Origin of the sequence: Marinobacter iranensis (assembly GCF_029207565.1) — a bacterium.
Lineage (GTDB): Bacteria > Pseudomonadota > Gammaproteobacteria > Pseudomonadales > Oleiphilaceae > Marinobacter > Marinobacter iranensis.
Genome location: NZ_JANCMW010000012.1, coordinates 1 through 115,343 on the forward strand (window position 1 = coordinate 1; position 115,343 = coordinate 115,343).

105 protein-coding genes, 1 tRNA gene and 1 pseudogene (1 of these 107 running past the window's edge) are annotated in these 115,343 nt (G+C 58.5%); 67 read left to right on the top strand and 40 right to left on the bottom strand.

The genetic code is table 11. The features are described 5' to 3' along the window. The 8 genes and pseudogenes from NLU14_RS16600 to fhuF all read left to right on the top strand — a co-directional run. Positions 1-2,688: condensation domain-containing protein (locus tag NLU14_RS16600; RefSeq protein ID WP_275708575.1), on the top strand; the 2,688-nt coding region annotated here is incomplete at its 5' end. A gap of 144 nt (positions 2,689-2,832) precedes the next feature. Beyond that, complete coding sequence (locus tag NLU14_RS16605) at positions 2,833-5,034, top strand: TonB-dependent siderophore receptor (RefSeq protein WP_275708577.1); 2,202 nt, start codon at positions 2,833-2,835, stop codon at positions 5,032-5,034. A gap of 95 nt (positions 5,035-5,129) precedes the next feature. Beyond that, positions 5,130-7,157, top strand: coding sequence for an iron ABC transporter permease (locus NLU14_RS16610; protein ID WP_275708579.1), 2,028 nt, complete (start codon positions 5,130-5,132; stop codon positions 7,155-7,157). Between the two features lie 8 nt (positions 7,158-7,165). Then, positions 7,166-8,095: an iron-siderophore ABC transporter substrate-binding protein gene (locus tag NLU14_RS16615; RefSeq protein WP_275708581.1), complete on the top strand. Its 930-nt coding sequence runs from the start codon at positions 7,166-7,168 to the stop codon at positions 8,093-8,095. Between the two features lie 81 nt (positions 8,096-8,176). After that, entirely contained in the window at positions 8,177-8,383 is a 207-nt protein-coding gene (locus tag NLU14_RS16620; protein WP_275708583.1) for an MbtH family protein, read from the top strand. 5 nt (positions 8,384-8,388) lie between these two features. Further along, a complete protein-coding gene (locus tag NLU14_RS16625) occupies positions 8,389-9,417 on the top strand; it encodes a TauD/TfdA family dioxygenase (protein ID WP_275708585.1) in 1,029 nt (342 codons plus the stop codon). Between the two features lie 32 nt (positions 9,418-9,449). Beyond that, positions 9,450-10,040 (top strand): annotated as a pseudogene (locus tag NLU14_RS16630) (GNAT family N-acetyltransferase); the annotation flags it as partial. A 37-nt stretch (positions 10,041-10,077) separates the two neighbouring features. Next, positions 10,078-10,848 (top strand): siderophore-iron reductase FhuF, encoded by a 771-nt coding sequence (gene fhuF, locus NLU14_RS16635; protein WP_275708588.1) that lies wholly within the window; start codon positions 10,078-10,080, stop codon positions 10,846-10,848. A 31-nt stretch (positions 10,849-10,879) separates the two neighbouring features. Here fhuF and NLU14_RS16640 read toward each other — a convergent pair whose 3' ends face one another. From NLU14_RS16640 to NLU14_RS16685, 10 genes are all read right to left on the bottom strand, one after another. After that, positions 10,880-11,647 (bottom strand): ABC transporter ATP-binding protein, encoded by a 768-nt coding sequence (locus tag NLU14_RS16640; protein WP_275708590.1) that lies wholly within the window; start codon positions 11,645-11,647, stop codon positions 10,880-10,882. A 58-nt stretch (positions 11,648-11,705) separates the two neighbouring features. Beyond that, positions 11,706-12,464 carry a 4'-phosphopantetheinyl transferase family protein gene (locus NLU14_RS16645; RefSeq protein ID WP_275708592.1) on the bottom strand — a complete coding sequence of 253 codons (759 nt, stop codon included), beginning with the start codon at positions 12,462-12,464 and terminating at the stop codon, positions 11,706-11,708. Further along, the gene (ychF, locus tag NLU14_RS16650; protein WP_275708594.1) at positions 12,457-13,548 is read right to left on the bottom strand and encodes a redox-regulated ATPase YchF; all 1,092 of its coding nucleotides are present in this window, start codon (positions 13,546-13,548) and stop codon (positions 12,457-12,459) included. The genes NLU14_RS16645 and ychF overlap by 8 nt, the downstream gene beginning before the upstream one ends. 36 nt (positions 13,549-13,584) lie before the next feature. Beyond that, the gene (gene pth, locus NLU14_RS16655) at positions 13,585-14,172 is read right to left on the bottom strand and encodes an aminoacyl-tRNA hydrolase (protein WP_275708596.1); all 588 of its coding nucleotides are present in this window, start codon (positions 14,170-14,172) and stop codon (positions 13,585-13,587) included. A gap of 30 nt (positions 14,173-14,202) precedes the next feature. Further along, entirely contained in the window at positions 14,203-14,856 is a 654-nt protein-coding gene (locus NLU14_RS16660) for a 50S ribosomal protein L25/general stress protein Ctc (protein WP_275708598.1), read from the bottom strand. A 156-nt stretch (positions 14,857-15,012) separates the two neighbouring features. Then, positions 15,013-15,963, bottom strand: coding sequence for a ribose-phosphate diphosphokinase (locus NLU14_RS16665; protein ID WP_275708600.1), 951 nt, complete (start codon positions 15,961-15,963; stop codon positions 15,013-15,015). 52 nt (positions 15,964-16,015) lie between these two features. Further along, a tRNA-Gln gene (locus NLU14_RS16670) sits at positions 16,016-16,090 on the bottom strand. 19 nt (positions 16,091-16,109) lie between these two features. After that, positions 16,110-16,967, bottom strand: a complete 858-nt coding sequence (ispE, locus tag NLU14_RS16675; protein WP_275708602.1) for a 4-(cytidine 5'-diphospho)-2-C-methyl-D-erythritol kinase — start codon at positions 16,965-16,967, stop codon at positions 16,110-16,112. Then, the gene (gene lolB, locus NLU14_RS16680) at positions 16,964-17,602 is read right to left on the bottom strand and encodes a lipoprotein insertase outer membrane protein LolB (protein WP_275708604.1); all 639 of its coding nucleotides are present in this window, start codon (positions 17,600-17,602) and stop codon (positions 16,964-16,966) included. The genes ispE and lolB overlap by 4 nt, the downstream gene beginning before the upstream one ends. Continuing rightward, positions 17,599-19,353, bottom strand: a complete 1,755-nt coding sequence (locus tag NLU14_RS16685) for a tetratricopeptide repeat protein (RefSeq protein WP_275708606.1) — start codon at positions 19,351-19,353, stop codon at positions 17,599-17,601. Before NLU14_RS16685 ends, lolB begins: the two co-directional genes overlap by 4 nt. Before the next feature lie 230 nt (positions 19,354-19,583). Between NLU14_RS16685 and hemA the strand changes: the two genes are divergently transcribed. From hemA to NLU14_RS16705, 4 genes are read left to right on the top strand one after another with little or no spacing between them, the layout of a single operon-like run. Continuing rightward, positions 19,584-20,873: a glutamyl-tRNA reductase gene (gene hemA / locus NLU14_RS16690; RefSeq protein WP_275708608.1), complete on the top strand. Its 1,290-nt coding sequence runs from the start codon at positions 19,584-19,586 to the stop codon at positions 20,871-20,873. Further along, positions 20,870-21,955 carry a peptide chain release factor 1 gene (prfA, locus tag NLU14_RS16695; protein WP_275708610.1) on the top strand — a complete coding sequence of 362 codons (1,086 nt, stop codon included), beginning with the start codon at positions 20,870-20,872 and terminating at the stop codon, positions 21,953-21,955. The genes hemA and prfA overlap by 4 nt, the downstream gene beginning before the upstream one ends. Further along, positions 21,948-22,799 (top strand): peptide chain release factor N(5)-glutamine methyltransferase, encoded by an 852-nt coding sequence (prmC, locus tag NLU14_RS16700; RefSeq protein WP_275708612.1) that lies wholly within the window; start codon positions 21,948-21,950, stop codon positions 22,797-22,799. Before prfA ends, prmC begins: the two co-directional genes overlap by 8 nt. Further along, positions 22,786-23,544 (top strand): HesA/MoeB/ThiF family protein, encoded by a 759-nt coding sequence (locus tag NLU14_RS16705; protein WP_275708613.1) that lies wholly within the window; start codon positions 22,786-22,788, stop codon positions 23,542-23,544. The genes prmC and NLU14_RS16705 overlap by 14 nt, the downstream gene beginning before the upstream one ends. 115 nt (positions 23,545-23,659) lie before the next feature. Here NLU14_RS16705 and phrB read toward each other — a convergent pair whose 3' ends face one another. After that, a complete protein-coding gene (gene phrB, locus NLU14_RS16710) occupies positions 23,660-25,060 on the bottom strand; it encodes a deoxyribodipyrimidine photo-lyase (protein ID WP_275708615.1) in 1,401 nt (466 codons plus the stop codon). A 106-nt stretch (positions 25,061-25,166) separates the two neighbouring features. On the opposite strand from phrB, the gene NLU14_RS16715 reads away from it, so the two are divergent. The 7 genes from NLU14_RS16715 to NLU14_RS16745 all read left to right on the top strand — a co-directional run bounded on the left by NLU14_RS16715 (position 25,167) and on the right by NLU14_RS16745 (position 30,731). Continuing rightward, entirely contained in the window at positions 25,167-25,985 is an 819-nt protein-coding gene (locus NLU14_RS16715) for a hypothetical protein (protein ID WP_275708617.1), read from the top strand. A 75-nt stretch (positions 25,986-26,060) separates the two neighbouring features. Continuing rightward, a complete protein-coding gene (locus NLU14_RS16720; protein ID WP_275708867.1) occupies positions 26,061-26,921 on the top strand; it encodes a mechanosensitive ion channel family protein in 861 nt (286 codons plus the stop codon). Next, complete coding sequence (locus NLU14_RS16725; protein WP_275708620.1) at positions 26,902-27,399, top strand: ATP-dependent zinc protease family protein; 498 nt, start codon at positions 26,902-26,904, stop codon at positions 27,397-27,399. The genes NLU14_RS16720 and NLU14_RS16725 overlap by 20 nt, the downstream gene beginning before the upstream one ends. After that, on the top strand, positions 27,396-28,301 hold the full coding sequence (rimK, locus tag NLU14_RS16730) for a 30S ribosomal protein S6--L-glutamate ligase (protein ID WP_275708622.1): 906 nt from the start codon (positions 27,396-27,398) through the stop codon (positions 28,299-28,301). The genes NLU14_RS16725 and rimK overlap by 4 nt, the downstream gene beginning before the upstream one ends. A 1-nt stretch (position 28,302) precedes the next feature. Beyond that, positions 28,303-29,370, top strand: a complete 1,068-nt coding sequence (locus NLU14_RS16735) for a succinylglutamate desuccinylase/aspartoacylase family protein (RefSeq protein WP_275708624.1) — start codon at positions 28,303-28,305, stop codon at positions 29,368-29,370. A gap of 14 nt (positions 29,371-29,384) precedes the next feature. Further along, entirely contained in the window at positions 29,385-29,810 is a 426-nt protein-coding gene (locus NLU14_RS16740) for a secondary thiamine-phosphate synthase enzyme YjbQ (RefSeq protein WP_275708626.1), read from the top strand. A 72-nt stretch (positions 29,811-29,882) separates the two neighbouring features. Continuing rightward, entirely contained in the window at positions 29,883-30,731 is an 849-nt protein-coding gene (locus NLU14_RS16745) for a glycosyltransferase family 9 protein (protein WP_275708627.1), read from the top strand. On the opposite strand, the gene NLU14_RS16750 is transcribed toward NLU14_RS16745, so the two are convergent. Continuing rightward, positions 30,620-32,326, bottom strand: coding sequence for a sensor domain-containing diguanylate cyclase (locus NLU14_RS16750; protein WP_275708629.1), 1,707 nt, complete (start codon positions 32,324-32,326; stop codon positions 30,620-30,622). The two genes, NLU14_RS16745 and NLU14_RS16750, sit on opposite strands and share 112 nt — an antisense overlap. 375 nt (positions 32,327-32,701) lie before the next feature. On the opposite strand from NLU14_RS16750, the gene NLU14_RS16755 reads away from it, so the two are divergent. The 4 genes from NLU14_RS16755 to NLU14_RS16770 all read left to right on the top strand — a co-directional run bounded on the left by NLU14_RS16755 (position 32,702) and on the right by NLU14_RS16770 (position 39,222). Beyond that, positions 32,702-33,679, top strand: a complete 978-nt coding sequence (locus tag NLU14_RS16755; protein WP_275708631.1) for a TAXI family TRAP transporter solute-binding subunit — start codon at positions 32,702-32,704, stop codon at positions 33,677-33,679. Positions 33,680-33,766: 87 nt separating this feature from the next. Next, on the top strand, positions 33,767-35,956 hold the full coding sequence (locus NLU14_RS16760) for a TRAP transporter permease (RefSeq protein WP_275708633.1): 2,190 nt from the start codon (positions 33,767-33,769) through the stop codon (positions 35,954-35,956). A 102-nt stretch (positions 35,957-36,058) separates the two neighbouring features. Beyond that, complete coding sequence (locus tag NLU14_RS16765; protein WP_275708635.1) at positions 36,059-37,873, top strand: sensor histidine kinase; 1,815 nt, start codon at positions 36,059-36,061, stop codon at positions 37,871-37,873. Next, the gene (locus NLU14_RS16770; protein WP_275708637.1) at positions 37,870-39,222 is read left to right on the top strand and encodes a sigma-54-dependent transcriptional regulator; all 1,353 of its coding nucleotides are present in this window, start codon (positions 37,870-37,872) and stop codon (positions 39,220-39,222) included. Before NLU14_RS16765 ends, NLU14_RS16770 begins: the two co-directional genes overlap by 4 nt. A gap of 20 nt (positions 39,223-39,242) precedes the next feature. On the opposite strand, the gene NLU14_RS16775 is transcribed toward NLU14_RS16770, so the two are convergent. Beyond that, positions 39,243-39,923 carry a response regulator gene (locus tag NLU14_RS16775; RefSeq protein WP_275708639.1) on the bottom strand — a complete coding sequence of 227 codons (681 nt, stop codon included), beginning with the start codon at positions 39,921-39,923 and terminating at the stop codon, positions 39,243-39,245. After that, entirely contained in the window at positions 39,920-41,539 is a 1,620-nt protein-coding gene (locus tag NLU14_RS16780) for an ATP-binding protein (protein ID WP_476738653.1), read from the bottom strand. The genes NLU14_RS16775 and NLU14_RS16780 overlap by 4 nt, the downstream gene beginning before the upstream one ends. A 229-nt stretch (positions 41,540-41,768) precedes the next feature. Between NLU14_RS16780 and NLU14_RS16785 the strand changes: the two genes are divergently transcribed. The 3 genes from NLU14_RS16785 to NLU14_RS16795 are packed head-to-tail and all read left to right on the top strand — an operon-like array spanning position 41,769 to position 44,715. Further along, positions 41,769-42,746, top strand: a complete 978-nt coding sequence (locus NLU14_RS16785) for a Bug family tripartite tricarboxylate transporter substrate binding protein (RefSeq protein ID WP_275708641.1) — start codon at positions 41,769-41,771, stop codon at positions 42,744-42,746. Next, positions 42,743-43,189, top strand: coding sequence for a tripartite tricarboxylate transporter TctB family protein (locus NLU14_RS16790; protein WP_275708643.1), 447 nt, complete (start codon positions 42,743-42,745; stop codon positions 43,187-43,189). Before NLU14_RS16785 ends, NLU14_RS16790 begins: the two co-directional genes overlap by 4 nt. Continuing rightward, complete coding sequence (locus tag NLU14_RS16795; RefSeq protein ID WP_275708646.1) at positions 43,189-44,715, top strand: tripartite tricarboxylate transporter permease; 1,527 nt, start codon at positions 43,189-43,191, stop codon at positions 44,713-44,715. Before NLU14_RS16790 ends, NLU14_RS16795 begins: the two co-directional genes overlap by 1 nt. Before the next feature lie 71 nt (positions 44,716-44,786). Here NLU14_RS16795 and NLU14_RS16800 read toward each other — a convergent pair whose 3' ends face one another. From NLU14_RS16800 to NLU14_RS16835, 8 genes are all read right to left on the bottom strand, one after another. Next, positions 44,787-46,172: a PhoH family protein gene (locus tag NLU14_RS16800; protein WP_420845075.1), complete on the bottom strand. Its 1,386-nt coding sequence runs from the start codon at positions 46,170-46,172 to the stop codon at positions 44,787-44,789. Positions 46,173-46,192: 20 nt separating this feature from the next. Beyond that, the gene (locus NLU14_RS16805) at positions 46,193-46,684 is read right to left on the bottom strand and encodes a CBS domain-containing protein (RefSeq protein WP_275708648.1); all 492 of its coding nucleotides are present in this window, start codon (positions 46,682-46,684) and stop codon (positions 46,193-46,195) included. Positions 46,685-46,742: 58 nt separating this feature from the next. Then, entirely contained in the window at positions 46,743-47,492 is a 750-nt protein-coding gene (locus NLU14_RS16810) for an START domain-containing protein (protein WP_275708650.1), read from the bottom strand. Positions 47,493-47,694: 202 nt separating this feature from the next. Next, positions 47,695-47,949: a cell division topological specificity factor MinE gene (gene minE, locus NLU14_RS16815; RefSeq protein ID WP_027831170.1), complete on the bottom strand. Its 255-nt coding sequence runs from the start codon at positions 47,947-47,949 to the stop codon at positions 47,695-47,697. Positions 47,950-47,952: 3 nt separating this feature from the next. Next, positions 47,953-48,765: a septum site-determining protein MinD gene (gene minD, locus NLU14_RS16820; RefSeq protein ID WP_275708652.1), complete on the bottom strand. Its 813-nt coding sequence runs from the start codon at positions 48,763-48,765 to the stop codon at positions 47,953-47,955. A gap of 65 nt (positions 48,766-48,830) precedes the next feature. Further along, positions 48,831-49,568, bottom strand: a complete 738-nt coding sequence (minC, locus tag NLU14_RS16825) for a septum site-determining protein MinC (RefSeq protein WP_275708654.1) — start codon at positions 49,566-49,568, stop codon at positions 48,831-48,833. Further along, positions 49,565-49,954 carry a HopJ type III effector protein gene (locus NLU14_RS16830; protein ID WP_275708656.1) on the bottom strand — a complete coding sequence of 130 codons (390 nt, stop codon included), beginning with the start codon at positions 49,952-49,954 and terminating at the stop codon, positions 49,565-49,567. Before NLU14_RS16830 ends, minC begins: the two co-directional genes overlap by 4 nt. Beyond that, entirely contained in the window at positions 49,951-50,232 is a 282-nt protein-coding gene (locus NLU14_RS16835; protein ID WP_275708658.1) for a DUF1244 domain-containing protein, read from the bottom strand. Before NLU14_RS16835 ends, NLU14_RS16830 begins: the two co-directional genes overlap by 4 nt. A gap of 124 nt (positions 50,233-50,356) precedes the next feature. Here NLU14_RS16835 and dinB point away from each other — a divergent pair, with 124 nt between their 5' ends. Further along, complete coding sequence (gene dinB / locus NLU14_RS16840) at positions 50,357-51,421, top strand: DNA polymerase IV (RefSeq protein WP_275708660.1); 1,065 nt, start codon at positions 50,357-50,359, stop codon at positions 51,419-51,421. On the opposite strand, the gene NLU14_RS16845 is transcribed toward dinB, so the two are convergent. Together NLU14_RS16845 and NLU14_RS16850 are read right to left on the bottom strand one after the other, a co-directional pair. Continuing rightward, on the bottom strand, positions 51,396-51,971 hold the full coding sequence (locus tag NLU14_RS16845; protein ID WP_275708662.1) for a phosphatase PAP2 family protein: 576 nt from the start codon (positions 51,969-51,971) through the stop codon (positions 51,396-51,398). The two genes, dinB and NLU14_RS16845, sit on opposite strands and share 26 nt — an antisense overlap. Continuing rightward, positions 51,937-53,184 (bottom strand): glycosyltransferase family 4 protein, encoded by a 1,248-nt coding sequence (locus NLU14_RS16850; protein WP_275708874.1) that lies wholly within the window; start codon positions 53,182-53,184, stop codon positions 51,937-51,939. Before NLU14_RS16850 ends, NLU14_RS16845 begins: the two co-directional genes overlap by 35 nt. A gap of 111 nt (positions 53,185-53,295) precedes the next feature. On the opposite strand from NLU14_RS16850, the gene NLU14_RS16855 reads away from it, so the two are divergent. The 4 genes from NLU14_RS16855 (at position 53,296) to NLU14_RS16870 (ending at position 57,696) form a co-directional block, all read left to right on the top strand. After that, entirely contained in the window at positions 53,296-54,333 is a 1,038-nt protein-coding gene (locus NLU14_RS16855; protein WP_275708664.1) for an NADP(H)-dependent aldo-keto reductase, read from the top strand. 203 nt (positions 54,334-54,536) lie between these two features. Continuing rightward, the gene (locus NLU14_RS16860) at positions 54,537-54,851 is read left to right on the top strand and encodes a hypothetical protein (RefSeq protein ID WP_275708665.1); all 315 of its coding nucleotides are present in this window, start codon (positions 54,537-54,539) and stop codon (positions 54,849-54,851) included. A 164-nt stretch (positions 54,852-55,015) separates the two neighbouring features. Next, the gene (locus NLU14_RS16865; RefSeq protein ID WP_275708667.1) at positions 55,016-57,238 is read left to right on the top strand and encodes an acetyl-CoA hydrolase/transferase C-terminal domain-containing protein; all 2,223 of its coding nucleotides are present in this window, start codon (positions 55,016-55,018) and stop codon (positions 57,236-57,238) included. Further along, the gene (locus NLU14_RS16870) at positions 57,238-57,696 is read left to right on the top strand and encodes an FKBP-type peptidyl-prolyl cis-trans isomerase (RefSeq protein ID WP_275708669.1); all 459 of its coding nucleotides are present in this window, start codon (positions 57,238-57,240) and stop codon (positions 57,694-57,696) included. The genes NLU14_RS16865 and NLU14_RS16870 overlap by 1 nt, the downstream gene beginning before the upstream one ends. A gap of 2 nt (positions 57,697-57,698) precedes the next feature. Here the strand turns inward: NLU14_RS16870 and NLU14_RS16875 are convergent, their stop codons facing one another. Together NLU14_RS16875 and NLU14_RS16880 are read right to left on the bottom strand one after the other, a co-directional pair. Next, a complete protein-coding gene (locus tag NLU14_RS16875; protein WP_275708671.1) occupies positions 57,699-58,505 on the bottom strand; it encodes a lysophospholipid acyltransferase family protein in 807 nt (268 codons plus the stop codon). Between the two features lie 27 nt (positions 58,506-58,532). Next, positions 58,533-59,297, bottom strand: coding sequence for a GNAT family N-acetyltransferase (locus tag NLU14_RS16880; protein WP_275708673.1), 765 nt, complete (start codon positions 59,295-59,297; stop codon positions 58,533-58,535). A 299-nt stretch (positions 59,298-59,596) separates the two neighbouring features. Between NLU14_RS16880 and NLU14_RS16885 the strand changes: the two genes are divergently transcribed. The 3 genes from NLU14_RS16885 (at position 59,597) to glpK (ending at position 63,727) form a co-directional block, all read left to right on the top strand. Continuing rightward, entirely contained in the window at positions 59,597-60,334 is a 738-nt protein-coding gene (locus tag NLU14_RS16885) for a response regulator (protein ID WP_275708675.1), read from the top strand. Between the two features lie 58 nt (positions 60,335-60,392). After that, the gene (locus tag NLU14_RS16890; RefSeq protein ID WP_275708677.1) at positions 60,393-61,967 is read left to right on the top strand and encodes an ATP-binding protein; all 1,575 of its coding nucleotides are present in this window, start codon (positions 60,393-60,395) and stop codon (positions 61,965-61,967) included. A gap of 278 nt (positions 61,968-62,245) precedes the next feature. Then, the gene (gene glpK / locus NLU14_RS16895; protein WP_275708679.1) at positions 62,246-63,727 is read left to right on the top strand and encodes a glycerol kinase GlpK; all 1,482 of its coding nucleotides are present in this window, start codon (positions 62,246-62,248) and stop codon (positions 63,725-63,727) included. 13 nt (positions 63,728-63,740) lie between these two features. Here the strand turns inward: glpK and NLU14_RS16900 are convergent, their stop codons facing one another. Together NLU14_RS16900 and argF are read right to left on the bottom strand one after the other, a co-directional pair. Further along, entirely contained in the window at positions 63,741-64,811 is a 1,071-nt protein-coding gene (locus NLU14_RS16900; protein ID WP_275708681.1) for an ABC transporter ATP-binding protein, read from the bottom strand. Between the two features lie 4 nt (positions 64,812-64,815). Further along, a complete protein-coding gene (gene argF / locus NLU14_RS16905) occupies positions 64,816-65,730 on the bottom strand; it encodes an ornithine carbamoyltransferase (protein WP_275708683.1) in 915 nt (304 codons plus the stop codon). A gap of 330 nt (positions 65,731-66,060) precedes the next feature. Between argF and grxD the strand changes: the two genes are divergently transcribed. Continuing rightward, positions 66,061-66,387 carry a Grx4 family monothiol glutaredoxin gene (grxD, locus tag NLU14_RS16910; protein WP_114613473.1) on the top strand — a complete coding sequence of 109 codons (327 nt, stop codon included), beginning with the start codon at positions 66,061-66,063 and terminating at the stop codon, positions 66,385-66,387. A gap of 11 nt (positions 66,388-66,398) precedes the next feature. On the opposite strand, the gene NLU14_RS16915 is transcribed toward grxD, so the two are convergent. The 5 genes from NLU14_RS16915 to NLU14_RS16935 form a co-directional block, all read right to left on the bottom strand. Further along, positions 66,399-67,184 (bottom strand): energy transducer TonB family protein, encoded by a 786-nt coding sequence (locus NLU14_RS16915; protein WP_275708685.1) that lies wholly within the window; start codon positions 67,182-67,184, stop codon positions 66,399-66,401. A 23-nt stretch (positions 67,185-67,207) separates the two neighbouring features. Further along, complete coding sequence (locus tag NLU14_RS16920; RefSeq protein WP_275708688.1) at positions 67,208-69,439, bottom strand: DUF1631 domain-containing protein; 2,232 nt, start codon at positions 69,437-69,439, stop codon at positions 67,208-67,210. Between the two features lie 186 nt (positions 69,440-69,625). After that, positions 69,626-70,228: a Yip1 family protein gene (locus NLU14_RS16925; RefSeq protein ID WP_275708690.1), complete on the bottom strand. Its 603-nt coding sequence runs from the start codon at positions 70,226-70,228 to the stop codon at positions 69,626-69,628. A gap of 126 nt (positions 70,229-70,354) precedes the next feature. Continuing rightward, the gene (locus NLU14_RS16930) at positions 70,355-71,632 is read right to left on the bottom strand and encodes an HlyC/CorC family transporter (RefSeq protein WP_275708692.1); all 1,278 of its coding nucleotides are present in this window, start codon (positions 71,630-71,632) and stop codon (positions 70,355-70,357) included. A 97-nt stretch (positions 71,633-71,729) separates the two neighbouring features. Further along, complete coding sequence (locus NLU14_RS16935) at positions 71,730-72,536, bottom strand: cytochrome C assembly family protein (protein WP_275708694.1); 807 nt, start codon at positions 72,534-72,536, stop codon at positions 71,730-71,732. Between the two features lie 179 nt (positions 72,537-72,715). On the opposite strand from NLU14_RS16935, the gene ffh reads away from it, so the two are divergent. From ffh to ung, 13 genes are all read left to right on the top strand, one after another. Next, complete coding sequence (ffh, locus tag NLU14_RS16940; RefSeq protein WP_275708696.1) at positions 72,716-74,104, top strand: signal recognition particle protein; 1,389 nt, start codon at positions 72,716-72,718, stop codon at positions 74,102-74,104. A 143-nt stretch (positions 74,105-74,247) separates the two neighbouring features. Then, positions 74,248-74,493 carry a 30S ribosomal protein S16 gene (gene rpsP, locus NLU14_RS16945; protein WP_275708698.1) on the top strand — a complete coding sequence of 82 codons (246 nt, stop codon included), beginning with the start codon at positions 74,248-74,250 and terminating at the stop codon, positions 74,491-74,493. Positions 74,494-74,529: 36 nt separating this feature from the next. Further along, on the top strand, positions 74,530-75,057 hold the full coding sequence (gene rimM / locus NLU14_RS16950) for a ribosome maturation factor RimM (protein WP_275708700.1): 528 nt from the start codon (positions 74,530-74,532) through the stop codon (positions 75,055-75,057). A 3-nt stretch (positions 75,058-75,060) separates the two neighbouring features. Continuing rightward, positions 75,061-75,807 carry a tRNA (guanosine(37)-N1)-methyltransferase TrmD gene (gene trmD / locus NLU14_RS16955; RefSeq protein ID WP_275708702.1) on the top strand — a complete coding sequence of 249 codons (747 nt, stop codon included), beginning with the start codon at positions 75,061-75,063 and terminating at the stop codon, positions 75,805-75,807. A 38-nt stretch (positions 75,808-75,845) separates the two neighbouring features. Then, positions 75,846-76,202 carry a 50S ribosomal protein L19 gene (rplS, locus tag NLU14_RS16960; RefSeq protein ID WP_275708704.1) on the top strand — a complete coding sequence of 119 codons (357 nt, stop codon included), beginning with the start codon at positions 75,846-75,848 and terminating at the stop codon, positions 76,200-76,202. A 108-nt stretch (positions 76,203-76,310) separates the two neighbouring features. After that, entirely contained in the window at positions 76,311-77,243 is a 933-nt protein-coding gene (gene xerD / locus NLU14_RS16965; protein WP_275708706.1) for a site-specific tyrosine recombinase XerD, read from the top strand. 161 nt (positions 77,244-77,404) lie between these two features. After that, on the top strand, positions 77,405-78,151 hold the full coding sequence (locus NLU14_RS16970; RefSeq protein ID WP_275708709.1) for a DsbC family protein: 747 nt from the start codon (positions 77,405-77,407) through the stop codon (positions 78,149-78,151). A 113-nt stretch (positions 78,152-78,264) separates the two neighbouring features. After that, complete coding sequence (locus NLU14_RS16975; RefSeq protein ID WP_275708711.1) at positions 78,265-79,566, top strand: homoserine dehydrogenase; 1,302 nt, start codon at positions 78,265-78,267, stop codon at positions 79,564-79,566. Positions 79,567-79,578: 12 nt separating this feature from the next. Next, positions 79,579-80,982 carry a threonine synthase gene (gene thrC / locus NLU14_RS16980; protein ID WP_275708713.1) on the top strand — a complete coding sequence of 468 codons (1,404 nt, stop codon included), beginning with the start codon at positions 79,579-79,581 and terminating at the stop codon, positions 80,980-80,982. Positions 80,983-80,987: 5 nt separating this feature from the next. Next, positions 80,988-82,721 (top strand): single-stranded-DNA-specific exonuclease RecJ, encoded by a 1,734-nt coding sequence (gene recJ, locus NLU14_RS16985; protein ID WP_275708715.1) that lies wholly within the window; start codon positions 80,988-80,990, stop codon positions 82,719-82,721. 379 nt (positions 82,722-83,100) lie between these two features. Further along, positions 83,101-84,196, top strand: a protein-coding gene (prfB, locus tag NLU14_RS16990) for a peptide chain release factor 2 (RefSeq protein ID WP_275708716.1) whose coding sequence is annotated in 2 segments (ribosomal slippage) — positions 83,101-83,172 and positions 83,174-84,196 — 1,095 coding nt in all. Because the reading frame shifts where the segments join, the coding sequence is not laid out codon by codon here. A 53-nt stretch (positions 84,197-84,249) separates the two neighbouring features. Continuing rightward, positions 84,250-85,782: a lysine--tRNA ligase gene (gene lysS / locus NLU14_RS16995; RefSeq protein ID WP_275708718.1), complete on the top strand. Its 1,533-nt coding sequence runs from the start codon at positions 84,250-84,252 to the stop codon at positions 85,780-85,782. 2 nt (positions 85,783-85,784) lie between these two features. After that, positions 85,785-86,528, top strand: coding sequence for a uracil-DNA glycosylase (gene ung, locus NLU14_RS17000; protein WP_275708720.1), 744 nt, complete (start codon positions 85,785-85,787; stop codon positions 86,526-86,528). Positions 86,529-86,702: 174 nt separating this feature from the next. Here the strand turns inward: ung and NLU14_RS17005 are convergent, their stop codons facing one another. The 5 genes from NLU14_RS17005 to nadB form a co-directional block, all read right to left on the bottom strand. Further along, positions 86,703-87,536, bottom strand: a complete 834-nt coding sequence (locus tag NLU14_RS17005; protein WP_275708722.1) for an HDOD domain-containing protein — start codon at positions 87,534-87,536, stop codon at positions 86,703-86,705. 117 nt (positions 87,537-87,653) lie between these two features. Beyond that, a complete protein-coding gene (gene ygfZ, locus NLU14_RS17010) occupies positions 87,654-88,670 on the bottom strand; it encodes a CAF17-like 4Fe-4S cluster assembly/insertion protein YgfZ (protein WP_275708724.1) in 1,017 nt (338 codons plus the stop codon). After that, the gene (locus tag NLU14_RS17015; protein ID WP_275708726.1) at positions 88,667-89,155 is read right to left on the bottom strand and encodes a hypothetical protein; all 489 of its coding nucleotides are present in this window, start codon (positions 89,153-89,155) and stop codon (positions 88,667-88,669) included. Before NLU14_RS17015 ends, ygfZ begins: the two co-directional genes overlap by 4 nt. Further along, positions 89,139-89,393, bottom strand: a complete 255-nt coding sequence (locus NLU14_RS17020; protein ID WP_275708728.1) for an FAD assembly factor SdhE — start codon at positions 89,391-89,393, stop codon at positions 89,139-89,141. Before NLU14_RS17020 ends, NLU14_RS17015 begins: the two co-directional genes overlap by 17 nt. 70 nt (positions 89,394-89,463) lie before the next feature. After that, positions 89,464-91,068 (bottom strand): L-aspartate oxidase, encoded by a 1,605-nt coding sequence (gene nadB, locus NLU14_RS17025; protein WP_275708730.1) that lies wholly within the window; start codon positions 91,066-91,068, stop codon positions 89,464-89,466. A gap of 131 nt (positions 91,069-91,199) precedes the next feature. Here nadB and rpoE point away from each other — a divergent pair, with 131 nt between their 5' ends. From rpoE to pdxJ, 13 genes are all read left to right on the top strand, one after another. Beyond that, positions 91,200-91,886, top strand: coding sequence for an RNA polymerase sigma factor RpoE (gene rpoE, locus NLU14_RS17030; RefSeq protein WP_275708732.1), 687 nt, complete (start codon positions 91,200-91,202; stop codon positions 91,884-91,886). Positions 91,887-91,900: 14 nt separating this feature from the next. Continuing rightward, entirely contained in the window at positions 91,901-92,470 is a 570-nt protein-coding gene (locus tag NLU14_RS17035) for a sigma-E factor negative regulatory protein (RefSeq protein WP_275708734.1), read from the top strand. 42 nt (positions 92,471-92,512) lie between these two features. Next, on the top strand, positions 92,513-93,553 hold the full coding sequence (locus NLU14_RS17040; protein ID WP_275708736.1) for a MucB/RseB C-terminal domain-containing protein: 1,041 nt from the start codon (positions 92,513-92,515) through the stop codon (positions 93,551-93,553). Next, on the top strand, positions 93,550-93,999 hold the full coding sequence (locus NLU14_RS17045; protein ID WP_275708738.1) for a SoxR reducing system RseC family protein: 450 nt from the start codon (positions 93,550-93,552) through the stop codon (positions 93,997-93,999). The genes NLU14_RS17040 and NLU14_RS17045 overlap by 4 nt, the downstream gene beginning before the upstream one ends. Positions 94,000-94,076: 77 nt before the next feature. Next, on the top strand, positions 94,077-95,558 hold the full coding sequence (locus NLU14_RS17050) for a DegQ family serine endoprotease (protein ID WP_275708741.1): 1,482 nt from the start codon (positions 94,077-94,079) through the stop codon (positions 95,556-95,558). A 150-nt stretch (positions 95,559-95,708) separates the two neighbouring features. Beyond that, a complete protein-coding gene (locus NLU14_RS17055; protein WP_275708743.1) occupies positions 95,709-98,435 on the top strand; it encodes a bifunctional diguanylate cyclase/phosphodiesterase in 2,727 nt (908 codons plus the stop codon). 104 nt (positions 98,436-98,539) lie between these two features. Beyond that, entirely contained in the window at positions 98,540-100,342 is a 1,803-nt protein-coding gene (gene lepA / locus NLU14_RS17060) for a translation elongation factor 4 (protein ID WP_275708744.1), read from the top strand. 11 nt (positions 100,343-100,353) lie between these two features. Then, positions 100,354-101,139, top strand: a complete 786-nt coding sequence (gene lepB / locus NLU14_RS17065; RefSeq protein ID WP_275708745.1) for a signal peptidase I — start codon at positions 100,354-100,356, stop codon at positions 101,137-101,139. 29 nt (positions 101,140-101,168) lie between these two features. Further along, positions 101,169-101,558, top strand: coding sequence for a DUF4845 domain-containing protein (locus tag NLU14_RS17070; RefSeq protein ID WP_275708746.1), 390 nt, complete (start codon positions 101,169-101,171; stop codon positions 101,556-101,558). Next, complete coding sequence (gene rnc / locus NLU14_RS17075) at positions 101,555-102,244, top strand: ribonuclease III (RefSeq protein ID WP_275708747.1); 690 nt, start codon at positions 101,555-101,557, stop codon at positions 102,242-102,244. The genes NLU14_RS17070 and rnc overlap by 4 nt, the downstream gene beginning before the upstream one ends. Continuing rightward, positions 102,244-103,161 (top strand): GTPase Era, encoded by a 918-nt coding sequence (gene era / locus NLU14_RS17080; protein WP_275708748.1) that lies wholly within the window; start codon positions 102,244-102,246, stop codon positions 103,159-103,161. The genes rnc and era overlap by 1 nt, the downstream gene beginning before the upstream one ends. A gap of 7 nt (positions 103,162-103,168) precedes the next feature. Continuing rightward, entirely contained in the window at positions 103,169-103,897 is a 729-nt protein-coding gene (recO, locus tag NLU14_RS17085; protein WP_275708749.1) for a DNA repair protein RecO, read from the top strand. After that, on the top strand, positions 103,887-104,636 hold the full coding sequence (pdxJ, locus tag NLU14_RS17090) for a pyridoxine 5'-phosphate synthase (protein WP_275708750.1): 750 nt from the start codon (positions 103,887-103,889) through the stop codon (positions 104,634-104,636). The genes recO and pdxJ overlap by 11 nt, the downstream gene beginning before the upstream one ends. Before the next feature lie 18 nt (positions 104,637-104,654). On the opposite strand, the gene NLU14_RS17095 is transcribed toward pdxJ, so the two are convergent. Then, positions 104,655-107,540 carry an ATP-binding protein gene (locus NLU14_RS17095; RefSeq protein WP_275708876.1) on the bottom strand — a complete coding sequence of 962 codons (2,886 nt, stop codon included), beginning with the start codon at positions 107,538-107,540 and terminating at the stop codon, positions 104,655-104,657. Positions 107,541-107,786: 246 nt separating this feature from the next. Between NLU14_RS17095 and cysM the strand changes: the two genes are divergently transcribed. The 5 genes from cysM (at position 107,787) to NLU14_RS17120 (ending at position 113,677) form a co-directional block, all read left to right on the top strand. Continuing rightward, positions 107,787-108,680: a cysteine synthase CysM gene (gene cysM / locus NLU14_RS17100; RefSeq protein ID WP_275708751.1), complete on the top strand. Its 894-nt coding sequence runs from the start codon at positions 107,787-107,789 to the stop codon at positions 108,678-108,680. Between the two features lie 36 nt (positions 108,681-108,716). Beyond that, positions 108,717-110,054 (top strand): 23S rRNA (uracil(1939)-C(5))-methyltransferase RlmD, encoded by a 1,338-nt coding sequence (rlmD, locus tag NLU14_RS17105; protein ID WP_275708752.1) that lies wholly within the window; start codon positions 108,717-108,719, stop codon positions 110,052-110,054. Between the two features lie 58 nt (positions 110,055-110,112). Further along, positions 110,113-112,350 (top strand): GTP diphosphokinase, encoded by a 2,238-nt coding sequence (relA, locus tag NLU14_RS17110; protein ID WP_275708753.1) that lies wholly within the window; start codon positions 110,113-110,115, stop codon positions 112,348-112,350. Beyond that, positions 112,347-113,204: a nucleoside triphosphate pyrophosphohydrolase gene (gene mazG, locus NLU14_RS17115; protein ID WP_275708754.1), complete on the top strand. Its 858-nt coding sequence runs from the start codon at positions 112,347-112,349 to the stop codon at positions 113,202-113,204. The genes relA and mazG overlap by 4 nt, the downstream gene beginning before the upstream one ends. Positions 113,205-113,332: 128 nt before the next feature. Beyond that, a complete protein-coding gene (locus NLU14_RS17120; protein WP_275708756.1) occupies positions 113,333-113,677 on the top strand; it encodes a pilin assembly protein in 345 nt (114 codons plus the stop codon). Positions 113,678-113,756: 79 nt separating this feature from the next. Here the strand turns inward: NLU14_RS17120 and NLU14_RS17125 are convergent, their stop codons facing one another. Then, on the bottom strand, positions 113,757-113,990 hold the full coding sequence (locus NLU14_RS17125) for a hypothetical protein (protein WP_275708758.1): 234 nt from the start codon (positions 113,988-113,990) through the stop codon (positions 113,757-113,759). A 101-nt stretch (positions 113,991-114,091) separates the two neighbouring features. Here NLU14_RS17125 and ppc point away from each other — a divergent pair, with 101 nt between their 5' ends. After that, on the top strand, positions 114,092-115,343 hold the 5' end (the start) of the coding sequence (gene ppc / locus NLU14_RS17130; protein WP_275708760.1) for a phosphoenolpyruvate carboxylase. It continues 1,394 nt past the right edge of the window; the window shows 1,252 of its 2,646 coding nt (coding positions 1-1,252); its start codon is at positions 114,092-114,094; its stop codon lies beyond the right edge, outside the window.

The window sequence follows — 115,343 nt, forward strand, 5'->3', positions numbered from 1 at the left end:
AACCCGGATGGCCAGTTGGAATTCCAGGGCCGGATCGACCAGCAGGTGAAACTGCGGGGCTTCCGCATCGAGATCGGCGAAGTGGAAGCGGCGCTGAAGGGCTGCGCGGGCGTGAAGGACACCCTGGCGGTGGTGAAGGACACCGCCGGCGGCCAGAAACTGGTGGGTTATGTCTCCGGCGAGGGCCTGGAGGAGCAGCGGATCAAGGCCAGCCTGAAGGAACAACTGCCGGAGTACATGGTGCCGTCGCACATCGTGGCGCTGGAGCGGTTGCCCACGCTGCCTAACGGCAAGCTGGACCGCAATGCGTTGCCCGAGCCCGTCACCCAAACCATGCAGCAGGAAGCTCCGCAAGGTGATCGCGAAGTGCTCCTGGCCAGTCTCTGGCAGTCAATGCTGGGCATTCCGGCGGTAAGCCGCCATGACAGCTTCTTCGAGTTGGGTGGCGATTCCATCCAGTCCCTCGGGTTGATTACGCGGCTGCGACAGGCTGGCTGGCAGTTGGCGCCAAAAACCGTGTTCCTGAAACCCCGGCTGGCCGATATGGCCGCTGTGCTGGAGCCAATGGAAGAGAGCGCTCCAGTCGCTGAAAGGGCTGAAGGTACGGTGCCGCTGACACCGATTCAGGCACATTTCTTCGAGCAACCGTTGCCGGACCCGTCCCACTGGAACCAGGCGGTGTTGCTTGAAGTGACGGAGCCGCTTGACGAGGACCACCTGCGACAGGCCGTTCAGGCCCTGATTGACCGCCACGACGTTCTGCGGCTGGGTTTCCAACAAGGGTCTGATGAGACGTGGCATGGATTATACCGGCCCACGGAGTCCGCCGACCGACTGATGCGCGTGGTCACGCTGGACGACAGGGATCAGGTTACCTTTGCCTGCGAAGACATTCAGCGCGGTTTTGACCTGCAACACGGCCCCCTGGCCGCCATCCTGCTGATGAACCTTCCGGATGGTGAGCAGCGGCTACTGATAAGCGCCCATCACCTGATTGTTGATGGTGTGTCCTGGCGAATATTGCTGGAAGAGTTGAGCGTAGCCTGTTGGCATGTGGTTGAGGGGCGTACGCCACAGCTTGGGTTGCCCGGCTCTAGCTATCAGGCATGGGCCAACCACCTGAAGGAACAGGGCGAGCAGGGCGCGTGGAATCAGGAACTCCCATATTGGGAGGCACTGGCTTCCGGCCCGGTACCCTGGCCAGTGGATGACCCGCAAGGTCGCCGGGCCAACATCGACGCCGACCACAGCGAGTGGAGCCTGCCACCTGAGCGTACAAAAACGCTGCTTCGTCAGACCCTGTCGGCTCTCAAGGTAGGTATTGATGACGTTTTGCTGACCGCACTGGCGGAAGGGTTGCGAGCCTGGGGAGATCTTCGGCAGCCGCTGGTGGCGGTTGAGGGCCACGGACGGGAGCCGGGAGATGCGCCTCTGGATCTGAGCCGCACTCTGGGGTGGTTTACCTGCCTGTATCCGATGCAGTTGATATCCACCGGTGACCCCCATGCCACCCTTGATGGAATTTGCCGGCAACGTGCGGCGATTCCCGGCAAGGGGCTTGGTTTTGGGGGGCTCCGCTACCTGGGCGGCCACGAGACGCGCTCGCGTCTGCAACAGATGCCCGAGCCCATGCTGGCATTCAACTACCTGGGACAGTTCGAGGACGACCTGGCGGACGGGCGTTTCCGGCTGGCACCGGAATCGGCGGGTGAACTGGTGGACCCAGGGGCACCCCTGGCCCGGGAACTGGAGATCAATGGCCAGATTCATCAGGGCCGGTTAACGCTCAGTTGCCGCTACAGTCGCCAACGGTATCACCCATCCACCGTTCAGCGTTTGATGGATGCGATCGGTCAGTCATTGGAGCAGTTGATTGCGGCAACACCGGACGAGTCCCAAGCGGTGGTGCAGCCTGTGTCTTCGGCACCAGCACGGGGAGCCGGACTGAACCCATTGATTCGCTTGTCCGAGCCCGCGGCAACGGCACCGCTGTTGTTCTGCCCCCATCCGGTCAGCGGTACGGTGGTTGGCTACTATCCGTTATCGGCCCGGCTAGCGGGTAATTGGTCAGTCTGCGGTTTCCAGAATCGACAGATACTTGATTCCACCTGGCGGGACCAGTCCCTTGCGGCAATGGCCAGGGACTACGTGCGGGCGATGCTCGCCCAGCAACCCCATGGGCCGTATTACCTCCTGGGCTGGTCCATGGGCGGCGCCCTGGCACTGGAGATGGCAGCCCTCATTGAGCGGTTGGGCAGGGACGTGGCCTGGGTAGGGCTGATCGACGGTTACATACCGGGCGCAGGCCAGGATCGTCGCGAGAGTGATCCCGAGCCCTCGCCGGCGGGGGTTGGCCAGGATGAATGGCAGCAACTGCTGGACGTGGAACGGCACATGCGACGGCTTGCCAGGGGCCATGACCGTGTTCTGCCAGTTCGGGCGCCGGTGCATGCCTGGTGGGCGGCTCGATCGCCGGAGAGCAATGACAACGCAGAGGAATTGTTGACGCGGTTCCTCGGGAAGTCACCAGCCAGTTCGGTGTGGATGGACACCGATCATCTGGGCATCGTACGTCACTCCGGGTTTCTTGAATCGCTGTCCCGCCACCTGAAAGCGTTATCAACGCCAGTGCCTGGTACTGCGTCTCCGCCGGAAACGCAGTTGGATGAACGGGTTCATGAAAGTTGATGGCGAACAGATTTTCTTTTTACGAATGAAAATAGTTCTTGTTATCGTTGAGGTTGATATTAATTTTCATTAAGATAGCTTTCAACTTCAGGTAAGGCGCCGTCACCGGCGCTTTGATTGTCATGTTCAGTAGGGAAATCAGTTATGACATTTAAGGATAATGGCCTCGCTGCCTTCCGTATCAGTGTGCTTGCCGCTGCAGTTGCCGCATCTGGCCACGTGCTGGCCCAGGATGATGAATCGGTGACGGAGCTCGGGGAGATTGAGGTCACCGCTGAAAAGGAAGGGCCGCAGGGCCCGGATTACGGGTACCAGGCGGAACGGAGCCTGACTGCGACCAAGACCGACACGCCGCTTGCCGAAACACCACGGTCGGTCTCCGTGGCCACCAGGGAGCGCATCGAAGACCAGAATGCCCAGACGTTGTCGGATATTCTCTACTACATGCCGGGGGTATCCTCCACCAAGTTCCCGGTGGGCGATGGTCTGGCCGGTGACATCTTCTACATTCGCGGGATGAACCAGCGTGATTACGGCTATGGCACCTATCGTGACGGGCTCAGGGTTCAGCCCAATGCCTATTCCACATCCGCGGAGCCTTTCGGCCTCGAGCGGGTGGAGGTTTTCAAGGGGCCCACTTCCGTACTGTACGGTGAAAACGTGCCGGGTGGCCTGGTGAACCTGGTGAGCAAACGTCCCACCGAGAGCAATCAAGGCCAGGTGAACCTGAGTTACGGCACCCATGACCGCAAACAGGTATCCGCCGATGTATCCGGCGCAATGACCGATGACGGCAAGGTCTTGGGGCGTATGGTGTTTTTGCGCCGGCAGTCCGACACCCAGACCGACAGTGTGCCGGACGACCGGTTTTACTTCGCGCCGTCCATGACAGTGAAACTGACCGACCAGGACACCCTGACGCTGCTGGCCTCCTATCAAAAGGACGACACCGAGATCCAGTTGGGTCTGCCGGCTGCGGGAACCGTGCTGGATCACCCATCCGGTCAACTGGATCCATCCACCAACCTCGGGCATCCGGAGTGGGATACCTTTGATCGTGAGGTCTGGTCACTGGGGTATGAGTATGAGCACGAGTTCAACTCAGATCTGACCTTCCGGCAGAACGCCCGCTACCTGCGTTCCCGTGTAGAGCGCAAGGAAGTCTGGTGGAGCTTTCCGAGGCCTGGCCAGCAACCGGGCATCAATGGTGATGGATTCGATGACTTTGTGGGAGCTTATGGCCGTGACCGGTTCAACGAGTCGCGTACCTATTCTATCGACAACCAACTGGTTGGAGACGTGCATCTCGGCGTTACCGAAAACACTTGGCTTGCCGGTGTGAGCTTTGATCGCACCAGCTTTGATCAAACTCAGCGTGTCGGGGGCGGCCGTGCGATCAACATCTTTGATCCGGTCTGGTCCTCTATCCCGGATACGCCGGATGAGCCTTCCAGCGATGCCGAGGAAACCCAAAACCTGGTGGGAGCCTACGCTCAGGTCCAAAGTCGTGTCGGCAACCTGATCGGCCTGCTCGGCGGACGTTTTGATTACGCCGAAACCGAATTTGAAAACCGCCGTCCCAATGGCGACGACTTCGATTTCAGCGATAAAGAGTTCACCTGGCAGGCGGGCCTGATGTACGAGTTCGGGTTTGGCCTTTCTCCCTACCTCAGCTACTCGACCTCGTTTGTGCCGGCCCGTCAGGTTTCGGCGAGCGACGAGCCCCTGGAGCCAATCACTGGGCGCCAGTACGAAGTGGGCTTCAAGTACCAACCCCCGGGTTCGGATACCCTGGTGACCGTGTCGGCGTTTGATATCGTCAAGGAGGATGACGTCAATTTCGATCTTTCCACGGCCGCTTATCGAAATGTTGGCCGTACAGAGTCCGAAGGTGTTGAGTTCGAGCTCAACAGCGATATCAACGAGAACCTGAGCCTGCTGGCCACCTACACCTACACCGACGCGAAAATTGTGGAGGATGAATCCTTCCCACGGTATGAGGGTAAACAGGTCGTGGGCGTCCCACGCAACCAGGCTTCGCTGTGGGCCAACTATAAGTTCTTCGAGGAGGTGTTGCGCGGTGTGGAAGCCGGCGTCGGTGTGCGCTACGTGGGCGAATCGTTTGCCTACCCGGATTCGGGCCTCGCATACCCGTCACGACTGGAGACCGATGAGGTCACCCTGGTGGATCTGGCGCTGGCCTATGAATTCCTCAATGGTTGGGAGACCCGCCTTAACGTCCACAACCTGTTCGATGAGGAATACGTTGGCGAATGTAACAACGCGTCTCGTTGCTACTACGGGGCCGAGCGCACCGTTCAGGGTACCGTCTCCTACAACTGGTAACGCCTGAGCCGGCGATGTTCCGGTGGCGGTCGCTGTCTTCCCGCGGCTGCCTTTTCATCGCCGGATTCCCTGCACCCTGATTGATGGATGTTGGTGTGACTGCGGTAAATCAGCAAATTGAAACCGGCCAGGCCAGAGCGGCGAACCGCCGGCTATGGCTGGCGACCGGGGCGGGAACCCTGGCCCTGATAGCCCTGCTGTTATGGCAGGGCTTTTTCCGTTATCCGGTACCGGAGGTAGGCGCCTGGTTAACGCCATGGCAGTCGTCGCCTTCACTCGATGGGCTGTTGCTCTGGTGGGCGCAGTTACCCCGGGTTGTCGCGGGCCTGATTGTCGGTGCGGGGCTTGGTATTGCCGGTGCCCTTATGCAGTTGATCACCCGCAACCCGCTGGTGTCGCCGGATCTCCTTGGTATCACGGCGGGTGCCCAGTTTGGTGTCATCCTGGGGATGATGTTGCCAGCCGCGTTTGCCTTGCCGCTGGTGTTCCTGGGCGGCCTGCTGGCAGCCATGCTGACGTTCTTTTTCGCCGGGGGCAGTCGCACGACACCCCTGCGCCTGGTGCTGGCCGGTATGGCCATGGCGCAGATCCTGTATGCCCTGCTGACCCTGTTACTGACCCTCAATGAACGGGCTGCCTTTGTGGTGGCGATCTGGGACACCGGTTCACTCAGCCAGTTCGGTTGGGCCCGGGTGCAATTGGCGCTGTGGATGGTGCCGCCGTTGTTGCTGGCCCTTGCACTGCTGAGGCGACCACTGAACATGGCCCTGCTGGGTGATGCCCAGATGCGGGTGCTGGGGTTGTCGCCCCGAATGCTCAAGGCTGTGGTCATCCTGATTGGCACGCTGCTGACCGCGTTGGCGATCCATATTGCCGGACCCCTTGGATTCATTGGCCTGGTGGCGCCGAACCTGGTGCGATACGGGTTTGGTGTGCACTGGCCATCACGACTGTTGCCGCTGGCCGCGCTTTGGGGCGGTGTGCTGACGCTGTCTGCGGATGTGCTGGTGGCGGCGGTGGCCGAGGTGATTGAGCTGCCGTTGGCGACCTTGTCGGCGGTCCTTGGGGGCGTTGCAGTCATGCTTCTGCTGAGGCTGACCCGCAGCCGCCAGTTTCCCGCCCAGTCAACCCTGGGGGCAGGGGAGCCTAGCGGCAAGAAGCTATCCACCCTCGCGATTGTGGGGGTGTTGGTGATCATGCTGGGCGCTGGCCTGGGTTATGGCGTGCTCGGTGGCGATACCGTCAGCCTGGCCATGTTGATGGCGGGGGATGGGGTAGCCTGGCAGTTACTGGACCTTAGATTGCCCCGGCTGATGGTGGATGCCGCCGGTGGAGCCTTGTTTGCCACCAGCGGTCTGATCCTTCAGGGGGTTACCCGCAATCCGCTGGCCAGCCCCAGTGTGTTGGGTGTGAGCCAGACGGCCGCACTGGCGGTGTTGGCCGGGATGCTGTTGTTGCCCGAACTGGCACCCGCCTGGCGCCTGCCCTTTGCCTGGCTGGGTGCGACCGTGGCGCTGGCCATCGTCATTCTGCTCAACGTTCGCCATGGTCTTGAGCCCTTGCGGCTGATTCTGACAGGCTTCGCCCTGACTGGTGTGGCGGCGGGCCTCACCAGCCTGCTGATTGGATTCCACTCCCTGAACATCACGCTGGCGCTGATCTGGATGGCCGGAAGCAGTTATGCCACCACCTGGGGGGATTTCTGGGTGTTGTTGCCCTGGCTGTGCATTGGCCTTGGTCTCGCCCTGCTGGCGCGTCGCTGGATGGACCTGCTGGCACTGGGTGATGGGGTCGCGGACAGCCTTGGTGTGGGTGCCGCCCGTAAGCGCCTGTTATTGCTTGTGCTGGCCAGTTTCATGATTGCCGCCGCGGTCAGTGTGCTGGGGCCGGTGGCCTTCGTAGGGCTGCTGGTTCCCCACGCTGTGCGGCTGCTGGGCTTCTATGGCTATCGGGATCGGCTGATCGTGACGCCGTTGATGGGGGCGGCCCTGCTGATCCTGGCTGACGTGGGTGGGCAACGTTTGCTGTCGCCGCTGGATGTGCCGCTTGGCGTGATGACAGCCACCATAGGGGCGCCAATCTTCCTGGTGCTCCTGACCCGAACCTACTTCCGTAAGGCATGAGATCCGGAATGAAGCTATTTGCCGTCATTGCACTCTGTTTTGTATCCCTGGTGGCCAATGCGGAACCGCCAAAGCCCATCGTGGCCGCACAATCGGAGGTCATTCCCGATGCCCCCCAGCGGATCGTCAGCCTGGATGACCTGACCACGGAGATATTACTGGGGCTGGGTATCCGGCCGGTCGGTGTTGCCAACCCGGACAGCTATCGCTGGCAGGGCAAGCCACTGGCTGACAGGCTGGATGGCGTGGTGTCCCTGGGGACGCCCCAACAGCCCAATCTGGAGCGTTTGATCCGTCTGCAACCAGACCTGATCCTGGGTGTGTCGAGCCTCCATGCCAGCCTGTTCGACCGACTGGACCGGTTGGCGCCCACAGTGATGTACCGGGTATCCCTGGAACCGTCGCCACGGGATGCTGTTGCGGTGGGGAAAGCCACGCTGGAGCACTTGGCGGCACTGACGGGGAGACAGGCCGAGGCTCGGGCTATCGTTGCAGAACTGGACCAGTCCCTGGACAGGGGGCGCCGGGTAGCCCGCGAGAAGGGGATGGCAGGAGAGCCCATAGCGGTACTTTATCCGTTGGCGGAGCAGGGGCTTTTTATCGTATCGAACGAACAGACCCTGGTGGTCAGCCTTGCGAACCGGCTTGGAGGTACCAATCCCTGGCCGTTGCGGGAGGGCCACACCATCCATCAGCGGATTGAAATCCATGCGCTTGCCCGGGAACCCGACGCCCATATCTTCATGATCGGGAATTTCAGTGGCGCGCCGATGTTCGAGTCCCCACTCTGGCGGGCTTTGCCGGTGGCGAGGAACGAACACTACGGCTTTCTGGAAACCAACTATTGGTCGTTTGGTGGGCCACTCACCGCAAACGTCATCATGAAACAGATGATTGAAGTGATGAACGGGATGGGTTCGGTCACCCAGGCGCCTTAAATTTCCTGCTGCCCCGTTCGTCTTTAACAGTGAAAGGAGGGGCGCTTTGTCCCGGGGATCATTGGTCAGGCGAGGTACGTCATGAGTTTCGATAGTGAGAGCACCGTTTTCCAGGTTGTTATCAACCACGAAGAGCAATACTCCATCTGGCCGGATTACAAACCCGTTCCCGAGGGCTGGAAAACCGTGGGCGTGCAGGGCGACAAGGCAACCTGCCTGGAGCACATCCGTGAGGCCTGGACGGACATGCGCCCCAAAAGCCTGCGGGAAGCCATGGCTGGAGGTTGAGACTGATGCGTTCCAACATTGCCAACCCTGCCATAGAGGCGACTGACGCATTGCTGGTTGAGGAAGGCTGCCCATTGAAGGTCAGTCCGCAGACTCCGGGCACGAGCCTTGAGCAGGCTGGCGAAGCTGTCCGGGATCTGGTTGGGCGCCGTCTGGAACAGGATGGCGCTATCCTGTTCAGTGGCTTTTCGGCCCCGGGCGTCGATGGCTTCCAGTCTTTTGCGGGTTCTTTCGGCCACCCCCTGCTCAGCTATGAATTTGGTTCCACGCCCCGGAGCCAGGTGACCGGTCAAGGCGTGTACACCTCCACGGAGTACCCCGCCCACCGGAGCATCCCGCTTCACAACGAGCAGGCCTACACCACCGAGTGGCCCATGCGCATCTGGTTCTATTGTGCCCAGGCCGCCGAGAAGGGAGGTGAAACACCCATTGCGGACAGCCGGGAAGTCTATCGCCGCATTGACCCTGCGCTGCGCCGGCGCTTCAGCGAGCGGGGGCTGAGCTATGTGCGCAACTATGGCAATGGCCTTGACCTTGACTGGCAGCAGGTGTTCAACACTGACAGTGCCGAGGCGGTTGAGGTGTTCTGCCGGCGGCAGGGCATTGATGTGACCTGGAAGGACGATGGCTGTCTCCGTACCGTTCAGCGGTGTCAGGCCGTGGCCCGTCATCCCCGTTCCGGTGACAACGTGTGGTTCAATCAGGCGCACCTGTTTCACGTGTCGGCGCTGGACCAGGAGATGCAGGAGATCCTGCTGGACACCGTTGGCGAGGAGGGGCTTCCCAGGAACGTCTATTACGGGGATGGCAGCCCGATTGAGACATCCGCGCTTGACGACATCCGGGGGGTACTGAACGAGTGTCGTGTGGTGTTTCCATGGCGCAGTGGGGATGTGTTGATGCTGGACAACATGCTCATGGCCCATTCCCGGGAACCCTTTTCCGGCCCACGAAAAGTAGTGGTGGCGATGGCCGAAGGCCATGGCATGGTTTGTGATTTACAGAGCCCGACAGCTCGGGGAGAGGCAACTTGAATACCGTTATTACTCAGGATAGAGCAGGCATTCCCGTGCGGCCGTCCAAGCCCGTGGGCGAAGTCTATCGCCGCTACGATGCGCGCCTGGAAAGTTTGATATCGTTCCGCACCCTGGACATCCGGGAAGACCTTGAGCGCTTCAATCGCTGGCAGAATTCACCCCGGGTAGCGTTTTTCTGGGAGGAGGACGGCTCGCTGCAGGAACATCGGGCACACTTGGAAACCCTTGCGAAGGATCCCCACTGCCTGCAACTGATCGGGTGTTTTGATGGCGAGCCGTTTGGGTTCTTCGATGTCTACTGGGCGAAGGAAGATCGCATCGGGCCCCACTGCAATGCCGGGCTGTATGATCGCGGTATCCATATGCTGGTTGGGGAAGAGCACCATCGCGGGCCCCATAAAGTGGCCTGCTGGTTGCCCTCCCTGGTGCACTACCTGTTCCAGGACGAACCCCGTACCCAGCGTATTGTTTCCGAGCCCCGATCCGACAATGACCGTATGATCAACCATCTGCAGAACACCGGGTTCGATCGCGTGCGGGACTTTGATTTCCCACACAAACGGGCGGCACTCATGTCACTTTCCCGGGAGCGCTTCTTTGAACGGTTTCCGATATGTTAGGTTCATGTTCCTTTAACCGTATTACGCAGCCTTAGCCATGACCATTCGCGCGCTTGCCCCCCTGTTTGTCGGGGATTTTGAACACTACCGGGATGTACTGGTTCTGCAGGACGATTCCCGGCCGTCCTTTCCCGCCCGTGAGCTGGTAACCGCCGAAGGCCTGGCCTGGCTGCTCGATCATTATCGTCTTTTCCAGCCCGGTGATGACCGTCGGGCACTGCTGTCCCAGTGGTCGCGGTACTACTTCGTGAAGCTGAGCGTGCCCACGGTGGCGGCGAATTTGGTGCTTGGGCATGAGCTGCCCGTAGGGCTGGACACGCTGGAGATTATCCTGGGGGAGGATGGTCTGCCTGAAGCCTTCAAGCTACCCCATGAGGGAGGGCCTTTCGCGAGCACGCCCCAGGGGCCGTTTGAGCGTTTTCAGGAATTGCTGGATGGCAACTTCGAGACGCTCATTGAAGGCTGGAACCAGCAGGTGAAGCTGTCCAGAAAGGTACTGTGGAACAACGCCGCCAATTATGTTGAGTGGCTGGTTAATGCCATGGCGGGTCTTGGATTGCCGGCGAGGCTGCTTGCCGATGGCAAGCAGCTGATTGAGTCGGAGCGTCGTCCGGATGGCCGCAAGAATCCGATGTTCAGCCCGGTACGCTATGTGGAGCGCAGCTCAGGGCCCTCGCCCCTGCGCCAGCGGCGCCAGTGTTGTATCCGCTATCGACTGCCGGACCTGGCATTGTGTGAGAACTGCCCCCACATCGATAGGCCACCCAAGGGCGCCCGCCTGCCGGAAAGCCTGATCGAACAGGCCTGACCGCAAAGATCAGGACAATGCCGGGCCGGAATCAGACAATGGCTATTTGTGCGCCATCGGTATGGGGGTGGGGCATGATGGACATGGATATGCCGTAAATGGCTTCCAGCGTACGGCTGTTCATCAGCTCCTGCGGCGCCCCCTGGGTCAGCAGCCGGCCACTGTGGAGGGCAACAAGGTGATCGCAATAGGTGGCGGCCATGTTGATGTCGTGCAATACCACCACCACACCCATGCCCAGCTCCCTGCCCAGATTACGAACCAGCGACAGCACTTCCACCTGGTGTGCAATATCCAGCGCCGACGTGGGTTCGTCCAGCAGCAGGTATTTGGCGTTCTGGGCGATCAACATGGCCAGCCACACCCGCTGGCGTTCGCCGCCCGACAGTTCGTCAACGTTGCGCCGGGCAAACTGTTGGGTGTCCGTCAGCGCCATGGCCCGATCAACCTCGGCCTGGTCTTCCGCTGAGAAGCGGCCGAGCGCGCCGTGCCAGGGGTAGCGGCCAAAACGTACCAGGTCGAGGGCTGACAGGCCCTCCGTTGGAGGGAGCTGTTGCGGCAGGTAGGCAATCTGTCGTGCCAATGGGCGGTCACCCCAGGCATCCAGTGGCTTGCCTTCGAGGGTAATCCGCCCCGCGCTCGGGCTCAGTTGCCGGGCCAGCAATTTAACCAGCGTCGATTTTCCGGAGCCATTATGGCCGATCAGCCCAACCACATGGCCGTGGTCAATGGTTAGATCAATGGGGTGAAGCAGTGTCTTGCCATTGATTTGCCAACTGACAGCATCCAGTTCAAACATAGCGCCTCGGGCGGGTAAACAGAAGGAACCGTGATGCTATCGGAAATGGTAATTGTTATCAATTGTGTTGGTGGCTGGTGCTGACGACAATGAGGCTGATCAGGCGATCGTGATCCTGTACGAACTGGGCATCCAGTTCCGTGTCGGCCGGCCAGTCTTCTGAAAGGTGAGTGAGCAGGCGTAGACGGGCAGTGCCATCCGTATGCCAGGCCAGTAACTCGGCATGCTCGAAGTAGAACCGCCGCTGTACCAGCGGGTAGAGTGCCTTGAAGAGTGTTTCCTTGAGGCAGAAGACGAGGGTAATAAAGAATCCGGCCTGGCTGTTCAGTTCGGAACTGAATCTGGCCCGCTCCGATGGCGTCAGGATCTGCCGCGAAAGCGGCAGTGCCCGGTCATCCGGCATGATGATCTCCGCATCCAGGCCGAGCCCGGCATAGTGTTGTTGCTGGCCGATCACTGCCGCCGCCCAGCCCTGCGTATGGGTGATCGACCCCACGCAACCGGTCGGCCATACCGGTGCCCGGTCATCGCCCTGGGCAGGCGTTACCGGTTGCCCCGTGATACGTTGGAGGCCTTCGCGGGCGCAGCACCGACCGGCCAGGTATTCCGCCTGGCGTTTGGCAACGGCTCGTTGCACGGAAGGCGGCGGGGCAATGTTGCTGCGTTCAAAGTCGTCGGGTTTAAGGTTGCTGGCCTCAAAATCCAGACTGATCAGTTGCAGGCCCGGCACCAATTGTGGCCAGGGCCACCGGTCGTCCGGAGTGCTGCAGCACGCTGGCAGGAAGCTCACCGTCAAGTCTCCGGCTTGATCAGACATTGAACCGGAAGTGGATGACGTCGCCGTCCTGGACGATGTATTCCTTGCCTTCCAGGCGCCATTTGCCGGCATCCTTGGCGCCGGCTTCGCCGTTATACTTCACGAAGTCGTCGTAGCTCACCACCTCGGCGCGGATAAAGCCCCGCTCGAAGTCGGTGTGGATCACACCCGCTGCCTGGGGTGCAGTAGCACCGACACGGACAGTCCAGGCACGGACTTCTTTTACACCAGCAGTGAAGTAGGTTTGCAGGTCCAGTAGCCTGTAGCCGCCACGGATTACCCTGTCCAGGCCGGGTTCGTCCATGCCCATTTCGTCCAGGAACATGGATTTCTCATCGTCTTCCAGTTCGGAGATTTCGGCTTCTATCTTGTTGCAGATAGGCACCACAACCGCATTCTCGGATTCCGCAATCTTGTTCACGGTGTCCAGGTGAGGGTTGCTCTCGAACCCGTCTTCGCTGACGTTGGCAATGTACATGGTCGGTTTGACGGTAAGCAGGCAGAGCTCGCGAATCAGCGCCATCTTCTCTTTGTCGAGATTCATGCTGCGAACCGGCTTGCCTTCGTTCAGCACGGGAAGCAGGGTTTCGAAGATTTCAAGCTGGGCTTTGGCTTCTTTGTCGCCGCTTTTTGCCACTCGCTGAACCCGTTTGATGGCTTTCTCGACGGTTTCCAGGTCGGCCAGAGCCAGTTCTGTGTTGATGATCTCTATATCTGAAGCCGGGTCGATCTTGTTGGCAACGTGAATGACGTTGTCGTCCTCGAAGCAGCGCACCACATGGGCAATGGCGTCGGTCTGGCGGATGTTGGCCAGGAACTGGTTGCCCAGGCCTTCACCTTTCGAGGCGCCCTCTACAAGGCCTGCAATATCCACAAACTCCATGGTCGTCGCGACCACTTTTTCCGGCTTCACGATCTCGGCCAGTTTGTTCAGGCGTGGATCAGGCATGGCAACCACGCCAGCATTGGGCTCGATGGTGCAGAAGGGAAAGTTTTCGGCGCCAATGCCGGATTTGGTCAGCGCGTTGAACAGGGTGGATTTGCCGACGTTGGGAAGGCCGACGATGCCGCAGTTAAATCCCATGGGGTGCCTCTGCTGGTGCTGGAAAATTTGGGCGGATTATACCGGTTTGAAGCTGTGCAAGCGATTCATCGCAGCGGGAAGTTTGCCGCTGGCGGCATCCGGAAGCACGCGGATGATCTCGTCGATCACGGCGTTGAGTTCTTCGGTTTCCCGTTTGCCCAGGCGGCCGAGTACGTAACCGGTTACCTGACGGCTGTCGCCGGGATGGCCGATGCCGATGCGTAGTCTCTGGAAGTCGTTGGTGCCCAGGTGGGCGATGGTGTCCCGCAGGCCGTTGTGTCCGCCATGTCCGCCGCCTTTCTTGAGTTTGGCGGTGCCGGGGGGCAGGTCGAGATCGTCGTGGGCAACCAGGATCTGATCGGGCTGTATCTTGAAAAAGTCCGCCAGTGCCTTGATGGGCAGGCCGCTGCGGTTCATATAGGTGGAGGGGTTCAGCAGGTGCAGGTCCAGGCCCTGCATTTGAATGCGGGCATAGAGCCCGTGGTATTTCTTTTCGGGGCGGAGCGTCTGGCCCGCTTCACGGGCCAGAGCTTCGACGAACAGGGCGCCGGCGTTGTGGCGGGTATTCGCATAGTCGGGGCCGGGATTACCCAGCCCCACCACCATGAGGATATCCTGTGCCATGCGCCGTTGCCCTCATTCGTACAGGAGCGATTACTCCTTGTCTTCGCCTTCTTCACCCGCTTCGCCGTCTTCGCCTTCGCCGGTATCCTCGGTCTTGGCAGCGCGCGGCTTGTGGATTGCAACGACTGGCAGGTCGTGGTCTTCGCCCTGCAGCAGTGCAGCGATACGAACGCCTTTGGCCAGTTTCAGATCGCTCAGGTGAACCACCTGGTCCATTTCCACTTCAGCCATGTCGACTTCGATGAACTCGGGCAGGTTCTGCGGCAGACAGATCACTTCCACTTCGTTGATCTGGTGGTGAGCAACGCCGCCCTGGAGCTTGATGGCCGGTGCGGAATCTTCGTTCAGGAAGTGCAGCGGTACGTTAACGTGGATCTCGTGATCCTTGTCAACGCGCAGGAAGTCAGCGTGGGTCAGCAGCGGCTTGTACGGGTGGCGCTGCAGATCCTTCAGGATCACGCTTTCTTTCTTGCCTTCCAGTTCGATGGTCAGAACGTGTGAGAAGAAGGCTTCGTTTTCCAGAGCTTTTTTCAGCTCGTTGTGCCAGATGGAAATCGGAGTGGCTTCTTTCTTCCCGCCATAAATGATGGCCGGAATTTTACGCTCCTCGCGACGCAGGCGGCGGCTCGCACCTCTCCCCTGATCGCCACGAGGAAATGCTTCAATAAGAAATTCCTGAGACATGGTTATAACCTCGATTTTCACCCGAGCGGCCCGCGACCAGGTCCTGAACAGGTGACATTTGCGAAATGCCGGAAGCTTTTCCGGCGGACTAAACAGACCGGGAGCCCACTGGGCTCCCGGTCTGGATTCTTCTCTCTAAATCAGGCTGTTAGCTGATCAGGCGTTCTCAAACATCGCGCTGATGGACTCTTCGTTGCTGACGCGACGAATGGATTCCGCAAGCAGCCCAGCCATAGTGAGGATGCGGATCTTATCACAATTACGCGCTTTGTCACCCAGTGGGATGGTGTCACAGACTACCAGTTCGTCCAATTGGGAGGCGTTGAGGTTGTCAACAGCCGGCCCGGAAAGGACAGGGTGCGTGATGTAGGCGACTACGCGGGCGGCGCCATGTTCCTTCAGGGCATTGGCGGCCTTGCAGAGGGTGCCGGCGGTGTCGATGATGTCGTCCACCAGGATACAGGTCTTGTCTTTTACATCACCGATGATGTGCATGACCTGTGACACGTTGGCCTTTGGACGACGTTTGTCGATGATGGCCAGGTCGGCGTCGTCGAGGCGCTTGGCCACGGCGCGGGCACGAACAACACCGCCTACGTCCGGAGAAACCACGACAAAGTTTTCAAAGCGCTGCTTCTCGATATCCTCGAGCATGACCGGGGTGGCGTAGATGTTATCCACCGGGATGTCGAAGAAGCCCTGAATCTGGTCGGCGTGCAGGTCGACCGTCAGAACCCGGTCAACGCCAATGCTGGAAATCATGTCTGCAACCACTTTCGCACTGATGGCAACGCGGGTGGACCGGACACGGCGGTCCTGGCGGGCGTAGCCATAGTAGGGGATAACCGCGGTAACCCGGGTGGCGGATGCGCGACGCAGGGCGTCAGCCATCACGATCAGTTCCATCAGGTTATCGTTGGTGGGGTTGCAGGTGGGCTGGATGATGAAGACATCATGCCCGCGGACGTTCTCGTTGATTTCAACGGTGGTTTCACCGTCGCTGAAGGTTCCAACGGTGGCCTGGCCCATGGGAATGTGGAGTTTTTGGGCGATGGCCTTGGCAAGCTCTGGGTTGGCGTTGCCGGTAAAAATCATCAGTTTGGACACGATGGCATCCTTCTCGGTATCGGCGTTTGATTCAGAAGAAGCGGGAGAAAGGTGGCTGGGGTGGCAGGATTCGAACCTGCGCATGACGGGATCAAAACCCGTTGCCTTACCACTTGGCGACACCCCAGTATCGTGCTTTTTTGGCATCATTTCAGCTCTGTCAGCTTTTTGTGAAGTGGTGAGATGTTCACCCCTTGAGCTACGAACCCCGTGATGCCGGAGGGTTTGCTTTCCCAGATAATCCGGGCTGCGGATTCTGTCGGGAAACGTCCAAATATGCAAGCCCCGGTTCCGGTTAATCTTGCAGGTCCGAATTGTGCAAGCCACTCCAGGCTTTGATGAACCTCAGGATACAGTCTTCGAACTACATCCTCACAGTCGTTTCGGTACCTCGAGGCGTCTCCCTCAAAAGCGGGCGCTATTTTGATTCCGGGGGTATCCCTTGTCAACCCTTGCTCGGAAAAAATCTCCCTGGTGCTTATATCGCATGGTGGTTTTATAACCAAAAACCAGTCTTCGGGTGGATGGGCATCGGTTAGCCGTTCGCCCACGCCTTCACCCCACGCGGAATGGCCGCGAACGAACACCGGTACATCGGCACCCAAGGCCAGGCCCAGTTCCGCCAGCTCGTCCAGGGAGTAATTGAGGCCCCATAGCTGGTTCAGCCCCAGCAGGGTGGTGGCGGCATTGGAGCTGCCGCCCCCCAGGCCGCCGCCCATGGGCAGCCGTTTGTCGACCGCGATACTGGCACCGGGGACTTCCCTGTTGGCGGCCGCCGCCAGTTGCCGTGCGGCGCGGACAACCAGGTTTTCGTCGTCCGGCACGCCGGGTATGGATTGCTCAAGGACAATTTGCCCATCCGTGCGTGGGGTCAGGGTTATGGTGTCGCCGTAATCCAGGAACTGAAACAGGGTTTGCAGTTCATGGTAGCCGTCTGGCCGCCGCCCGAGAATGTGCAGGAACAGGTTCAGCTTTGCCGGGGAGGGCAGCTTCAGGCTGGTCACCGGCTGTCTCCGTCTGCCCGGCGCCAGCTGGTAACCACCAGCCTCACGCGCTTCTCGCCCTTGACCGCGGTGATGCGGGCCGGCAGTGGGGGATAGTCGTTAATGAACGACTGCCAGCGGTCATAGCGGATCTCCCAGCCCAGTTGGCGGATGACGGCCAGCCGGTCCTGGTCGTCAAAGAACAGTCGAAAATCTCCCTCAGGGCCGGGCAGGCCCCGTATCCACCAGGCCAGACTGTCGATGGGAAGCTGCCAGCCGGTGGCGGCGTTGACCAGTGCTTCCGGGTCGCCGGACTGGTAGCGTTCGCCGTCGGGAAGCGTGAGCTCGATAAAGCCCGGCACACCCTCAAGGGTGGTGTGGCCCATGCCAAGGAAGGAGGATGACAGGGCCAGTTCGTAGGCTTCCTGGTCCTGCTTCCAGTAGTTGATCACGGCGGTACCACTGTCCGAGGGTTGGCGGACAGCCAGTTTCCCTGTCAGTTCCCAGTGCTGGAACTGGTCACGCCGGGCACTGGTCTCACTCCAGTCCGCTGGCGGCTGTTCAGTGAGACCTTCGGGTAATGGATCAACCTGCAGTGAGGTACAGCCGCCCAGGAGCAGGGCGGCAAGGGTCAGGGCAATTGCGGGAAATCTCACAGGGATTGCTCCCCGGTCAGCCTCTCAACGGTTTCGATCAAGACCGGGTGGTCCGGGTCCTGCTCGAAACCCTCCTCCCAGATTGTACGGGCCTGTTCCCGCTCGCCGGTTTTCCAGAGCACTTCGCCAAAATGGGCGGCCACCTCCGGGTCGGCATAGGCTTCCCAGGCACGGGAGAGGTAGTCCCGCGCCTTCTTGGTTTCACCCTGCAAATAGAGCACCCAGCCCATGCTGTCGAGGATGGCCGGGTTTTCCGGATCGATTGCCAGTGCCCGTTCGATGTAAGCCCTGGCTTCATCGTAGCGGTCAGAGCGTGTGGTGAGTATGTATCCCAGCGCGTTGAGCGCCACGGCGTTGTCCGGCTGTTCCTCAATGATCATCCGCAGGTCCTGCTCGGCCTGTTCCGGTTTGTCCATGGAGTCCAGCAGCATGGCGCGAGCATAACGAATACGGATATTTCCGGGGTAGGCTTCGAGGGCCTCGTTGGCGGCTTCCAGGGCGCGTTCGTCCTGCTCCTGGTCCAGCAGCAGGTTGATTGCCAGCAGGCGGAAGTTTTCGTCCTGATTGGGGTTGTTCTCCCGGAGTTCGCGAATGGCAGCCAGGGCTTCGTCCAGCTCTCCCTGTTCTGCCATGAGTTCACTGGCTCGGGCCAGGGCCGGAAAATAGTAGTTGCCTTTCTCGACGTTTTTGTAGAAGCCGATGGCCTGTTCGATGTTGTTTTCTTCGTCGGCAATCCGGCCCAGATAATAGTGGGCCTCGTCGGTGTGATGGCCCTGCTGAATAAGGCGGGTCAGTTCTTCTTCGGCCAACGCGGTCTGGTCATTCTCCAGCGCCACAAGGGCGTGGGAGAGCCGGAGACCGGGTACGTCGGGGAAGCGTTTGACCAGGCGGCGAAATTCATCCTGGGCGGCTTGCAGTTCACCCTCGCCAATCAGCATGCGGCCGTAAAGTGTGCCCATCTGGCGGTTGTCGGGAAAGCGGCGGGTGTTGTGCAGCAGATGGTCAAGGGCCTGGCGCTTTTCGCCGGTCTGGTAGAGCAGGTCCCCTTTCAGGATCAGGGCAGGCTGGAAATCCGGCTTGCTGTCCAGCAGCGGCTCCAGTTTCGCAAGGGCCTGTTGTGGTTCGCCGGTGACTTTCATCAACAGGGCAATACTGTACTGGAGTTCCGGGTTCTCGGGATGGCGCTGTTCCAGTTGCCGGTAGAGATCAAGCAGTTCCTGCTGTTGTGCCGGTGGCAGATTGCCAGCCATGGCGGCGAGGCTGTCAAAGTCTGCGTCGCCACCCAGGTCCATGATTCGCTCCATGTGCCCCAGTGCCGTTTCCAGGTCGTTATTCTTCACTGCCTGGATGGCCGATATCCGGTGTGCCTGCATGTTGTCCGGGTCCACCTCCAGCCACAATGCCGCCAGCTTCTGCTGGGCGTTGTCGGCGTTCAGTGACTGGGCAATGCGCATGGTGCGCTCGATCACGCCCTTGTCGCGGGATTGCTGGGCCGCTTTCATGTAGTTGACGAGGGTTACGTCAAAACGGCCCCGCTGGGCAGCTATCTCGCCGGACAGCAGCAGGTAGAGTTCCTCCGGTTCGAAATCGGCGTAGCGGATTTCCGGTTCCTGTTCCGCTGACGATGCGGTTGTGCCGGTGCTATCAGGCGAAGAGTCGGATTGCGGTTCCTGATTGCCCTTGAAAACAGCGCAGCCGGACAGGGAAAGCCCAAGCAGGCAGGTAACAAGCAGTAATGCGGACTTATGCATGCAACATCCCATGATCTGTGTACAGTGCACCTGATCGGCCGGAAAAACTCTGGCGGCAGTCTCAGATGTGGCGTAATGCAACGAGGCTCTATGATGGCACAAGCGCCTGATATTGCCCAACCTGTCAGCAGTTCCCGATATCACAGTGGTTATGGGTGGCGACAGAGGCTCCCGGTCGTTAAAATACCGGCAATAGTCCGTCTTCAGGCAAAAGGCAATATACCCCCGATATGGCACTGGTCACACTCGGAATCAATCATCGTACCGCGCCGGTCGAGTTGCGTGAGCGCGTCGCGTTCACTCCAGAGCGCATGGCCGAGGCTTTTGCCGAATTACGGGCCACCTCCGGCGCCAGTGAGGCTGCCATCCTGTCCACCTGCAACCGCACCGAACTGTACCTGGCGGGAGACGATGATTGCGCGCCCGCCGTATTGCGGTGGCTGGCGGGTTTCCATGACATGGAGGCCGGAGACCTGGAAGAAGTGCTTTATGTACACCGGGATTCGGACGCCGTACGCCACATAATGCGGGTAGCGGCCGGCCTGGATTCCATGGTACTTGGCGAGCCGCAGATCCTGGGGCAGCTCAAGGACGCCTACTCTCTCGCCCGTGAGCATGGCGCCAGCGGGGCCTTCCTGTCGCGCCTGTTCGAACACACCTTTTCCGTTGCCAAGCGCGTGCGTACCCAGACCGCCATCGGCGAGAACCCGGTGTCGGTGGCGTACGCCGCCGTCAGCATGGCACACCACATCTTCGCGGACATGTCCCGCAACACGGCGCTACTGATTGGCGCCGGCAAGACCATTGAACTGGTCGCCCGGCACCTGGCGGATGCTGGTGTGAAGAACTTCCTGGTGGCCAACCGTACCCTGGAACGTGCCCAGGCGCTGGCGGAATCCCGCGGCGGGAAAGGCATCCTGCTTTCCGATATACCCGATCATCTGGCCGACGTGGACATTGTTATTTCCTCCACTGCCAGTCCGTTGCCAATCCTGGGCAAGGGCGCCGTGGAGCGGGCACTGAAAAAGCGCAAGCATCGCCCTTACTTCATGGTGGATATTGCCGTTCCCAGGGACATCGAGCCGGAAGTGGGTTCCCTTGCGGATGTCTACCTTTATACCGTCGATGACCTGCGACAGGTCATCGAAGAGAACGTCCGCTCCCGTGAGGGCGCCGCGCGGGAAGCGGAGAACCTGGTCACGGATGGTGTGCAGCAGTTCCTGAGCCAGCTTCGTGCCCTTGATGCGGTATCCACCCTCAAGCAGTTCCGCCAGCGCGCGGAAACCCTCAGGGATGTGGAAACCGAGAAGGCGATCCGCGCCCTGCGCAACGGCGCTGATCCGGAAACCGTCATGCGGAGCATGGCCCGGGGGCTGACCAACAAGCTGCTCCACGAGCCCTCCATCCAGGTCCGCAAGGCCACAACGGAAGGCAGAACCGAAGTCACCCAATGGCTGAGAGAATTGCATCAGCTTGATGCACTGGATGCCGACGCGCCCATCACCCCGGAAAAACTATGAAGTCATCGATCCAGTCCCGCCTCGAGCAGCTTGCTGACCGCTTCGAGGAAGTCAGCGCGTTACTGAGCGACCAGGGCACCATCGCCAACCAGGATAAATTCCGTGACCTGTCCCGGGAGTTTGCCGAAATTGAGCCCATTGTTCATTGTTTCCAGGCCTGGCAGAAATCCCGCGAGGATGTAAAGGAAGCCGCTGAGCTGGCCCGTGATGGTGATGCCGATATGCGCGCCATGGCGGAAGAGGAAATGAGCCTGGCGGAGCAGAAAAGCGAGGAACTGGACGAAGAACTCCAGCGCCTGATGCTGCCCAAGGACCCCAACGATGGCAAGAACGTGTTCCTGGAAGTCCGCGCCGGCACCGGTGGCGATGAGGCGGCCATTTTTGCCGGTGACCTCTTCAGGATGTACCTGCGTTACGCCGAGCGCCAGCGCTGGCAGGTGGAAGTCATCAGCGCCAGTGAGGGCGAGCACGGCGGCTATAAGGAAATCATCGCCCGCATTGCCGGCAGTGCCGTTTACGGAGCGCTGAAATTCGAATCCGGCGCCCACCGGGTGCAGCGGGTACCGGAAACTGAATCCCAGGGCCGTATTCACACCTCGGCCTGCACCGTGGCGGTGATGCCGGAGGCTGATGAGGCCGAGGCGGTTGAGATCAACAAATCCGACTTACGCGTGGATACCTTCCGCGCCTCCGGTGCCGGCGGCCAGCACGTCAACAAGACCGATTCCGCCATTCGCATCACCCATATCCCCACCGGCATTGTGGTGGAGTGCCAGGAAGAACGCTCCCAGCACAAGAACCGGGCCAAGGCCATGAGTTTCCTGGCCTCCCGTCTCCAGAACGAGGAGATCGAGCGCCAGCAGAAAACCATGGCGGCCACCCGCAAGAGCCTGGTGGGTAGCGGCGACCGGTCTGAGCGAATTCGCACCTACAACTTCCCCCAGGGGCGGGTGACCGACCATCGCATCAACCTGACCCTGTACAAGCTGGACGAAGTGATCTCCGGTGACCTGGATGCGGTCATCGTGCCCTTGCAGCAGGAACATCAGGCCGATCTGCTGGCCTCCCTGGCTGATGAGTGACGCACCTCTATCCTGTGAGGCATTGCTGATAGAAGCCGCCGGGCTTATCGGCGGTGAAACCCCGCGCCTCGATGCTGAATTATTGCTCGGTTATGTGACTGGCTGGTCCCGGACCACTTTCCGGGCCTGGCCCGAGCGTGAAGTGGACGTCGCCCTGGTGGCCCGATTCAGTACCCTTGTGGAGCAGCGTTGTGAAGGCCACCCGGTCGCGCACCTGTTGGGCGAACAGGAATTCTGGTCACTCCCGCTGAAGGTGAACCCGTCCACACTCATTCCCCGGCCGGATACCGAATGCCTGGTGGAAGCAGCCCTAACGCTGGATTTGCCGGAAAGCGCCAATGTGCTGGATCTTGGTACCGGCACCGGTGCCATCGCCCTGGCCCTGGCCAGTGAACGGCCCGGCTGGCGCGTTTCCGCCTGCGATGCCATCAGCGAAGCCGTGGACCTTGCCGCCGACAACGCCGCTCGCCTGAGCCTGCCGGTGACTGTGCGGCAAAGCAACTGGTTTGCGGAGTTACCGCCCGCCGCTTTTGATCTGATTGTTTCCAATCCCCCGTACATTGCAGGTGATGACGTTCATCTGGGCGAAGGGGATGTGCGCTTCGAACCGGCCTCGGCCCTGGTGGCCGGCAGCGACGGCCTGGATGATATCCGGCGGATAACCGCTGAGGCCCCCGCTTGGCTCTCGCCGGGTGGCTGGTTGATACTGGAACATGGCTATGAACAGGGTGCGGCGGTACGACGGCTTTTCACCGACGCCGGATTTGGCAGCGTGGAAACCCGCAAGGACTACGGCCGGCGTGACCGCTTGACCCTCGGGAGAAAACACCATGCTGAACGATGAGGAACTGCTGCGCTACAGCCGGCAGATACTGATGCCTCGGTTTGATATAACTGGCCAGACCAGGCTCAAATCCGCGAGAGTGCTGGTGGTCGGCGCCGGCGGCCTGGGCTGCCCGGTTGCCCTTTACCTAGGCGCAGCCGGTGTCGGTCACCTGACGCTGGCGGACAACGACCAGATCGAGATCGCCAACCTGCAGCGCCAGATAGCGTTCGAGCAGTCCGATCTTGGCGAGTCCAAAGCCGAACATCTGGCCGATCGGGTGAGACGCATAAACCCGGAGGTATCGGTTGCCGCCCTGACTGAGCGACTGGAAGGCGATGAACTACAGCGGCAGGTGAAATCGGCGACCTTGGTGATCGACTGCACGGACAACTTCAACACCCGTTTCGCCCTCAACCGCGCCTGCGTGTCCGCCCGCGTTCCGTTGGTGTCTGGCGCAGCCATCCGTGGGGAAGGGCAGCTGTCCGTCTACGACGTGCGCGATGAAGCCAGCCCCTGTTATCACTGTCTCTACCCTGAGCAGGGCAACGAAGATCTTACTTGCTCCGAGGCAGGTGTTATCGGCCCGTTGGTCGGCATGATCGGCGCTTCCCAGGCGATGGAAGCCATTAAAGTAATCACCGGCGTTGGCAAATCACTTACAGGTCGATTGCTGATCCTCGATGCCTGGCAAATGGAATGGCGGGAAATGAAACTCGCAAGAGACCCAGGTTGTCCTGTCTGTAGCAGCAGAGAGCCAGCATAAGGCAGGGCGGGCAGGCCCTTCCAAAACCGTGCGGAGCCATGGATGGCGGAGCCGAGCGTACAGGGATGTATTCACAGCGTGTTTTGGAAGGGCCTGCCCGCCCTGCCGTTACCTCCTAGTTCTTAAGCGCCTGAAACTTTGAAATTGCCTCTTTTCTGCTTTCTTTGAGATCAACGATAGGCCGGGGATATCCTCCGGGGATAACACCGCCTGCCCAAGGCTGATGAATCCGCTTGTTATCCAGTTTCGCCAGTTCCGGAACGTATCTGCGGATAAATTTGCCGTCGGGATCGAAACGCTCACTCTGGGTGGCTGGGTTGAACACTCGAAAATAGGGTGCTGCGTCGGTGCCGGTGGAGGCGCTCCATTGCCAGCCGCCGTTGTTTGAGGCCAGGAATCCGTCCACCAGTTTCGACATGAAATAAGCCTCACCGAGGCGCCAGTCGATAAACAGATTCTTCGTCAGGAACATGGCGGTGATCATCCGAAGTCGGTTATGCATCCAACCGGTCTGGTTTAGCTGGCGCATGGCGGCATCGACAATGGGGATGCCGGTATTTCCGGCCTTCCAGGCTTCGAAGTTTTCGCCGGGTGTATTCCACTGCAGGGCTTCCGTTTCAGGCTTGAAAGCCCGGTGCATGCTCACCCTCGGGTAGTGGTAGAGGATGTTGATGTAGAAATCCCGCCAGGCGATTTCGTTGGTCCAGGTGGCCAGGCCTTCCTGGTTGCCGCCCATGCCCTGGTGCTGGCGGGCTGTGATCAGGCACTGCCTGCCAGACAGCACGCCGTTGGCCAGGTAGGGGGACAGCAGGCTGGTACCGTCCACGGCGGGAAGGTCGCGGAGATCCTTGTAGTCCCCCGCGCGGTTGTCGAGGAACTGTTCCAGTTGTCGGTGGGCAGCGTCCTCGCCAGTTTCGACAAGCCGTGGTGGCGGGTTTTCGAAGCCCTTTGGAATGCCTTCATAGCGTACGGCCTCAACGGCCTCGCCCACGGGCCCCGGAACAGGAAAGAGCGTTGGCTGAGCTTCGTCAATCCAACTGCGCCAGCGGCGGGAGAACGGGGTGAACACCGAGTAGGGCTCTTCCTGCTGCGTGAGTATGCTGCCAACGGGTGCGACGGTCTGGTCCCGGTACTTGTTCACGGCCACGCCGATGCTATCGAGGGCCTGTTTCACGGTCTTGTCCCTGCGCCTTTCGTTAACTCCGTATTCCTCGTTGAAGTGAACATGCCGGATACTCTCGCGCCGGCAAAAATCCTCCAGCTTTTCAATGCTGTCCGCAAAGGTTGTTGCGGTGATGAAAGACATTGGAATGCCCAGCCCGGTCAGTTCCTCCGACAGTGCGTTGGCGTGGTCCAGCACGAATCGAACCCGTGCCGGGGACCAGTCGTGCTGGTGCCACTGCTCCGGGGTAACGATAAAGCAGGCGCGCACCGGTTGCCGCTGTTTGCAGGCGGCAGTGAGGGCGTCGTTATCGGCGACGCGCAGGTCGTTTCGGAACCAGACGAGCTGAGTCATTGGGCTTCCTGTAGTCGGTGAAGGTTTGATGGCCACGGATGGATATTCGCCGGAACGTACTGATTGGATTATAGTTAATGACAGATTTCATGGATAAAGGGCCGGAATGACAACGAGTCTGGAAACACCGCAAATGATGCAGGACGGCCAGTGGGGTACCCATTACACGCTGGAGCCGGGACAGACCCAGTACCATGAACTCAGTCACACCCGGGCGTGGGTCACCCTGCTTGAGCAGGAATGGCAGATTCGCTACCAGCGCACCTCCGAAGAGGACAGCCAGGAACGCTGGCTGCAGCGGGTAGCCAACGCCTTACCCAATACGGAAATTGACGTTCAGCGCTTTGTACGGCCGGATAACGGTAGCCAGGTTCGGTATCTGCCGGCCATGTCGAACCTTGCAATGGTGATTCGTCCCTATCAGCCGCTGACCATTCCCGCCAACAGTGAGTGCACCATATACGTGGGCACGCTCCTGTGGATGCGAATCCAGGCCGGAAACAAGGGAACGACCCTGATGGAACTGCCGCTGGAGGAGCCGTCGCTGACCTGGGTGGGCCGTACCACCATGGAGGGCGAACTTTGCTACTCCGCCGCCACGTTTGCTCGTCTGGTTTTGGAGGCTGTGCCCAAGCGCCCATGGCGGGCTGTTACACCCGTGAGGATTATCAATGAACGGCAAGCCCCCCTGTTGCTGGAGCGATTCAACCTCCCAACCCCTTTGCTGTCGCTACACCGCAATGAGAAAGGGCAGCTCTGGACGCCGGGAGTGACGGTCATATGCGAAACGGACATGAATTCAGCGCGCCTGAAGATCGACCATAAACTCATCGCTGCGGCCGGGCGTTGCGAGCAGGTGGCCCCTGCCCGCGAGCATACCGCCCGGGGCGGGCTGGTACGTGCTTATGACCGGATATTCGGCTGATAAATACGACCACTTGTCGCTATCGTTACCGTAAATGGAGTTACCTCCTTGATCGAGCAGTTTGAAAACAGTCTGATGCAGTTTTTCGGTGCCATTGCCTGGGGCAAGTGGATCAGCACCCTTTTCTTGCTGGTTCTCGGCATTGTGCTGGCCTCCTTTGCTGCCCGTGGCGTTTCACGCTTCATGCAGGACCGTGCATCACGCCATCACGCGGTGATGCTGAGGCGGCTGGTGTTCTACATTGTGCTGGCCATATTCCTTGTTGCCGCCCTGCGGGAGGCGGGGTTTTCCCTGGACGTGGTGCTGGGCGCCGCCGGGATACTGACCGTGGCGATCGGTTTCGCGTCCCAGACCTCCGCCTCCAACATGATCAGCGGTCTGTTCCTGCTGGTGGAAAAGCCCTTTGAAATCGGCAATTTCATCGAAGTAGAGGGCACCCTTGGCGAGGTGGTTTCCATTGATATGCTGAGTGTAAAGCTGCGGACGCCGGACAATCTTTATGTGCGTATCCCCAATGAGACGCTGATTAAAACCCGGGTGGTGAACCGTTCGCGTTTTCCCATCCGCCGCATGGATTTGACCGTGGGCATTGCCTATGCAGAGGATGTTGAACGGGTTGAAAACCTGCTGCTGGAACTGGCGAGGCAGAACAGTGCCAGCCTGGAGGAGCCCAAAGCGTTTGTGCTGGTGACCGGATTTGGTCCATCCGCAGTGGACCTGCAATTCTCCTTCTGGGTGCCGGGTGACCGGGTTCTGGAAGGGCGTAGCCAGATGATGGTTGCCGTCAAGAAGGCGCTTGACAAGGAAGGTATCGAAATACCTTTCCCCCACACGAGTATTTATGCCGGAAGCCATTCCGAGCCTTTCCGGGTGGAACTGCTTCGGCCGGAAACCGCAACCAACAAGGGAGATCCGGATGCCGACCAGAACGGATGAAACCACGAAAGCCGGGGCAGAGCCCACAACAGATGGAAAGCTGGCCCTGGGGTGGCGGGAATGGGTTGCCTTGCCGGACTTCGATATTTCCCGCATCAAGGCAAAAGTGGATACCGGTGCCCGCACCTCGTGCCTCCATACATTCCGAACGGAACCCTACACCGAGAATGGCGAGCGCCGGGTCCGTTTCTGGGTTCACCCGGTGCAGAACGATTTGCATCACGTGGTGGAGTGCGATGCGCTGGTGTTGGACGAACGCAACGTATCGGATTCCGGTGGCCACAAGGAGCTGAGGCTGGTGATCGAAACCCGCCTGGTGATTGGCAGTACCGAGTGGCCCATGGAAATGACCTTGACCAATCGTGACTCCATGCGTTTTCGTATGCTGCTTGGCCGAACGGCGATGGCCAGGCGCGCCATTGTACTTCCTGAATATTCCTATCTTGCCGGTGAACCGGCCCTAAGGACGAAAAAATGAAGATTGCGATTCTGTCGCGTAACCGTCATCTCTACTCGACACGACGTCTGGTGGAGGAAGGCATTAACCGGGGCCACGAAGTGAAGGTGATTGACTGCCTGCACTGCTCCATGAACATCACCTCCGCCGACCCGAGAATTCACTACCACGAAGAAGTGCTGGAAGACTTTGATGTGGTGATTCCCCGTATCGGCGCATCGGTGACATTCTACGGTACAGCGGTGTTGCGGCAATTCGAGATGATGGGGGTTTTTCCCGTCAATGAGTCCGTGGCCATTACCCGCTCCCGTGACAAGCTGCGCTCATTGCAACTGCTGGCCCGCAAGGGTGTGGGCATGCCGGTGACCGGGTTTGCCAACAAGCCGGACAACGTGCCGGAACTCCTGCAGATGGTGGGCGGTGCGCCGGTGGTCATCAAACTGTTGCAGGGCACCCAGGGTATCGGCGTGGTGCTGGCGGAAACACGCAAGGCCGCTGAAAGCGTGATTGAGGCCTTTATGGGCCTGAAAGCCGACATTCTGGTGCAGGAATTCATCAAGGAAGCCGGTGGTGCCGATATTCGCTGTTTTGTCATTGGCGACAAGGTGATTGCGGCCATGAAACGCCAGGGTGGGGAAGGGGAGTTCCGTTCCAACCTGCACCGGGGTGGCACGGCTTCGCTGGTGAGAATCACCCCCGAAGAGCGCAAAACCGCCATCACAGCCGCGAAATCCATGGGCCTGAACGTAGCCGGCGTGGATTTGCTGCGCTCCAGCCGCGGCCCCCTGGTGATGGAAGTAAACTCCTCACCGGGCCTGGAAGGCATCGAGAACGCTACCGGCAAGAATGTGGCCGGCATGATCATGAACTGGACCGAGAAAAACCAGCAGCCCTGGAAAACCCGAACCAAGGGGAGGGGATAAAATGGCCGCCCGGGCCCCTTTTGTCATTGCCGGTAACGAAATCAAAGCCGGTACACGGCAAACCGTGGAAATACCGGTTGCCAAGCTATACACCCATACGCCGCTCCACATTCCAGTGGAAGTGGTGCATGGCCGCCGTAGTGGCCCGGTGCTGATGGTATGTGGTGCCATCCACGGGGACGAAATCAACGGCGTGGAGATTGTTCGCCGGGTACTGACCAACTCCGCCCTGCGCCACCTGCGGGGTACCCTGGTGGCGGTGCCCATCGTCAATATTTTCGGTTTTGTGCAACGCACCCGCTATCTGCCCGACCGCCGCGACCTGAACCGTTGCTTTCCGGGCAGTGAGACCGGCTCCCTGGGCGGGCGCATAGCTTATCTGCTGCGCACCCAGATCATGGAGAATGTGTCTCATATTATTGACCTGCACACCGGCGCCATACACCGTTTCAACCTGCCGCAGATTCGCGCCGAGCTTAAAAACCCGGAAACCATCCGCATGGCCGAAGCCTTTGGTGCGCCCATCATCATCAATGCCAGCTTGCGGGAAGGCAGTCTGAGGGCCTACGCTGACTCCCAGGATATCCCGGTGGTTACCTTCGAGGGCGGTGAAGCCCTGCGGTTTGACGACGTGGTGATTTCCAGCGGCGTGAAAGGTGTGATCAGGGTAATGCGGGAACTGGAAATGATCCCCGCCAAGAAGGGCCCCAAGGCACCCAGAAAACGCTCGGAAACCGCTGCCAATTCACAATGGGTGCGAACTGACACAGACGGCATCATGCGCCCGGTGGCAAGCCTGGGCCAGAAGGTTCGCAAGGGCCAGAAACTGGCCATGGTGGCGGACCCGTTCGGCGAGTCGGAAACCGCCGTGCTTTCACCCTGTTCCGGCATTGTGATCTGCGTAAACAACCTGCCGCTGGTGAACGAAGGGGAGGCCATTTACCACATTGCCCGGTTCGATGAGCTCAATGAAGCGGAAAAGGCCATGGATTACTTCCGCAGCAGCTACGAGGGCGACGTGGGTGACGATATGATCCCTGTTCACCCCTGGGACGACCGGCAGAAATAAACACGAGGTTAGCTATGATCTGGGATCAGACCTTTATCGAACTGGCGCCCCTGCCGAGGGGCTTTCACCTGGTCACCAATGAAATCCTGGCCCGGGCGCCTGCACTGCAGAACTGCCAGGTCGGGTTGCTGCACCTGTTCATCCAGCATACCTCCGCCTCCCTGGCCATCAATGAAAACGCCGACCCGGACGTACGCGGTGACCTGGAGCGCCATTTCAACGTGATGGTGCCGGAGAATGCTCCGCACTATGAACACACCACCGAAGGCCCGGATGATATGCCGGCCCATATCAAAAGCGTTCTGGTAGGCCCGTCGCTGACTATTCCTGTGAACGACGGCCATCTTGCGTTGGGCACGTGGCAGGGCATTTATCTGTGTGAACATCGTGACAACGCGGGCAGCCGTCGAATCGTCGCAACGTTACAGGGGCGGTGGTAAGCGTTTCCCCTTGCCCAACTGCACTATCTCATCAAGGAGCCCTATCATCGATCAGTGATTCGTCATCCGTTTGTGGATAAGCTGGTCACCATTCCGCGTCACAGCAGTTTTTCAGGCGATTTCGTCGAGCGTATAAAAGTCCTCAGAACTCTCCGGCGTGAGCGATACGACCTCGTTATTGACTCCCAGAACAAGCCATCTTCACAGTACCTGACGCTGCTGAGCGGGGCCGGAATACGGCTTGGGTATGATCATCGGCGCTGGATGAGTTGGGTCTACAACCTCCGTGCATCAAAAGGCCCGCAACGTTATCAGGCCTCGATGCGCTTCGATATCCTCAAGCCGCTCGGTATCGAAGAGGAACCGTTTCAGCTTTCCTTCCCCATACCGCCTGAAGATCAGGCTTATATCGATCAGTGGCTTGAGCAAGAGGCTCTGGCGCGGCGGAAGTTTGTCGTGATATCACCGGGCAGCCGGCAGGAACGGAAAAAATGGCGGACGGATTATTACGCCGAGGTCGCCGACTGCATTCAGACGGATTTTGGCTTGCCCGTGGTTTTGCTCTGGGCCCCGGACGAATGGCACGACGTTGAAAACATGTCAAAACGGATGCAAACGTCACCCCTGATGGCGCCGCCGACCACCCTGGAACAGGGTGTCGCGTTGTTGAACCGCTGCCGGCTACTGCTGTGTAACGACAGTGGCTTCATGTGCCCGGTGGCGCAACCGCCGACGACAACAGCTTCGGAATCACGCCTGCCATGGTTTATGAAAAGGTTCAGGCCATTCTCGGTGAGGCAATATGATCTTTACTCCGGGCAGCGGAGCTTCAGGGGTACAGCGCGCTTGTCGCTGTCATCCTGCGTTGATCCAACCGGCTCGCACCCAAAATTGTTCCTGCCTCCGCCTTTGACCTTATAGAGAGCCCTGTCTGCTGCCCTGACAAGATCTTCCATGGTCAGGTCGCTACGGGGCACCACAGATGCCACTCCGATGCTAATGGTCAGGAATGGCTCGATAGGGCTGCCGTCGTGCGCAATGTGCGAGCCGATGACTTGCTCCCGTATGGAGGCGGCAATGCTCATGGCGTCATCGACATTGGTCCCTGGCAGGACGAGGAGAAACTCTTCACCGCCGTATCGTGCAGCCATGTCTGATTTTCGTTGAAGGGTCCGTTCCAGAATAGTCGCAACCTGTTTCAGGGATTCGTCGCCCGCCTGATGCCCGTATTGGTCATTATAGAGTTTGAAGTAGTCGATGTCGGCGAGCATTACAGTAAGGGGGCCTCCGGTCCGGCTCAGTATCTCCCAAGCCTGCTCCAACTTCTTTTCAAGCGCCAGCCGGTTCGAAAGCCCGGTGAGAGGATCGTGCTCCGACAGCCGTTTCAATTCCGCATTGGCTATCTGGAGATCGCCCTGGACTTCAAGCACCTTTTGATGCTTTGAGGTCAACTCGGCATTGAGTCGTAGTAGTTCCGTGTTGTTTGACTCGATCATCCCCAGCATGGAATTGAATTCCCGGGACAGGGCCCCTATTTCGTCATTGTTCCGGATATTTGCCCGAAGGGAGTAATCCATTGCATTGGATATACTGGAGATATCGGCCTTCAGTCCCATGATCGGCTTGATGACCATCCATCGGAACAGCCCCAGCAGCGTTGCCGCGAGAGCAGTGCACAATAATACCAGCAGGGCGACACCGTAGAAGGTAATTTCACTGCCCAGCTCGGTGATGTTGCGAGGGAGAATCGCCGTTGCCCGCAGGCTCGGCGTGCCCTCGATGCTATAGATCTTTGAGGCGGAGAGTGCGCTCCGGTCAATGACTTCCAGCATGTAGTTGTCCGAGGCTGCCGGAACTTCGGCTTCCGACACCAGTTCGATACTGAACTCCTGGACAATCTGCTCTGAAAGCGTACTTATCAGCTCGTCATCGAGAAACTGGCCAAACACCACGTAACCCATGTGTGGGCCAACGCCATTGCTCTGCACGATCGGGCGCATGGCAAAGAGAACCGGAACGCCATCCACCTCTACAATGCCGCTGGTGTTCTGATTGTCGATGTCGTCCTCAAAGTCGATCCGGTTTCTGAAGCCAGCGATTTCCGCGACAACCTCATCGAGATAGGTTTCTGTCAGATTGATAAATCCGCCTTCAGGTGGAAAGTCGAAAACCTTGCCCCAGACGGGTTCTCCGTCAAGATTGAGAAAAAGCGCAACATCGAACCCGAAGTTGAGAAATGTGTCCGGATACAGATTGGACTCGATGTATTCCGGATCGCCGCTTTGTATGAACGAGTATGTGTCATTCCATGCCGACCAGTCGTATACAGTGAAATCAATGGTTTCTCGCTGCGCATCCAACCGCCGGATTACCCGGTCAATGTTGTTCCTGGCGTAATCGAGCTCGATGTCGTGAAAGGCGGGGTAGACAACGCTGCGTTGAATATAAATGGCCGACAATGCAAGCAAAATACCCATCAGCAGAATCAATGCGGTGGTTTTTGCAGAAAGCGACATTGCGTTGGGCCTTGCGTACTGGGGGCTGATCCGGATTGGGGTGGGCTCAATCTCAACACTGATAGTGAGTTGCTCATAGTTTGAACAGTATTAGCCCCCGATGGAAGCTGTTGGACAAGATTTGACAGTCTGAGCTCTCGCGCCCCCTCACAACTACTGCGTGATCTTCCATCTTGGCCGATCTACACCCATTGCAGAACTTTAATGGGTGGGGTTCCACCCATTTTTAAGCTTTAAAGTACCACCTGATTCAAAAGATCACTGTTTTACAAGTAGTTTTCGAACCTGGTCTGTTACTTGCTCCAGTAGTGTCACCGAAGCCAGTTGCGCTTCGCCAAGCACCCAACAAACACAACGAGACGGGGAGCATCCTCTATGAAAACCCAATCCGTAATGGCATTGGCATTCGCCTCCACTTTTGCTGTCACCAGTCCGGTTATTGCACAGGACAAGTCCGATTGGCCAGACAACTTCACGGTTGGTACTGCCAGCCAGGGCGGAACCTACTTTGCGTATGGTTCCGGGTGGGCGAACTTTGTTGCCGAGAACCTGGGCGTGTCCGGCGGTGCTGAAATTACCGGTGGCCCGATGCAGAACATGGCGCTGGTACACACCGGCAACCTGCAGTTTGGCCTGACCACCATGGGCCCGGCCAGTGAATCCCTGGACGGCAACAGCCCGATAGCTCCGGGTGTAAAGATGGACAACGTGTGCGCCATCTTCCCGATGTATGAGACGCCTTTCTCCGTGACCGCGCTGTCTGACTCAGGTATCACCTCGATTTCGGACATTCCCGATGGCGCTACCATCGGTTTCGGTCCTGCAGGCTCCACGTCTGACACCTATTTCCCGCGCATGATGGAAACCCTGGGCGTGGATTTTGAACGCCGCAACGGTAGCTGGTCGGACCTGGGTACCCAGTTGCAGGATGGCCTGATTGATGTGGTGGCTTTCGCTGCGGGTATTCCCATCCCGGCCGTTAGCCAACTGGAAGTTCAGACCGATGTGAACATCATCGGCATGACCGATGCGGAAGCCAAGAAGATTACCGATAACTTCCCCGTCTCCGAGTTCATCATTCCGGCGAGCACTTACCAGTCCCTGGAAAAAGATTCCCGTGTGGTATCCATGTGGAACTTTGCGATCGCCAACTGTGACGTTCCGGAAAGCATGGTCTATGAAATTACCAAGCTGACCATGGAGAACAACGATCAGATGACATCTATCCATAAGGCTGCAAAGACGTCTATCCCGAAAAACTATACCAAGAACACCGTTCTGCCCTGGCATCCGGGTGCCGCTCGCTGGTTCAACGAAAACGGTTACGAGATTCCTGAAAGCCAGATCAAGTAACCATCCTTGTGTGTCAGGGGGTCCGTTGGGCCCCCGTCGACGGCCGGCTTGATGCCGGCCCGGTTTTTCCTGTAGGCAGGGCTTATCATGACCACCGAACAACCCCCCAAGGATCCGACTCCGACGGTACTGTCGGACGAAGACCATATTCTTGCCCACGACGTTGACGAGGAGCCGGTTGAGGCCAATCGCCGGCTGTTTGAAGGCTGGTTTCTGAAATTCGTTACCTTGCTGACGATCGGCTATTCATCATTCCATCTTTATTCCCTGAACATTGCCCCGATGGAAACCTGGAGTTACCGCATTGTCCACGTCGCGGGCGCGCTGGTGCTGGGCTTTATACTATACGCCGGTGCCCGATTTGTATCTCCTGAAGAGGGCGGTGCACGACATAAGTGGACCACCTGGTTTGGTGGCGTTGCCCTGTTGCCTGCCCTTTATGCGCTCTACCAGACGTTTTCCTTTAGCCAGATGCTGGCCAACGGTGCCATGCGTATTCCGCCTGAGCTGGAAGCCTGGCATTTTGGCTGGCCTTTGCTGGCGGCCACTGGTGTGGGCATTGTTCTGAGCTGGTTCCACCAGCGTGAGCGATCGCGTTTCAGCGTGCCCGACCTGGTGCTGATTGTCTGCTCCATCGCCGTCGCAGCCTATTTCCTGGTGGTTTATAACACCACTATGCGTATGACCACTGGCACGTCTTTTGCGCCCGTGGGCATTTCCTTTGCCGCCGTTGCGGGCACCGCCCTGATCATGGAACTGACGCGCCGGGTCGCGGGCCTGGCGCTGGTGGTGATTGGCCTGGTGTTCCTGGTCTATGTTTTTGTTGGTCCCTATCTGCCTGGTTTCCTGGGTTTTCCGGGATTGTCTGTGCAGCGTTTCTTCAGTCAGGTGTATACCGATGCCGGTATTTTGGGGCCCACCACGGCGGTGTCCTCAACTTACATCATTCTGTTCATCGTCTTTGCTGCTTTCCTGCAGGCGTCGAAGGTCGGTGATTATTTCGTAAATTTCGCCTTCGCGGCAGCTGGTCGTTCCCGCGGTGGTCCGGCCAAGGTGGCGATCTTTGCCTCCGGCCTGATGGGTATGATCAACGGCACGAGTGCCGGTAACGTGGTCTCCACCGGTTCATTGACTATCCCGCTGATGAAGAAAGTGGGCTATTCCAAGAAATCCGCCGGCGCGGTCGAGGCTGCTGCGTCTACTGGCGGGCAAATCATGCCGCCGATCATGGGCGCGGGCGCCTTCATCATGGCGGAAATCACCGGTATCCCTTACACCGAAATTGCCATCGCGGCGATCATTCCTTCGGTGCTGTATTTCGCATCGGTCTACTTCATGGTGGATTTCGAGGCAGCGAAACTGGGCATGCGCGGCATGCGCGAGGACGAGCTGCCGAAGCTTCGCAAGCTGATCAAACAGGTTTATCTGTTCATCCCCATCATCATTCTGATTTACGCTCTGTTCCAGGGGTATTCAGTGATTCGCGCCGGTACGCTGGCTACGGTGTCTGCCGCAGTGGTGAGCTGGCTAACGCCCAACAAGATGGGGATACGCTCAATTCTTCGGGCGCTGGATATTGCTTCCATGATGGCGATCCAGATTATCGTGGTGTGTGCCGCGGCCGGTATTATTGTGGGTGTGATTTCACTGACTGGTGTCGGCGCGCGCTTCTCGGTGCTGCTGCTGGACGTGGCCGAGGCCAGCCAGTTGTTGGCGCTGGTTTTCGCCATGTTCATTTCCATACTTCTGGGTATGGGCATGCCAACTACCGCTGCTTATGCGGTAGCGGCATCGGTAGTGGCACCGGGCCTGGTGCAGCTGGGGATTGACCCGCTCACGGCGCACTTTTTCGTGTTCTACTTCGCGGTAGTGTCGGCCATTACGCCGCCAGTTGCCCTGGCGTCTTATGCGGCGGCCGGTATTTCCGGGGCCAACGCCATGGAAACCTCGGTGGCCTCGTTCCGGATCGGTATAGCGGCGTTCATCGTACCGTTCATGTTCTTCTATAACAGTGCGCTACTGATGGATGGGGACTGGTTCGTTATCGCCCGCGCCCTGGTTACCGCGACCTTTGGCGTGTACCTGTTGTCTGGTGGTGTGCTGGGCTGGTTCGGCAAGGTCAACGCCGGCTGGCCGGTCCGTGTCATGCTGATTGTCTCGGCGCTGCTGATGATTGAAGGCGGGCTCTGGACGGATCTGGCTGGTATAACCCTGGCGGTGATCTCATTCCTGCTTCAGCGCCAGCGCAGGCAGCGTGTGGCACCTGCCGGGGCCTGACCTCCTGCCTTTGTGAAGAGCAGGGCAGGGCAATTGCCAGGGTGCGGTTGTCCTGCCCGGTTCCCGGCGCTACGCTAGCGGTTTTCTCAGGAACCGGTTTATATGTCCTACCGGATTGGCGCTGTCCTCATCTTCGGCCTTACTCTTCTAGTCTCCTGGACGGTGGGTGGCTGGGTCGGCTATAGACAGGTGGAACAGGAAAGCCTGGAAGAGTCCTTTCGTTACCGTCAGCTTGTTGCCAACGAGCTGAATCGTTATCTGCCTATACCCGAGTTGATGGCTGAGCATCCGTTACTGGAAGAGGCACTGAGTTCTCCCGAGGATACACGGACCATTCTTCAGGCCAATGAAGAAATGCAGCGCATGGCGACCATTGTCGGTAGTTCCGACGTGTATCTGCTGGATACAACCGGGTTGACCATCGCGGCCAGCAACTACCTTCAGGAAGACAGTTTTGTCGGCCAGAGCTACCACTTCCGACCCTATTTCAGTGATGCCATGGAGACCGGTGAGTCCGCCATCTATTTCGCTCTGGGCTCTATGTCCGGTATTCGAGGCCTGTATTTCTCCCATCCCGTTCGAAATGATCGTGGCAACATACTGGGGGTGATTGCAGTTAAGGTGTTGGTGCAGGAGTTGGAGTCCCAGTGGCATCGGCCGGCTTCGTTACGGGAAGCCGAGATGGTAGTGCTTGACCAGGCTGGTATCAGTTTCCTGGCCAGCAAATCCAAGTGGCTGTACCGGGATTTCAACGGCCCCGGGTCTGCCGCGCCCGGCGATGCCTCCCGTAGGCGGTATCCCGACCGGGAGCTGCGACCTATTGCTTTTGAAGTGCTGGAGAAGCCCTCGGGGTTGTCTGCGCAGTCAGGCAAAATCCGTATTCTGGAAGAGGGCAAAACGCGCGAATACCTGAGCGTGAGGACGCCGCTGCCCAGGCTGGACTGGACCCTGCAGGTTATGGTGAGCACCCGACCTGTGCTCTGGACCCGTCTTGGGTTTGTACTGGCCGGAATGGTCCTGTTCTTCGGTGGTCTTCTTACCTGGCTGTATGTACGCGAGCGATATCGCCGTGAGGCGGAACTGGCGCTTCGTGGGGAACAGCTGGAGCGCAGTGTCACGGAGCGGACAGCGGATCTCGAGCGTTCGAATCAACAGTTGCTGGACGAGGTCCGCCAACGTGAACGCACCCAGAATGAGCTTCGCGAGACTCAGCAAGAACTGATTCAGGCGGCCAAACTGGCTGTACTGGGGCAGATGTCGGCTGGCCTGAACCACGAGATGAATCAGCCGCTGACAGCTATCCAGACGTACGCACGCAATAGCCGGCGTTTTCTCGAAAAGGGCGCAACCGAGATGGTGGACGCCAATCTCCTTGAGATCGTTAGTCTGTGCGATAAAATGGCCGAGCTCACCCGGCAGTTCAAGGTGTTTGCCCGCAAATCGGAAGGGCCGCCCACCATTGTTGATTTCCGGCTGGCCGTGGATGCGGCCCTCAAGATAATTACCGCACAGCAGAACAGTTCAAGTACCCAGATTCACTGGCACCGGCCGCCGGAGCCGGTTCAGTGCCACGGCGACCTGATCCGGATTGAGCAGGTGATGGTGAACCTGCTGGCCAACGCGGTCCAGGCCGTGGAAGGGCGGGAAACGCCGGAAATTACCATCGATATCAGGGAAAGTAACCAGAGCTGGTGCTGTATCGTGCGTGATAACGGCTCCGGCCTACCTGGCAAAACCGAGCAGGTGTTCGAACCTTTCTTCACCACCAAGTCGGTAAAACAGGGGCTTGGGCTCGGTCTTTCCATCTCACGACAGATCGTGGATGCGTTGGGCGGAAGCCTGACAGGACGCAACCGGAGCGACGGCCCGGGCGCGGAATTTGTGTTGACGCTGAAGAAGCGGGAGGCCACGGAATGACAGGGGTATCGGTAATCTTTGTGGACGACGACCCGCATATTCTCCAGGCAATTGCCCAGACCCTTACACTGGAAGATTTGCCAGTGGCCTGCTTTGAAGATGCTCGCTCGGGCCTTCAGGAGATAACGCCCGACTATGAAGGCGTTGTGTTGTGCGACTACAACATGCCGGAAATGAACGGCCTTGAAATGCTGGACCGGATACGGGAAGTGGATGACGCCATTCCGGTGATTATCCTAACCGGCCAGGGTGATATCAGCACGGCGGTTACGGCCATGCAACAGGGCGCCTATGATTTTATCGAGAAGCCGTTTGACCATGACGAGCTTCTTGAACTGCTCCGCCACGCCCTGGAGAAGCGTCACCTGGCGCTGGAAAACCGTCGCCTGAAAGCCCAGCTGAAGCACTTGGCACGGCCCGGCCCCCGGATTCTGGGGGATTCCCCGAGCATGCAAAAGGTGGTGGCGACTATTAATCCGATTCTGGATATCTCCGCCAACATTCTCCTGCACGGAGAAACCGGCTCCGGCAAGGACGCGCTGGCGCGTTATATCCATGAGAACAGTCCACGCAGCACCCACAACTTTGTGGCTATCAATTGTGGCGCGGTGCCGGAGCACCTGATCGAGAGCGAGCTTTTCGGCCACGAAGCGGGGGCCTTTACCGGTGCCGACAAACGCCGCATCGGCAAAATCGAATACGCCCACAAGGGCACCCTGTTCCTGGACGAGCTGGAAAGCATGCCCATGGCACTTCAGGTAAAACTGCTGCGAGTACTTGAGGAACAGCGCGTTGAGCGACTGGGCAGCAACCAGGTGCAGGAAGTGGATGTTCGAATCATCGCGGCCACCAAGGCGGACCTCAAAGCGCTCAGCGATGAGGGGGATTTCCGTGCCGATCTGTATTACCGGTTGAATGTCGTTAAAGTGGACATTCCACCATTGCGTGAGCGCAAGGAAGATATTCCATTGCTGTTCCACCACTTCGTACTGATCGCCGCCGCCCGCTATGACCGTGAGAGCATCCCCCTGGATGCCAGCCAGGCGGCGCGGCTGATGCAACATTCCTGGCCGGGCAATGTGCGGGAGTTACGGAACCTGGCGGAACGTTACGTGTTGTTGGGGCCGATGGCGCTTGATGAAAATGATCCGTCCACCACCGCCAATGTCCCGGGCCGCCAGACCCTGTCCGAGATGATGGACGGGTTCGAACGGTCGGCCATCATCAGTGCACTGAATGCCTGCCAGGGCAGCATAAAAGACACCATGGTCCAGCTCGGTATTGCCCGTAAAACGCTGTACGACAAGATGCGAAAGCATGGGTTGGATAAGGCGCAGTTCAAGGAGTGAACCGAAGGGTTGGCGGGAAACTAGCGGTGGTAACGCCTTTCAGGGCGCCCCACACTGCCGTACGTCACCTCCGCGGTCAGTTCCTCCAGGCCCACCAGGAACTCCAGATAGCGGCGGGCGGTTGTTCGTGAAGCGCCCATGGCATTGCCGACTTCTTCCGCACTCCACTGCCCGCCGGACGCGACCACTTCGCGGATCTTATCCAGCGTAATACTGTCAATGCCCTTGGGTAGCCTTTCCGGGCGCTTCGACTGGGAGGCGTCGCTACTTCTGGGAAGCAGGACATCGACTTCCTTCTGGGCAACCTGGACGAGGCCCGACAGGTGGCGCAGGTGGTCGCGATACCGGCTGACAGCTTCCTCAAGGCGCTCAAAGACCAGCGGTTTGAGAATGTAATCGAAAACGCCACCTCGTAAAGCACTCCTGAGGGATTCGACCTCCTTGGCAGCAGTAATCAGGATGACGTCGCTGCTGCTGTCCGAGGCTCGCAGCTCCCGCAACAACTCCAGGCCATTGCCATCGGGAAGGTACACGTCCAGCAGGATAAGGTCCGGCGCCAGCACGTCAATCTGGTCCCGGGCATCGGCCAGGGTATGGGCGATGCCGCAGAGTTCAACCTGCTTGAGGCGTTCCACGAACCGTCGCTGAATCTCCGCTATCTTGCGGTCATCTTCGATGATCAGTAGTCGAATGGGGGTCAATGGGTCTTCCTCTCTTCCGGTGTTTTGGGTAAGTATAGAGTAAAGCGGCTACCCCCGGTCGACGGGCTTTCGACGGTAACCGAGCCGCCCCAGCGGTTCAGGAACAGACGAACCAGATGCAACCCAATGCCATGTTCATTGCCCTCCTTGCTGCTGACCCCTTTCTCGAAAATTTTCTGCTGGGCCGACTCGGGAATGCCGGGCCCCTGGTCCTCTACTTCAAAGATCAGTTCGTGTCCGAGATCGGTCATGGAGAGCTGGACGTGGCCCCCTTCGCCGGTGTGAGACCGGGTCGCTTCCAGGGCGTTGTCGATCAGGTTTCCCAGAACGCTGACCAGCTGGTCCCTGGGCAGCCGCTCGGGAATGTCGGTCATCTGGCTGTCCGGATCAATGTCCAGGTGCAGGCCCATTTCCCGTGCCCGGTTGTATTTACCCAGCAGACAGCCAGCCAGGACCGGGTCGGGCACTGCCTCCAGCAGCAGGTGCAGCAGCGCCTGGTGATCACTGACTTCGTTGCCGATCAGGGCCATGGCCTCGTCGGTGGCGCCAATCTGGATCAGGCCGGCAATGGTGTGCAGTTTGTTGGAGTATTCGTGGGTCTGGCTGCGCAGGGTATCGGCGTATTGCTGGATGCGGGTCAGTTGGCGGCTGACCTGATCCACCTCATCACGAAGCCGGAAACTGGCCACCACGCCAATGATGTCGCTGCCTTCGCGCACTGGCAGCCGGTTCACAACCATTTGCCGGCCCCGCAGCCACACCTCCCGGTCAAAATCCGGGACCCCGGATTCCAGCACTGCCAACAGGTCGCTTTCCGGTAATACCGACAGTATCGGCTGGCCGGCCAGGGGCGTTTCCGGTTCCAGCCCCAGGGTGTCCAGGGCGGTCCGGTTGACAGTGGTAATCAGGCCTTGCCGGTTGATGGCGATGATGCCTTCGCGAACGGACTGCAGGGTGGCGTCCCGTTCCTGGAACAGGCGGGCGATTTCCTCCGGCTCCAGCCCGAAAATCGCACGCTTGAACCGGCCCGCAATCACAATGGCGGCGACGATGCTGATCATCAGCACCAGGCCGACCACCCCATAGAGCACGAAATTGTATCGCTCTATGGCGGTCTCCACCTGGGCCAGACTGTAGCCCACCGACACGATACCAATGATCTCGCCGCTGTCCGGAACCACTACCGGCGCCTTGCCGCGCACGGACTCACCCAGGCTGCCCAGGGCTCTGGCCACATAGGCTTCACCGTGCACCAGGGCCTGGCGGCCATAATCGCCATCGTCGTCGGCCATGGAATGGCCCAGACGGGCCGGATCCGGGTGGGCCAGGCGGATGGCGTTGTGGTCGCCGATGACGATAAACAGGGCTTCGTTGGTCTCCTCCAGCCGCGCCGCCAGGTGGTTGAGCCCGGCCACATCGCGGCTCTGGATGCCGGAAATGACCGCCGGCGCGGCCGCCACGGTTTTGGCCACCATGAGTGCCCGCTGGCCGATCTCGTCGTACAAGGATTCGCTCAGGTAATAACCAGCGAACACGCCAATCAGGATCGTCTGCAAGGCACTGACGAGCCCGAGGGTGAGAATCATCCGGGTTTTGAGTTTGGTCTTTCGGAGCACGGTTTGGATTACGGATCTTGTTGTCGTTTGTCCCACAGGGTAATGCACGGAGGTGGTGATTGCCCATGAACTTTATGAACAAAACGACCATTAGTTTCTTTAAAGGCTTTACGACCACAAGCTTCAAGACCGTGCCCATCCACTTTTAACCTGTACGGGAGTCGCCCCATTGGCCTTGCCAACAGGCCTGCCTCGGGAGCGAACACAAAAACAAACATGAGGTGACACAATGTTGATCAAACGTACCCTGTCTTTTGTGGCGGCGGCCGCCGTCAGTATGTCTGCCCTGGCTTGGGAGCCGTCCGGAAAAGTCGAGTGTATCGCGCCGTCTGATCCCGGCGGCGGCTGGGATTTTACCTGCCGTAGCGCGGGCAATGTGATGCAGGAACTTGGCCTGATCGATGGTAGTGTTCAAACCGTCAATATGGCCGGCGCTGGCGGTGGTGTAGCCTACGCCCACACCGTGAGCAAGCGGGCCGAAGAAAATAAGCTGCTGGTTGCCGCATCCACCGCAACTACCACACGTCTGGCGCAGAAGCAGTTTCCCGGCATGAATGCCGACATGGTGACCTGGGTGGGCGCACTGGGTGCCGATTACGGCGTCATCGCCGTGGGCAAGGATTCCAAATACAAGAATCTGAGCGACCTGATGGCAGCCGTCAGCGAAGATCCCAAATCTGTCAAGTTTGCCGGTGGCAGTGCCCGGGGTGGCTGGGATCACCTGAAAGTGCTGATTACCGCCAAAGCTGCGGGCGCAGATGACCTGCCGCGTATTCCGTACCTCTCGTACAACAATGGTGGTGAGGCCATGACCCAGGTGGTCGGCGGTCAGGTGGACGCCTTTACCGGTGATATCTCGGAAGCCACCGGCTTCATGGAATCCGGCGACCTGCGCGTTCTTGCTGTCCTGTCCGAAGAGCGCCTGCCCGGTAAGTTTGGGGATATTCCCACAGCCAAAGAGCAGGGTATTGAGGCCCTTGGTCCTAACTGGCGCGGCTTCTACATGCCCAAAGGCGCCGATGAAGAGGCCAAGGAATACTGGGTCAATGCCGTGGACACCCTGTACGCCAGCGAGGAGTGGAAAAAAGTCATGAAGAGCAATGGCCTGATTCCGTTCCATCCGCCCGCGAACAAGTTTGATGAGTTTGTCCGGAACCAGGTTCAGGAGATCGAACAGATGTCCCGCGAAATCGGACTGCTGAAATGACAGGCGCTGGTGATCGCATTCTCGGCCTGGGCCTTCTGGTCCTCGCTGTTGCCTATGGCTGGGCTGCCCAACAGTGGCCCGAGCCATTCGGCGGCGCCGAGGGCGTGGGGCCCGAAACCTTCCCTACCATTCTGTCGGTGGTTCTGGTGGCTGGCAGCCTGTACCTGATGATCAAGCCGGATCCGGACGCGCGCTGGCCAGTAGGCAAGTCCGCGCTGGAACTGGCGATTTCTGTGGTCGTGCTGGTGGTTTACACCATGCTGCTGGAACCCCTGGGCTTTGTGATTTCCACCACACTGGCCGTGGGCACACTTAGCTGGCGAATGGGTGGCACGCCCCTCACGGCCTTTATGACTGGTCTGATCAGCGCCGTCGTGGTGTTTGTGCTGTTTAATTACGGCCTCGGCCTGAGCCTGCCCGGTGGCCTGCTGGAGGTGAACTGATGGAAACCCTTGGCTTTCTGATGGAAGGGTTTGCGGTGGCGTTGACCCCGTATAACCTGATGTTCGCGCTGCTGGGCGCCTTCGTGGGAACCCTGATTGGCTGTTTGCCGGGCCTTGGCCCCGCCAATGGTGTTGCCATCATGATCCCGCTGGCTTTCACCCTGGGGCTGCCTCCGGAAACCGCAATGATTCTGCTGACCTCGGTGTATGCCGGTGCCATGTACGGTGGACGGATCTCGTCGATCCTGCTGAATATCCCGGGCGATGAGCCCGCGATGATGACCTGTCTGGATGGCTACCCCATGGCGCAGAAGGGCCGGGCGGCGGATGCCCTGGCCATTTCCGCCATCGCGTCGTTCACCGGCGGGCTGATCGGGACCATTGGCCTGATCATGCTGGCGCCCATACTGGCAAAATTTGCCCTGACTTTCGGTCCGGCGGAATACTTTGCGCTGTTTATGCTGGCGTTTGCCACACTTGGGGGTATCACCGGCAAGAATCCCATGAAAACGGTGATTGCAGCGACACTCGGTATCATGATTTCCACCGTTGGAATTGATATCGCGACCGGCACTCAGCGGTACACCTTCGGTGTCTTGGAGTTGTACGAGGGCATTGACTTTATCTTGGCTATTGTCGGCCTGTTCGCAATTTCCGAGCTGCTGTTCTTTGTTGAGGCCCGCATCGGTGGCGGTCGCAAGAAAATGAACGTGGGCAAGATTACTCTGAGCTTCAAAGAACTGGTCAGTACCATTCCGACCCAGTTTCGCGGTGGGGTTCTGGGCTTTATTGCCGGTGTTCTGCCCGGTGCCGGTGCGTCTCTGGGGAGCTTTATCAGCTACACCCTGGAGAAGCAGGTGTTGGGCAAGAAGGGCACCTTCGGTGAAGGCGACATACGAGGCGTGGCGGCCCCGGAAGCCGGCAACAATGGTGCGTCTTCCGGCGCCCTGGTGCCGATGCTGACCCTGGGCGTACCGGGCAGCGGAACCACGGCCGTGCTGCTGGCGATGTTGATCTCTCTCAACATCACTCCGGGCCCGCTGATGTTCACCCAGCATGCCGACATTGTCTGGGGCGTGATCGCGGCGCTGCTGATCGGGAACGTGCTGTTGCTGATAATCAACATTCCTCTGGTGGGCTTCTTTGTCAGGCTGCTTTCGGTACCACCGATGTACCTGTTGCCCATCGTGACCATGGTGGCCTTCGTGGGGGTTTATTCCATCAGCCACAGCACCTTCGATCTGTACTTCATGGTGGCCTTCGGTGTTGGCGGATATTTCCTGCGCAAGCTTGAGATCCCTCTGGTGCCGATCATTCTCGGCCTCCTGCTGGGGCCGGAGATGGAGAAAAACCTCGGGCACGCGCTCATTCTGTCCGACGGCGACTGGACGGTATTGTGGTCCAGCCCACTGGCTATCGGGTTCTGGGCGGTAGCGGGCCTCGGGCTGGTACTGCCAACCCTGGTGGGGCCGATTCTCCGCCGGCGTATGCACGCGGCCATGAAGGAAAGCCCGGTCAGCGACTGACCTTGTCTTTGGGGGGAGGCGGGGCCTGAGGGCTCCCCTCCTTCCTTCCATTCCGATTTATGCCGAGGTGGTCAGAGATTTGCCTCCGCATACTCCGCAAGCACTGATCTCGGCACACCCTGCAGGTGAATGTGCCCGCCATGACGGAAGCTTTTGAAGCGTTCGGTCATGTACGTCAGGCCTGAACTCAGGGCGCTGAGGTAGGGGGTGTCGATCTGTGCCAGGTTGCCCAGGCAGATCACCTTGGAGCCGTTGCCGGCGCGGGTGATGATGGTCTTGATCTGGTGCGGCGTCAGGTTCTGGGATTCATCGATGATGATCAGGCTGTGCTGGAAGCTGCGGCCCCGTATGTAATTCATGGATTTGAAGTGCAGTGGCACCTTGCTGAGGATGTAGTCCACGCTGGCGGTCATGTTCTCGTCGTCTTCGTGGAGGGCTTCCAGGTTGTCCACTATGGCGCCCAGCCAGGGCTCCATTTTTTCCGCCTCGGTGCCGGGCAGGAAGCCGATGTCTTCGTCCAGGCCTTGGGTGCTGCGGGTGGCAATGATGCGTTTGTAGATCTTGCTGGCAACCGTCATTTCAATACAGGCGGCCAGTGCCAGGATGGTTTTACCGGAGCCGGCGGAACCGGTGAGATTCACCAGGTGGATGTCCGGGTCCAGCAGCAGGTTTAGGGCAATGGCCTGGTAGATGTCCCGTGGCACCAGTCCCCAGACTTCCTCATGCATCAGGTCGTGCTGGTGCAGGTCGCGGATGACAATCTTGCCGTCGCCGACATCGGAAACCTTGCCCACGAACCCCTGCTCATCAATCACGAACTCGTTAATGGTGAGTTTGGCCAGGTCGCCTTCGCGGCGCAGGATGTGTTCGGTGATGCCCTCCCGCTGGATGGTTTCCACTTTTTCGATGGTGTCCCAGAAGGAGTTGGGGAATTCCTTGTATCCCTTGGGCAGCAGGTCGATGTCGTCCAGCAGCATGTCGTTGTGGTAGTCCTGGGCTTCCACGCCGAAGCCCCGGGCCTTCAGTCGCATGTTGATGTCCTTGCTGACAAGGATAATGTCCCGCGACTTGTGGCGGTTTTGCAGGGCCGCCAGGGTGTTGATGATCTTGTTGTCGTTGAGGTGCTCCGGCAGGCCGTGGTTGCCCTGGTAGTCTGTGCTCATCAGTATCGATAACGTCCCAAGAGGCTCTGCCTTCTTGCCGCGGACGATGGGTACGCCTTTCTCGATCTCTCCGGGGCTGGCGTCACCCAGCAACTTGTCGATGTTGCGGATGGCCTGGCGGCAATCGGCGGCGACCGCCTGTTTGCCGGATTTGAGACTGTCGAGTTCTTCAAGGACTGTCATCGGAATGATGACGTCATGTTCTTCAAAGTTCAGGAGGGCGTTCGGATCGTGGATGAGGACGTTGGTGTCGAGGACATACATCTTTCTGCGAGCCTGCGGTGCTCTTGGCATAGGGTGTGATACCTCTCTGGTCAGCCGTTCCCGGCACAGCGGTTGGTGAGCTCCTGGTCGGAGATCAGTTTGAGCATGTCATACGTAGTCACAATACCGGTGATCTTCTCGTCTTTGGTGATGAAAATCCGGTGCAGGTGTTCACGCATCATGATATCGGCAATGTCGCGCACGGGCGTTTGCTCGTCAACCGATAAAACGATAGGGGTCATGATATCGCGCACTTCCACAGGCACCTTGCCCATTTCCTCAAAAATGGCCATACGGAGGCGACGGGCTTCCTGTTCCTCTTCCGGGGTCATGCGGGTATCGGTTTCGGAGCGGCTGGCGTTCCAGCGAAACTCGGTGATGTCCTTGAGGGTGGCAATGCCGACGATTTCGCCGGTTTCATCGGTAACCGGGCTGCCGGTGATCTCGTTGTCGGTAAGGAACCTGGCCAGATGGTCCATTGTCCATGACTGGGGTACGGCCTTGATGCTCGGGGTCATGATCTCGTAAGCGAGAACGGTCATTTACGATTCGGCTCCGTTAACAGGTCCTTTGCAAAAGAGCTTAGCTGTAACAGCCTGGCTAGTCATCCCCTGATTGGGGTTTGGGCACCACATTTTTCAGTTTACCACTGCTGTCGTAAACCAGTTCGTGGTTCTGGTAGCGTTCCCATCGTGCCACCCGTTCCAGTTGTTCCATGGAACGAATGGGAATGTCCACCAGCAGGGTGTTTACCAGCCAGCCGGGTATCGAGCCGTTGGGTTCGGTGTGTTGTACCCAGATCATGTGGGTCTGGTCGCCCTCGGGGATGAAGCGGTACAAAGTGTCGGATTTGTCCACACGGATGTGGCCATCTTCTTCCTCGCGCCGGTCCGGTATGGCATTGAGGTTCATCACCACTTCGCCGTCACTTTTCTCGCCGTGGGTGCGAATGCGAAGTACGTAATCCCTGTCGGTGACGGGCCAGGGCATATCATTCACGGAGTAGGCGTAGCGGTCGTGAAAATTACCGTCCCCAAATGCGTAGGACTCAGAGCAGTTGTGTACCCACTCAACGCAGGATTGCGGGTTGATCATGACGGCCATGAGATTTTCAATGGGTACGTCGAGGATGGCTTCGGCCTTGAACGCCTGAAAGCTGGAATCCGGCTGGTCAATAGTGAACACGCGAATGTTGTCGGTTTCCTTGCGAAGGCTCCAGCCTTCTGCATTCTCATCCGGTAGCCCGGCCTGTGCCGCGCCCGCTGCGATGGTGGAAACAACGGCTGCCATCAGCAACATGGCCAGTGCGGAAGCCGGTCGGGCAACGCCCCGGGCCTTCAGATTCTGCATGGGTTACGCATCCTTGGAAATATCGGGGCGAGTCTACCACGACTGATGTCTCACCAACCTGTTGCGATCGGGGGATTGTGAACTGGGTAACCGACTGAAATCCCGCAGGTAACTTTTGGCCTGATTTGATGGGAATGATGGGCAGGGTGAAGCAACCCCAGCAGGCAGGCTGCCGGGGTTGGAGGATAAACGACGGAGCCGGTCAGTGCTCCGGCAGGGTCACGTTCAGTTCCAGTACCGAACAGCTGTCGTTGCGGTCAACTTCCACCTGAACCATGTCGTCACTGATCTGAACGTACTTGCGGATGACCTCAAGCAGCTCTTTCTGCAACGCTGGCAGGTAGTCCGGCTGTTCACGCTGGCCCCGCTCATGGGCAACGATGATCTGGAGTCGTTCCTTGGCAACGCTGGCGGACCGGTTGTTCTTCTTGCTCTTGAAATAGTCGAAGAAACTCATCCGTCAGCCCCCCTTGAACATCCGTGAGAAGAAACCCTTTTTCTGGGAAGACATAAAGCGATGCTCGCGCTCTTCACCTAGCAGACGGGCAACGGCATCTTCATAGGCCTGCCCCGCATCACTGTCTTCCTCGAGTATCACGGGAAGCCCCTGGTTGGAGGCGTTCAATACCACCTGGGACTCGGGAATCACGCCCAGCAGGGGGATGGCGAGGATTTCCTCCACGTCGGCCACGGAAAGCATTTCACCCCGTTGTACCCGGTCCGGGTTGTAGCGGGACAGTAGCAGGTGCTCCTTGACCGGATCTTGCCCCATCTCTGCGCGGCGGGACTTGCTCTGCAGGATGCCCAGAATGCGGTCGGAATCCCGTACCGAAGACACCTCCGGATTGGTGACCACAATGGCCTCGTCAGCATAATACAGCGCCATCAGGGCGCCATGCTCAATGCCGGCGGGTGAATCACAGACAATGTAGTCAAACCGCTCGGACAGCTCGTTGATGACTTTTTCAACGCCGTCTTTGGTCAGGGCTTCCTTCTCCCGGGTCTGGGAGGCCGGCAGGATGTAGAGGGTATCGACCCGCTTGTCCCGGATCAGGGCCTGGTTGAGTGTGGCTTCGCCCTGGATCACATTCACGAAGTCGTACACCACCCTGCGTTCGCAGTTCATGATGAGATCCAGGTTGCGCAGGCCCACGTCGAAATCGATAACCACGGTTTTGTGGCCCCGCTTCGCCAGGCCGGTGCTGATAGAGGCGCTGGTTGTGGTTTTACCTACGCCACCTTTTCCTGAGGTAACGACAATGATTCTAGCCAAGGTTGCATTCCTGTTTTGCGGTGGATTCGTCGTTTTCCCCGCCTGCGCGGGTAGTTACGTTCTCGTCAGGCCTTTTCCAGTGGCGTTACCACCAGCAGGTCTTCCCTGAGCTGGATCTGTACGGCGGTTTTCCATCCGTTGTCCTGAAGATCTTCGGAGATTTTATAGTGTCCGGCGATGGACACAAGCTCTGCTTCAAGAGACTGGCAGAAGACCCTTGCATGCTCAGCCCCATGAATGCCCGCCAGGGCCCGCCCGCGCAGTGGTCCGTATACGTGAACATTACCGGCTGCCAATACCTCGGCACCAGCCTGTACCGGCGCCAGGACAATCAGGTCACCATCAGGGGCGTAGACCTGTTGGCCGGAGCGGACCGGCTGGTTGATGATTTTCGCCGGGGTCGGGCTGTCGGGGGCTTCGGCCGCTGGCGTGTCGGCAGCCGGCCCGGTATCGATTTCACGGTCCCGCTGGTTGCCGCCGGGCAGAAGTGCCAGTGACGCGCCGCGAGCCAGTCGACGCTGGTCATCGTTGCCACCGCGCACGCCGATCACATGGATATTGTGGCGGCGGCAAGTGCCGATAATCTTGAAGAAGTCCAGTTCACTGCTAAGCCCTTCGTACCTTTCCAGGCTGATGATCAGGGGAATGTCCTTGAAGAAGCCCGGCGCCTGGCTGATCTTGTCCCTGAGGGTGGTTTCAAACTCGTCGTTGTCAAAAAAATACAGCTCCAGCGAGGTCATGGAAACGCTGGCACTTTTTAGCTGGAAGCACTGTTTTACCCCGGGTACGGCGGTTTCGCTCATGGATGGGTCTCTTCCGTGGTGTCGTCCTGGGTGGTGGCAGGGCGCTGGCGAAGCGCCTGGCCGTCAAAGTGAATGCCGGACCAACCGGTGCCGATAAACTGGCGGATATTGCCGTGGCTTTCGCCTGCCGGCTCATCCAGAACCTGCCGGTAATGCTGCGCAAACAGGCGCAGGGTGTCGGCCTCATTCAGGCTGCAGTACTGGGCCAGGGCAAATACCCGGCAGGAGCCGGCATTCTCGCCGGCGCCATTGTACAACGGGCCGTTGTGAAACCCGGTGGGCTGATACTCAAAAAAGCGGTCAATCAGGGCCAGGGTGTCATCAAAGTCGCCATGGCCGGCGTCTACCGACGCCAGATGTATGCGAACCGCGTCATTGAGATTCATGCGCCGTGATCCTGTTTCGGGCCTTGCTGATAGCGGGCTTTCCACTGGTCGTAAGGCATGCCGTAGATGATTTCGCGGGCGTCCGGGTCAGAAAGATCGAAGCCTCTCTCGGCAGCCTCGGCGCGATACCATTTGGAAAGACAGTTGCGGCAGAACCCGGCCAGGTTCATCAGGTCGATGTTCTGGACCTCGGTGTGTTCACGCAGGTGGCTGACCAACTTTCGAAAAGCGGCGGCTTCAATTTCCGTCTGTGATTGTTCGGGGATCGGGTTTGTCATGATTGCTCACACTTGTCTTTGTCGTCGTTGGGAGTTGCTATATAGAACTCCTGACATTCTCGGCATGTTACCGTAAGATACAAGGCTGTACATATGTACAGATAATTTACCCGATTGAAGAGTCATGGCCCAGCGCAAGATTATCCATGTAGATTGCGACTGCTTCTACGCTGCCGTGGAAATGCGGGACGATCCCTCATTAAGGGAGGTTCCGCTGGCGGTGGGTGGCGATGGTGGCCGCGGCGTGGTTACCACCTGCAATTATAAAGCGAGGGCGTTTGGCGTGCGCTCCGCCATGCCCGGTGGCGAAGCACGGCGTCTGTGCCCCGGGTTGGTGACCGTGCCGCCAGACATGGCTAGATATAGAGCGGTGTCGAAACAGGTGATGGCGATTCTGAGGGAGTTGACCGATCTGGTGGAGCCATTGTCTCTGGACGAGGCTTTTCTGGATGTCAGCGAGGTGACGGACCACAAGGGCAGCGCCACGCTGATGGCGCAATACCTGCGCAAGCGGGTGAAGGACGAGGTAGGTATTACCATTTCTGCTGGCGTGGCTCCCAATAAATTTTTGGCAAAGATTGCCAGCGACTGGAAAAAGCCCGATGGCCTGTTTGTCATCCGTCCGGAGGATGTGGACGGCTTCGTGCAGGATCTGAAGGTGGAAAAACTGTTCGGGGTGGGGCAGGTGACGGCCGGCAAGCTTCACGCCCTGGGGGCCGCCACCTGCGGCGACCTGCAGAACACTCCCGCTGATGTCCTGCTGGAAAAATTCGGCAAACAGGGATACCGGCTACGGGAGATGGCCTTTGGCCGGGATAACCGCGATGTGGTGGTGTCCCGCATCGCCAAGTCCGTCAGTGTGGAGCGCACCTTTTCCCAGGATCTTCCGGACAAGCGCGCCTGCGAGTCGGTGATGGCGTCATTGGTGGCGGACCTGAATCTCAGGCTCAGCCGCAAGGCCGGCCGCAAACCTATCCACAAGCTGTTTATCAAGATTCGCTACAGCGACTTTTCCACCCATACCCTGGAGCGTGTGCGGGAACAAATCCGGGAGCCGGCGCTGGAGGACTACCAGCCGCTGCTGGATGAACTGGTCACCGATACCGGGCGGGCGGTGCGTTTGTTGGGTCTGGGCGTGAGGTTCCGTAACGATGAATCGCCCGTTATGCAACTGCGGCTATTTGATTGAAGACATCAAACAGGCCATAAACCGACGCCAGGCCCAGGCACCCGCCAATCAGGGCGCCGGCAGCGACATCACTGGGGTAGTGCAGGCCGAGAACCACCCGGGAAGCGGCAACGCTCATGGTGAAGGGCAGTAGCATCCAGGCCAGTTCCGGCGTGGTCATGGCCAGCACGGTATTGAAACAGACAGCGTGCAGGGTATGGCCGGAGGGAAAACTGTAGCGATCCAGTGGCGGGGTACCGCAATTAATCGACGGGAACGATATAAACGGTCGTTCGCGAATCAGCCAACGCTTTAGCAGCTTGTAGGTGAGAGTGCAGGTCAGCCCGGTGGCAACCATCAGCAAGGCAATCGCCAGCCCGTCCTGCGGCCTCAGCAGTGGTATGGCCAGTATCACCAGATACCAGAGCCAGCCGTCACCCAGCCGGCTTACAACTTTGAAGTAACCCAGTACCGGCCGGAACCTCAGGGTCTGGTTGATGGACCGGCAGAGGGCGAACTCCCTCTGATCCACCACACTAAAGAAGCGAGATGCCTTGCTTGTTGAGGGCATTGTAGGCGGTCCTTTGTGGCTGGTTCAGTATCAGATGCTCGAATTGTTCAATCTGGGTGGCCCAATTCAGGTCCAGGGCATCCAGACGGGCCTGTGCACGTACCCGGTTCATAAGTGTCGGTTGATCGGCCAGGCGCAGGGCATGGTCCACAAACCCCTCGTCATTACGAAGGTGCGCCTTCATGCCGTTGTCTTCGTGGCGGATATGCTCGCTGGCGGCGGCATCGTCAAAGGCAACCACGGCCAGCCCGCTGGCCATGGCTTCGGTGACCACGTTGCCAAAGGTGTCGGTCTTGCTGGGGAACAGGAAAATATCACCAGATGCGTAGTGCCGGGCCAGGTCCTCGCCACGGCGAGTTCCCGCAAAAACGTAATCCGGATGGCGCTCCGCAAGGCGCTTCCGTAAAGGACCATCACCCACCAGGATGAATTTCGCACAGGGGTGCAGCCCGCGTATCCGCTCAAAGCATGACACCGCCATCTGAAGATTCTTCTCGGGCGCCAGGCGACCTACATACAGAACGGCGCGGTCGTTGGGGTGTAGTCCCCATTGTTGCCTGAGTTCCGCGTCACGTTTGTGGGGTGAAAAACGGTTGCAGTCAACGCCCCGGCTCCAGATCGATGTCGGGTGAATGCCCATGTTGTGGGCAGTCTGTGCAATTTTCCGGGTCGGGACCAGAGTTATCGCAGTCCTGTTGTGGAACCAGCGGCCGTAGCTGCACAGCAGTTTTTCCAGGAATCCGGCCCCATAGTAGCGGCTGTAGGCGTGGAAATTGGTGTGGAACCCGGAACTGATCGGTATGCCGGCTTGCCTGGCCGCCGCCACGGCAGCCACGCCGAGGGGGCCCTGGGTCGCCACATAGACGGCATCCGGTCGCTCGCGCTTCCACAGCGATCTGAGAAAGCCCGGGCGGGTGATCCCGAACCTCAGGTCGCCATAACCGGGCAGCGGCAGGCCAGGCACCACATGTTCGTCGGAAAACAGGCATTCACCGGCGCCTTCAAACCGGCCTTTTGCCTCATGGCGCTGGCGCGGACGAATGATCGTCACCTTGTGGCCGTGTTGCATCAGCCCCAGGCAGAGATGCCTGAGGGTGTTGGCCACCCCATTGATTTCCGGAGGAAAGGTTTCCGAAACAATGGTAATGTGGTGCCGACGCCCTGAAACCTGGGTGATTCTGGTCACGGTGTTTCCTGTGGTTTCCTCTTTCATGCTTCCACTATGGAAACCTGGCATGACAGTTCCGGGACAGTCCCGTGACAATCCCTTTACCTTTTCATCAAACGACTCTTCAACGTGTCAGCAACCAAATCGGGAGGACGCATGAAAACCCGCAAGCTTGGCAGGACGGACATAGATGTAAGCGAAATTTGCCTGGGCACCATGACCTGGGGCGAGCAGAACACAGAGCAGCAGGCTTTCGAACAGTTGGACCTGGCAACCTCCGAGGGCGTGAATTTCATTGACGCCGCCGAGATGTACCCGGTACCTCCGCGGCCAGAAACCCAGGGGCTGACAGAAAGCTACCTGGGCAACTGGCTGGCAAAGCGGGGCCGCAGGGATGACCTGGTGATTGCCTCCAAGGTTGCCGGCCCGGGCAATGGCCTGAGCTACCTCCGCGACGGCCCCCGTCTGACCCGGGACCATATCCGCAAGGCCTGTGAAGACAGCCTGCGCCGGCTGAAAACGGACTATATCGACCTTTACCAGGTGCACTGGCCGGACCGCAACGCCAATTTTTTCGGCAAGCTGGGTTACAGGCACAGCGCGGACGAGCAGGCCACGCCAATTGAAGAAACCCTGGGCACCCTGGCCGAACTGGTACAGGAAGGCAAGGTTCGCCATGTTGGCATTTCCAACGAAACCCCATGGGGAACCAACGAATACCTCCGGCTGGCCCGCGAGCACGACTGGCCCCGCATTGTCAGCGTGCAGAACCCCTACAACCTGCTTAACCGCACCTTTGAGGTCGGCATGGCGGAAATTGCCTGTCGCGAACAGGTTGGCCTGCTGGCGTATTCACCGTTGGCCTTTGGCATGCTGTCCGGCAAATACCTGGATGGCAAGCGCCCCGAGGGTGCCAGGATGACCCTGTTCGAAAGGTTCACCCGTTACACCAGTGGTCGGGGTGCCGAGGCAACACGGGCCTATGTGGACCTGGCTGCCAGCCACGGTCTGTCACCGGTGCAGATGGCGCTGGCGTATGTGACCAGCCGCGATTTCGTCACCAGCAATATTATTGGTGCAACCACCATGGAGCAGCTGCGTGAAAACCTGGGCTCTGTGTCTGTCTCCCTGAGCGCTGATGTACTCGAAGCGATTGAGAACCTTAACCAGCAATACACTTACCCCTGCCCTTAAGCCTGGAGGGATTGTGGTTTCTTAATGGTCCTGTTTACAGTCTGCAACAAAAAGTGCTGTTTTTTTGACAAAATGATGGTGATCTGATGACAAAAAAGCGGCGCTAATGTGTGCAAAATCACATCTTTCTGGCCCTTAATCATTAGACTTAAGCATTACATGACAGTAGAATTCCGTTCCGATTACAGGCAACCCGAATTATCATGATTATCCGTATCTTTATTGCACTTCTTGCACTCAACATGATCGCCTTCGTTGTTCGCGCCGAAGCAAACGAGCGTGTGTTTGCGGACGAAACGCCGGCGGAGAACGTGTATCAGTTGCAGGAGGAAATGTCGGGCGATTTCGATCGTGAAGAATCCGACATGTACACCACCATCGGTTCCCGTCTTCTCAGCCTCGGCTTCAGCAGTTCAGACTCCGGAAAGAAAACCTACGCGTCTGATCCTGCCAGGCCGGACCACGGCATCGCACTGCTTGAAGAAGGCGCCTGCTTTAACTTCAAATGGAATTTCTGAGCACGTCGCTGTTCTATCCTTCCCAGAAATACCCCCGGCATTTCCTGAGCCAATCAACGGTTCGCTGACTTCCGTTTATCTGACCCGGCGCATTGCCTGAAGCAATCCCACATGTGATTATCCATGTCGGGAAGCACTATGACGGCAACAGAGGGAGTACTGCTATGGCTGCGATAGTAGAGGAGCAACAACCGGTAACGCTGGCTGACAGCAAGGCCTGTGTGGACGAGCTGATCCGTCGGGTGGGCAAACGCATCACACTGGGGCTGCCCCTGGGCCTCGGAAAGCCCGTGCGCTTTGTAAACGCCCTCTATCAGCGTGCCAAGGACGACCCCTCCATACAGCTTCACATCGTAACGGCCTTATCCCTGACGGCGCCCGGCGGCAGTTCTTCGTTGGAAAAGCGGTTTATGGGCCCGTTCGCAGAGCGCCTGTACGGTCGGATTCCGGAGCTGGACTACGCGCGGGATGTTATCCGCCGCAAGTTACCGGACAACGTCCGGGTATCCGAATTCTTCTTCAAGGCCGGGTCGTTTCTGAACAATAGCGACCAGCAGCGCAACTACGTATGTACCAACTACACCCATGCGGTACGTGATCTTCTGGCGCTGGGAGTCAATGTGGTTGGCCAGATGGTGGCTCCGGCGTCTGAGCTGGAGCAGGAAGGTTATTTCAGCCTGAGTTGCAATCCCGATCTGAGCCTGGACTTACTGCCCCTGCTCCGGGCACAGCAAGACGCCGGAACACCGGTGGCGATTGTGGCTGAGACCAATAGTTACCTGCCGTTTATGGGCAACGATGCGGCCGTTGAAAAGAATCGTTTTGATATTGTTCTGGAAGATACTGCCTCAGATTACCCTTTGTTCCCGGCGCCACAGATGTCTGTCAGCCCCGAGGATCACCTGATCGGGTTCTATGCCAGCGCATTGCTCAAGGACGGTGGTACGCTCCAGGTGGGCATCGGGTCGCTGGGCGCGGCGATGGTTCACAGTGCGATCCTGCGGCATCGTGAAAACGGGCATTGGAACAAGGTGTTTGATCACCTCAAAGTGGCGGATCGTTTTCCGGTGGTGACCGGGTATGGCGGCACCGGCACCTTTGATGAAGGCCTCTACGGCTGCAGTGAAATGATGGTGGACGGTTTCATCTACCTGATGGAAGCCGGCGTGCTCAAGCGGGAGGTGTTTGGTCATGCCGGGCTGCAGGAACTCATCAACCGGGGCGAACTCATTCATGCCGTGTCTCTGGATACGCTGGACGTCCTGCGTCGGGAGCAGTTGATCGATTCGCCGTTGCGGGCCAGAGACGTGAAGTGGCTGTGCCGATACGGAATCTTTCACCCGGAGGTTGAGTTCAAGGGCGGGCGCCTGCGGGTGGGGGATCAGTCCCTGGACCCCGATCTGGACAGTGACGAGGCCAGGGAAGCTATTGAGTCACTGGCCCTGGGCGAGCGACTGACGGGGGGCGTGGTAGCTCATGGTGGGTTCTATGTAGGCCCTGAGAAGTTTTACCAGCGCCTTCGGGATTTGTCCCCGGAGGACCGCCAGCGTATCTGCATGACCAGCGTGAACTACATCAATCACCTCTACGATCATGCCTTTGGCAACCAGCGCCTGAAAGCCGCGCAACGGGTGCATAGCCGCTTTGTCAACTCGGCGATGATGCACACACTCAATGGGGCAGCGGTGTCTGATGGCCTGGAAGACGGCCGTGTGGTCAGCGGCGTTGGTGGCCAGTACAACTTTGTGGCCATGGCCCACGAGTTGCCGGCAGCGCGCTCAATCCTGACGTTGCGCAGCACCCGCTCCTCGGGCGGTGAAACGCTCTCCACGATTGTGTTCAGCTACGGACACTGCACCATTCCACGTCATCTCCGTGACATTGTCGTCACTGAGTATGGCATCGCGGACCTGCGTGGCCAGTCGGATGAGCAGGTCTACTTGCGCCTGATTCGTATAGCCGACTCCCGTTTCCAGCCGGACTTGCTGAAACAGGCACAGAAGGCTGGAAAGGTGGACGCCTCGTTCCGTCTCCCCGAAGATTGGTGCAACAACACACCAGAAGCTGTTCAGGAGGCCATAAAGATGGCCGGCGATAAGGATGCGTTTCCGCCATTCCCATTTGGGCGGGACTTTACCGATGAAGAGCTCCGTCTCGGTAAGGCACTACAAACCCTGAAGGCTGCAACGGCCACCCGTCGTGGTAAACTGTCAACGCTGTGGCATGCGGCAAAGGCAAAAGACGACGAGGGCCGCTACCAGTCGTTGCTGGAGCGCATGAGCCTGGATAAGCCCAGAGGGCTTAAGGCCAGGCTGGACCGGCGCCTGGTTATCCACGGACTGAACCTGACTGATACACTCCCGAATACAGGAAATACGAACGCCTGATGCAAAAACCTGCCGTACTTACCGTCCATTATGTCCTCAAGAACAAGCTCGGAGAGCTGGTTGATACCTCCGAGGGCAGCGAGCCGCTTCACTTCCTGGAGGGTAGCCCCGAAATCATCGAAGGCATCCAGAAAGCGGTAAAAGACCGTAATGTGGGTGATTGTCTGGAAGTGACCGTGCCGCCCGCCATGGCCTATGGCGAACACGACCCTGAGCTTATCCGTAAGGTGTCTCGTTCCATGTTTGAAGGCGTAGAGAACCTCCATGTGGGAATGAAGTTCCAGACCAATACCGGTGATACGGCCCAGGTGGTGCAGGTCGTGAGCATTGACGGCAACCTGGTGCGCGTGGATGCCAATCATCCGCTGGCAGGCTTCACCCTGTACTTTGATCTGGAAATCATTGGCAAGCGTGAAGCCACGGAAGAGGAAATCAACGCCGGCCACCCGTTAAGCTGAGGTTACGCCTCCGGGCCGGCAATGGCTGTCGGCCCGGGGGTTTCCCGGTCTGACAGCCGTCCCTCCTGGATCAACCGCAGGCCTTCCTGAATGGTCTTCTGCAATTCCCCGGAAATTTCTGACAGGTCACGGCCTTCCTTTACGCTTACCACGGGATGGGCAATAACGCCCACCTCCACCGCCGGTTGGCGGAGCATGCGAATCAGGTGGTGCTGGAACTCATCATCGCCGATAAACGGAGCCAGGTGGTCTGGCCGGCCGTTTCTCAGGTAGCCGATGCTGATAGGCTGGATGTCCACGCCGGCATCCGCTGCGGCATGAAGCAGCCGGCTGTGGAAAGGCAGCACCGTTACACCCGCCGTCGTGGTGCCTTCCGGGAACACCAGTACCGACTGTCCCCTGAGTAGCGTGTCAGCGATTTCTCGGCGGGTCTGCCCCGCCTTGCCACTGCCACGCTGGATAAACAGTGTGCCGGCCTGCGTAGCCAGCCAGCCGATCACCGGCCAACGGCCCACCTCCGCCTTGGACAGAAACCGTAGCGGCACCATGCCCCCGAGTATCGGAATATCGGACCAGGAAATGTGGTTGCTGACAAAGAGAACCGGCCGGTCGCTGAAAGCACCCTGTGTGGATACGCGAAAGCCCAGGCAGCGGCTGGCACCGTTGAAGCAGAAACGGGCAAACGGAGCGCGGTCGATTCCGCAGCGGAATAGGGCATCGATCAGCAGCAGGGTGCCGGCGAGGGTTGCTGTCAGGGCCAGAAATCCGGCAAAGAGTGTGAGCCTTGTGATCAGACGTATCGGTTCCATGGCCGCTCCTCGGGTGGTAATGGTCGCCTACTGGGCCTGTTTGCGCATGAAGTGGCGGCTGTAGCGACTGGCCAGGTTGTTGACGTCCAGCACCACCAACAGGTCGGCACAACGGAAGTCAGGGTCCCAGCAGGGCTCTCCGCAGACCCGGGCACCCAGGCGCATGTAGGCCTTGATCAGGGCAGGAACGTCCACCGGACGATCCTCGCTGACTGCATGGGTAAGATGGGGCAGTGCCCTCAGTGGCGTTACCCGGTATTCTTCGCCGGCCAGGAATTCCCGTTGCAGGTAGCGGGCGATGCGCCAGGCTTTCAGACCGCCGTCGGACATGCCGATGCTGGCGCAGCCAATCAGATAGTCGACATTGCGTGATACCAGGTACTCCGCCACGGATGCCCACAGCAGGCTGATGGTAGCGCCATTGCGGTAGTCCGGGTGGACGCAGGTTCGCCCGAGTTCGGCAACGGCTCCGGGAAGCCGGTACAGAGAGGACAGTTCGAACTCACCCTCTGAATAGAAGCCCCCGGCTTCCAGAGCCTTGCTGTGGTGCAGCACTCGCGTGGTCGCTACCAGTTCACCGGTGTTTTCATCGGTCACGATCAGGTGATCGCAGTAACGGTCAAATTCGTCTGCGTCGATTCCGGGGACGGCTGCACCCAGGTCTGATCCGTACTCTTCGGAGAATACCCGGTAGCGTAATTTCTGCGCGGATTCGATCAGATCCGGCTGCTGGGTGATGACGGTTTTGAGCCGGCGGGCCGGACGTGACAGGCGAGCAGTCTGGGCGTTCATGGCATTGCCTCTTTGTTTCCACTTTTCGACAAGGCTATGAATCCGGTGTGACATCGGAATGACCGGGGGATGACGACTTTATGACAGGTGTCGGCGCTGGAGTGGCACTGTGACGTTTGTCACGGGCTGTAACGAACAGGTGGTTCCATGTATATTTCTGAATAGCATGTATAATTGCTGTTACGGGAGGTAGCCTGTATTGTCAGTGACAAGGCAAGTCTTCTGGGAGACAACTCTTGTCCGGCCAGGTGGGGTGAACATGGCCGGAAGTTTCAGAAACCGGAAAAACAAAATCAGAGATGGATGGCGTGGAACAGACGAACGAAAGTTGGCGGATTCTTATAGTCGAAGATGATGAGAGACTGGCGGAGCTGACCAGGGAATACCTGGAGAGCAATGGTCTGACAGTCGCTCTCGAAACTCACGGCGGCCATGCGGTAGAGCGTATCCGCAAGGAACAGCCCGATCTGGTCGTGCTGGACCTGATGTTGCCGGGTGAGGACGGGCTGTCCATCTGTAGGCGTGCGCGTCCTTTCTATCCGGGACCCATCATCATGCTAACGGCCCGTACGGATGATCTGGATCAGGTGCTCGGGCTGGAAATGGGTGCTGATGACTACATCGGTAAACCGGTTCAGCCCCGGGTATTGCTGGCCAGAATCCGTGCCCTGCTGCGGCGGGTCACCGAGAACGGCACAGTTGCTGCCGAAGAAGGTAAGGGCGAGGAGCCGGTCAGGCTTCAGTTCAACAACCTGGTGGTGGACCGTTCCATGCGTGAGGCATGGCTGAGCGATGAAAGCATTGACCTCACCAGTGCTGAATTCGATCTGCTCTGGTTGCTGGCAAGTAATGCAGGCCGGGTTCTCAGCCGTGAGGAAATCTTCACCGCCCTGAGAGGCATCGAATACGACGGCCAGGACCGTTCGATTGATGTCCGGGTTTCCAGGATACGCCCCAAGATTGGCGACGATCCCATTCACCCGAGGCGCATTAAAACCGTACGCAGCAAAGGTTACCTGTTCGTAAAGGAAGCCTGACTGCTCAGTCTCTGGCGCTGGCCCGGCGGGGCTGGCGTTCGTTGCCAGGGTTAACGCAATGCCCCTCAAGTTTTTCCTCAAGCTCTACACCCGGCTGATAGGCCTGACCTTTCTGGTTCTCCTGTTTTGTGCGGCCCTGTTCCTGGGTGTGAATTCCGTCCGGGAGCAGTTCTGGCAGGAGCGGTTTTCCGAACCACTCCTGCGCTGGCTTGTAGCAACGCCCTACCCGCAACAGCAGTATCCATGGCTTGAGCCCTTCTATGATTTCCGCGTAACCCCTCCCGGTAACCTGTCTGTCTCCGATGTTATCCGGGAACGCCTGTCTTACGGACAGGTGGTGGCGGTGGATACCAGCATCGGTCAGCAGGTGATGGTTCAGAATGATAGTGGTGGCATCATCGATCTGCGGTTCCATGACATCTACAGTGATGTTGCCGAGGCGACGGCCCTGATTGCCCGCCTGCATCTTGATGAGATGCCACTGGAAGGCCGTGAGGGCGCCATGTCGCAGTTATCCGACACACTCCGGATAGAGCTGGTGCCGGTACAGGTTCAGGCGGAACTTCCGGACTCGGAGGTTCTTGAGCGGGTCTCCGAGCGCGGCATTTCCCTCTATCATGATCCGTCCCGCGGGCGCGCCCAGGTGTTGATCCGCCTGCAAGACGGCACCCTGGTCGATATGGCGATGTCGTCACCGTTCAACCCCTGGGCGTGGCCGGTATTGCTGCTGTTGGTCCTGGTGGCGGGAAGCGTGCTTGCACTGGCCCTGTACCTTGCGCTGCGGGACGTGGACAGTAACCTCCGTGCCGTGGAGTCTGTCGCCATCCGTATTGCCCGGGGCGAAATGGGGGCCCGGGTGGAGGCCGGAGACAGCCGCCTGGTGTCGCGCCTGGCGGCGGCCTTTAACAGCATGGCGGAGCACATCCAACGGTTGGTAGGTGTTCAGCGGGAAATGATCCATGCGGTCTCTCACGAGCTGAGAACGCCGGTCGCCCGTATTCGCTTTGGTGTCCAGATGATTGAAAGCGCCAGCACTCCGGATGCGCTCCAGAAGCAGCTTGACGGTATTGACGGCGATATTCAGGAACTGGACGAACTGATCGATGAGATTCTGACCTACGCCCGGCTGGAGCAGGGCGGGCCCGTCTTTGCGTTGCAGGAACGCTCCGTGAGCGATATTGTCCGCCAGGTTGTCAGTGAACAGCAGATGATTCGCCCGAATCACACCATCGAGGCGGATATCGATGAAGAATCCGAGCGCTGGTCACTGTCGGATGTGGAGCCACGGTACCTGCACCGGGCAGTGCAGAATCTGGTGGGTAACGCCGCCCGATACGCGGCTGGTCGCGTTCGTGTCCATTGTCAGTTTGATGAAGACAACTGCCGAATTGATGTGGAAGATGACGGCCCCGGTATTCCCGAGGAAGACTGGGAAAAGGTATTCACCGCCTTTGCCCGTCTTGACGACAGCCGTACCCGGACCTCTGGTGGTTATGGCCTTGGCCTCTCAATAGTACGAAGGATTCTCTACTGGCATGGCGGGCAGGCGTTCGTCAGCCGCAGTGATGATCTGGGGGGCGCGCGTTTCAGCCTTGTGTGGCCGCGCAAGAAGCCGGTGGAACACTCGCTCTGAGCGTTTTTGTGATGCACCTCTCGCGCCCTCACCTGATGTAACAAAGAACAACACAACCTCAACTGAAGCCCTGGCAACCCGGGGCGATACTAAGGGTGTAAGGGATGACTTTTGAGGTTGTAGTTCTTACGAACTTTCCTTGTTTCATTCGTCATTTGAGGGCCGGTTTTCCGGCCCTTTTTTTATACCTCGCATTTGCCATAGCGTTCGCCCCGATCCTTTGAGAAGATTGCAGCATTCACAAGAAAAATGCTGAAAGATCTGAAAGGACGCCTGCAATGACCCAGCACCTGCTCGCTATTGACCAGGGAACCACCAGTTCCCGTGCGATCATTTTCAATGCTTCCGGCAACGCCATCGCCACGGCGCAACAGGAATTCAAACAGTATTTTCCAAAGGACGGCCAGGTGGAGCACGAGGCCGGAGAAATCTGGGAGAGTACGCTGGCGGTATGCCGGGAAGTCCTCGATACTTCGGGTCTCGATGCTGCCAGTCTGGCGGGCATTGGCATCACCAATCAGCGGGAAACCACGGTAATCTGGGACCGGAAAACCGGCCAGCCCATTCACCGTGCGATCGTCTGGCAGGACAGGCGCACCGCCTCTGTTTGCACCAAGCTCAAATCCGACGGCCATGAAGGTACGGTTGTTGAACGTACAGGCCTGCTGATTGACCCGTACTTTTCCGCCACCAAGATTGCCTGGATACTGGATCATGTGGAGGGTGCTAGGAAGAGGGCAGAAGCGGGAGAACTTGCCTTCGGCACCGTCGACAGCTGGCTGCTCTGGAACCTGACAGGCGGTCGCTCGCACAAGACCGACGCCACCAATGCATCCCGCACGGCGCTGTTCAATATTCACGAACAGCAATGGGACGATGAGTTGCTGGCGCTGTTCCGGGTTCCCCGGGCGTTGTTGCCCGAGGTGCTCGATTCTGCCGCGGATTTTGGCACTACCGATAAGCAGTGGCTGGGTGCCCCGGTGCAGGTCGCCGGTATTGCCGGCGATCAGCATGCGGCACTGATCGGACAGGCCTGTTTCGAGCCGGGTATGGCAAAAAGCACCTACGGCACCGGCTGCTTCCTGATGCTGAACACCGGTGATAAAGCACTGCGTTCAGAGAACCGCTTGCTGACAACCATGGCTTACCGGTTGAACGGTAAACCCTGCTATGCAATGGAAGGCAGTATTTTCGTGGCCGGGGCGGCTATGCAGTGGCTCAGGGACGGGCTCCAGTTGATCAGGCATGCCAGCGAATCCTCCAACTACGCAACTGAGGTAGGGGCGGATAACCCGGTCTACCTGGTGCCGGCGTTCACCGGGCTGGGCGCTCCCCACTGGGATCCCCATGCCCGTGGCGCGATTCTCGGCCTCACCCGTGACACCGGTATTGGCGAAATCGTTACCGCTGGCCTGCAATCGGTGTGCTATCAGACTAAGGACCTGATCCGCGCCATCCAGAACGACGGCGCTTCCCTGCAGGCGCTGCGGGTGGATGGGGGGATGGTGGTCAACAACTGGGTGATGCAGTTCCTGGCGGATATTCTCAATGTTCCTGTGGACCGCCCGAAAGTGATCGAAACCACCGCGCTGGGTGCAGCCTATCTGGCGGGACTACAGACGGGTGTGTATCAGGGGCTGGAGGAAATAGCGCAACTCTGGGAACGTGAGCATCGCTTTGAGCCGGCGATGAAACCGGCACTGCGGGAGCGCCTCTATGTCGGCTGGCTGGATTCCGTCGAGCGGGTCTGCAACAACTGAGGCTTTTCCCGCCTCAGGTTCTCTCGAAGGCGATCAGATGGTCCGCTTCCACGCGGACTGGCACATGTTCGCCAAGGTGGAAGTCCAGGTGGCTCCGGAACAAGGCTTCGAATTCGGTATCTTCCGAGCATCGGAAGCGATAGAGGGTCGAGGTGCCGGCGAACGTCTTTTCCACTACCTTTGGTTTCAGGTCCGAGTCGGCGTCGTAGACAATGTCGTCGGGCCGAATGAGCACGTCGACCAGGGTGCCGGCCTGCCACTTATAGGCGCGGTTGCCGCGGATAACTCCCAGCTCCGATTCAATGGTATCCGGGCCCAGCGTTTTGCCGGGAATGAAGCCACCCTGGCCCACGAACCCCGCGACAAAACGGTTGGCCGGTTCGTGGTAGAGGTTGTAGGGCACATCCCACTGCTGTATCCCCCCGTCTTTCAGTACCGCCACCTGGTCGCACATGGCGAAGGCTTCCTGCTGGTCGTGAGTGACCAGGATTGCGCTGATGCCAAGGGTCTTGAGTATTTCCCGCACATCCAGGCTGAGGCGGCGACGCAGGTCCGCGTCCAGGTTCGAAAATGGCTCGTCGAGGAGGATCAGCGTCGGTTCTGGCGCCAGGGCACGGGCAAGCGCAACCCTCTGTTGCTGGCCGCCTGACAATTCGTGGGGATAATTCTCCGCCAGGTCCTGCAGGTGAACCACCTTGAGCAATTCCATGACTTTCTGTCGCTTTGCCTTGCGATCTTCGTTGCGCAGGCCAAAGCCGACGTTCTCGGCAATCGTCAGGTGAGGAAACAGCGCATAGTCCTGGAATACCATGCCGATCCGGCGCTTTTCCGGCGCCAGGGTTCGGCCGGGCAGGCTGATAGAGCTGGATTGCAGGCGGATCTCTCCGGTGTTGATGGGCAGGAATCCGGCCAGCGCCCTCAGGATGGTGCTTTTTCCGCAGCCACTGGGCCCCAGCAGACAGCCGATGTCGCCGTGGCTGAGTGCAAAGTTGACATTCATGACCACGGAGCCATCACCATACCCGCAGGACAGGTTGTTCACTTCCAGCAGCCAGTCGGCAGGCCGGACCAGGCTCTCGGTCATTCGGTCAGTCCAGTCGATTGAGTATCAGGAATTCCAGCAACGCCTTTTGCGCGTGCAGCCGGTTTTCGGCTTCGTCCCAGACCACTGAGCGAGGATGGTCCATCATGTCCGCTGATATTTCCTCGCCGCGGTGGGCAGGCAGGCAGTGCATAAACAGGGCGTCCCTGTTGGCCAGGTTCATCAGCCCGGGGTTGATCTGGTAGTCGCGGAAGGTCTTCTCGCGGGCTTTCTGTTCATCTTCCTGGCCCATGGACGCCCATACATCGGTCACCAGCAGGTCGGCGCCCCGGGCAGCGTCTTCCGGATCACGAACCACAGACACTTTGTCTTTGTGTGCGTCAAGCAGCTTACTGTCCGGCTCATAGCCCTCCGGGCAGGCGACTCGCAGGTTAAACCCGAACTGCGTGGCCGCGTTGATGTAGGACTGGCACATATTATTGCCGTCGCCGATCCAGGCCACGGTTCCGCCGCGAATGCTGCCACGATGTTCGCGATAGGTCTGCATGTCGGCCAGTAACTGGCAGGGGTGGAAATCGTCCGTCAGAGCGTTGATGACCGGCGCCCTGGAGGCTGCTGCGAACTGCTCAACGGTCTTGTGGGCAAAAGTCCGTATCATGACCGCATCCACCATGCTGGAGATCACGATGGCGGAGTCTTCAACGGGCTCACCGCGGCCAAGCTGGGTGTCACGCGGGGAGAGGAACAGGGCAGCGCCGCCGAGCTGGGTCATGCCTGCCTCGAAGGATACCCGGGTGCGGGTTGACGATTTCTCGAAAATCATCGCCAGGACACGATTCTTCAGAGTTTCCCGTACGATTCCCCGGCGCCACTCGCTGCGGAGTTTGGTGCCATGATCCAGAAGGCTCTCAAGCTCGTCGGAGCTCAGGTCATTGAGTGTCAGAAAATGTCTTGCTGCCATGCGACGGCCCTTAGTTAATCGATAACCCTGTCCCTGGAATCCGGGGGTGTTCATGGTTACAACCGGCCCGCTACAGTCATTGGCCTGAAACGGCAATACGCCAGCTTGCGGTGAAAGCCGCACTGGCGGGAAAGCATAAACGGGGGTTGCCTGATTGCCTGAAAGGCAGGGGCTCAAGTCTAGCCCGTCGGGGGGCTGAAGACAACGCCGCGATACCTGTGTGTCGCGTAGGGTCATCAACTGGTGTTTGGTGAGCGTCACGGGACGTGTACAATAGAATCAGGTTTGTTGCCGGTTGGCGACCCCGTTTCTAATGAGAGGTGAAAGTTCATGGATATCAACGAAACCATCAAGAGCCAACTTGAGGAAAATCCCATTATCCTCTATATGAAAGGCACCCCACAGGCTCCGCAGTGCGGTTTCTCGGCCAAGACGGTTCAGGCCCTGATGGCATGTGGCGAGCGGTTCGCTTTCGTCAACATTCTTGATAATCAGGAATTGCGTGAAGGCCTGAAGGTCTACTCAAGCTGGCCAACCTATCCGCAGCTTTACATCAGCGGCGAGTTGGTAGGCGGCTGCGATATCATTCTGGAAATGTCTGAAAGCGGTGAGCTGGCCGAGCAGGTCAAGGCTGCTGTAAAACAGGCAGAAGCCTGAGTTAACCGTTTTTAAAGGCGCTCCGGAGCGAAAATGAGTTCAATCCGGAAGCGCTTCCTTCCCGAGTACTTTTCCGGTGGTTTTGGGTACGGACTGGCGAGCAACGCAGCCTGGTAAACCGCCTGATCTATTTCACTGAAACCTGTCGACCTGGTGACTCTGGCACTGGTGAGGGCGCCGCTTGGCAGCAGCTTTAACTCGAGTTGGCTGGTTACCGGTTCCGTAACACTACGGCTGGAGGGAACCGGGCGCTTGTCGAGTTCCTTTCCGATGTGAATTGCCAGGCTCGCCATATAGGGATCTACATCCCGGGGCGACTGTGTTACCCGCGTCACTGCTTCCGGTTTCTCGCGTGCTGGTGGCTCTGGGCTGCCCGCCGCGGTAGCGCTGGCTTCCCGGGAGGGCGTTGTTTGTGCAGGGGATTCCATCGCAGTTGTTTGTGGTGCTGGTGTCGTCGTCGGTGCCTGCTCTTGTGCGCGGGACCGGGTGTTACGTCGGGACGACTCCGTGGCGACAATATCGGGCCTGGAGGCGGGGGGTGATTGGGCTGACTCAGTAGCTGTGCGGTCAGTGTTCGGCTGACTGGATTCTCCCGTTGTGCTGGTCGTGGCTTCAGGAGAGGGTTCGCTGCCAGGGCTAATCAGCGACACTCTTACGGTCTGGCGATGGCTTTGCGTGTCGGGCATCGTAAAGGGAAGTGCCGCCATCACCAGGGTATGCAGCAGCAGGGCAACCGATATTGCCAGGGTAATCCGGTATGTACCCGGGAGGCCGGTTGCAGTGCCATACTCCAGCATTGACGCTCAGTTGCTCCCGGTGTTTATCCCGCCTTGCTCCGCAAGCTGCCCACAACCGCATCCAGAGCCCGGTCGATCAGTGCTCCCTGCTCGAGGACGGTAAGGCGTCCGCGACGCATCTCGTGGGCCAGGTCGGTACGGGTTTTCTCGATCACCTTGAGACCCATGCGGTTAACGAATACGAAGCAATCCGCCTCGTCAATGATGGCAGACAGTTTGCAGCGGAAGCTCGCACCGTTAACGAGATTGAACTCAACCCAGTTGCCAATTTCAATGGCGTCAATCTGTGCGACATATTCCGCAATAGCGGCATCCTCCAGTTCCTGCTGCCGTTCGACGGCAGTCTGGTGACCTGCAGGCACTTCCTCTTCGGGTTCCGGTTCGGGCGAGTCTTCCATGGCTTCCGCCAGGGCATTGGCCCGGAAGGCTTCGGTTAATTCGTGCTTGAGGTCCGCCATCATTTCATCCAGCTTGGATGAGTTATAGGAGACCTCCTCGAGCCCGGCTCGGAGTGATTTCAACAGGCCGGGCACAACGCGAACCCACTGGTCCCGCTCTTCGTCGTCCTGATGCGGGTGCAGGCACCAGATCAGGTCATCAACAACACGAACGGTCTGTAGCCACCGATGTTCCACATCGTCTCTCAGGTAGGCCAGGAACATTACCCGGCTCCAGCCATTGGTCAGGATGTTTCGCACTGGCTCCTGGAGCTTGTAGCGAGCCAGCTTCTTCTGCAGCAGTTGATCGACGGTTTCCTGGGCTTTTTGAGACTTGATGCGTCCGCGCTCGGATTCCCGGGTTCGCTGTTCCACCAGGGAAGATTTGCGGTTTTCTCGCTCCAGGAACTGTTCGAATTCGTCACCCAGTGTCTCGAATAGGGTTACGTCGCCGTCAAATTCGTTGAGGATGCGCACAACAATGGCGTGGATCTGTTCGTACAGCTTGTCCCGCGTTTTCTCGTCGCTCTCGCTCCAGCCAATGCCCGCCCTGGCCAGCGAATTCAACAGGCGTCGTGCAGGGTGAGTCGCTTTACTGAAGAAAGTCTTGTCCTTGATCACCACCTTGAGGATGGGAATCTGTAACCGGCTGATCAACACCTGTACCGGCGCCGACAGGTTGTAATCGTCGAGGATGAATTCGAACAGCATGGATACGAGGTTGATCAGGTCCTCATCTATTTCCGCCAGTGCCGGCTTCTTGCCGTCGCTGGTCGTTCCCGTCTGGGCCAGTAACTGTTGAACAACCTGGTGCAGGTCAACCATCACCGGTTCACCGGCACTCAGGTTGCCACTGACCTGTTCACCGGGAAGGTGCTGTGGCAGTGAGCCGAGCAGGCTTGCCAGTTCGGCTCCGCCAATGACATGCACATTCGGGTCTGAGGCCCTCGGCGGAATGCCGGCATTGGCGCGTTGCAGCGCCAGCATCTGCCGGATCTGGTCGAACATGGCGCCTTCATGGTGCCCTTGCTGGCTTTCGGCGACAGAAGCGTCCCCGGTGGCGCCGGTTTCTCCACCTGGAGCGGCGCCTGAGGCGGGCTTGCCCTGTTGCTTGCCGGCCTTGCCGTGATAACGGAAATTCGGAATGACGCCGGCCTGGATCAGTATCCGGTTAGCTTCATCCAGCAGCATGCCCAGATTTGAAACAACATAACGGTCGAACTGCTTGAGCAGGATCAGGCGTTCGCGAATCTGGATTTCCAGAGCCTGGATGGCCTCAACAAAGGCGTTGCAAAGGTGTTCCGGCGCCATGGGGTTGACCGGTGCTTCCTCCCTGGCTCCCGGGTAGACGACGCTGAATCGGGTTTGTAACTGAAGCAACGGACCCTGGAAGTGGACCTTGGACTTGGTGACCATTGCGTTGAGGGCAACCTGTTCTTCCAGATCGTCATCACCGACCAGGGACAGGCTGTCGGAACTGGCCTGGCTGGCCAGGCTTTCGTCGGCGGCCACGCTACCACTTTTGGGGGGATCGGCAAACAGCTGTGCGACCGCATTCTGAAAGTGACGCTCTACACCCTTCCGCTTGATACGGATTTCGCGCATGGCTTCAAAATAGCGGTTCTGCTCGTTGTTACTCCTGGCATTGTTTGCCAGTTCGAACAGCGAGTCATCAACTGCATCAAACGCACCCTGCAACAAATCTCCCAGTCCGGCAACGACAGTGTCGCGGATACGGACCACCTGTGCAGGTACGGGATTTGAACTCCCAGCCTCCCGGTGCTCGCGGAGATAATGTATGCCGGACTGCTTATTCATGGCCGACTCCTGTGTACGCCTCAACCGGATACATGACCGAGCTTACAACTGTGTTTTTTCTTTATATGTTAAATCTACCGCATTTTAACGCACGGTAACATAACCAAATGCTAACAAAACCCATTAAAATTGCGGAGCGCCCTCTGGCGCCCCGAATGACCTCATTTGCATGTGTGTCGGTCTGTTTCAGCTTATGTAGACTGGCCCAATCCCAACACTCCAGATCACAACGCTGATGGCAAGCAGGCCCACGAACATGACAAGCCCCACTGTCAGCACGGCCGATGCAAACATGAAGCCCCGGTCTTCGGGAATCCTCATTAATATCGGGAGGCCTTCATACAGCAGGTATACCGCGTAAGAGACGGCGATCAGTCCCGCTATCATGTTCACCCAGATATTGGGGTAGGCTGCAATAATGCCGATCAGGAACACTGGTGTTGCGGTGTAGGCCGCCAGTGTAATCCCCCTTGGTGTGCTGTCCTTCACCTCGTAAGTTGCCGCAAAAAAGTCGATAAAGCGTCCCAGTATGTAGATGCCCGCCAGCATAGCCCCGTAGAATAATACGGAAAGCTGCAGGGCACTGATGGCTGTCAGCCTGATAATCTGGCCGTCTCCAATCTGCCAGCCTACCTGGGTGCTGCCGTAAAAGCCTGCCAGGGCGGGTACAAGCGCCAGTAAAAGGACATGGCCGAGATACAGCCTGCCGAGAGATTCAGGTTCGTTACGAATGGCCTCCCATTCACGGTCTGGATGGGTCAGCAGACCGACGGTGTGGGTCAGACTCATGGACATACTCCTTTTTCATTGTTGTTATTCTGCACGTCACTTCAGTCTTGGCGGGAACGGCTTTCCGGTCAAGAGAAAGATTAAATTTTGATCTTTCTAAATAAGCTTGCGTTATAACCGGACGATCTAGAAAGCGGAGCGCTTTTTCCTTTTTTTCGGATGGACGATGGCAGCCTTGACGACATTGTCCTTGATCTGGAGAACTTCAACCCGGTGTCCGCCGACTTTCAGGCAGACGTTGGAGTCGGGAATGTTTTCCAGCTTTTCCGTGATCAGGCCATTAAGGGTTTTCGGGCCATCGATAGGCAGCTTCCAGCCCAGCGTCTTGTTGATGCTCCTCACGGCAGAGGTTCCGTCAATAATAAAGGTGCCATCATCCTGGGGGATAATGTCCGGGCTGGCGGCGGCGTAATCGGTGGTGAACTCGCCAACGATTTCCTCGAGAATATCTTCCAGGGTCGCCAGACCGAGTACCTCACCGTATTCGTCCACCACGATACCGAAGCGGCGCTTTTCCTTCTGAAAGTTGATCAGTTGGGTGTTGAGCGGCGTGCTTTCCGGGATGAAATAGGGTTCGCGGCATAACTGCATCAGCATGGCCTTGTTGATTTCATCGTGCAGCAGCAGTTTCGAGGCGTTGCGCAGGTGAAGTACGCCCTGGATGTTGTTGATGTCACCCTTGAATACCGGCAAACGGGTGTGCTGGCTACTCCTCAGTTGGCGCAGGATGGTGTCCAGATCGTCTTCCAGGTCGATGCCCACCACTTCATTGCGGGGCACCATGATGTCGTTCACGGTTACCTTTTCAAGGTCGAGAATGCTGACCAGCATGTCCTTGTGCTTAGCCGGAATAAGGGCGCCGGCCTCGTTGACCAGCGTTCTGAGTTCCTCGCGGCTGAGGTGTTCATTGGCAGCATCATTGGCGGACACGCCGATGATCTTGAGGATAGCTCCGGTGAACAGGTTAACCGCCCAGACAACCGGGTAGAGAATCTTGAGAAGCGGACCCAGTACGTGACTGGCGGGGAAGGCGATTTTCTCCGGAAACAACGCGGCAAGGGTCTTTGGGGTCACTTCCGCAAAGATCAGGATGATAATGGTCAGCAGGACGGTGGCGATGGCAATCCCGGCATCGCCCCAAATACGGATCGCAATGACCGTGGCAATGGCCGAGGCAAAGATATTGACGAAGTTGTTGCCGATCAGTATGACGCCGATCAACTGGTCGGTGCGATTAAGGAGTGATTGAGCTCTCTTCGCGCCTTTATGGCCGGTTTTGGCCATGTGTTTCAGCCGGTACCGGTTCAGGGACATCATGCCGGTTTCAGAGCTGGAGAAGAAGGCGGAAAGCATGATCAGCCCCGCCAGGATGATGAACAGCGCGGTGAGCGATGTCTCGTTCAAGACTGAATGTCCTTATATTGCTGACAAGTTGGGAAAATAGGCGGTTGGAGATCAGAGTGTCAAGTGTGCGCCGGTTCGTGGTCGGTATTGGGCAGCATCAGCCGCCCCGGTGGAAGACCAGTTCAAGGGCGAATTTGCTGCCATAGAAGGCAAGCATCAGCAGTGCGCAACCTGCAAGCGTCCAGCGGCTGGCGGTAATGCCGCGCCAGCCTTTGGTGTAGCGCCCGGTCAGCAGGGCGATGAACACGATCAGGGACAGTAGCGAGAACAGTGTCTTGTGAGCCAGGTCCTGGGCGAACAGATCGTCAATGAACAGGGCGCCGGTAACAATCGCAAGCACCAGCATCACCACGCCTGCCCAAACCAGTTCGAAGAGCAGCGATTCCATGGTCTGCAGCGGTGGCAGGTTGCGGATCAGGACGCTGTTATAGTTATGTTTGAGCTGGCGGTTCTGGAGGTAGAGTAATACGGCCTGTATGGCGGCCAGCGTAAACAGGCTGTAGGCTGTCACCGACAATGCAATGTGGGACAGCATGCCATAGCTGTCGTCCGGTACCAGTCGCGACGGCGAATGGGTGATCAGGGCCATGATAATGGTCAGTGCGGCCAGGGGGTAGACGCCGAGGAAGAGGCTCTGGACCGGCTTGCGAAGGTTGAGTGCCAGCAAGAGGAAGGCGATCAACCAGGAAATAAGGACGGAGCTCTGGAAGAAACCGAAATCGAATCCGCCCTCGCGATGGACGGTCTGGGCGATCAGCAGGCCGTGTGCGGTGAGGGCCAGCATGCCGATCAGGGTGGTTATGGCGATGTTGGTGTGCACCCGGCCCCGGAAGCTGAGCGCCTGCAGGGCAGTACCTACGCTGTAAAGCAATAACGAAGTGACCGCGAGGATCAGCGTTCCCATGACGTCCTTTTAACCACTCTCTGACTGGAGATCGGCGGGGTTCCGCACCGATTTGACCGGGCTGGTCGTTTCAGGGCGATAGTCTGGTTATAATGTCGCGATTATGCAACAGGAATCAAGGGACCTCGTTGGGTTCCGGTACTTCATGCAATCAATTTATCCGGGTACGGAAGAGCAACATGTTTGAAAACCTCCAGGACCGACTTTCCGGCAGTCTGCGCAAGATATCAGGTCAAGCGCGGCTGACCGACGACAATATAAAGGAAACGCTGCGCGAAGTACGCATGGCGCTGTTGGAGGCGGACGTTGCCCTGCCTGTGGTCAAGGCATTTATTGAGGGTGTTCGTCAGCGAGCTATCGGCCAGGAGGTCCAGCGTAGCCTGAGCCCCGGCCAGGTATTTGTAAAAGTGGTCCAGCAGGAGCTGGAACGGGTGATGGGGGATGGCAATGAGTCCCTCAACCTGGCCGTGCAACCACCTGCTGTCATCATGATGGCAGGCCTGCAGGGTGCTGGTAAGACAACCACTGTGGCCAAGCTTTCCCGTTTTCTCAAGGAGCGGCATAAGAAGTCGGTCATGGTTGTGAGTGCCGACGTGTATCGCCCGGCTGCGATTCGTCAGTTGGAAACCCTGGCCGGTGAAGTGGGGGTGGAGTTCTTCCCCAGCTCTGCGGATCAGGATCCTGTCGATATTGCCAATGGGGCAATGGACGCGGCCCGCAGGAAGCACATAGATGTAGTGATTCTGGACACTGCCGGGCGCCTGCACATTGATGAGCAGATGATGGGAGAGATCGGGCGCCTGCACAAGGCAGTGAACCCGGTCGAGACCCTGTTTGTGGTCGACGCCATGACTGGCCAGGATGCCGCCAACACAGCCAAGGCCTTTAATGATGCCCTGCCACTGACGGGTGTGGTTCTCACCAAGACCGATGGTGACGCCCGTGGCGGCGCCGCGCTGTCAGTGCGGCACATCACCGGCAAACCAATAAAGTTCCTGGGTGTGGGCGAGAAGTCTGATGCCCTGGAGCCGTTCTACCCGGACCGGGTGGCGTCACGGATTCTGGGCATGGGGGATGTGCTTTCCCTTATAGAGGAAGCCGAGCGCAAGATTGACCAGAAGAAAGCCCAGAAGCTGACTAAGAAGATCAAGAAGGGCAAGAGTTTTGACCTGGAAGATTTCCGTGACCAGCTTCAGCAGATGAAAAGCATGGGTGGTATCGGCGGCCTGATGGACAAACTGCCGGGTATGGGGCAGATGGCGCAAATGGCCCAGCAGCAGGTGAATGACAAGTCCATGGGGCAGATGGAAGCCATTATCTGCTCGATGACACCAAAGGAACGCCGTTACCCCGATGTGATCAACAACTCCCGCAAGCGCCGCATTGCGACAGGGTCTGGCACCCAGATCCAGGATGTAAACCGCCTGCTCAAGCAGCACAAGCAAATGCAGAAAATGATGAAGAAATTTGGCAAGAAGGGCGGAATGGCTAACATGATGCGTGGTCTTGGAGGTATGATGCCGCCGGGCGGTGCAGGTGGTGGTATGCCCCCGCGTGGGCGTATGTAGAAACCGGGATGTATTCCCTGTTTTCTTTGGCGTTCATTTAGCATAGAATAGCGCCCCTTTCGAGTATGGGTCTTCGCGCCAGCCGTGGTTTGGCGGGTGTGAATCGTACAAAGTTCGTACAACAGAACAGGATATTGGTCGAAATGGTAATAATCCGTTTGGCTCGTGGCGGCTCAAAGAAGCGCCCGTTCTACCATCTGACAGTGACAGACAGCCGCAAATCCCGCGACGGTCGTTTTATCGAGCGCGTTGGTTTCTTCAACCCGGTCGCCCGTGGCCAGGAAGAGCGTCTGCGTATTGATCGCGATCGCATTGATCATTGGCTGGGCCAGGGTGCTCAGACCAGCGAGCGCGTTGCCCAGTTGCTGAAAGGCTCTGCGGCAGAGTAATAGAAAGCAATAACGTTTAACCGCCGGGGTTTGGATATGGCTCAACATTCGCAGGAAACTGTGATTGGTCAGGTTACCTCGGTGTTTGGGGTTAAAGGGTGGCTCAAGGTTTACTCTTACACGGACCCCAAAGACGGGATACTGAACTACCAGGACTGGACGCTGGTCCACGATGGCAAGCGTATCCCGGCAAAGCTTGAGGAAGGTCGCCGGCAAGGCCAGGGGATCGTCGTCAGGCTGAAAGGTATTGATGATCGTGAAGTGGCGCGCAGTTACTGTGGCGCCGACGTTGTTGTGCCCACCGAAGCGTTGCCGGAACTCCCGGAGGGAGAATACTACTGGCATCAACTCGAAGGGCTGGACGTTTTCACGACCGAGGATGAGTGCCTGGGCAAGGTGCATCATCTGATAGAGACAGGCTCCAACGATGTCCTGGTAGTGAGGGCGACCGACGCCTCCATTGACCAGCGCGAGCGGCTGATTCCCTATCTTCCGGACCAGGTGGTCCTGAGTGTGGATCTGGCAGGTTCGCGTTTGGTGGCCGACTGGGATCCGGAGTTCTGACGGGTGTGGATTGGCGCAGTCAGTCTGTTCCCGGAGATGTTTGCGTCGGTGACGGATTATGGGATTACCGGCAGGGCGGTTCGTGATGGTTTGCTGACCTTCAGGGCCTGGAACCCCCGGGAATTCACCCATGATCGTCATCGTACGGTTGACGACCGTCCCTATGGCGGCGGCCCGGGTATGCTGATGAAAATTCAGCCGCTGCGGGATGCCATCCATGCGGCGAAGGCGTCGGCACCCGGAAAAGCCTGCGTGGTTTATCTGTCTCCCCAGGGGGAACCGATGGACCAGGGGGTGGTTGAATCGCTGGCGGCAGAAGAAAATCTCATTCTGGTAGCCGGGCGATATGAGGGTGTTGATGAGCGCCTGATATCGGCGGAAGTCGATCGGGAGGTGTCACTGGGAGACTTTGTGCTGTCCGGTGGCGAGCTGGCGGCCATGGCTGTCATTGATGCGGTTACACGCCTCATCCCCGGAGCGCTGGGTCATGCGCAGTCGGCAGAGCAGGACTCCTTTGCTGACGGTTTGCTGGATTGTCCGCACTATACCCGGCCCGAGGTTTACGAAGGTCAGGCGGTGCCGGATGTTTTGTTAGGCGGTCACCATGATCAGATCCGGCGTTGGCGGCTGAAGCAGTCGTTGAGGCGAACCCGGGAGCGACGCCCCGACCTGCTGGAAAAGCGGGTGTTTACGGACGAAGAGCGTGAGCTGCTGGAAGAGATTTTGAACGAACCGGGTGCCTCTGAATGATCAGGGCATTAAAAGATTGGGTATCAGGAGCACATACGATGAGCGGCAAGAACAACATCATCAGTCAGATTGAATCAGAGCAGATGACCAAGGAAACCCCTGCCTTTGCGCCGGGCGATACCGTGGTTATCCAGGTTCGTGTAACCGAGGGCAACCGTGAGCGTCTGCAGGCGTTCGAAGGCGTTGTTATTGGCAAGCGCAACCGCGGCATGAACTCTTCCTTCACCGTGCGGAAAATTTCCTACGGCGTTGGTGTCGAGCGTACCTTCCAGACCTTCTCAAAGCTGATCGACAGCATCAGTGTGAAGCGTCGCGGTGACGTTCGCCAGGCCAAGCTTTACTACCTGCGCGACCTGTCCGGCAAGGCGGCTCGTATCAAGGAAAAGCTGGGCTGATCAGCACGAGTTGTTGGTTACAGTTCGTCAGAAAAAGGCAGCCCCGGGCTGCCTTTTTCGTATCTGATCCCCGGAACCGCCTGAGTGTTCCGTTGCGAGTAATCCGCCATGAACCGGAAACCCACATCCAGGGCTGAACTTCGGTCGCAGGATGAAGCGGTCATTGTCCGCTTCACCGATGCCGTATGGCTTGAGGATGGGCTGGGCGAGAAAACCCGTCAGGCGTACCGCAGTGATCTTGAGCGGTTGGCGGCCTGGCTGCAGGAGCAGCCGGGAAAGCCGCTATTGACGGAGGTTCGCCGTACCGACTTGCTGGCCTGGATCTCCCGTGGGCTGGCCGATGGCTTCAAAACCTCCACGGCCGCCCGTCGCCTGTCCGGTTTGCGGCGGTTCTTCCGTTACCTCCTGCGTGAAGGCATCATCGCAGAGGACCCCACCCTGCGTATCGACAGCCCCCGGCTTCCACGGCGATTGCCAGACTCGCTGTCTGAGGAGGATGTGGAGAACCTGTTGTCGGAACCCGATCCGGAGGTGCCGATCGAGCTTCGTGACAAGGCGATGATGGAAATCCTCTACGGCTGTGGTTTGCGGGTTTCGGAGCTGGTGGAGTTGACGGTTGATGAGGTCAACCTGCGCCAGGGTGTGGTCCGGATTATCGGCAAGGGGAACAAGGAACGCTTGGTGCCCCTGGGTGAGGAAGCCATCGACTGGCTGGTGCGTTATATGAAGGAAGGACGGGGGGAGCTGCTCAAAGGGCGGCCCTGCAATGCCCTGTTCCCCGGTAACCGTCCCGCTGCGATGACCCGGCAGACCTTCTGGCACCGGATAAAGCACTATGCCCTCCGCGCCGGAATCCACAAGCACTTGTCTCCCCACACCCTGCGGCACGCCTTTGCCACTCATTTGCTGAATCACGGGGCGGACCTGCGGGTAGTGCAGATGTTGCTTGGGCATTCGGATCTGTCCACCACCCAGATCTATACCCACGTGGCACGCCAGCGTCTGCAGTCGCTGCATCAATCCCATCATCCGCGAGGCTAGTGTCCCATCTATGACGTACCGGGTTAGGCGGCAACGATGCCGCTTGTTACACTGAACTTTTTCCGGGGGGCGGTGTCGCACCTCTCGCAACTGTGAGGCCGGGGCGGCCCGTCACCTGAAGCCCTGCAGGCCCCGTGATTCTTGAAAACTGGAAACCCAATATGCTGATAAAGAAACTGTTCAAATCCTGTCTGCCGCTTGCAGCTGCCACCCTGGTTCTGGCCAGTGCATCAAACACGTATGCCGGCGAGATTGAGGACACGATTGCCGACAAGCTCACCGCTGCGATTCCGGGGCTGAAGATTTCCGATGTCCGTAAATCCGAAGCGGAAGGCTTGTACGAGGTATACAGTAATAATGGCGATACCATTTTTACCACCGCCGACGGCCAGTACATTCTCACCGGTGATCTGTTAAAAGTGACTGCCGATGGTATTGCCAATGTCTCTGAGCAGGGCAGGGCGTCACAGCGCGCCCGGACCATGGCCGAGTTCGGCGACAAGGGACTTATCAGCTTCCCGGCCAAGGGCACAGAGAAGGCGTCCATTGCGGTGTTTACCGATATCGACTGTCCCTACTGCCGTAAACTGCACGATGAAGTTCCAAGACTGAATGAGTTGGGGATTACCGTGCATTACTATGGTTTCCCCCGTTCCGGTCCCAATACCCCTTCCTTCCGCAAGTACATTTCCGTGTGGTGTTCCGAGGACCAGCAGGCCGCCATGGATGCCGCCAAGCAGGGGCGAAGTGTCGAGGATAGGAGTTGTGACAACCCGGTCAGGGCCCAGTTTGAGTTGGGCAGTCGCGTTGGTGTGACAGGTACCCCGGCGATCGTGCTGGAAGACGGTAACATGGTGCGTGGTTACGTGCCGGCTGAAAAACTGGCTGAAGGCCTGGGGCTGCTCTGATAGGCTAGCGTTTACCCGGTTTCGCCTGTTCGTTGGGCGGGGCTTATTCGGACGCCCTTTAACCGTTATACTATCGCTCCCCACAGCAACCCATCGGTAACAGAGGTGAAAGCTTGAAAGACGTCAATGTCGGAATCTGCGGGCTGGGAACAGTCGGTGGTGGTACGTTCAACGTGCTGACCCGTAATGCCAGCCTGATCACAGGCCGGACAGGTTTCAATCTCCGTATTGCCAGGGTGGCCACGCGCACCCCCCGCAATGATATTGATCTGGGAGACATCCCGTTCAGTACCGACATTTTTGACGTGGTGAATGACCCGTCTGTTGATGTTGTGGTGGAACTGATTGGTGGTTACGAGACCGCACGGGAGCTGGTGCTGGCTGCCATCAAGAATGGTAAGCACGTGGTAACAGCCAACAAGGCGTTGATCGCGGTCCACGGCAACGAAATTTTCGAGGCAGCGGCGAAGCAGAATGTCATCGTTTCCTATGAGGCCGGTGTTGCGGGTGGCATCCCCGTCATCAAGGCAATCCGCGAAGGCATGGCCGCCAACCGGGTCGACTGGATTGCCGGCATCATCAACGGCACCGGTAACTATATCCTCACCGAGATGCGTGCGGGCCGCGAGTTCGCCGAAGTCCTTAAAGAAGCCCAGGACTTGGGGTACGCCGAGGCGGACCCAACCTTTGACGTGGAGGGGATCGACGCTGCCCACAAGTTGACCATCCTTGCTTCGGCCGGTTTCGGCGTGCCGCTGCAGTTTGAAAAGGCCTACACCGAGGGTATTTCAGAAATCACCCCCTACGACATTGCCCATGCGGAAATCCTTGGTTACCGCATCAAACACCTGGGTATTGCGCGTCGTCGGGATGAAGGTATTGAGCTACGGGTTCATCCCACGCTGGTTCCCCGTAGCCACCTGATCGCCCAGGTGGACGGCGTATTGAATGCGGTACTGGTGGATGGCGATGCCGTCGGCCAGACCATGTACTACGGCCCGGGCGCCGGCGATGAGGCAACCGCTTCCGCCGTGATTGCCGATATTATCGACGCCGCCAGATCCGTGGCTGCCAAGAGCAACCAGCGGGTTCCCTATCTCGGGTTCGAGCCGTCGGCGATGGAAGACCTTCCGGTATTGCCCATGGAGGATGTCCAGTCCGCCTACTACCTGCGTATCCAGGCACTGGATCGCCCCGGCGTGTTGGCGAAAGTGGCTTCCATTCTCAGCGAGCACGGCATCAACATTGAGTCCATCATGCAGAAGGAATCGGAGCTCAAGGACGGCCGTATTCCGGTGATTATCCTGACCCATACGGTTCAGGAACGACAGGTCAACCGCGCCATTGAAGAACTGGAAGCCCTGAGCGACATCGACGGCAAAGTCGTCCGCATTCGTGCCGAAAACTTTAACTGACAGGAACGCAAGGTGAGATACATCAGTACACGGGGCGAAGCTCCCGCCCTGGGCTTTGAAGATGTCCTGCTGACAGGCCTGGCCACCGACGGTGGCCTGTATGTCCCGGAATCCCTGCCTCATTTCAGCCTTGAGGAAATCCGCAGCTGGCGAGGGCTTTCCTACAGCGAACTGGCTTTCAAGGTGATGCATCCGTTCGTGGACGATGCCATTCCGGCGGAGGATTTCCGCAGGATGCTGGACGAAACCTACGGCGTGGCCTTTGCCCACAAGGCGGTTGCGCCACTGGTTCAACTGGATACTAACGAATGGGTTATGGAACTGTTCCGTGGCCCGACCCTGGCGTTCAAGGATTTCGCCCTGCAGTTGCTGGGGCGCCTGCTGGACTATGTGCTGGAGAAGCGCAAGCAGCACGTGGTGATCATGGGGGCGACCTCCGGCGATACCGGTTCCGCTGCCATCGAGGGTTGCCGCCGATGCGAACACGTGGACATCTTCATCCTGCATCCCCACGAGCGGGTTTCAGAAGTGCAGCGTCGCCAGATGACCACCGTGAAGGGCGACAACATCCACAACATCGCGGTGCGTGGCAACTTTGATGACTGCCAACGCATGGTCAAGGCAAGCTTCGGTGACCAGTCGTTCCTGGGCGGAAAAACCCAGCTTGCGGCGGTGAACTCCATCAACTGGGCCCGCATCATGGCCCAGATCGTCTATTACTTCCATGCGTCCCTGGCGCTCGGCGGCCCGGATCGCAGCATGGCGTTTTCGGTGCCCACGGGTAACTTCGGCGACATTTTTGCGGGCTACCTGGCAAAAAAAATGGGTCTGCCGATCTCTCAACTGGTGATCGCCACCAACCGCAACGATATCCTGCATCGTTTTATGAGCGGTAACCGCTACGAGCAGCTCAACCTCGAACATACGCTGTCTCCCAGTATGGACATCATGGTGTCCAGCAATTTTGAGCGGCTGTTGTTTGATTTGCACGGTCGTGATGGGCTCGCGGTGAAAGAACTGCTCGAGAATGCCGCCAAGGGCCCCGTCAGTATTGAAGACTACCGCTGGAGGCATGCCCGCAAACTGTTTGATAGTGACGCAGTGGACGACGAAGGCACCACGGATACCATCCGTGAAGTCTTTGATCAGAATGAATACCTGCTGGACCCGCACACTGCCATCGGCGTGCGCGCGGCCCGCAATTGTCGTCGTGATCCGGCTATCCCCATGATTACCCTGGGTACGGCTCACCCGGCCAAGTTCCCGGATGCGGTGTTACGCTCCGGCGTCAAGGCCGAGCCGTCGTTGCCGGTGCACATGTCGGACCTGTTCGAACGGGAAGAGCAATACACCGTGCTGGATAACGACCTGCCTGCCGTGCAGGGCTTTATCGCCAAACACTGGAAGAATACCTGATCGGTATGACACCGAAAAAAATCCTGCGTCGCCCCGGCCCGGAAAGCAGCCCGGACTGGGGTCACAACCTGCCCCCACTGCTTCGCCGCCTTTACGCTGCCCGTGGCGTCACCTCCGATGAGCAACTCAGTTATACCCTGAAACACCTGGCCTCCCCCATGGGGCTCCAGGGTATCGACCGTGCCGTGGCGTTGCTGACAGAGGCCATCACCAGCCAGCAACGTGTACTGGTGCTGGGGGACTTCGACGCCGACGGCGCAACCAGCACGGCGGTGGCCATGCTGGGCCTGGGTATGCTTGGGCTGAACGACATCGACTTTCGCGTGCCCAGCCGGTTTTCCGATGGTTATGGCCTGACACCCGGCATTATTCACCGGTTGCAGGAGGAAGATTCCCTGCCGGACCTGCTGATTACCGTGGACAACGGTATTTCGGCCGTCGAGGGTGTTCAGGCTGCCCGTGAGCTGGGCATAAAGGTGGTGGTGACAGATCACCACCTGGCCGGTGAAACCCTGCCCGACGCCGACGCCATCGTGAACCCAAACCAGCCCGGTTGCCCGTTCCTGAGCAAGAATGCGGCGGGGGTTGGTGTGATGTTCTATGTGCTGACGGCCTTGCGTAAACACCTGCGGGAACAGGGCCTGTTACCGGACCCTCAGCCCAACCTTGGCAGCTTGCTGGACCTGGTTGCGCTCGGCACCGTGGCGGATGTCGTGCCGCTGGATCACAACAACCGCATCTTCGTTGAGCAGGGCCTGCGTCGCATCCGCCAGGGCGAAGCCCGCCCGGGTATCCTCGCATTACTGGAAGTGGCCGGCCGGGACCACAGCGAAATCAGCTCCACGGACCTTGGTTTTGTCGTCGGCCCACGCCTCAACGCCGCCGGTCGCCTGGACGACATGAGCGTGGGTATCGCTTGCCTGCTGGCCGACAGCCACGACGAGGCCCAGCGCCTGGCCCGTGAGCTGGACACCTTTAACCGTGAACGGCGCACCATCGAAAAAGACATGAAAACCCAGGCCCAGGACCTTCTTGCGTCCATGTCGCTGGACATTGAGGGTTTACCCTGGGGGCTGGCCCTGTTCGATACCGATTGGCACCAGGGCGTGATCGGCATACTGGCCGCCCGCATCCGCGAGCAGACCCACCGCCCGACCATTGCCTTTGCGCCGGACGACAACGGCGAGGACATCAAGGGCTCCGCCCGTTCCATCCCCGGCCTGCATATCCGCGATGTGCTTGCCGTGGTCGACGCCCGCCATCCGGGCATGATGAAAAAATTCGGCGGCCACGCCATGGCCGCGGGTATGACGTTGTTGCGGGACGACCTGGATGCCTTCAGTGAGGCCTTTGACAGAGCTGTGCGCGACGCACTGCGAGCGGAAGACCTGGAGGCCGCCATCACCACCGACGGCCCCCTGAGCCCGGACGAGCTTCACCTGGAAACCGCGACCCTGTTGAAACGGGCTGGCCCCTGGGGACAGCATTTCCCGGAGCCGCTGTTCGATGGCAACTTCCGGGTGGTTAGCCAGCGCATTGTTGGCGAGAACCACCTGAAACTGGTTCTCCAGCCGGAGGAGGGCGGCGCCATCATAGACGGCATCGCCTTCAACACCGGGCCGGAAGTGCCTGACTACACCCGGACCGGGGCCCGGGTGGTTTACAAGCCTGACGCCAACACGTTTCGTGGGCGCACTAATCTGCAGCTTTTGGTGGATTATCTGGAGCCTCTGGGCTGAGTCTTTGGCGGGCTGGGCCCGGGGTGGGGGTACCTTTTCTTTGGAAAAAGAACTCGCTGCGCTCAGACACCTTTTTCTGGCAGAAAAGATACCCCCACCCCAGGCCCGATCAAACCTGAGAGATAACGCCGTTATCGTATGTTTGTGGCGATAACTCGTGATTTGGGCATTGGTCGGTAAGGCCCTTCCAGGATCGTCAAAAACATGGATGTTTTTGTCGAGCGTACAGGGACGTATTCACCGCGTATCCTGGAAGGGCCTTACCGACCAATGCATGCACCCAACTAAAAACCCACCGGCTGATTTAAAAACAGATTTCCGGTAGAATCTCGCGTCTGATTTTGATCGCATCCATTTTCTGATATCGAGTAAGGATTTCATGGAAATCAATCCCATTGTTACGAAGATAAAAGACCTTCGTGAGCGCACTGAAGCGCTCAGGGGGTATCTTTGACTACGATCAGCGTAGTGAGAGACTGACCGAAGTAGAGCGCGAACTGGAAGTGCCCTCGGTGTGGGAAGACCCCGACCGGGCGCAGGCGTTGGGCAAGGAAAGGTCCGATCTTGAGTTGATTGTACGCACCATCGACAACCTCACCTCTGGCCTGGATGATGCCGATGGGCTGCTGGAAATTGCGGCAGAGGAAGAGGACGAGGGGACGGTTGCAGAGATTGAGGCCGACCTGGAAAGCCTCGACAAAGAACTCGAGAAGCTCGAGTTCCGCCGCATGTTCTCCGGCGAGATGGACGCCAACAATGCCTACCTGGACATCCAGGCCGGCTCCGGCGGTACCGAGGCTCAGGACTGGGGCAATATGCTGCTGCGCATGTACCTGCGCTGGGCGGAGCGCCGCGGGTTCAAGGCCGAGATTGTGGAACTGCAGGAAGGCGATGTGGCGGGTATCAAGAGCGCTACCGTTCACATCCAGGGCAACTATGCCTTCGGCTGGCTGCGTACGGAAACCGGTGTCCACCGGTTGGTGAGGAAGTCACCGTTTGATTCCGGCAACCGTCGGCACACCTCGTTCTCATCGGTGTTTGTATCCCCGGAAGTGGACGACAGTTTCGAAATCGAGATCAATCCTGCGGATCTGCGGGTGGACGTCTACCGCGCCTCCGGCGCCGGTGGTCAGCACGTTAACCGGACCGAGTCCGCCGTGCGTCTGACCCACAACCCCACCGGGATTGTCGTGGCCTGTCAGGCTGGCCGAAGCCAGCACCAGAACAAGGATCAGGCCATGAAGCAGCTCAAAGCAAAGCTGTTTGAGCGCGAGATGCAGATGCGCAACGCCGAGAAACAGAAAGCGGAAGACGCCAAGGCGGATATTGGCTGGGGCAGCCAGATTCGCTCCTACGTGCTGGACGACAGCCGTATCAAGGACTTGCGCACCAAGGTGGAAACCAGCAATACCCAATCGGTGCTGGACGGTGACATCGACAAGTTCATCGAAGCCAGCCTGAAGATGGCGCTGTAATAAGCGCCGTCACCAAGCTAACCCGGACAATTCCCGATTTTTTGTGAGCCAACATGACTGACCACACCCAGAATGCACAGCCAGAGGACAACAAGCTGATTGCTGAGCGCCGCGCCAAGCTGTCAGAGATGCGCGAGCACGGCAACGCCTTCCCCAACGACTTCCGCCGCGATGCCACCGCCGCCGAACTCCAGGCCAAATACGGTGACAAGAGCAAGGAAGAGTTGGCGGAGATGGGTGTCCAGGTGGCCATTGCCGGTCGTATGATGCTCGACCGCAAGGCGTTCAAGGTGGTTCAGGACATGACCGGCCGCATCCAGATCTATGCCTCCAAGGACGTGCAGAAGGACACCAAACACTGGGACCTGGGCGATATCGTGGGCGTGCGTGGCATCCTGTGCAAGTCCGGCAAGGGCGACCTGTATGTGAGCATGGACGAGTACACACTGCTCACCAAGTCCCTGCGCCCCCTGCCGGAAAAGCACAAGGGCCTGACCGACACCGAGGCTCGCTACCGTCACCGCTACGTCGACCTGATGATGAACGAAGACAGCCGTCGAGTGTTCTACGCACGCTCGAAGATCATCAGCGTTATGCGCCAGTACTTCACTGACCGGGACTTCATGGAAGTGGAAACCCCGATGCTGCAAGTGATTCCCGGCGGTGCCACAGCGCGCCCGTTCGTGACCCATCACAACGCCCTGGGTATCGACATGTACCTGCGCATTGCGCCGGAACTATTCCTCAAGCGCCTGGTGGTGGGTGGTTTCGAGCGGGTATTCGAGATCAACCGCAACTTCCGCAATGAAGGGCTTTCAACCCGTCATAACCCGGAATTTACCATGGTGGAGTTCTATCAGGCCTACGCCGATTACAACGACCTGATGGACCTGACCGAGGACATGTTGCGCACCATTACCCAGAAAGTGCTGGGCACCACCACCGTGGTGAATACCCGCACTCTGGCTGACGGCGAAGAAGAAACCATCGAATACGATTTCGGCAAGCCGTTCGAGCGCCTGACCGTGGTGGGCGCCATCCTGCGCCACAACCCCGACATCAAGGCCGATCAGTTGGCTGATGAAGCCGGCGCGCGCAAGGTGGCGAAAGATCTCGGCATCCATATCAAGAACGGATGGGGGCTCGGCAAGGTCCAGATCGAGATTTTTGAGGCAACCGCCGAGCATCGCCTGATGCAGCCGACCTTTATCACCGATTACCCGAAAGAAGTGTCCCCACTGGCCCGCTGCAAGGACAACGACCCGTTCGTCACCGAGCGTTTCGAATTCTTCGTGGGTGGCCGCGAAATCGCCAACGGCTTCTCCGAGCTTAACGACGCCGAAGACCAGGCCGAACGTTTCCAGGACCAGGTGGCCGAGAAGGACGCCGGCGACGACGAAGCCATGTTCTACGACGAAGATTACATCATGGCACTGGAATACGGCCTGCCGCCGACCGCAGGCGAAGGCATAGGCATTGATCGCCTGGCCATGCTGCTGACCAATTCCGCGTCCATCCGCGACGTCATCCTGTTCCCCGCCATGCGCCCGGAACACAAAGCCGACACGAAGAAAGACGAGGGCTGACCATGCAGCCGGTGGAGATACTGGCAAACCAGCTCAAGCCCGGCCGGGGCTGGTCGGAGCATTTAGCCAACGAATTCAGCCAGCCTTACATGCAACAGCTGGCTGACTTCCTGGCAGCGGAGGAACAGGCCGGCAAAACCCTGTACCCCGCCAGCCACCTCTGCTTCAACGCCCTGAACAGCACCCCGCTGGAAAAAGTGCGCGTCGTCATCCTCGGCCAGGACCCCTACCACGGCCCCGGCCAGGCCCACGGCCTGTGCTTCTCCGTACGCCCTCACGTAGCCACACCGCCGTCTCTGGTCAACATCTTCAAGGAAATCCAGGGCGACCTCGGCATCCAGCCCCCAGACCACGGCTGCCTCCAACCCTGGGCCAGGCAGGGCGTACTCCTGCTCAACAGCGTCCTCACCGTCGTCCAGGGCCAGGCCGGCGCCCACCAGGGCAAAGGCTGGGAAACCTTCACCGACAAGGTCATCGAAACCATCAACCGGGAACGGCAGGGCGTGGTGTTCTTACTCTGGGGAAGTTACGCAAAAAAGAAAGGTCAGCACATCGACCGCAGCAAACACCTGGTACTGGACGGCCCACACCCGTCCCCGCTAAGTGCCTACCGCGGCTTCTTTGGCTGCAAGCACTTTTCCCGGGCCAACGAATGGCTACAACAAAACGGCCTACCCACCGTCGATTGGTCTTTACCAAGCAAATCGGAGCTGCTGGAAAAATACGGTAAAAATCAGCCGAAATAACACAGCGGGCAACAAGGCAGGCCCGCAACAAAGTATGCCTGCAACAAAGTATGATCGGCCGGAGGTGGGGGTATTTTCTCTGACAGGAAAAGGTGTCTGAGCGTAGCGAGTTCTTTTCCCGAAGAAAAATACCCCCACCTCCGGCCAGCCCCCAATTACCAGGCCAGGAAGGAATTACTTAAGCAGAGCCATCGCAGCCTCCATCTGCGCATTCAGATCCTCTTCCTCGCTCATGTCGACTTCCGGATCCAGTCCCAGCCGATCAAACGCCGAAATCGTCTTCCAGTCCACCTCAGTCCAGGGATGATCCGAACCCGCAACCAACTGCAGATTGGCAATCAACACAAGATCCGCGTAATCCGCCGCCGGCACCTCACGATGCAGATTCGCATATTCCAAGGGCACATTCTGAAGCTCCTTCGGAAAATCCCACTTCTGCAGAATCGTCGCCCCGATGCGCGGGTGAATCTCCTCAATTACATTATCCAGCATGATACCGCTGATCTGGATATCACGATCCTCCACATAGCGCAGAATCGGCAACACCCCGATCAGATGGACCAGCCCCGCCAGAGTGGCCTGATCCGGTTTAAGCTTGGTGTAATGCTGCGCCAGCACATGGCACACACCCGCCACCTCGGTGCTCTTCTGCCAGGTGGCCCGCAAACGCTTGTCGATCATGTCCGAAGTGGCCTGGAACATCTGCTCCATGGCAAGACCCATCGCCAGGTTGCTGGTATAGGCCATGCCCAGGCGGCTGACCGCCATGTTCAGGTTTTCAATGGCGCGGCTGCCACGGAACAGCGGGCTGTTGCAGACCCGGATGATGCGGGCAGAAAGCGCCGTGTCATTGCTGATGCACTTCACCAGATCGATAATCGCGGAGTCTTCATTTTCAGCGATTTCCCGCACCTGCAACGCAACCTCCGGAAGCGTCGGGAGTACAAGTTTGTCGTTTTCAATGGCATCGGTCAGATCGGTTTTTATAGTTTCAACAATGTTCGACATGGTCAGCTGTGGTCCGCCTGTTGAATGTCACCTGGCCGGAAATAGAGTCCGGAAAGGCCAAAATGTTCAGGTATATGAAGTACTTTATAGCAAATTCCTGGGATTCTTCCTGTCAACTTATGTATCAGACGTGGCCTTTGGCTCACGCTCCGGAACCGGATACGGCAGCGGAAGCAGGGACAGGGTGGCGCCAGGGGCGCTTTCCGGTACCAATAAGTGATCTGCGGCGTCGTGGCGAACAACCGCCAGAAGCTCCATTCTTCCGTCGGGGAAACCAACCGCATTCACCACATTTCCCACTGACCGTTCGCCATCCAGCAGGGCTTCTCCGGCTGCTGGCAGATTGTCAGCCTGCTCACAGCTGAACCGGAAAAGGCTTTTCTTGAGTTGCCCCAGAAAGTGCATGCGGGCAATCACTTCCTGGCCGGTATAGCATCCCTTTTTGAAATGGACGCCCCCGACGTGCTGCCAGTTCAGCATTTGCGGCACAAAGCTCTCTTTGGTGGCAGGGGTAAGTGCGGCCACGCCGGCTGCTATTTCCGAGGCATGCCAATTCACCAGGGTGGTCGCGGGAATATCATTCAGTGTCTGCTGCAGCGATGGGTCCAGTTCACCGGTCTGCCAGAGCTCATATCGGGCCATGCCCTCGGCAGTGTCCATAGTCCGTATCAGGCGGCCGCCCTGGATGACCATCGAATCACCAGCCGCCATCATTTTACCGGCAGACCCGGGCAGCAGTTGCTTTGCCGTGGCCTCGCCCATCAGCCCGATAATCCGGGCGGTGGTTTCCACCTCCATTGAGGTGCCACGGAACAGCATCAGGTATTTGCGTAAATGGGTGACGGTGTCATCCGCCAGTTCCGCTGGCAGTTCCATTAATACGTCATCCTCCTCCCTCACCAGCCTGGTCAGGCAATAGGCACGGCCTTTGGGCGTGCAGGCTGCTGCTCTCGGGGAGTGGCTTTGGGTGACATCGTCAATCTGCTGGCTGAACTGTCCCTGCAGGAACTTGTCTGTGCCCGGGCCGGTGATTCGAACGACGACCCGGTCAGAAACGGAAACGCGGGACGGTTCGGGTAATGGGTGACTGGCTACCGGATTGTCGGTGTCTGACATGGAGCACTCCAGAATCATTGGGTTTCCTGAACTTGGTTACCGGACTCTTTTGCACCTGGAGACGGCCCCAAGCGAAGCCACACCCGCAATCGGCGGGATGCTTCGGGCGAGGTGTTGCAGAGCCACGGCGCGAAGGTAACAAGAACAACAGGATGTGTAATGGATATGGTGCCGGATTGCCGGAGTTTCAAGACGGCAAACCTGGAACCCATCCGGCTTTCGCTCGCAACGAGGACAGCGTGCTCTGATCCTGAACCGAAGCAGGCGTATATCCGCCCGTTTTCAATCCGCAAACCCGTCACGGCATTCGGTCCTTCCAGAAGCCCGTTGCGGCGATACTGGAAGAAGGCACCAGCGAGTACTGGCATAAACAGTATCAGAAAGCCGTAACCAAACTCGCTGGCCAGGGCAGCCACCAGAACTGCAAGGGTAAGCCAGGGCAGGGCGCACACCAGGCCGACGGCGTGCGATGGGGAAAGCCGCAGTTCAATCCGGCTGGACACGGTTCAGAATGATATCAACGATGCGTTGCAGATCGGGATCATCGGGACGGCTGCGCTGCATGAACCACTCGAACATATCGGTGTCCTCGCAGGTGATCAGCTTGTGGTAGCAGGCCTGGTCCTCGGCGGGCAGGTCACGGTAGGCCTCTTCCAGAAAGGGAATCAACAGTACGTCCAGCTCAAGCATGCCGCGACGGCTGTGCCAATACAGGCGGTTGAATTCGGTGTTGTCAGACATGGGTTCTCTCAGTTGGCGGTTGGCGAGTGAGCATTGGGTGGGGCCGGCCCTTTTTCGTTCCTTCAGCCCTTCAGGGCGAAGACCGTCTGTAGGTTGTGGGAACCAGTACCGTATCTTTTGCCTCGTGGAGCAGTCCGGGGAAATCCAGCGTGTAGTGCAGGCCACGGCTTTCGCGGCGCTGCAGTGCGGAGCAGATGATCAGGTCCGCTACCGTGACCAGGTTCCTCAGCTCCAGCAGGTCGTTCGAGACCCGGTAGTTACTGTAGAATTCCCCGATCTCCCGCTCAAGCAGATCGATTCGGTGTTTGGCCCTCTGCAGGCGCTTGGTGGTGCGAACGATGCCCACATAGTCCCACATGAAGTGCCGGAGCTCGTCCCAGTTGTGGGAGATTACCACGTCTTCGTCGGAATCCCGCACCTGGCTTTCGTCCCAGTCCGGTGCCTGGGGCGGGGCCGGGATATCGGATTCCCGACGGGTGATGTCGGCAGCGGCTGCGCGGCCGTATACCAGGCACTCGAGCAGGGAGTTGCTGGCCATGCGATTGGCGCCGTGGAGCCCGGTAAAGGCGGCCTCGCCAACCACATATAGCTGGTTGATGTCGGTGCGTGCGCGCTCATCGCTGAGGATGCCGCCACAGGTATAGTGGGCGGCGGGTACCACCGGGATTGGCTCTTTGGTGATATCGATTCCAAAAGTCAGGCATTTTTCGTGGATGGTCGGGAAATGATGCCTGATGAAGTCGGCCGGCTTGTGACTGATATCAAGGAGCAGATGATCCGCGCCCAGGCGTTTCATTTCATGGTCAATGGCACGGGCAACGATGTCCCTGGGTGCCAGTTCGCCCCGGTCATCGAAACGATCCATAAAACGGGATCCGTCCGGCAGCAAAAGAACGCCCCCTTCGCCCCGGACCGCTTCGGTGATCAGGAACGACTTGGCATGGGGATGATACAGGCAGGTAGGGTGGAACTGATTGAACTCCATATTGCCCACCCGGCAGCCAGCGCGCCAGGCCATGGCGATACCATCACCGGATGCCCCGTCCGGGTTGGTGGTGTAACGATACGCCTTGCTGGCGCCGCCGGTTGCAAGAATGGTAAAGCGGGCCCGGAACAGTTCGACATGGTTGTCCTCCAGGTTCAGGATGTAGGCTCCCACGCAGGCGTTACCGGGTAACGCAAGTTTGCGGTTAGTGATCAGATCCACGGCAACCCGGCGTGACATCAGGGTGATGTTGGGCCTCGCTTGTGCCTGGGACGTCAGTGTGGTGGAGACGGCGTGGCCAGTGGCGTCCGCAGCGTGGATAATGCGTCGGTGGCTATGCCCGCCTTCCCGCGTCAGGTGATACTGGGAATGGTCATCGCGGGTGAAGGTGACGCCACTGTCGATCAGCCAGTCGATGCTCTCGCGGCCATGCTCAACGGTGAATCGCACGGCATCCTCGTGACAAAGACCGCCACCGGCGTTGAGAGTGTCGCTGATGTGGTTCTCCAGGGAGTCTTCGTCATCCAGTACGGCGGCTATGCCGCCCTGGGCCCAGAGCGTTGCACCGCTACTGATGTTGGCCTTGCTGATCACGGCAACCCGAAGATGCTCGGGCAAATTGAGGGCGACGGTAAGTCCGGCAGCACCGCTGCCGATAATCAGGACATCGAATTCGTAGGACTGTGGCATCGGGTCGTTATCGCGGGCCATAATGTGGATGTGTATTGAACTAAACTTTGCGCTTGCTGTCTATTTGGCCTGACGGGGTGCCCCGAAATAAATGGGAGCATCGTAGACTTAACCGGACGCCGGGCAGCCGCATGATCACACTGAACAACAGGCAAGCGGGTCAGACGCTCGAACGCTATGGAAACTCCGGCACTCCGTCCATGACTGCGGATACAGAAAAACACAAGGAAGACAACAGTGACAGCCAGACTGACCTTCAACTGGTACGGAAGGTCCGTCACGGGGACCGGTCTGCCTTTGATCTTCTGGTGGTCAAATACCAATCCAGGGTTGCCTCGATCATCAGTCGTTACGTTTACGACAGTCAGGAGGTGATGGACCTGACCCAGGAAACCTTCGTCAAGGCCTATCGGGCGATTGACCGATTCCGGGGAGACAGTGCCTTCTACACCTGGTTGTACCGGATTGCTGTGAATACGGCCAAGAATTTCCTGGAGTCCCGGGGGCGCCGCCCGCAGGGCAGTGCCGATGCCGGAGAGGCCGAGAACTTTGACGACGGCTCAAGGCTGAGGGACAACGCGTCTCCGGAGAAATTGCTGCAACGGGACCAGTTGCAACAGGCACTCAGGGTAGCGATATCGAACCTGCCCGAGGAACTCCGGTCTGCGTTTTTGCTCAGAGAATATGATGGGCTGAGTTACGAAGACATCGCCGGTATTCTCGAATGCCCCATCGGCACGGTAAGGTCACGAATATTCAGGGCGCGGGATGCGGTGGATCGCCACCTCGGCCCTTTGTTAAACGATTCCCGGACGTGATGAGGTTGCATCCTATGGATGATCGTCTCAAAGAAACCCTGTCAGCGATGATGGATGACGAAGCGGATGAGCTGTCAGTCCGCAGGCTGTTGTCCCATGGCGAGCAGGACCAGGTTCGCTCCCAGTGGCAGCGTTGGCAGCGCGTGCGGGATCTGATGCATGAAGGAAACCTGGCGCCCGAGGCGGTGGATGTCAGTGCCGGCGTCAGGGAGGCCCTGGATGGCGCTGTACAGCGGCCTGCAGGCAAGGCCGGATTACAGGCTCGCAGGGAAAGAAACTGGCACTGGCCCGCCGTCGCCATGGTGACGCTGGCGCTTGTGGTGGGCTTTGGCGCCGGTGCTGGCTGGGAGTCCACGGGCGATAGTGGGGCGTTAGTCACGGCGGGCGTTCCGAAAGAGCAGGGAGCTACACCGGCGTCTGCTGCTGAACCGGTTCCGGAGGTTGCCTTGCAGGGCCTTGATGAAGAACAGTGGGAACACCTGAGCCGCTATCTTCTTGAGCATGCCCAGCACAACAGCGTGGGCGCGGGCCGTGGGTCGGTTGGCTACGCGCGGCTGGTGAGTGCGTCCGGGCCGGGATACTGAACCATGAATGTTCGCTGAAGACTGGCTGGAGTGGAACGGCTGATGCGCAGAACAGTAACCGGAATCCGGAGTCGACTCCCGAGCGTAGGCAGGCGCTGGTTGATTCTGCTTGCGTTGTTTGTCGGGCTTGTATGGCAGGTGAGTGCCCGGTCGGCGGAGGATGCCGAACGGGACGCAGAGTACTGGCTTGGTCGTCTTGGTCCGGCACTCAATATGACGTCCTATCGCGGCGTCTTCGTCTATGCCCGTGGTGACCAGGTCAGTTCGATGCGAATTGCTCACCGGTATCGAGACGGCATGGTAGAAGAGCGGCTGGTGCCTCAGGATGGTGCCAGCGGTGAGATCGTTCGCAAAGGGATGCGGGTGGTCTGCGTGCTTCCCGATCACGGACGTATACAACTGGACCAGGTAATTCCGTCCGGGCCTTTTGCTGAGGCTTTCTCAAGTCAATTGATGCCTGTCACTCGCTGGTACCAGCCGGAGCTGGTGGGTGACGATCGCATTGCCGGATACGACGTGGTCAAGCTCGGACTCAGGGCCAAGGACGAACTTCGATACAGTCACCAGCTATGGCTCGAGAAGTCCACCGGCTTGTTGGTGAAAAGCCATGTGCGTTCAGTCGGCGGCGAGGTCCTTGAGCATTTTCAGTTTACCAGCCTTGAAATAACCGACAGTCTCCCGGACAGCGAGTTTGTCATCCGCACGGAGGGAGAAGCCATCAAGCGAAATCTCACTCCGGAAGAAGCGTCGTCGCCCGCACCGCGGATGGATGGCTGGACCCTGCAGTGGCGACCGGACGGGTTTGTGCCAGCCGCCGCTCCGCGTTCAGGGGAGGGACAGGCCGTGGCTTTCTCTGACGGAATGGCGGCATTTTCAGTATTCGTGGAACCAGCACGTAAGATGGTTATGCCTACCGGTGCATCACGGATTGGCGCCACGACCGTTTATATGAAACAGCTCGATGTCGATGATGTGACGTTTTTCGTGACGGTGGTTGGGGAAATTCCCCCGACGACGGCCCGTAAGGTGGCTGAGTCAGTCAAGGTCGACGATACACTGGCTTTCGGGGCTGTCCGGCAATGATTACAGAAACCGGAAAGGTGGTGGCGATCAATGGCGACAGGGTTTGGGTGCAGACCATCCGCACCAGTGCCTGTGAGAGTTGTTCGGCGCGACAAGGTTGTGGCCAGCGGGCACTGACCGGCGTCTCGGGCGGTCGGGCCAATCAGGTGCTGGTGACCAACAGTCTTGGCGCTCAGGTGGGTGACGAGGTGACGGTGGCTATCGACGAATCCGCGCTTCTTGGCGCCTCGCTGCTGGTCTATGCCTTGCCGCTCTCGCTGCTGGTGGCAGGGTCTGTGCTGGGGCATCAACTGTCGGCAGGTCACGATGGTGTCGCCATGCTTGGAGCTGCAACGGGGTTGGCGTTGGGGTTTCTGGTAGCGCGCAGACGGCAGTCAGACACAGCCGGAATCTGGGAACCAAAGCTGGTGAATATCAGGCCGGCGCAGGTCAAGCCTGCGGAATGATTCTGGAGCGCGCTGTTGAATTTGCCTGCTTTGACCACACAATGAGTTTATAACATCCGTTGAACAGGGGGTCCTTGATGCCTGAAATAAAGAACGACCATGACTTGCAGTACCGGCCTCAGCGCCGAGGTTTTGTGGCGTTTAGCTTGTACGTGTTATGCCTGCTTGTTCCCTTGTCACTGGCCCAGTCAGTCTCAGCCCGGAGCTTGCCTGATTTTACCGAGCTGGTCGAAGAAAACTCGAATGCGGTGGTGAATATCAGTACCACAACCGAACCCAGGCCAGCAGGTCAAGGCGGCTCTCATGGTCTTCCTTTTAACGAGCGCCAGTTCGAGCAGTTGCCTGAGTTCTTCCAGGATTTCTTCCGCGGCCCCCAGTCGCCGTATGGCGGAAGTCCGGGTGGCTCTGCGCCGCGTCAGTCCATGGGGTCAGGGTTTATCGTTTCCAGTGACGGTTATGTATTGACCAATAACCATGTCGTTGAGGGCGCGGATGAAATCATCGTTCGGCTGAACGATCGTCGTGAGCTGCCTGCCGAGTTGGTAGGCACAGATCCGCGTTCGGATATGGCGGTGCTCAAGATCGAGGGCGGTGATGATTTGCCAGTCGTCAGGATTGGGAGCTCCAAAGACCTGGAAGTGGGAGAGTGGGTACTGGCTATTGGCTCACCTTTCGGGTTCGACTACACGGTGACGGCAGGTATTGTCAGTGCTCTTGGCCGTTCCCTGCCATCGGAGAACTACGTTCCGTTTATTCAGACAGACGTGGCCATCAACCCGGGTAACTCTGGCGGGCCACTGTTCAATCTGGACGGCGAGGTTATCGGTATAAACTCCCAGATCTACACCCGCTCGGGTGGTTTCATGGGGGTTTCTTTCGCGATTCCCATTGATGATGCCATGAATGTGTTCCGGCAAATCAGGGACAAGGGAACGGTATCCCGTGGTTGGCTGGGCGTCCTGATACAGGAAGTCAATCGTGACCTGGCGGAGTCATTTGGCCTTAAACGCCCGCGTGGTGCCCTGGTGGCAGAAGTGATGCCTGGCTCGCCGGCTGAGAAAGCTGGATTGCAGGCGGGCGATATCGTACTTGAATATGATGGTGAGGATGTCACCCTGTCGTCTGACTTACCGCCGATGGTGGGGCGCACTCCCGTTGGGGAAACCGCCACCATGGAAGTCATGCGGGAAGGCCGACAGATAACACTGGACGTTGAAATCGGCAAATTGCCGGAAGAAGGCTCGGAACAGGCGTCGGCCCCGGCTTCCGGCAACAATGGCCCGTCGTCTGCACCACTTGGCATGGCTGTTGAGCCTTTGCCGGCAGAACTCGAAGAGTCGCTGGGCGTATCTGGAGGCGTGCTGGTATCAGACGTTGCACGGGGGCCGGCGCTTGATGCCGGTATCCGGCCCCGGGATGTGATTACCGAGCTGAACCGCCAGAAGGTCAATTCGGTAGAGGATTTTCGTGAGGCGGTTGCCTCGCTGCCGGAAGACAGTGCTGTCTCCGTGCGGATTGTCCGCCAGGGCCGTGCCATTTATCTGGTGATGAAGCCCTGACCGGAGCCTCCGCCGGGCAGAGGCGGCGGGTCACAAAATGGAACAAAACACAAAGCCCCACTGGCTGTCGTTTGAACGACAGCCAGTGGGGCTTTTGTTATACTCGTCAAAATAATCAGATTACTGGCCACGGATCGGACCTGCCCGAAAATGATGAACAGAAAGGAACTTCCCCTTCGGAAACTGCTCCAGCCGCGCTATTCGTGGGTGGCATGGTTGGTGCTGGCTGCCTCGCTCGCCGTCACTGTCCTATTGTGGCAAGTATCCATTCGCCTGGTTGAAGATCGCACCGAAGCCCGTTTCAAGACCCAGTCGCTGCAACTGAGAACCGCCATTGAGGAGCGGCTGCTGAACTATGAACAGGTTTTGGCCGGTAGTGCGGGTCTGTTTGCCGTTGCCGGGGAAGTAGACCGGGGCGACTGGCGGGAATACGTGGACAAAGTCGATATCAACCGCTATTACCCAGGTATTCAGGGCATTGGTTATGTTCAGAGGATCGGTGTTCGCCAGATGGCCGACCATATCGCTTCGGTCAGGCGCAACGGTGTCCTCAATTATCTGGTGACCCCTCTGGGCACGGGGCCGGACTACTATCCCATGGTGTACCTGGAGCCAGGTACCGAACGAAACCGTAAGGCTCTGGGCTACGATGCCTTCAGCGATCCGATACATCGCCGGGCCATGGTCCGGGCCCGGGATCACGCTGAGCCAAAGGTCACCGGTAAAGTCGTACTGGTGCAGGAGGAGGTTGCGGAGGACCAGGCCGGTTTCCTGATGTACTACCCGGTTTACCAGGGAGGGGTGGTACCGGAGAGTCGTGTTGAGCGGGAGATGATGCTGGCCGGCTACGTTTTCAGTGCGTTCAGGATGAACAACCTGCTGGATGGCATCGTCGGCCTCATTTCTCCGTTCCTTGATGTGAAAATATATGACAGCGGAGAAATCTCGCGGGATACCCAGATGTATGGTTCGAACCTCGGCTCCCTGGATGAGGATTTCAGCTTTGAAATGAGCCAGACGATCACCCATGGTGGGCGCGACTGGCTATTGCAAACCCGCTCCACACCGGCCTTTGACTACCTTGCATCCGACCCGCGGCCGCCCATCGTTCTCGGTTCCGGGATTATTATCAGCCTGCTGATGTTTCTGTTCGTACTGACCATGATCCGCGGCAGGATCATGGCGCAGATCAGTGCCGGCCGCTACCGGGCAATTACCGAAGGCGCAGCCAACGTTACCCTGGTGCTGGAGCGTAATGGGCAGCCGCTGTACGCCAGTCCGTCCAGCCGGGACATTCTCGGTTTTGATCCTGACCAGGTTTATGGCCTGGAGTTGGAACCTCTGGTCCATGCCGAGGACTGGCCGCAGTTGAAATCAGGTTTTGATGAAGCCATTAAGTCGCCTGGCAAGCAGATGCCGATGATTCGTGCCCGTGTACGAGACTCGCAGGGACAGTGGCGGGATATGGAAGGCACCTTTACCGCCATGCTGACCGTGCCGGGGGTCAATGGTGTGGTGTTGAGCTTGCGGGACCTGACCCAGTTGAAAGCAGCGCAGACGGAGCTGCATCGCCTGGCATTCTATGACCCGCTGACTGGCCTGGCCAATCGCCAGTTGTTCCGAGACCGGCTCAGTCATGTGGTTCGCCGCAGCCGCCGTAGCGAGGAGCCGGCCGCGCTGATGTTCCTGGATCTGGATGGTTTCAAGCGTATTAACGATACACTGGGTCATGACAGTGGCGATGAGTTGCTGAAGCAAGTGTCCCAATGGCTGATCGGTTGCGTCCGGGAAGAAGACTCGGTGGCCCGGCTGGGCGGCGATGAGTTTGTCGTGTTGCTGTCCCGGATCAGTGGTCCCGACGCTGCTGGCAAGGTGGCGGAGTCCATTCTGCGCAGGCTCTGCCAGCGGATTCGTCTGAACGACCACGAAGTGGGTGTTACCGTCAGTATCGGCATTACCATGATTCCCCACGACAGCGAGGACCCGGGCACCTTAATGAAATACGCCGACCTGGCCATGTACCGGGCCAAGGAAATGGGACGCAACACCTACCAGTTCTTTACGCCGGCCATGAACATCAAGGCTGCCAGGCGCCTGCTCCAGCAGGAGGAACTGGCCACAGCCCTGGAAGGTGACCGGTTTGTACTGCATTACCAGCCCAAGATTGATCTTGAGAGCGAGCGGGTGATTGGTGTCGAGGCCTTCCTGCGCTGGCATCATCCTGAGAAAGGGCTGGTCAGCGCCCAGCAGTTCATTACCCTGGCCGAGGAAACCGGCCTGATCGTGCGACTGGGCGAACTTGCCCTAAGGCAGGCCTGTATCCAGGTCCAGGCCCTTGAGCGGGCAGGGTTTGAGTCACTGAAAATGGCGGTCAACCTCTCCGTGCGCCAGCTTACAGATTCCGGGTTCCTGGATATGATGCGCCAGGTGATTACCGAAACCGGGGTGTCGCCGGAACGGCTGGAGCTGGAAATGCCGGCAGATCTGCTGAATGAAGACCCGCGCATGCTGAGGGAGCTTCTTGTATCGCTGCATGATATGGGCGTCTGCCTGATCCTCGACGACTTCGGCACCGGTTCCTGCTCGCTGGTTGCGCTGCAGCAACTGCCGCTGGATGTTATCAAGATTGATCATCGTTTCATTCGCGACATTCCCTACAATGTCAGTGCCACCGATGTTGCCTCTGCGGTGATTGCGCTGGCCAGGAAGTTGCACCTGACGGTTGTTGCCGAGGGTGTGGAAACGCCACAGCAACTGAGCTTCCTCAAGAGTGCCGGCTGTGCCCAGTGCCAGGGCAATCTGTTTAGCTATCCGCTGGATGAAGACGCACTGATTGGCTTCCTGATTCGGCAATATGAGCGACCGCTGATGTCCTGATCATGGCAATAGCGGTCGGTAACCGGTAAAATCACGCCGTCGCCGGACTCCGGCAATGGCCCTCCCGGGCTCAATCCTTCGTTTTTTGTGAGTATTCATTGTCTGTGACTGAACTGAGCCGAATCCGAAACTTTTCGATTATCGCCCACATCGACCATGGTAAGTCCACTCTGGCGGACCGCTTCATCCAGATCTGTGGCGGCCTCACTGAACGTGAAATGGCCGAGCAGGTGCTTGACTCCATGGACCTTGAGCGCGAACGCGGCATTACCATCAAAGCCCAGAGCGTGACACTGAACTACAAGGCCCGGGATGGTAAAGAATACAAACTGAACTTTATCGATACACCCGGCCACGTGGATTTTTCCTACGAAGTGTCGCGATCACTTTACGCCTGCGAAGGCGCCCTTCTGGTAGTGGATGCCGGCCAGGGAGTTGAGGCCCAGTCCGTGGCCAACTGCTACACCGCCATCGAGCAGGGCCTGGAAGTGGTGCCCGTGCTGAACAAGATGGATCTTCCGCAGGCTGAGCCCGAGCGGGTCGCCCAGGAAATTGAGGATATCATCGGCATTGCCGCGACAGAGGCGGTCCGGTGCAGTGCCAAGAGCGGCCTTGGTGTGGAAGATGTCCTGGAAGATCTGATCGCCAGGATCCCGCCGCCGAAAGGCGACCGCGGCGCGCCTCTGCAGGCGTTGATCATTGACTCCTGGTTCGATAATTATCTGGGCGTTGTTTCCCTCGTAAGGGTGACCGAGGGCACCCTGAAAAAGGGCGACAAGATTGTTATCAAGTCCACCGGCAAGGCCTGGAATGCCGACAAGGTGGGCATTTTCAATCCCAAGCCCAAGGATACCGACATTCTCGAAGCCGGTGATGTCGGCTTTGTGGTCGCCGGTATCAAGGACATTCATGGAGCGCCAGTCGGCGACACCATTGTGCGGCAAAAAGGGTCGGACGATATCCCGATGCTGCCCGGCTTCAAGAAAGTGAAGCCCCAGGTTTATGCGGGCCTGTTCCCGGTCAGTTCCGATGACTATAACGATTTCCGTGATGCGTTGGAAAAACTGACCCTGAACGATGCCTCGCTGTTCTTCGAGCCGGAAAGTTCGGATGCCCTTGGCTTCGGTTTCCGTTGTGGCTTTCTGGGCATGCTCCACATGGAGATTGTCCAGGAGCGCCTGGAGCGTGAATACGACATCGACCTGATTACCACCGCCCCGACGGTGATCTATGAAGTCGTTACCAAACAGGGTGAGACCCTGTCGGTGGACAATCCCTCCAGCCTTCCGGATATTGGGTCCATTGAGGAAATGCGCGAGCCGATCGTCGAGGCCAGCATTCTGGTGCCTCAGGAACACCTGGGTAATGTCATCACCCTGTGTGAGGAAAAGCGCGGCATCCAGAAAAACATGCACTTTATGTCAACACAGGTTCAGGTGACCTACGAACTGCCGATGGCAGAAGTGGTTCTGGACTTTTTTGATAGGATCAAGTCTGCCAGCCGGGGCTTTGCTTCGCTCGATTACCATTTCGTGCGCTTCCAGACCGCCAACCTGGTGAGGCTGGACGTGCTGATCAACGGTGAGCGCGTGGATGCCCTGGCGTTGATTGTGCACAAGGACCAGGCTCACTATAAGGGCCGCGCCCTGGTTGAGAAAATGAAGGAACTGATTCCGCGCCAGATGTTTGATATCGCCATCCAGGCTGCGATTGGAAATCAGGTGGTATCGCGGGTGACCGTCAAGGCGCTTCGCAAAAACGTAACTGCCAAGTGTTACGGTGGTGACGTCAGCCGGAAGAAGAAACTGCTGCAGAAGCAGAAAGAAGGCAAGAAGCGCATGAAGCAACTGGGCAATGTTGAGGTGCCTCAGGAAGCATTCCTTGCCGTACTGAAAGTGGATAACTAAAAGGCACCTGAATGGATATTGATTTTCCCCTGGTTCTGGTTGTTCTGACGTTTGCAACGGGGCTGATCTGGCTGTTGGATATTGTCTTTCTGCGGAAGCGCCGGTTGGCGGTAGCGGAAGGCGCGTCCGGTGAGGTTGAGGCGGACGAAGAGCCGAAAGAGCCCTATCTTGTCGATCTCAGCCGTTCGTTTTTTCCGGTACTGGCAGTGGTGCTGGTGTTGCGTTCGTTTCTGGTGGAGCCCTTCCAGATTCCTTCCGGTTCCATGTTGCCGACCCTGGAAGTCGGAGACTTCATACTGGTAAACAAATACGCCTATGGACTGCGATTGCCTGTTGCAGGGACCAAGATTCTCGCAGTGGATGATCCCGAGCGTGGCGACATCATGGTTTTCCGCTATCCCGAAGACGGCAGCACCAATTACATAAAAAGGGTGGTCGGGCTTCCTGGTGACCGTATCCGCTATGAGGATAAGGAACTGTATATCAACGGCGAGAAGGTAGAGACCCAATTCGTGGCCAGGCTACCGCCGGTTGAGTTGAGGCGTGAACAACTGGGCGATGTTGAACACAATATCTTCCTCACGCTGGGACGCACGGGGCAGTCTGGTGAAGGGGAGTGGTTGGTGCCGGAAGGCGAGTACTTTGTGATGGGCGACAATCGCGATAACAGTAACGACAGTCGCTACTGGGGCACGGTTCCGGATGAGATGGTCGTGGGCAAGGCATTTGCCATATGGATGCACTGGCAATCGCTGACCAGTCTGCCATCCTTTGATCGTGTGGGTGGCATAGAATAGGTGTGTTGTATTTCAGGGGTGTATCAACAATGAAGAAAAACAGTCTTTCAGCCATGCACAAGCAGTCGGGTGCCTCGGCGATTGTCATTATGATCATGGTGCTCTTTTTCGGCGGCCTTTTGACCTTGGTGATCAAGCTGGGCCCTGCCTATCTTGACGACATCACCATTCAGGAAGCCCTGGAAAGCCTCGATGGCACTGAGGACCTCTCCAGCATGGGACCCTCACAGGTTAGAAGTCTCATCAACAAGCGCCTGAGCGTTAACAATGTTCGCGGGTTTGACGCCAAGAATATAACCGTTGAGAAAGACGGCGATCTGGTGGTCATCAATGTTGACTATGAAGTTCGTAACAACCTGTTCCGCAACGTGGATACAGTTATCCACTTTCAACATGAGTATGAGATGACGGGCAAGTGAGTTCGCAACCGGATCTGGAACAACTTCAGCGACGCATCGGTTACCAGTTCAAGACGCCGGAGCGATTGCTGCTGGCTCTGACCCATCGGAGCTATGGTAACCAGAACAACGAACGCCTTGAGTTCCTGGGCGATTCCATTGTTAACATGGTCATTGCAGAGCACCTGTACCTGCGCTTTGAAAAAGCGCGGGAAGGTCAGTTGAGCCGTTTGCGCGCCCGTATGGTCAAGGGTGTTACCCTGGCGGAGATTGGCCGCGAATTTGAACTGGGCAAGTACCTCAGGCTGGGCTCTGGTGAACTGAAGAGCGGTGGCTTTCGTCGGGAGTCCATTCTTGCTGATGCGGTTGAGTCCATTATTGGTGCTATTTACCTGGACAGTGATTTTCACACCTGCCGCGAGCAGGTGCTGCGCTGGTTTGAGGCGCGCCTTAAGAACCTGGATCTGCAGGATACCCAGAAGGATCCAAAGACCCGGCTTCAGGAGTACCTTCAGTCGCGGCAATTTCCTCTGCCGCGTTACGACGTTATTTCCGTGGATGGTGAAGCCCACGCCCAGACGTTCCATGTTTCCTGCGCTCTGCCATCACTGGGTCGGAAAACCTCCGGCACCGGCAACAGCCGCCGAATTGCAGAGCAGCAGGCCGCCCGCAATGCCCTCAAGGAACTGGGCGTGGAGAATGACTGATGAATGATGTAACCCGTCCGGAGAACCCGGACAGCCGCTGCGGCTTTGTTGCGATAGTAGGCCGGCCCAACGTGGGCAAGTCCACGTTGCTGAACCATATTCTTGGCCAGAAGCTGAGCATTACTTCCCGCAAGCCCCAAACCACACGCCACCAGGTGCTTGGTATCAAGACCGAAGGCCCGGTGCAGGCGGTTTATGTGGATACACCGGGGATGCACGAGGAAGAGCCCCGTGCGATCAATCGTTACATGAACAAAGCCGCTACTTCTGCCCTGAAGGGTGTGGATGTGGCGGTGTTTGTCGTCGACCAGATGTCATGGACGACGGCTGACGACATGGTGCTGGAAAAACTCAGCAGCCTGAAGTGCCCGGTGATTCTTGCGGTGAACAAGGTAGACCGGATCGAGAACCGCGAAGCCCTGCTGCCTCATCTGGACATGCTGTCGCGGAAACGTGACTTTGCCGAGATCATCCCGCTGTCGGCTCTGAAGGGTATGAATCTGGCCCCGCTGGAAGAAGCGGTCGCCCGTTTCCTGCCGGAAAGTGTGCATTTCTATCCGGATGACCAGATTACCGATCGCAGTGAGCGCTTTATGGCCTCTGAAATGGTGCGGGAAAAAATTACCCGGCAACTGGGGGCCGAACTACCGTATTCCGTGGCGGTGGAGATCGAGGAATTTCGCAGGGATGGCAAAACCCTGCACATTTCCGCGCTGATTCTGGTGGAGCGTGAGGGCCAGAAGAAGATCATGATCGGGGACAAAGGCGAACGCCTGCGCCGTATCGGTCAGGAAGCCCGAACCGATATGGAGCGCCTGTTCGACAGCAAGGTCATGCTCAGACTCTGGGTCAAGGTCAAGCGGGGCTGGGCGGACAGCGACCGGGCACTGAAAAGCCTTGGTATGAACGACTTCTGAGGCGTTTATGACAGGGCCAATGCAGCAGGAGCCCGCGTACGTCCTCCACCGCCGTCCGTGGCGCGAAACCAGCCTGATGGTGGATATCTTTTCGCTCAATGCGGGCCGGCTAACCGTTATCGCCCGTGGCGGCAATAGCGCAAAAAGCCCGCTCAAGGCGCAACTGCAACCGTTCCAGCCATTGCTGCTGGACTGGGCCGGGCGCAGCGACCTGAAAACCCTGACCCAGGCAGATGTCCGCAGCGGCCCCTCGCTGAAGCGCACCCTTTCCCTTTACAGCGGCCTTTACGTTAACGAGTTACTACAGCGCCTGCTGCCCATGGCCGACCCTCATCCCCGGTTGTTTGCCTCGTACATTGATGTGATTGCGGAGTTGTCGGAAGCCAGCGACGTGGAGCCGGTCCTGCGTCGTTTTGAGCAATCCTTTGCCGCCGAGCTGGGTTACGATTTCGCCTGGGACCAGGCCACCGATACCGGGCAGGCGGTCGAGGCAGGGGAGCTTTATTGCTATGATCCGGAGCAGGGGGTTCTCGCCATGCCATCCCCCGGGGTCAGGCTGCAAAATCTGTCTGGTGCCACGCTATTGGCTCTTGCTTCCGGAGACCTTGATTCGGCTGAGTGCCGGCGTGTTGCCAAGCGGGTAACGAGGGTATTGGTGGATTACCTGTTGCAGGGTAAACCCCTCCACAGCAGAAGCCTGTTCAGTCATCATCGAGGAGACCGCAATGAACCCTAGCGCAACGAACCCCAGAGTATTACTGGGTGTGAATATTGATCATGTCGCCACATTGCGGCAGGCCAGGGGAACCCGCTATCCGGATCCGGTACAGGCGGCGATCCTCGCGGAAGAGGCGGGCGCTGACGGTATTACCATTCATCCTCGTGAAGATCGTCGCCACATCCAGGACCGGGATGTGCTGCTGCTGAAAGAAATCCTCACCACCAAGATGAACCTGGAAATGGCCGTTACCGACGCCATGCTGGCCTTTGCCGAACAGGTGCGCCCGGAATGCGTGTGCCTGGTGCCTGAGAAACGCGAGGAACTGACCACCGAAGGCGGCCTGGACGTGGAAGGTCAGGAAGCGAGGGTGGCAAAAGCCTGCGACCGGCTGGCGAGGATCGGAGCGGAGGTGTCACTGTTTATAGACCCGGATGTGGCACAGATTGATGCCGCGGTGAGATGCGGCGCGCCGGTTGTGGAGCTGCATACGGGAGAGTACGCGGAAGCCGCTGATCCTCAGGCCGCTGATGCTGCATTTGGTACGCTGCTGGAGGCTGTGGACTACGCCCGTAAAAAAGGGCTGATAGTCAACGCCGGTCACGGCCTCCACTACCATAACACCAGGCGTGTGGCGGCCATTGCCGGCATCAACGAACTCAACATTGGCCATGCCATTATTGCCAGGGCCGTGTTTACCGGGCTGAAGGAGGCTGTAAAAGACATGAAGTCCATTCTCGAAAGCGCGCGGGCGTAACCGGCCTGCGCCCCTACTTCAATCCACGGTCGCCTGCTGGTTCTGCTGCCTGAACAATTGTTGCCAGTCGGTCTGCTCGCTCCAGGTCTGCAGGCGCTCCATGGCCACAAGCAACTGATCTTTCTGGTATTCGGTATCCGCTGAAGCGCACTTCAGTGCGGTTTCCAACTGGTTGGCGGCCGCCCTCAGTTCCGGCACACCGCAGTAGCGGGTGGCACCATGCAGCTTGTGGACACATTCCAGTAACTCATCCATGTCGCCCCCGTCCCAGAGCTCCGGTATCCGCTCGATATCGGTATGGATCTGTTCGACCAGCATACTGAACAGTTCCTCGGCCAGATCGGCCTTCCCTGCAGCCAGTTGTATGCTCTCGGCCACACTCACACAGTCCGGTTGCTTTTTCCGGGTTGACGGGCGAACCGAGCGGCGGGTATCGCGAACTTCCGGAACTTGCAGGTGTTCGCCGCTGTGCCCGGGGCTGCAGGTGTAGCCGGTGTATTCCTGAATGATGTCGATCAACTGGCTGTTGCTGATGGGCTTGGCCAGGTAGCCATCAAAACCCTGTTGAATCAGGCGGTCCTGTTCATCAGACAGGGCGTGGGCCGTTAGCGCGATGATGGGTGTGCGGTGGCTGGTGCCGTCCAGGCTCCGTAGCCTTTCGGTGGTTTCAACGCCATCCATTCCGGGCATCTGGAGGTCCATGAAGACCAGGTCAAAGGGCTTCTGGCGGGCCTTGCTAAGGGCTTCAAATCCGCTTGTGGCGCCCTCGGCCTCGATGCGGCAGTCATTGAGCAGGGTCATGACCAGCTTCAGGTTGGCATCATTATCGTCCACGGCCAGTACCCTGGGTACCCGGCCTGTCTGGTGAACCGGCTCCCGGCCGATCGAATGGGAATGATCGGGTAACTGTCGTTGCCGGCTGCTAATACCGTGCACCAGCAGCAACAGTTCATCGTACAGAGAGTCACGGCACACCGGCTTGGTCAGGTGGCCGCTGGTCAGTCCCGAGAGTGGCGTGTCGTGGGTTTCCAGGGTGGGGGTCAGCAGCAGTGTGCGGCAATCCCGCTCAAGCTCCAGGGTTCTCACCAGCGAGCAGTACTGGCTGGAATTCAGCAAGTGACGGGTAATGCCGATCACCGCAACGGCGTAACCGGACTGTTCCTTCTGGGCTTCCTCTATCTGCTCCTGCATGGCGCCCGGCGACGAGACCTTGTCCACGGTCATACCCCAATCCCGCAGCATGTGCTCAACGGCCAGGCCGGTGGTTTTCTGCTGATCCAGATAGATGACCCGTTCCCCTCGCAGGGCATCCTTCGGTGCGATGGCCTCGCCGGTCGACGACAGTTCCGAGGTGAGGGTAAACCAGAAAGTCGAACCCTTGCCGAGCTCACTTTCGAGCCCGATCTTGCCGCCCATCTCTTCCACCAGGCGCTTGGAGATGGCCAGCCCCAACCCGGTGCCGCCATATTGCCGGGCGGTGGAGGCGTCAGCCTGGCTGAAAGCGTTGAACAGGGACTGTTGCTGGGCCCGGGAAAGCCCGACGCCGGAGTCGGTGATGCTTAACCGCAGGGTAATCCGATTACTTTCCTTGTCTTCTTCCTCAAGGCTGGCGCGCAACACCACTTCACCGGTCTGGGTGAACTTGATGGCGTTGTTGACCAGATTGGTGATCACCTGCTTTACCCGCAGCGGGTCACCCATGATGTTATCCGGCACATCGTTGTAGACCAGTGGCACCAGATCCAGGTTCTTGCTGTGGGCCGCAGGGGCCAGCATCACCATGACTTCCTCGACAATGTCCCTGAGCTGGAACGGAATCCGGTCCAGGATCAGCTTGCCCGCTTCGATCTTGGAGAAGTCGAGGATGTCGTTGATGATGGTCAGCAGTATTTCCGATGACTTGCGGATGGTGCTCAGGTGGTCCCGCTGCTGGCGGGGCAGAGGGCTTTTCAGCAGCAATTCGGTAAAGCCGATGATGCCGTTCAGCGGCGTGCGGATCTCATGGGACATATTGGCCAGGAATTCCGACTTGATGCGGCTGGCTTCAAGCGCTTCCTTGCGGGCAAAATCCAGTTCGATGTTCTGGATCTCGATGGTTTCCAGGGTTTCCCGCAGGTCTTCCGTGGCCTGGTCAATATTCTGCTGCATTTCGGCCTGGGCCTTGCTCAGTTCCCCCGCCATGGCGTTCAGGCCGGACTCCAACTGCTCGAATTCCGGGCCGGCGCCGGTGTAGACGCGGGTGTCCAGCTTGCCTTCCTTGAGCTTGGCCACGGCTTCGTTGAGTTCAAAGACCGGATCGGTGAAAGCCCGACTCAGGCGCAGCGCAATGACCAGGCTGAGGAGTACGCCACCCAGTACCAGCAACAGGGAAATCAACAGCGCCTTGTAGGTTTCCTTCTCGGTGCGAACGTGGGACATCTCCACGGTCACCCAGCCGATCGGTTTTTTGCCGGCACCCACATTCTGGCGGGAGTCCGGGTCCAGCATGCTTTCGATCATCAGGTCCTGGAGGTAGACCGGTGTGACGAATATCGTGCTGTCGGGACGGGTAATCCGCAACGCCTCCTCGCCGGTCAGTGCTTCCTTGCGGACGTCATCGGAGCTGCCCGGGCCGGTGTGCAGCAGCCGGTTGTGCTCGCTGTCGAAGAAAGTGATTGAACGTACATCCTGTTCTTCCAGCAGGGCGTTGGACAGGCTGCTGAGCAGGCTTCGGTTGGCGGTGAACAGGCCATATTCGGAGCCGGCCGAGAGCTGGCGGGAGAGGGATTCACCCCGGTCCTGCAGCAGGTTTTCAATGTTGTTGACCCAGCTGTAGGTAAAGAAAAGCCCCAGCATCAGTGTGGTCAGAAGGGTGGGGACGAGTGTCACCACAAGTACTTTTTTGCGTATGCCCCAGCGCCGCATAGTGAGTTCCCGATTGACGTCGCCGGCCCGATGCCCGGCATTCTTCCCTGTCAGAATAGTTGATTCCACGCAGTCTGGCCGTGATGGCACTCCCGGATATAGCCCGCAGTCATGGATATAGCGAGAAGCTGTATTGGGAGACTGCGGTTATTCCGCGTATCATGCGAATCCGGAGTGTACCACAGGCTTGTGTTGTCGGCTTCAATGGCTGGCGGCGGGTTCCGGAAGAATGAGGAAGATTACAGCATGCATTTCCCGACCATAGAAGATTATGTAGGGCATACGCCCCTTGTCCGCCTGCAGCGGCTTCCGGGCGAAACCAGCAACGTGATTCTGGCCAAGCTTGAGGGCAATAATCCCGCCGGCTCGGTGAAAGACCGTCCTGCCATCAGCATGATCCAGGAAGCAGAGCGCCGGGGCGAGATCAAACCGGGGGATACACTGATCGAGGCCACCAGCGGGAATACCGGTATTGCCCTGGCGATGGCCGCGGCCATCAAGGGCTATCGCATGGTGCTGATCATGCCAGCCAACATGAGTGAGGAGCGTCGGGCGTCCATGCGCGCCTATGGCGCGGAGATTGTGACCGTCACCAGGGAAGAGGGCATGGAAACGGCCCGCGATCTCGCCCAGCAGATGGAGGCGGAAGGCAAGGGCAGGGTTCTCGACCAGTTCGCCAACCAGGACAACCCCCTGGCCCACTACCGTACCACTGGCCCCGAAATCTGGGAGCAGACCTCCGGTCGCGTCACCCACTTTGTCAGTTCCATGGGTACTACCGGCACCATTATGGGGGTCTCCCGGTATTTCAAGGAGCGCAACCCGAACATACAGATTGTCGGCCTGCAGCCGCGGGAAGGGGCCTCTATCCCCGGTATCCGTCGCTGGCCGGAGCCGTACCTGCCGAAAATCTTCGATGCCACCCGTGTGGATACCGTGATGGATATCGGTCAGCAGGAAGCCGAGGACACCATGCGCGCACTGGCCAGTCAGGAAGGTATTTTTTGCGGTGTTTCCTCCGGCGGTTCCATTGCCGCGGCACTGAAGCTGTCCGCCCAGGTTGAAAACGCGGTGATCGTGGCCATTATCTGTGACCGGGGCGATCGTTACCTGTCCACTGGCGTGTTTCCAGGCGCCTGAATCCATCGACACCCGAACCAAGCAAGAGAAGTTCCTATGAGCAGAAGACGCAGGAAGGCCCTGCCAGTAGAACCGGTGCGCTGTGTGGTGGAAACCCTCAGTCACGATGGCCGGGGCATAGCCCGCGACAACGGCAAGGCCCAGTTCGTCGACGGCGCCCTGCCTGGCGAAACAGTGATGGCCAAATTCATCAGCTCACGCAGCAAGTTTGATGAGCTGCGGGCTGTAGAGGTGCTCGAAGCGGATGAAGCCCGCATGACACCACCCTGCGATTTTGCGGACCTCTGCGGTGGCTGCAGCCTCCAGCACATGGCCGGTGATGCCCAGATCCGGTTCAAGGAAGACACCCTGCGGGAACATTTTGCCCACTTCGGGGGCATTGAGCCGGAGGAGTGGGTGGCCCCCATGCGCTCCCCCGCACTTGGCTATCGTCGCAAGGCGCGCCTGGGCGTAAAGTATGTACCGGCGCGGGAATCGGTATTGGTTGGATTCCGCGAAAAGCGCAACAGCTTCCTGACTGACATCGACCGCTGTGTGGTTCTGGATCCACGCATTGGTGATCGCATTGTGCCGCTGCGGGAGCTGCTCCATGGTCTGGAGGCCTACCGGCGTGTACCCCAGGTGGAGGTCGCCTGTGGTGACAACGAAGCCGCGATGGTGTTCCGTAATATGGACCCGTTAAGCGAATCAGACACTGCCGCCCTGATCGGCTTTGGTCAGGCCCATGAATTGCATATCTACCTGCAACCGAAAGGGCCGGAGACCGTGCACAGGATCTGGCCGGAGTCCGGCGAGGAAAGGCTGGCCTACCGGATGGATGAATTTGACCTGACCATGAAGTTTCATCCCATGGACTTTACCCAGGTCAATGCAGACATCAATCGCAACATGGTACACAGGGCCGTGGAATGGCTGGATATCCAGCCTGGGGAGCGGGTTCTGGACCTTTTCTGCGGTCTGGGGAACTTTACCCTGCCGCTGGCCCGCCGTGCCGGCCAGGTGGTGGGTGTGGAAGGCGATGATGCCATGGTGGTTCGCGGGCGTGAAAACGCGGAACTCAACGGGCTATCGAATGTCGCATTCCACGGTGCTGACCTGCAGGCGGATTTCACCGCGCAACCCTGGGCGGCGGAAGGCTTCGACAAGATCCTGATTGATCCGCCCCGTACCGGAGCACAGGAAGTCTGTGAATACCTGACGGCATTCGGCGCAAAGCGGATCGTGTATGTGTCCTGCAACCCGGCCACGCTGGCCAGGGACGCCGGGGTTATGGTGCGCAACGGTTATCGGCTGGTAAGGGCGGGTGTTATGGACATGTTCCCGCATACCACACATGTTGAATCCATGGCGATGTTCGAACGCGTGGATAATTGATGCATCACGGGACCGGGCATGGATGGCCGGGTGAGCGACCAGGAAGAACAAGAGCGATATGGTAAAAGTCCGCGAAGACTATGCAGTGACGGGTGACGGCCAGGTTGATATCGAACGCTGGGTTCGTCAAATCGAATCACAGACGCATCTTGAGAATGCTGAACAGTTCCGGCGGGCCTGTGAAAAGGCCGCTGCCATTGATTTTCAGGCGGTGCGAGAGGACCGGGTCTGGGCGCCGGGCGCCAGCAGTTTCCGTACCGGTATCGAAATGGCCCAGGTGCTGGTGGAATTGCATCTTGACCAGACCAGCCTGGTTGCGGCGATTCTTTATCGGGCCGTGCGGGAAGAGCGTATTCCCCTGGAAGAAATCCGCAAGGAATTCGGCGATGAAGTGGCCAGGCTGATTGATGGCGTGCAACAAATGGCGGCGATATCGTCCATTCACCATCCCCTCAAGGGCAATGTACTTGGCCAGACCGAAGGCCAGCTCGACAACGTTCGCAAGATGCTGGTCACCATGATCGACGATGTCCGGGTGGCGCTTATCAAGCTTGCAGAGCGCACCTGTGCCATTCGCGCGGTGAAAAATGCTCCTGAAGAAAAGCGCATGCGCGTGGCTCGCGAAGTGTTTGATATCTACGCGCCGCTGGCCCATCGCCTGGGTATCGGTCACATCAAGTGGGAGCTGGAAGACCTGTCTTTCCGCTACCTGCATGAGTCGGCCTATAAAAAGATTGCCAAGCTGCTGGACGAAAAACGGCTGGATCGCGAAAGCTACATCAAGCGCGTGATCACCACGGTCAAGGAAGAGCTGGTGGCCTCCGGTATCGAAGGCGAACTGTCCGGCCGTGCCAAGCATATCTACAGCATCTGGCGAAAGATGCGGCGCAAGGGCATTGATTTTTCTCAGGTGTACGATGTCCGCGCGGTACGCATCCTGGTGCCGGAAGTGCGCGACTGCTATGCCGCGCTCGGTATCGTGCATACGCTCTGGCGCCATATCCCCAATGAGTTCGACGATTACATCGCCAACCCCAAGGAGAACGGGTACCAGTCCCTGCACACCGCCGTTATCGGCCCCGAAGGCAAGGTGATGGAAGTGCAGATCCGCACCCATGCCATGCATGAGGAAGCGGAACTCGGCGTATGTGCACATTGGCTCTACAAGGGCATGGACAAGGGCAACCGCTCCGTGGGGTACGACGCCAAGATCAACTGGCTGCGGCAGGTCCTGGAATGGCAGGAAGAGCTGGGTGATCTGTCCGGGCTGGCGGACCATCTCAAGTCCGATGTCACCTCCGACCGGGTCTACGTGTTTACCCCGGAGGGCCACGTGGTGGACCTGCCCCAGGGGGCAACACCGGTGGACTTTGCCTACCGGGTGCACACCGAGATAGGCCATGCCTGCCGTGGTGCCAAGGTTAACAGCCGCATCGTGCCGCTAACCTATCCCCTGAAAACCGGCGACCAGATTTCCATCCTCACCTCCAACAACCAGGCGCCGAGCCGCGACTGGCTGAACCCCAGCCTGGGCTATATCCAGACCTCCCGCGCCCGGGCCAAGGTGACCCACTGGTTCAAACAGCAGGACCGCGACCGCAACATTGTTGATGGCCGGGCGATCCTGGAGGATGAATTCAGACGGTTGTCGCTTTACGAGGTGGACCTCAACGACCTCGCTCACAAGGTGAATTGCCAGGGCACAGAGGACATGTTTGCTGCGGTGGGCGCCGGTGATCTGCGGCCGACCCATGTCGCCAACATTGCCCAGCAGATGCTGGAGCCGAAATCCGAACAGCTGGACCTGAAGCTCAGCACCCAGCGGCGCAAGCCCTACGATACCGAGTCGGATATCCAGATCCGGGGCGTCGGCAAGCTCAAGACCCAGGTGGCGAAGTGTTGCAAACCGTTGCCCGGTGATCCCATCGGTGGTTACATCACCGTTGGCCGGGGCGTGACCGTGCATCGGCAGGACTGCATCACCTTCCTGAACCTCAAGGAATTCGAGCCCAACCGGATTATCGAGGTGAGCTGGGGCGGGCAGCCCGTGGCGGTTTACCCGGTGGATGTGGAGATCGAAGCGTACGACCGTTCCGGGTTGCTGCGGGATATCACTCAGGTGCTGTCGTCGTCGAAAAGCGATGTTCTGGCGCTGAATACCATGTCCAACAAGGATGAGAATACCGCCACCATGACAGTAACGGTGGAAATCTCCAGTCTCGACCAACTGGCCCGATTGCTCGCCCAGATCCGTAACCTGCCCAACATCATCGACGTCAGGCGCAAGCGCTCATGAGCTATACCATCGACGATCTGAAAACCCTGATGGCACGGCTCCGGGATCCGGAGACCGGGTGTCCGTGGGATACCCGTCAGAGCTTCAGGACCATCGTGCCCCACACCCTTGAAGAGGCCTACGAGGTTGCCGATGCCATCGACCGGGAGGACTATCCGCACCTGGAGGATGAGTTGGGCGACCTGTTGTTCCAGGTGATCTTCTACAGCCAGATGGGGAAAGAGGACAACCATTTCGATTTTGACTCGGTGGTGGATAACCTGGTGCGCAAACTGGTGCGGCGTCATCCCCACGTGTTTCCCGATGGCACCCTGGAAAGCCGCATTGACCCGGATAATCGTCCTGGTGAGGCCGAAATCAAGGCCAGTTGGGAGCGCATCAAGGCGGAAGAACGGGCCGCAGAACCGGAAGCACCGGCAGGTTCGGAGCCGGCGAGCAGGCTCGATGGCATCGCCCGAACACTCCCCGCAATGGTGCGTGCCGAGAAACTTCAGCGCAGGGCGGCCAATCATGGCTTTGACTGGCCAGAGGTTGAGCCGGTCTTCGACAAGCTTCATGAAGAGATCGATGAACTGAAGAAAGCCTGGTATGACGCGAGTTCCGGCGCTGGTCCGGCGGAGGCGGTGGAGGATGAACTGGGTGACCTGCTGTTTGTCTGCGTTAACCTGGCACGTTTCATGAAGGTTAACCCGGAGCAGGCCCTTAATAGCACCAACCACAAGTTTGAGGCGCGATTCCGTGCTATTGAGGAACACCTCGAACGCGAAGGCCGTGATATGGATGGCGAATCGCTGGAAGCACTGGATGCAGTTTGGCAAGCCGTCAAAGGGGTTGAAAAAACTCGTAAAAAGTAACGGATAAGTACAATCCGTTACCAATATTTCCGCCCCTGGTGCGGTCGCTTCGTTTACACTTCCGGTTACGGGCGCACTGTATTTGTGCGGTTCGTGGGCCACCAAGAAGATGCAGGAGTGAAGGCACCATGAAAATCAAAGATCTGGTCAACTACTGGGACAAGCATGCACGTGGTCGGCTGACCCGCGATGCGTATTTTGCCGCTCTCTCTGACCAGCATCACAAGCGGCTGGAAAAGCTGGCCGCGCTGTATCCGATGAAATCCTCCCAGGATCTGATGCGGGATTTGATCTCCGCAGCCCTTGATGAACTGGAAACCAGTTTTCCGTATGTCCAGGGTTCGAAGGTTGTCGCATTCGACGAGGATGGCTTCGAAATCTATGAAGACCAGGGCATGACCCCGCGCTTCATCAGCCTCAGCCAGAAACATATCCAGAAGCTCAAGGCGCGCCAACTGGAATCGGTTGCCTGATCAGGCCACGCGCCTGACAGTGATAGACCTGCTGTAGTCGACGGGGTGGTTTGGCCACCCCGCAGCCAAGTGCCCCCGCTTATTTCTCCTTGCCTTCCAGTTTGTCCTTCAACGGGCTCAGCCTGACCAGGTCGTCCAGTGCGGCGCCGATCATGTCATTCAGAATATCGCTCTCTGAGCGATCCGGGTAAAGTTCGGCCAGCGCCGCTATGCGTGCGGCGTCTTCCAGCGGCAAGCGGAGATTGTAGTCGTGGCTCCGCTCGACGGGTTCTTTCTTGCTTTCCCAGTGTTTGGGCAGATCGGTTACTTTCATGAATACTCCTTGCGGCCACGGGCTTTAATCGTTAGAAAGGCTTTAAGAGTAAATAGTATCGTAAGTTTACTTCGCCTCCGTCAATTTAAAAGGACATCAATGTGACCGAGCTACACCCCGAACTCCGAGAAAATGTTCGCATGCTGGGTGAGTTGCTGGGACAAAGTATCCGGCGCCACCCTGGCCAGGACTGTTATGAACGGATTGAAGAAGTGCGTGCGGCCGCCAAGGCCGACCGCCGTCAGGAAAGCGGTTCCGGCCAGCGCCTGGTCAATTTGCTGGGTGAGCTCAGTGATGATGAGCTGCTACCGGTAACCCGTGCCTTCAACCAGTTCCTCAACCTTGCCAACCTTGCCGAGCAGTATCACGGTATCCGCCGCAAGCGTGGCCACCAGTCCGATCTCATGGTGGAATCCCTGGAAGCGGTCTTCGAGCGGCTCAAACAAGGTGGCGTCAGCCCGGAAGAACTGCATCGGAGAGTGGCGGATCTGCGCATTGAATACGTGCTCACCGCGCACCCAACGGAAGTGGCGCGCCGAACGCTGATCATGAAATACGATGAAATGTCCGATTGCCTTTCGCGCCTGGATCACGAAGATCTCTTGCCGGCGGAGCGTGAAGAGATCGTGGATCGTTTGGGACAACTGGTGACCGAGGCCTGGCACACGGACGAGATTCGTCATGAGCGCCCCACGGCGGTCGATGAAGCCAAGTGGGGATTTGCCGTTATCGAGAACAGCCTGTGGCAGGCCCTGCCGCGCTTCCTCAGGAGCCTTGACCTGTCGCTTTCCGACGCCACGGGGAAGGGGCTGCCGCTGGACGCGTCGCCCATCCGCATTGCCTCCTGGATGGGGGGCGACCGCGACGGCAATCCCAATGTTACCCACGAAGTGACCCGCAAAGTGTTTCTGCTCGGCCGCTGGATGGCCGCCGACCTCTACCTGAGGGATATCCAGTCCCTGCGCGCGGAGCTGTCCATGTGGCAGGCCAGTGACGAACTGCGCGAGGTCGCCGGCGATACCCGCGAGCCCTATCGACATGTGCTGGCCGGCCTGAGGGAGAAGCTGATCAAAACCCGCGACTGGGCCGAAGCCAGCGTCGCCGGCGAGCCAGCGGACTCAAGCGATATCCTGTTTGCCAATGAAGATTTCACCGGTCCCCTGGAGCTGTGTTACCGCTCCCTGGTGGACTGCGGCCTGGAAACCATCGCCAATGGCCCGCTGCTGGACACCATCCGCCGGGCCCATACCTTTGGCTTGCCATTGATCCGTCTTGATATTCGCCAGGAAGCGTCCCGCCATGCCGAGGCCGTTGCCGAAATGGTGGATTACCTCGGGATGGGGGATTACCTGT

Excerpts from the sequence above, each read along its gene's own strand:
- NLU14_RS16795 (WP_275708646.1), top strand. The coding sequence starts at position 43,189 with ATGGAAACCCTTGGCTTTCTGATGGAAGGGTTTGCGGTGGCGTTGACC.
- NLU14_RS16770 (WP_275708637.1), top strand. The coding sequence starts at position 37,870 with ATGACAGGGGTATCGGTAATCTTTGTGGACGACGACCCGCATATTCTC.
- NLU14_RS17020 (WP_275708728.1), bottom strand. The coding sequence starts at position 89,393 with ATGTCTGACAACACCGAATTCAACCGCCTGTATTGGCACAGCCGTCGC.
- ffh (WP_275708696.1), top strand. The coding sequence starts at position 72,716 with ATGTTTGAAAACCTCCAGGACCGACTTTCCGGCAGTCTGCGCAAGATA.
- NLU14_RS16740 (WP_275708626.1), top strand. The coding sequence starts at position 29,385 with ATGATCTGGGATCAGACCTTTATCGAACTGGCGCCCCTGCCGAGGGGC.
- NLU14_RS16720 (WP_275708867.1), top strand. The coding sequence starts at position 26,061 with ATGCAGTTTTTCGGTGCCATTGCCTGGGGCAAGTGGATCAGCACCCTT.
- NLU14_RS16865 (WP_275708667.1), top strand. The coding sequence starts at position 55,016 with ATGGCTGCGATAGTAGAGGAGCAACAACCGGTAACGCTGGCTGACAGC.
- NLU14_RS16900 (WP_275708681.1), bottom strand. The coding sequence starts at position 64,811 with ATGACCGAGAGCCTGGTCCGGCCTGCCGACTGGCTGCTGGAAGTGAAC.
- NLU14_RS16935 (WP_275708694.1), bottom strand. The coding sequence starts at position 72,536 with ATGGGAACGCTGATCCTCGCGGTCACTTCGTTATTGCTTTACAGCGTA.
- NLU14_RS16685 (WP_275708606.1), bottom strand. The coding sequence starts at position 19,353 with ATGCATAAGTCCGCATTACTGCTTGTTACCTGCCTGCTTGGGCTTTCC.
- NLU14_RS16830 (WP_275708656.1), bottom strand. The coding sequence starts at position 49,954 with ATGAATCTCAATGACGCGGTTCGCATACATCTGGCGTCGGTAGACGCC.
- dinB (WP_275708660.1), top strand. The coding sequence starts at position 50,357 with ATGGCCCAGCGCAAGATTATCCATGTAGATTGCGACTGCTTCTACGCT.
- recJ (WP_275708715.1), top strand. The coding sequence starts at position 80,988 with ATGACACCGAAAAAAATCCTGCGTCGCCCCGGCCCGGAAAGCAGCCCG.
- NLU14_RS16705 (WP_275708613.1), top strand. The coding sequence starts at position 22,786 with ATGCTGAACGATGAGGAACTGCTGCGCTACAGCCGGCAGATACTGATG.
- cysM (WP_275708751.1), top strand. The coding sequence starts at position 107,787 with ATGCATTTCCCGACCATAGAAGATTATGTAGGGCATACGCCCCTTGTC.
- NLU14_RS16850 (WP_275708874.1), bottom strand. The coding sequence starts at position 53,184 with ATGAAAGAGGAAACCACAGGAAACACCGTGACCAGAATCACCCAGGTT.
- era (WP_275708748.1), top strand. The coding sequence starts at position 102,244 with ATGAATGATGTAACCCGTCCGGAGAACCCGGACAGCCGCTGCGGCTTT.
- NLU14_RS16880 (WP_275708673.1), bottom strand. The coding sequence starts at position 59,297 with ATGAACGCCCAGACTGCTCGCCTGTCACGTCCGGCCCGCCGGCTCAAA.
- NLU14_RS16645 (WP_275708592.1), bottom strand. The coding sequence starts at position 12,464 with ATGTCTGATCAAGCCGGAGACTTGACGGTGAGCTTCCTGCCAGCGTGC.
- NLU14_RS16915 (WP_275708685.1), bottom strand. The coding sequence starts at position 67,184 with ATGCTGGAGTATGGCACTGCAACCGGCCTCCCGGGTACATACCGGATT.
- NLU14_RS17125 (WP_275708758.1), bottom strand. The coding sequence starts at position 113,990 with ATGAAAGTAACCGATCTGCCCAAACACTGGGAAAGCAAGAAAGAACCC.
- fhuF (WP_275708588.1), top strand. The coding sequence starts at position 10,078 with ATGACCATTCGCGCGCTTGCCCCCCTGTTTGTCGGGGATTTTGAACAC.
- hemA (WP_275708608.1), top strand. The coding sequence starts at position 19,584 with ATGGCACTGGTCACACTCGGAATCAATCATCGTACCGCGCCGGTCGAG.
- NLU14_RS16810 (WP_275708650.1), bottom strand. The coding sequence starts at position 47,492 with ATGCAGAATCTGAAGGCCCGGGGCGTTGCCCGACCGGCTTCCGCACTG.
- recO (WP_275708749.1), top strand. The coding sequence starts at position 103,169 with ATGACAGGGCCAATGCAGCAGGAGCCCGCGTACGTCCTCCACCGCCGT.
- NLU14_RS16715 (WP_275708617.1), top strand. The coding sequence starts at position 25,167 with ATGACAACGAGTCTGGAAACACCGCAAATGATGCAGGACGGCCAGTGG.
- prmC (WP_275708612.1), top strand. The coding sequence starts at position 21,948 with ATGAGTGACGCACCTCTATCCTGTGAGGCATTGCTGATAGAAGCCGCC.
- rimK (WP_275708622.1), top strand. The coding sequence starts at position 27,396 with ATGAAGATTGCGATTCTGTCGCGTAACCGTCATCTCTACTCGACACGA.
- lysS (WP_275708718.1), top strand. The coding sequence starts at position 84,250 with ATGACTGACCACACCCAGAATGCACAGCCAGAGGACAACAAGCTGATT.
- rimM (WP_275708700.1), top strand. The coding sequence starts at position 74,530 with ATGGCTCAACATTCGCAGGAAACTGTGATTGGTCAGGTTACCTCGGTG.
- NLU14_RS17095 (WP_275708876.1), bottom strand. The coding sequence starts at position 107,540 with ATGCGGCGCTGGGGCATACGCAAAAAAGTACTTGTGGTGACACTCGTC.
- NLU14_RS16925 (WP_275708690.1), bottom strand. The coding sequence starts at position 70,228 with ATGAGTCTGACCCACACCGTCGGTCTGCTGACCCATCCAGACCGTGAA.
- NLU14_RS16765 (WP_275708635.1), top strand. The coding sequence starts at position 36,059 with ATGTCCTACCGGATTGGCGCTGTCCTCATCTTCGGCCTTACTCTTCTA.
- NLU14_RS16970 (WP_275708709.1), top strand. The coding sequence starts at position 77,405 with ATGCTGATAAAGAAACTGTTCAAATCCTGTCTGCCGCTTGCAGCTGCC.
- mazG (WP_275708754.1), top strand. The coding sequence starts at position 112,347 with ATGAGCTATACCATCGACGATCTGAAAACCCTGATGGCACGGCTCCGG.
- rpoE (WP_275708732.1), top strand. The coding sequence starts at position 91,200 with ATGATCACACTGAACAACAGGCAAGCGGGTCAGACGCTCGAACGCTAT.
- NLU14_RS17045 (WP_275708738.1), top strand. The coding sequence starts at position 93,550 with ATGATTACAGAAACCGGAAAGGTGGTGGCGATCAATGGCGACAGGGTT.
- pdxJ (WP_275708750.1), top strand. The coding sequence starts at position 103,887 with ATGAACCCTAGCGCAACGAACCCCAGAGTATTACTGGGTGTGAATATT.
- glpK (WP_275708679.1), top strand. The coding sequence starts at position 62,246 with ATGACCCAGCACCTGCTCGCTATTGACCAGGGAACCACCAGTTCCCGT.
- xerD (WP_275708706.1), top strand. The coding sequence starts at position 76,311 with ATGAACCGGAAACCCACATCCAGGGCTGAACTTCGGTCGCAGGATGAA.
- NLU14_RS16835 (WP_275708658.1), bottom strand. The coding sequence starts at position 50,232 with ATGACAAACCCGATCCCCGAACAATCACAGACGGAAATTGAAGCCGCC.
- rpsP (WP_275708698.1), top strand. The coding sequence starts at position 74,248 with ATGGTAATAATCCGTTTGGCTCGTGGCGGCTCAAAGAAGCGCCCGTTC.
- rlmD (WP_275708752.1), top strand. The coding sequence starts at position 108,717 with ATGAGCAGAAGACGCAGGAAGGCCCTGCCAGTAGAACCGGTGCGCTGT.
- NLU14_RS16855 (WP_275708664.1), top strand. The coding sequence starts at position 53,296 with ATGAAAACCCGCAAGCTTGGCAGGACGGACATAGATGTAAGCGAAATT.
- NLU14_RS17040 (WP_275708736.1), top strand. The coding sequence starts at position 92,513 with ATGCGCAGAACAGTAACCGGAATCCGGAGTCGACTCCCGAGCGTAGGC.
- ygfZ (WP_275708724.1), bottom strand. The coding sequence starts at position 88,670 with ATGATTCTGGAGTGCTCCATGTCAGACACCGACAATCCGGTAGCCAGT.
- NLU14_RS16735 (WP_275708624.1), top strand. The coding sequence starts at position 28,303 with ATGGCCGCCCGGGCCCCTTTTGTCATTGCCGGTAACGAAATCAAAGCC.
- NLU14_RS17005 (WP_275708722.1), bottom strand. The coding sequence starts at position 87,536 with ATGTCGAACATTGTTGAAACTATAAAAACCGATCTGACCGATGCCATT.
- NLU14_RS16845 (WP_275708662.1), bottom strand. The coding sequence starts at position 51,971 with ATGCCCTCAACAAGCAAGGCATCTCGCTTCTTTAGTGTGGTGGATCAG.
- NLU14_RS16805 (WP_275708648.1), bottom strand. The coding sequence starts at position 46,684 with ATGACCGTTCTCGCTTACGAGATCATGACCCCGAGCATCAAGGCCGTA.
- ychF (WP_275708594.1), bottom strand. The coding sequence starts at position 13,548 with ATGGGATTTAACTGCGGCATCGTCGGCCTTCCCAACGTCGGCAAATCC.
- NLU14_RS16605 (WP_275708577.1), top strand. The coding sequence starts at position 2,833 with ATGACATTTAAGGATAATGGCCTCGCTGCCTTCCGTATCAGTGTGCTT.
- NLU14_RS16615 (WP_275708581.1), top strand. The coding sequence starts at position 7,166 with ATGAAGCTATTTGCCGTCATTGCACTCTGTTTTGTATCCCTGGTGGCC.
- NLU14_RS16870 (WP_275708669.1), top strand. The coding sequence starts at position 57,238 with ATGCAAAAACCTGCCGTACTTACCGTCCATTATGTCCTCAAGAACAAG.
- phrB (WP_275708615.1), bottom strand. The coding sequence starts at position 25,060 with ATGACTCAGCTCGTCTGGTTCCGAAACGACCTGCGCGTCGCCGATAAC.
- NLU14_RS16620 (WP_275708583.1), top strand. The coding sequence starts at position 8,177 with ATGAGTTTCGATAGTGAGAGCACCGTTTTCCAGGTTGTTATCAACCAC.
- nadB (WP_275708730.1), bottom strand. The coding sequence starts at position 91,068 with ATGCCACAGTCCTACGAATTCGATGTCCTGATTATCGGCAGCGGTGCT.
- argF (WP_275708683.1), bottom strand. The coding sequence starts at position 65,730 with ATGGCAGCAAGACATTTTCTGACACTCAATGACCTGAGCTCCGACGAG.
- NLU14_RS16725 (WP_275708620.1), top strand. The coding sequence starts at position 26,902 with ATGCCGACCAGAACGGATGAAACCACGAAAGCCGGGGCAGAGCCCACA.
- NLU14_RS16755 (WP_275708631.1), top strand. The coding sequence starts at position 32,702 with ATGAAAACCCAATCCGTAATGGCATTGGCATTCGCCTCCACTTTTGCT.
- NLU14_RS16750 (WP_275708629.1), bottom strand. The coding sequence starts at position 32,326 with ATGTCGCTTTCTGCAAAAACCACCGCATTGATTCTGCTGATGGGTATT.
- NLU14_RS16625 (WP_275708585.1), top strand. The coding sequence starts at position 8,389 with ATGCGTTCCAACATTGCCAACCCTGCCATAGAGGCGACTGACGCATTG.
- rplS (WP_275708704.1), top strand. The coding sequence starts at position 75,846 with ATGAGCGGCAAGAACAACATCATCAGTCAGATTGAATCAGAGCAGATG.
- NLU14_RS17035 (WP_275708734.1), top strand. The coding sequence starts at position 91,901 with ATGGATGATCGTCTCAAAGAAACCCTGTCAGCGATGATGGATGACGAA.
- NLU14_RS16800 (WP_420845075.1), bottom strand. The coding sequence starts at position 46,172 with ATGCCAAGAGCACCGCAGGCTCGCAGAAAGATGTATGTCCTCGACACC.
- relA (WP_275708753.1), top strand. The coding sequence starts at position 110,113 with ATGGTAAAAGTCCGCGAAGACTATGCAGTGACGGGTGACGGCCAGGTT.
- NLU14_RS17120 (WP_275708756.1), top strand. The coding sequence starts at position 113,333 with ATGAAAATCAAAGATCTGGTCAACTACTGGGACAAGCATGCACGTGGT.
- NLU14_RS16890 (WP_275708677.1), top strand. The coding sequence starts at position 60,393 with ATGCCCCTCAAGTTTTTCCTCAAGCTCTACACCCGGCTGATAGGCCTG.
- NLU14_RS16875 (WP_275708671.1), bottom strand. The coding sequence starts at position 58,505 with ATGGAACCGATACGTCTGATCACAAGGCTCACACTCTTTGCCGGATTT.
- NLU14_RS17070 (WP_275708746.1), top strand. The coding sequence starts at position 101,169 with ATGAAGAAAAACAGTCTTTCAGCCATGCACAAGCAGTCGGGTGCCTCG.
- NLU14_RS16920 (WP_275708688.1), bottom strand. The coding sequence starts at position 69,439 with ATGAATAAGCAGTCCGGCATACATTATCTCCGCGAGCACCGGGAGGCT.
- lepB (WP_275708745.1), top strand. The coding sequence starts at position 100,354 with ATGGATATTGATTTTCCCCTGGTTCTGGTTGTTCTGACGTTTGCAACG.
- NLU14_RS16660 (WP_275708598.1), bottom strand. The coding sequence starts at position 14,856 with ATGTCTCAGGAATTTCTTATTGAAGCATTTCCTCGTGGCGATCAGGGG.
- NLU14_RS16885 (WP_275708675.1), top strand. The coding sequence starts at position 59,597 with ATGGATGGCGTGGAACAGACGAACGAAAGTTGGCGGATTCTTATAGTC.
- NLU14_RS16860 (WP_275708665.1), top strand. The coding sequence starts at position 54,537 with ATGATTATCCGTATCTTTATTGCACTTCTTGCACTCAACATGATCGCC.
- NLU14_RS17050 (WP_275708741.1), top strand. The coding sequence starts at position 94,077 with ATGCCTGAAATAAAGAACGACCATGACTTGCAGTACCGGCCTCAGCGC.
- NLU14_RS16640 (WP_275708590.1), bottom strand. The coding sequence starts at position 11,647 with ATGTTTGAACTGGATGCTGTCAGTTGGCAAATCAATGGCAAGACACTG.
- grxD (WP_114613473.1), top strand. The coding sequence starts at position 66,061 with ATGGATATCAACGAAACCATCAAGAGCCAACTTGAGGAAAATCCCATT.
- pth (WP_275708596.1), bottom strand. The coding sequence starts at position 14,172 with ATGGCACAGGATATCCTCATGGTGGTGGGGCTGGGTAATCCCGGCCCC.
- NLU14_RS16790 (WP_275708643.1), top strand. The coding sequence starts at position 42,743 with ATGACAGGCGCTGGTGATCGCATTCTCGGCCTGGGCCTTCTGGTCCTC.
- NLU14_RS16760 (WP_275708633.1), top strand. The coding sequence starts at position 33,767 with ATGACCACCGAACAACCCCCCAAGGATCCGACTCCGACGGTACTGTCG.
- prfA (WP_275708610.1), top strand. The coding sequence starts at position 20,870 with ATGAAGTCATCGATCCAGTCCCGCCTCGAGCAGCTTGCTGACCGCTTC.
- minC (WP_275708654.1), bottom strand. The coding sequence starts at position 49,568 with ATGAGCGAAACCGCCGTACCCGGGGTAAAACAGTGCTTCCAGCTAAAA.
- minE (WP_027831170.1), bottom strand. The coding sequence starts at position 47,949 with ATGAGTTTCTTCGACTATTTCAAGAGCAAGAAGAACAACCGGTCCGCC.
- NLU14_RS17055 (WP_275708743.1), top strand. The coding sequence starts at position 95,709 with ATGATGAACAGAAAGGAACTTCCCCTTCGGAAACTGCTCCAGCCGCGC.
- ung (WP_275708720.1), top strand. The coding sequence starts at position 85,785 with ATGCAGCCGGTGGAGATACTGGCAAACCAGCTCAAGCCCGGCCGGGGC.
- NLU14_RS16785 (WP_275708641.1), top strand. The coding sequence starts at position 41,769 with ATGTTGATCAAACGTACCCTGTCTTTTGTGGCGGCGGCCGCCGTCAGT.